The organism is Bradyrhizobium ottawaense (genome assembly GCF_900099825.1).
In the GTDB taxonomy this organism is placed as follows: domain Bacteria; phylum Pseudomonadota; class Alphaproteobacteria; order Rhizobiales; family Xanthobacteraceae; genus Bradyrhizobium; species Bradyrhizobium ottawaense_A.
In genome coordinates, this window is sequence record NZ_LT629693.1 from 7,913,328 (window position 1) to 8,028,670 (window position 115,343).

97 protein-coding genes, 3 tRNA genes, 5 pseudogenes and 1 riboswitch (2 of these 106 cut by a window edge) are annotated in these 115,343 nt (G+C 61.6%); of the genes and pseudogenes, 44 read left to right on the forward strand and 61 right to left on the reverse strand.

Going from position 1 to position 115,343, the window contains the following annotated elements; genetic code table 11:
* Positions 1-363, forward strand: the final stretch of a protein-coding gene (locus BLR13_RS37410; RefSeq protein ID WP_074829656.1) for an ABC-type transport auxiliary lipoprotein family protein. The gene continues 741 nt to the left of window position 1, outside the view; only the last 363 of its 1,104 coding nucleotides appear in the window; the start codon falls outside the window, past its left edge; the stop codon is at positions 361-363.
* Positions 364-724: 361 nt separating this feature from the next.
* Here BLR13_RS37410 and BLR13_RS37415 read toward each other — a convergent pair whose 3' ends face one another.
* The 4 genes and pseudogenes from BLR13_RS37415 to nirK all read right to left on the reverse strand — a co-directional run.
* Entirely contained in the window at positions 725-1,051 is a 327-nt protein-coding gene (locus BLR13_RS37415) for a hypothetical protein (RefSeq protein WP_143039828.1), read from the reverse strand.
* Positions 1,009-1,323, reverse strand: a complete 315-nt coding sequence (locus tag BLR13_RS40850; RefSeq protein ID WP_143039827.1) for a hypothetical protein — start codon at positions 1,321-1,323, stop codon at positions 1,009-1,011. Before BLR13_RS40850 ends, BLR13_RS37415 begins: the two co-directional genes overlap by 43 nt.
* Positions 1,324-1,441: 118 nt before the next feature.
* Positions 1,442-2,320 carry an SUMF1/EgtB/PvdO family nonheme iron enzyme gene (locus tag BLR13_RS37425; RefSeq protein ID WP_074829649.1) on the reverse strand — a complete coding sequence of 293 codons (879 nt, stop codon included), beginning with the start codon at positions 2,318-2,320 and terminating at the stop codon, positions 1,442-1,444.
* 62 nt (positions 2,321-2,382) lie between these two features.
* A pseudogene (nirK, locus tag BLR13_RS37430) lies at positions 2,383-3,162 on the reverse strand (copper-containing nitrite reductase); the annotation flags it as partial.
* A 397-nt stretch (positions 3,163-3,559) separates the two neighbouring features.
* Here nirK and BLR13_RS41270 point away from each other — a divergent pair.
* From BLR13_RS41270 to BLR13_RS37445, 3 genes are all read left to right on the forward strand, one after another.
* On the forward strand, positions 3,560-5,764 hold the full coding sequence (locus BLR13_RS41270) for a beta strand repeat-containing protein (protein WP_244525312.1): 2,205 nt from the start codon (positions 3,560-3,562) through the stop codon (positions 5,762-5,764).
* Positions 5,765-6,746: 982 nt separating this feature from the next.
* Positions 6,747-7,241: a hypothetical protein gene (locus BLR13_RS37440; RefSeq protein ID WP_074829646.1), complete on the forward strand. Its 495-nt coding sequence runs from the start codon at positions 6,747-6,749 to the stop codon at positions 7,239-7,241.
* A gap of 837 nt (positions 7,242-8,078) precedes the next feature.
* Positions 8,079-8,639, forward strand: coding sequence for a hypothetical protein (locus tag BLR13_RS37445; RefSeq protein WP_143039826.1), 561 nt, complete (start codon positions 8,079-8,081; stop codon positions 8,637-8,639).
* A 382-nt stretch (positions 8,640-9,021) separates the two neighbouring features.
* On the opposite strand, the gene BLR13_RS40855 is transcribed toward BLR13_RS37445, so the two are convergent.
* Entirely contained in the window at positions 9,022-9,735 is a 714-nt protein-coding gene (locus BLR13_RS40855; RefSeq protein ID WP_143039825.1) for a hypothetical protein, read from the reverse strand.
* Between the two features lie 54 nt (positions 9,736-9,789).
* Between BLR13_RS40855 and BLR13_RS37455 the strand changes: the two genes are divergently transcribed.
* A complete protein-coding gene (locus tag BLR13_RS37455) occupies positions 9,790-10,017 on the forward strand; it encodes a DUF5681 domain-containing protein (RefSeq protein WP_143039824.1) in 228 nt (75 codons plus the stop codon).
* Positions 10,018-10,034: 17 nt separating this feature from the next.
* Here BLR13_RS37455 and BLR13_RS37460 read toward each other — a convergent pair whose 3' ends face one another.
* The 4 genes from BLR13_RS37460 to BLR13_RS37475 all read right to left on the reverse strand — a co-directional run bounded on the left by BLR13_RS37460 (position 10,035) and on the right by BLR13_RS37475 (position 14,863).
* The gene (locus tag BLR13_RS37460) at positions 10,035-10,271 is read right to left on the reverse strand and encodes a hypothetical protein (RefSeq protein ID WP_074829636.1); all 237 of its coding nucleotides are present in this window, start codon (positions 10,269-10,271) and stop codon (positions 10,035-10,037) included.
* 84 nt (positions 10,272-10,355) lie between these two features.
* Complete coding sequence (locus BLR13_RS37465) at positions 10,356-11,825, reverse strand: UvrD-helicase domain-containing protein (RefSeq protein ID WP_197679506.1); 1,470 nt, start codon at positions 11,823-11,825, stop codon at positions 10,356-10,358.
* Positions 11,767-13,485 carry an ATP-dependent nuclease gene (locus BLR13_RS37470; protein ID WP_074832291.1) on the reverse strand — a complete coding sequence of 573 codons (1,719 nt, stop codon included), beginning with the start codon at positions 13,483-13,485 and terminating at the stop codon, positions 11,767-11,769. Before BLR13_RS37470 ends, BLR13_RS37465 begins: the two co-directional genes overlap by 59 nt.
* Before the next feature lie 439 nt (positions 13,486-13,924).
* Positions 13,925-14,863 carry a reverse transcriptase domain-containing protein gene (locus BLR13_RS37475; protein ID WP_074829632.1) on the reverse strand — a complete coding sequence of 313 codons (939 nt, stop codon included), beginning with the start codon at positions 14,861-14,863 and terminating at the stop codon, positions 13,925-13,927.
* Positions 14,864-15,159: 296 nt separating this feature from the next.
* On the opposite strand from BLR13_RS37475, the gene drmD reads away from it, so the two are divergent.
* From drmD to BLR13_RS37500, 5 genes are all read left to right on the forward strand, one after another.
* Positions 15,160-18,321: a DISARM system SNF2-like helicase DrmD gene (gene drmD / locus BLR13_RS37480; protein ID WP_074829629.1), complete on the forward strand. Its 3,162-nt coding sequence runs from the start codon at positions 15,160-15,162 to the stop codon at positions 18,319-18,321.
* Positions 18,322-18,323: 2 nt separating this feature from the next.
* Positions 18,324-22,316: an Eco57I restriction-modification methylase domain-containing protein gene (locus BLR13_RS37485; protein WP_074829622.1), complete on the forward strand. Its 3,993-nt coding sequence runs from the start codon at positions 18,324-18,326 to the stop codon at positions 22,314-22,316.
* A complete protein-coding gene (drmA, locus tag BLR13_RS37490) occupies positions 22,316-25,783 on the forward strand; it encodes a DISARM system helicase DrmA (protein WP_074829614.1) in 3,468 nt (1,155 codons plus the stop codon). The genes BLR13_RS37485 and drmA overlap by 1 nt, the downstream gene beginning before the upstream one ends.
* 13 nt (positions 25,784-25,796) lie before the next feature.
* Complete coding sequence (gene drmB / locus BLR13_RS37495) at positions 25,797-27,701, forward strand: DUF1998 domain-containing protein (RefSeq protein WP_074829611.1); 1,905 nt, start codon at positions 25,797-25,799, stop codon at positions 27,699-27,701.
* A 74-nt stretch (positions 27,702-27,775) separates the two neighbouring features.
* Entirely contained in the window at positions 27,776-28,114 is a 339-nt protein-coding gene (locus BLR13_RS37500) for a DUF262 domain-containing protein (RefSeq protein WP_074829608.1), read from the forward strand.
* Between the two features lie 351 nt (positions 28,115-28,465).
* On the opposite strand, the gene ltrA is transcribed toward BLR13_RS37500, so the two are convergent.
* From ltrA to BLR13_RS42490, 3 genes and pseudogenes are all read right to left on the reverse strand, one after another.
* Complete coding sequence (gene ltrA / locus BLR13_RS37505; RefSeq protein WP_143039567.1) at positions 28,466-29,797, reverse strand: group II intron reverse transcriptase/maturase; 1,332 nt, start codon at positions 29,795-29,797, stop codon at positions 28,466-28,468.
* Positions 29,798-30,339: 542 nt separating this feature from the next.
* Positions 30,340-31,461 (reverse strand): PLP-dependent aminotransferase family protein, encoded by a 1,122-nt coding sequence (locus BLR13_RS37510; protein WP_349532670.1) that lies wholly within the window; start codon positions 31,459-31,461, stop codon positions 30,340-30,342.
* A 126-nt stretch (positions 31,462-31,587) separates the two neighbouring features.
* Positions 31,588-31,809 (reverse strand): annotated as a pseudogene (locus BLR13_RS42490) (GntR family transcriptional regulator); the annotation flags it as partial.
* 110 nt (positions 31,810-31,919) lie between these two features.
* On the opposite strand from BLR13_RS42490, the gene BLR13_RS37515 reads away from it, so the two are divergent.
* Both BLR13_RS37515 and BLR13_RS37520 read left to right on the forward strand, forming a co-directional pair.
* Entirely contained in the window at positions 31,920-32,546 is a 627-nt protein-coding gene (locus BLR13_RS37515) for an FMN-binding negative transcriptional regulator (protein WP_074829606.1), read from the forward strand.
* 36 nt (positions 32,547-32,582) lie between these two features.
* Positions 32,583-32,918, forward strand: a complete 336-nt coding sequence (locus BLR13_RS37520) for a LysE family translocator (protein WP_083387668.1) — start codon at positions 32,583-32,585, stop codon at positions 32,916-32,918.
* 164 nt (positions 32,919-33,082) lie between these two features.
* Here the strand turns inward: BLR13_RS37520 and BLR13_RS37525 are convergent, their stop codons facing one another.
* The 6 genes from BLR13_RS37525 to BLR13_RS37550 form a co-directional block, all read right to left on the reverse strand.
* Entirely contained in the window at positions 33,083-33,346 is a 264-nt protein-coding gene (locus BLR13_RS37525; RefSeq protein WP_074829603.1) for a helix-turn-helix domain-containing protein, read from the reverse strand.
* Positions 33,347-33,927: 581 nt separating this feature from the next.
* On the reverse strand, positions 33,928-34,107 hold the full coding sequence (locus BLR13_RS42795) for a hypothetical protein (protein ID WP_433994249.1): 180 nt from the start codon (positions 34,105-34,107) through the stop codon (positions 33,928-33,930).
* 209 nt (positions 34,108-34,316) lie between these two features.
* Positions 34,317-35,525, reverse strand: a complete 1,209-nt coding sequence (locus tag BLR13_RS37535) for an AAA family ATPase (protein WP_074829597.1) — start codon at positions 35,523-35,525, stop codon at positions 34,317-34,319.
* Positions 35,526-35,682: 157 nt separating this feature from the next.
* Positions 35,683-35,862, reverse strand: coding sequence for a helix-turn-helix transcriptional regulator (locus BLR13_RS37540; RefSeq protein WP_074829594.1), 180 nt, complete (start codon positions 35,860-35,862; stop codon positions 35,683-35,685).
* A gap of 194 nt (positions 35,863-36,056) precedes the next feature.
* Positions 36,057-37,196 (reverse strand): tyrosine-type recombinase/integrase, encoded by a 1,140-nt coding sequence (locus BLR13_RS37545; RefSeq protein ID WP_074829592.1) that lies wholly within the window; start codon positions 37,194-37,196, stop codon positions 36,057-36,059.
* Positions 37,197-37,367: 171 nt separating this feature from the next.
* Positions 37,368-37,457: transfer RNA gene (locus BLR13_RS37550), tRNA-Ser, on the reverse strand.
* A 738-nt stretch (positions 37,458-38,195) separates the two neighbouring features.
* Between BLR13_RS37550 and BLR13_RS37555 the strand changes: the two genes are divergently transcribed.
* Positions 38,196-39,116 (forward strand): septal ring lytic transglycosylase RlpA family protein, encoded by a 921-nt coding sequence (locus BLR13_RS37555; protein ID WP_244525020.1) that lies wholly within the window; start codon positions 38,196-38,198, stop codon positions 39,114-39,116.
* Here the strand turns inward: BLR13_RS37555 and BLR13_RS37560 are convergent.
* A complete protein-coding gene (locus BLR13_RS37560) occupies positions 39,113-40,051 on the reverse strand; it encodes an alpha/beta fold hydrolase (protein WP_074829586.1) in 939 nt (312 codons plus the stop codon). The two genes, BLR13_RS37555 and BLR13_RS37560, sit on opposite strands and share 4 nt — an antisense overlap.
* A 165-nt stretch (positions 40,052-40,216) precedes the next feature.
* Between BLR13_RS37560 and BLR13_RS37565 the strand changes: the two genes are divergently transcribed.
* The 7 genes from BLR13_RS37565 to BLR13_RS37595 are packed head-to-tail and all read left to right on the forward strand — an operon-like array spanning position 40,217 to position 47,489.
* The gene (locus BLR13_RS37565; protein ID WP_074829584.1) at positions 40,217-41,476 is read left to right on the forward strand and encodes a D-alanyl-D-alanine carboxypeptidase family protein; all 1,260 of its coding nucleotides are present in this window, start codon (positions 40,217-40,219) and stop codon (positions 41,474-41,476) included.
* A 2-nt stretch (positions 41,477-41,478) separates the two neighbouring features.
* On the forward strand, positions 41,479-42,168 hold the full coding sequence (gene tmk / locus BLR13_RS37570; protein WP_074829582.1) for a dTMP kinase: 690 nt from the start codon (positions 41,479-41,481) through the stop codon (positions 42,166-42,168).
* The gene (locus BLR13_RS37575; RefSeq protein WP_074829579.1) at positions 42,165-43,205 is read left to right on the forward strand and encodes a DNA polymerase III subunit delta'; all 1,041 of its coding nucleotides are present in this window, start codon (positions 42,165-42,167) and stop codon (positions 43,203-43,205) included. The genes tmk and BLR13_RS37575 overlap by 4 nt, the downstream gene beginning before the upstream one ends.
* A 58-nt stretch (positions 43,206-43,263) precedes the next feature.
* Entirely contained in the window at positions 43,264-45,222 is a 1,959-nt protein-coding gene (gene metG, locus BLR13_RS37580) for a methionine--tRNA ligase (protein ID WP_074829576.1), read from the forward strand.
* A gap of 12 nt (positions 45,223-45,234) precedes the next feature.
* Positions 45,235-46,026 (forward strand): TatD family hydrolase, encoded by a 792-nt coding sequence (locus BLR13_RS37585; RefSeq protein ID WP_074829573.1) that lies wholly within the window; start codon positions 45,235-45,237, stop codon positions 46,024-46,026.
* On the forward strand, positions 46,023-46,829 hold the full coding sequence (locus BLR13_RS37590; protein ID WP_074829570.1) for an MBL fold metallo-hydrolase: 807 nt from the start codon (positions 46,023-46,025) through the stop codon (positions 46,827-46,829). The genes BLR13_RS37585 and BLR13_RS37590 overlap by 4 nt, the downstream gene beginning before the upstream one ends.
* Positions 46,830-46,859: 30 nt before the next feature.
* The gene (locus tag BLR13_RS37595; RefSeq protein ID WP_074829565.1) at positions 46,860-47,489 is read left to right on the forward strand and encodes an antibiotic biosynthesis monooxygenase family protein; all 630 of its coding nucleotides are present in this window, start codon (positions 46,860-46,862) and stop codon (positions 47,487-47,489) included.
* A 141-nt stretch (positions 47,490-47,630) separates the two neighbouring features.
* Here BLR13_RS37595 and BLR13_RS37600 read toward each other — a convergent pair whose 3' ends face one another.
* The 5 genes and pseudogenes from BLR13_RS37600 to BLR13_RS37620 form a co-directional block, all read right to left on the reverse strand.
* Positions 47,631-49,280 carry an acyl-CoA synthetase gene (locus BLR13_RS37600; RefSeq protein WP_074829562.1) on the reverse strand — a complete coding sequence of 550 codons (1,650 nt, stop codon included), beginning with the start codon at positions 49,278-49,280 and terminating at the stop codon, positions 47,631-47,633.
* Between the two features lie 28 nt (positions 49,281-49,308).
* The gene (locus tag BLR13_RS37605) at positions 49,309-51,210 is read right to left on the reverse strand and encodes a TRAP transporter large permease (RefSeq protein ID WP_074829553.1); all 1,902 of its coding nucleotides are present in this window, start codon (positions 51,208-51,210) and stop codon (positions 49,309-49,311) included.
* A gap of 76 nt (positions 51,211-51,286) precedes the next feature.
* Entirely contained in the window at positions 51,287-52,306 is a 1,020-nt protein-coding gene (locus tag BLR13_RS37610) for a TRAP transporter substrate-binding protein (RefSeq protein ID WP_074829545.1), read from the reverse strand.
* A 348-nt stretch (positions 52,307-52,654) separates the two neighbouring features.
* Positions 52,655-53,460 (reverse strand): annotated as a pseudogene (locus tag BLR13_RS37615) (enoyl-CoA hydratase/isomerase family protein).
* Positions 53,461-53,502: 42 nt separating this feature from the next.
* Complete coding sequence (locus BLR13_RS37620; protein WP_091976983.1) at positions 53,503-54,270, reverse strand: hypothetical protein; 768 nt, start codon at positions 54,268-54,270, stop codon at positions 53,503-53,505.
* Positions 54,271-54,332: 62 nt separating this feature from the next.
* Here BLR13_RS37620 and nthA point away from each other — a divergent pair, with 62 nt between their 5' ends.
* Genes nthA through BLR13_RS37635 form a run of 3 tightly spaced genes read left to right on the forward strand, consistent with a single transcriptional unit; the run spans position 54,333 to position 56,001 of the window.
* Positions 54,333-54,968 (forward strand): nitrile hydratase subunit alpha, encoded by a 636-nt coding sequence (gene nthA / locus BLR13_RS37625; protein WP_074829538.1) that lies wholly within the window; start codon positions 54,333-54,335, stop codon positions 54,966-54,968.
* On the forward strand, positions 54,965-55,624 hold the full coding sequence (gene nthB / locus BLR13_RS37630) for a nitrile hydratase subunit beta (protein WP_074829536.1): 660 nt from the start codon (positions 54,965-54,967) through the stop codon (positions 55,622-55,624). The genes nthA and nthB overlap by 4 nt, the downstream gene beginning before the upstream one ends.
* Complete coding sequence (locus BLR13_RS37635; protein ID WP_074829535.1) at positions 55,624-56,001, forward strand: nitrile hydratase accessory protein; 378 nt, start codon at positions 55,624-55,626, stop codon at positions 55,999-56,001. The genes nthB and BLR13_RS37635 overlap by 1 nt, the downstream gene beginning before the upstream one ends.
* Here BLR13_RS37635 and queC read toward each other — a convergent pair.
* Positions 55,998-56,711 (reverse strand): 7-cyano-7-deazaguanine synthase QueC, encoded by a 714-nt coding sequence (gene queC / locus BLR13_RS37640; protein WP_074829532.1) that lies wholly within the window; start codon positions 56,709-56,711, stop codon positions 55,998-56,000. The genes BLR13_RS37635 and queC overlap by 4 nt on opposite strands.
* Before the next feature lie 119 nt (positions 56,712-56,830).
* Between queC and BLR13_RS37645 the strand changes: the two genes are divergently transcribed.
* Both BLR13_RS37645 and mazG read left to right on the forward strand, forming a co-directional pair.
* Complete coding sequence (locus tag BLR13_RS37645) at positions 56,831-57,355, forward strand: hypothetical protein (RefSeq protein WP_074829529.1); 525 nt, start codon at positions 56,831-56,833, stop codon at positions 57,353-57,355.
* Between the two features lie 100 nt (positions 57,356-57,455).
* Positions 57,456-58,286, forward strand: coding sequence for a nucleoside triphosphate pyrophosphohydrolase (gene mazG, locus BLR13_RS37650; protein WP_074829526.1), 831 nt, complete (start codon positions 57,456-57,458; stop codon positions 58,284-58,286).
* Here mazG and mgtE read toward each other — a convergent pair.
* From mgtE to dusB, 8 genes are all read right to left on the reverse strand, one after another.
* On the reverse strand, positions 58,281-59,654 hold the full coding sequence (gene mgtE / locus BLR13_RS37655; RefSeq protein WP_074829522.1) for a magnesium transporter: 1,374 nt from the start codon (positions 59,652-59,654) through the stop codon (positions 58,281-58,283). The genes mazG and mgtE overlap by 6 nt on opposite strands.
* 182 nt (positions 59,655-59,836) lie before the next feature.
* Positions 59,837-61,213: a GTPase HflX gene (hflX, locus tag BLR13_RS37660; RefSeq protein WP_074829520.1), complete on the reverse strand. Its 1,377-nt coding sequence runs from the start codon at positions 61,211-61,213 to the stop codon at positions 59,837-59,839.
* An 11-nt stretch (positions 61,214-61,224) separates the two neighbouring features.
* Positions 61,225-61,473, reverse strand: a complete 249-nt coding sequence (hfq, locus tag BLR13_RS37665; protein ID WP_006020546.1) for an RNA chaperone Hfq — start codon at positions 61,471-61,473, stop codon at positions 61,225-61,227.
* Positions 61,474-61,742: 269 nt separating this feature from the next.
* The gene (locus BLR13_RS37670; RefSeq protein ID WP_074829517.1) at positions 61,743-63,113 is read right to left on the reverse strand and encodes a sigma-54-dependent transcriptional regulator; all 1,371 of its coding nucleotides are present in this window, start codon (positions 63,111-63,113) and stop codon (positions 61,743-61,745) included.
* 17 nt (positions 63,114-63,130) lie between these two features.
* Complete coding sequence (locus BLR13_RS37675) at positions 63,131-65,479, reverse strand: sensor histidine kinase NtrY-like (protein ID WP_074829514.1); 2,349 nt, start codon at positions 65,477-65,479, stop codon at positions 63,131-63,133.
* 177 nt (positions 65,480-65,656) lie between these two features.
* A complete protein-coding gene (ntrC, locus tag BLR13_RS37680) occupies positions 65,657-67,099 on the reverse strand; it encodes a nitrogen regulation protein NR(I) (protein ID WP_074829512.1) in 1,443 nt (480 codons plus the stop codon).
* A 9-nt stretch (positions 67,100-67,108) separates the two neighbouring features.
* On the reverse strand, positions 67,109-68,284 hold the full coding sequence (locus tag BLR13_RS37685) for a two-component system sensor histidine kinase NtrB (protein ID WP_074829507.1): 1,176 nt from the start codon (positions 68,282-68,284) through the stop codon (positions 67,109-67,111).
* Positions 68,281-69,282 (reverse strand): tRNA dihydrouridine synthase DusB, encoded by a 1,002-nt coding sequence (gene dusB, locus BLR13_RS37690; protein WP_074829501.1) that lies wholly within the window; start codon positions 69,280-69,282, stop codon positions 68,281-68,283. The genes BLR13_RS37685 and dusB overlap by 4 nt, the downstream gene beginning before the upstream one ends.
* Positions 69,283-69,568: 286 nt before the next feature.
* Here dusB and BLR13_RS37695 point away from each other — a divergent pair, with 286 nt between their 5' ends.
* Complete coding sequence (locus BLR13_RS37695; protein ID WP_074829500.1) at positions 69,569-70,750, forward strand: bifunctional 2-C-methyl-D-erythritol 4-phosphate cytidylyltransferase/2-C-methyl-D-erythritol 2,4-cyclodiphosphate synthase; 1,182 nt, start codon at positions 69,569-69,571, stop codon at positions 70,748-70,750.
* 1 nt (position 70,751) lies between these two features.
* The gene (locus tag BLR13_RS37700; protein ID WP_074829498.1) at positions 70,752-71,354 is read left to right on the forward strand and encodes a CinA family protein; all 603 of its coding nucleotides are present in this window, start codon (positions 70,752-70,754) and stop codon (positions 71,352-71,354) included.
* A gap of 3 nt (positions 71,355-71,357) precedes the next feature.
* Here BLR13_RS37700 and BLR13_RS37705 read toward each other — a convergent pair whose 3' ends face one another.
* Both BLR13_RS37705 and lipA read right to left on the reverse strand, forming a co-directional pair.
* Positions 71,358-71,813 (reverse strand): type II toxin-antitoxin system RatA family toxin, encoded by a 456-nt coding sequence (locus BLR13_RS37705; protein WP_074829496.1) that lies wholly within the window; start codon positions 71,811-71,813, stop codon positions 71,358-71,360.
* Between the two features lie 4 nt (positions 71,814-71,817).
* The gene (gene lipA, locus BLR13_RS37710; protein ID WP_074832283.1) at positions 71,818-72,777 is read right to left on the reverse strand and encodes a lipoyl synthase; all 960 of its coding nucleotides are present in this window, start codon (positions 72,775-72,777) and stop codon (positions 71,818-71,820) included.
* Between the two features lie 131 nt (positions 72,778-72,908).
* On the opposite strand from lipA, the gene BLR13_RS37715 reads away from it, so the two are divergent.
* Positions 72,909-73,514, forward strand: a complete 606-nt coding sequence (locus BLR13_RS37715) for a DNA-3-methyladenine glycosylase (protein ID WP_074829493.1) — start codon at positions 72,909-72,911, stop codon at positions 73,512-73,514.
* 336 nt (positions 73,515-73,850) lie between these two features.
* Here BLR13_RS37715 and BLR13_RS37720 read toward each other — a convergent pair whose 3' ends face one another.
* The 6 genes from BLR13_RS37720 to BLR13_RS37745 form a co-directional block, all read right to left on the reverse strand.
* Positions 73,851-74,255, reverse strand: coding sequence for a VOC family protein (locus tag BLR13_RS37720; RefSeq protein WP_244525021.1), 405 nt, complete (start codon positions 74,253-74,255; stop codon positions 73,851-73,853).
* Positions 74,252-77,113, reverse strand: a complete 2,862-nt coding sequence (locus BLR13_RS37725; protein WP_074829491.1) for a valine--tRNA ligase — start codon at positions 77,111-77,113, stop codon at positions 74,252-74,254. Before BLR13_RS37725 ends, BLR13_RS37720 begins: the two co-directional genes overlap by 4 nt.
* 240 nt (positions 77,114-77,353) lie before the next feature.
* Positions 77,354-78,136, reverse strand: a complete 783-nt coding sequence (locus BLR13_RS37730) for a PopZ family protein (protein ID WP_074832277.1) — start codon at positions 78,134-78,136, stop codon at positions 77,354-77,356.
* A 406-nt stretch (positions 78,137-78,542) separates the two neighbouring features.
* The gene (locus tag BLR13_RS37735; protein ID WP_074829488.1) at positions 78,543-79,949 is read right to left on the reverse strand and encodes a TolC family outer membrane protein; all 1,407 of its coding nucleotides are present in this window, start codon (positions 79,947-79,949) and stop codon (positions 78,543-78,545) included.
* A 249-nt stretch (positions 79,950-80,198) separates the two neighbouring features.
* Positions 80,199-80,864 (reverse strand): protein-L-isoaspartate O-methyltransferase family protein, encoded by a 666-nt coding sequence (locus BLR13_RS37740; RefSeq protein ID WP_074829486.1) that lies wholly within the window; start codon positions 80,862-80,864, stop codon positions 80,199-80,201.
* 257 nt (positions 80,865-81,121) lie between these two features.
* Positions 81,122-81,196, reverse strand: a tRNA-Asn gene (locus BLR13_RS37745).
* 271 nt (positions 81,197-81,467) lie between these two features.
* Between BLR13_RS37745 and BLR13_RS37750 the strand changes: the two genes are divergently transcribed.
* Positions 81,468-81,647: a hypothetical protein gene (locus tag BLR13_RS37750; protein WP_074829485.1), complete on the forward strand. Its 180-nt coding sequence runs from the start codon at positions 81,468-81,470 to the stop codon at positions 81,645-81,647.
* 219 nt (positions 81,648-81,866) lie between these two features.
* Here BLR13_RS37750 and BLR13_RS37755 read toward each other — a convergent pair whose 3' ends face one another.
* Together BLR13_RS37755 and BLR13_RS37760 are read right to left on the reverse strand one after the other, a co-directional pair.
* A complete protein-coding gene (locus BLR13_RS37755) occupies positions 81,867-82,235 on the reverse strand; it encodes a hypothetical protein (RefSeq protein ID WP_074832274.1) in 369 nt (122 codons plus the stop codon).
* Between the two features lie 180 nt (positions 82,236-82,415).
* The gene (locus BLR13_RS37760) at positions 82,416-82,670 is read right to left on the reverse strand and encodes a hypothetical protein (RefSeq protein ID WP_074829482.1); all 255 of its coding nucleotides are present in this window, start codon (positions 82,668-82,670) and stop codon (positions 82,416-82,418) included.
* A 262-nt stretch (positions 82,671-82,932) separates the two neighbouring features.
* Here BLR13_RS37760 and BLR13_RS37765 point away from each other — a divergent pair, with 262 nt between their 5' ends.
* A complete protein-coding gene (locus tag BLR13_RS37765; RefSeq protein WP_074829479.1) occupies positions 82,933-83,112 on the forward strand; it encodes a hypothetical protein in 180 nt (59 codons plus the stop codon).
* Between the two features lie 54 nt (positions 83,113-83,166).
* Positions 83,167-83,240: transfer RNA gene (locus BLR13_RS37770), tRNA-Cys, on the forward strand.
* 59 nt (positions 83,241-83,299) lie between these two features.
* On the opposite strand, the gene BLR13_RS37775 is transcribed toward BLR13_RS37770, so the two are convergent.
* From BLR13_RS37775 to BLR13_RS37805, 7 genes are all read right to left on the reverse strand, one after another.
* The gene (locus tag BLR13_RS37775; RefSeq protein ID WP_157793763.1) at positions 83,300-84,262 is read right to left on the reverse strand and encodes a glycosyltransferase family 2 protein; all 963 of its coding nucleotides are present in this window, start codon (positions 84,260-84,262) and stop codon (positions 83,300-83,302) included.
* A gap of 211 nt (positions 84,263-84,473) precedes the next feature.
* Entirely contained in the window at positions 84,474-84,854 is a 381-nt protein-coding gene (locus BLR13_RS37780; RefSeq protein ID WP_074829469.1) for a dTDP-4-dehydrorhamnose 3,5-epimerase family protein, read from the reverse strand.
* 110 nt (positions 84,855-84,964) lie between these two features.
* Entirely contained in the window at positions 84,965-85,753 is a 789-nt protein-coding gene (locus BLR13_RS37785) for a tRNA-uridine aminocarboxypropyltransferase (RefSeq protein WP_074829467.1), read from the reverse strand.
* 34 nt (positions 85,754-85,787) lie between these two features.
* The gene (locus BLR13_RS37790) at positions 85,788-88,895 is read right to left on the reverse strand and encodes an efflux RND transporter permease subunit (RefSeq protein WP_074829464.1); all 3,108 of its coding nucleotides are present in this window, start codon (positions 88,893-88,895) and stop codon (positions 85,788-85,790) included.
* Positions 88,895-92,023 carry an efflux RND transporter permease subunit gene (locus tag BLR13_RS37795; RefSeq protein WP_074829463.1) on the reverse strand — a complete coding sequence of 1,043 codons (3,129 nt, stop codon included), beginning with the start codon at positions 92,021-92,023 and terminating at the stop codon, positions 88,895-88,897. The genes BLR13_RS37790 and BLR13_RS37795 overlap by 1 nt, the downstream gene beginning before the upstream one ends.
* A 69-nt stretch (positions 92,024-92,092) precedes the next feature.
* The gene (locus BLR13_RS37800; RefSeq protein ID WP_074829461.1) at positions 92,093-93,523 is read right to left on the reverse strand and encodes an efflux RND transporter periplasmic adaptor subunit; all 1,431 of its coding nucleotides are present in this window, start codon (positions 93,521-93,523) and stop codon (positions 92,093-92,095) included.
* Positions 93,513-94,916 (reverse strand): efflux transporter outer membrane subunit, encoded by a 1,404-nt coding sequence (locus tag BLR13_RS37805; protein WP_074829459.1) that lies wholly within the window; start codon positions 94,914-94,916, stop codon positions 93,513-93,515. Before BLR13_RS37805 ends, BLR13_RS37800 begins: the two co-directional genes overlap by 11 nt.
* Positions 94,917-95,486: 570 nt before the next feature.
* On the opposite strand from BLR13_RS37805, the gene BLR13_RS37810 reads away from it, so the two are divergent.
* The 5 genes and pseudogenes from BLR13_RS37810 (at position 95,487) to BLR13_RS37830 (ending at position 100,507) form a co-directional block, all read left to right on the forward strand.
* A complete protein-coding gene (locus tag BLR13_RS37810; RefSeq protein WP_074829456.1) occupies positions 95,487-95,891 on the forward strand; it encodes a DUF2177 family protein in 405 nt (134 codons plus the stop codon).
* A 154-nt stretch (positions 95,892-96,045) separates the two neighbouring features.
* A pseudogene (locus BLR13_RS37815) lies at positions 96,046-97,226 on the forward strand (NAD(P)/FAD-dependent oxidoreductase).
* A 2-nt stretch (positions 97,227-97,228) separates the two neighbouring features.
* Entirely contained in the window at positions 97,229-98,095 is an 867-nt protein-coding gene (locus BLR13_RS37820) for a DUF1365 domain-containing protein (RefSeq protein WP_244525022.1), read from the forward strand.
* A 30-nt stretch (positions 98,096-98,125) separates the two neighbouring features.
* Complete coding sequence (locus BLR13_RS37825) at positions 98,126-99,376, forward strand: class I SAM-dependent methyltransferase (RefSeq protein ID WP_433994250.1); 1,251 nt, start codon at positions 98,126-98,128, stop codon at positions 99,374-99,376.
* A gap of 90 nt (positions 99,377-99,466) precedes the next feature.
* A complete protein-coding gene (locus tag BLR13_RS37830) occupies positions 99,467-100,507 on the forward strand; it encodes a cysteine synthase A (RefSeq protein ID WP_074832269.1) in 1,041 nt (346 codons plus the stop codon).
* Between the two features lie 72 nt (positions 100,508-100,579).
* Here the strand turns inward: BLR13_RS37830 and BLR13_RS37835 are convergent, their stop codons facing one another.
* The 5 genes and pseudogenes from BLR13_RS37835 to BLR13_RS37855 all read right to left on the reverse strand — a co-directional run.
* A complete protein-coding gene (locus BLR13_RS37835; RefSeq protein ID WP_074832266.1) occupies positions 100,580-101,323 on the reverse strand; it encodes an amino acid ABC transporter ATP-binding protein in 744 nt (247 codons plus the stop codon).
* 10 nt (positions 101,324-101,333) lie between these two features.
* Positions 101,334-102,860 (reverse strand): amino acid ABC transporter permease, encoded by a 1,527-nt coding sequence (locus BLR13_RS37840; RefSeq protein WP_074829451.1) that lies wholly within the window; start codon positions 102,858-102,860, stop codon positions 101,334-101,336.
* Complete coding sequence (locus BLR13_RS37845; protein ID WP_074829449.1) at positions 102,857-104,065, reverse strand: amino acid ABC transporter permease; 1,209 nt, start codon at positions 104,063-104,065, stop codon at positions 102,857-102,859. Before BLR13_RS37845 ends, BLR13_RS37840 begins: the two co-directional genes overlap by 4 nt.
* A gap of 22 nt (positions 104,066-104,087) precedes the next feature.
* Positions 104,088-105,104: an amino acid ABC transporter substrate-binding protein gene (locus tag BLR13_RS37850; protein WP_074829446.1), complete on the reverse strand. Its 1,017-nt coding sequence runs from the start codon at positions 105,102-105,104 to the stop codon at positions 104,088-104,090.
* A 379-nt stretch (positions 105,105-105,483) separates the two neighbouring features.
* Positions 105,484-105,819, reverse strand: a pseudogene (locus BLR13_RS37855) (4-hydroxythreonine-4-phosphate dehydrogenase PdxA); the annotation flags it as partial.
* A gap of 218 nt (positions 105,820-106,037) precedes the next feature.
* Positions 106,038-106,101, forward strand: a riboswitch (Fluoride riboswitch).
* Between the two features lie 90 nt (positions 106,102-106,191).
* Here BLR13_RS37855 and BLR13_RS37860 point away from each other — a divergent pair.
* From BLR13_RS37860 to BLR13_RS37890, 7 genes are all read left to right on the forward strand, one after another.
* On the forward strand, positions 106,192-106,530 hold the full coding sequence (locus tag BLR13_RS37860) for a hypothetical protein (protein WP_074829442.1): 339 nt from the start codon (positions 106,192-106,194) through the stop codon (positions 106,528-106,530).
* A 17-nt stretch (positions 106,531-106,547) separates the two neighbouring features.
* A complete protein-coding gene (locus tag BLR13_RS40865) occupies positions 106,548-106,754 on the forward strand; it encodes a hypothetical protein (protein WP_143039823.1) in 207 nt (68 codons plus the stop codon).
* A gap of 155 nt (positions 106,755-106,909) precedes the next feature.
* A complete protein-coding gene (locus BLR13_RS37870) occupies positions 106,910-107,281 on the forward strand; it encodes a DUF190 domain-containing protein (protein WP_074829437.1) in 372 nt (123 codons plus the stop codon).
* Positions 107,282-107,629 (forward strand): hypothetical protein, encoded by a 348-nt coding sequence (locus tag BLR13_RS37875; RefSeq protein WP_074829434.1) that lies wholly within the window; start codon positions 107,282-107,284, stop codon positions 107,627-107,629. It abuts the gene before it with no gap.
* A 37-nt stretch (positions 107,630-107,666) separates the two neighbouring features.
* Positions 107,667-108,059, forward strand: coding sequence for a fluoride efflux transporter CrcB (gene crcB / locus BLR13_RS37880; RefSeq protein WP_074829432.1), 393 nt, complete (start codon positions 107,667-107,669; stop codon positions 108,057-108,059).
* Between the two features lie 7 nt (positions 108,060-108,066).
* Positions 108,067-108,477 (forward strand): fluoride efflux transporter CrcB, encoded by a 411-nt coding sequence (crcB, locus tag BLR13_RS37885; RefSeq protein ID WP_074829429.1) that lies wholly within the window; start codon positions 108,067-108,069, stop codon positions 108,475-108,477.
* A gap of 29 nt (positions 108,478-108,506) precedes the next feature.
* On the forward strand, positions 108,507-108,797 hold the full coding sequence (locus tag BLR13_RS37890; RefSeq protein ID WP_074829427.1) for a DUF190 domain-containing protein: 291 nt from the start codon (positions 108,507-108,509) through the stop codon (positions 108,795-108,797).
* Here BLR13_RS37890 and BLR13_RS37895 read toward each other — a convergent pair.
* The 6 genes from BLR13_RS37895 to BLR13_RS37920 are packed head-to-tail and all read right to left on the reverse strand — an operon-like array spanning position 108,775 to position 114,959.
* A complete protein-coding gene (locus tag BLR13_RS37895; RefSeq protein ID WP_074829425.1) occupies positions 108,775-109,806 on the reverse strand; it encodes a 4-hydroxythreonine-4-phosphate dehydrogenase PdxA in 1,032 nt (343 codons plus the stop codon). The two genes, BLR13_RS37890 and BLR13_RS37895, sit on opposite strands and share 23 nt — an antisense overlap.
* On the reverse strand, positions 109,803-111,329 hold the full coding sequence (locus tag BLR13_RS37900) for a tripartite tricarboxylate transporter permease (RefSeq protein ID WP_074829422.1): 1,527 nt from the start codon (positions 111,327-111,329) through the stop codon (positions 109,803-109,805). The genes BLR13_RS37895 and BLR13_RS37900 overlap by 4 nt, the downstream gene beginning before the upstream one ends.
* An 11-nt stretch (positions 111,330-111,340) precedes the next feature.
* On the reverse strand, positions 111,341-111,823 hold the full coding sequence (locus BLR13_RS37905; protein WP_074829420.1) for a tripartite tricarboxylate transporter TctB family protein: 483 nt from the start codon (positions 111,821-111,823) through the stop codon (positions 111,341-111,343).
* A 28-nt stretch (positions 111,824-111,851) separates the two neighbouring features.
* Positions 111,852-112,841 carry a tripartite tricarboxylate transporter substrate binding protein gene (locus BLR13_RS37910; RefSeq protein ID WP_074829417.1) on the reverse strand — a complete coding sequence of 330 codons (990 nt, stop codon included), beginning with the start codon at positions 112,839-112,841 and terminating at the stop codon, positions 111,852-111,854.
* A gap of 58 nt (positions 112,842-112,899) precedes the next feature.
* The gene (locus tag BLR13_RS37915; RefSeq protein ID WP_074829414.1) at positions 112,900-114,150 is read right to left on the reverse strand and encodes a CaiB/BaiF CoA transferase family protein; all 1,251 of its coding nucleotides are present in this window, start codon (positions 114,148-114,150) and stop codon (positions 112,900-112,902) included.
* Positions 114,151-114,158: 8 nt separating this feature from the next.
* Positions 114,159-114,959, reverse strand: coding sequence for an enoyl-CoA hydratase/isomerase family protein (locus BLR13_RS37920; RefSeq protein ID WP_074829408.1), 801 nt, complete (start codon positions 114,957-114,959; stop codon positions 114,159-114,161).
* Positions 114,960-115,078: 119 nt separating this feature from the next.
* On the opposite strand from BLR13_RS37920, the gene BLR13_RS37925 reads away from it, so the two are divergent.
* Positions 115,079-115,343: the start of a GntR family transcriptional regulator gene (locus tag BLR13_RS37925; protein ID WP_074832264.1), read on the forward strand. The gene runs 401 nt beyond the window's last position; only the first 265 of its 666 coding nucleotides appear in the window; its start codon is at positions 115,079-115,081; its stop codon lies beyond the right edge, outside the window.

The following is a 115,343-nucleotide window of genomic DNA, read 5'->3' on the forward strand; positions in this document are numbered from 1 at the left end:
GGGTTTGCCGAGGCCATGTGGGCCGATGCGCTGCCGAAGCTGATCCAGGCGCGGTTGATCGAGAGTTTCGAGAATTACGATCTTGCGCACGCACCGCTGCGCGTCGCGGATTTGGGCCAGCCCGAATTTCAGCTGCTGATCGATGTCAGGCGGTTCCGGATTGCACTCGACCAGCAGCCGACGGCCGAGATCGGATTGTCGGCGCGGATCGTCGACAAGAACGGCAAGGTTGTCGCCTCCCGCTTATTTGAGGGTAGCAATAAAATCGATTCGGTCGCGCCGGCGCCGGCAGTTGAAGCGTTCAGCGAAGTGTTCGGCCGGATTGCCAAGGAGATGATAGCGTGGACGACGGAGATATTCTAAAGGCCTCGTCAGCTCGATTTTCTCAATCAAATTGGGCTTGAGAGCCAAACTAGGCCTGTAACGAGTGCTTCGATTTGTCGTTCGTGCCGCAGGCGGTTTCTATTCTGTTCTTGCTGAGCAATGGCTTGATCTTGATCAAGAATGGGAAGAACAAAAAGGAAATTGATACGTTCACATGGTCGCGCGGCGCTTCATTGATCCAAGCAACCGAAATTGAGTCTGTCAGCCAAAAAATCTGAGCGAATTCAAGGGGCCTGCGTATTCGACTTTGAGTCTAGTTGAGCCGAAAATCCGAGTCCCGAGTCTCTACACGGGATGAAATATGAGTCCCGAGTCATCCTGCGCTTGAGATAACGGTAAGTTACTGAAAAGAATAAAAACCCCGCTGGTGCAGGGCTTGCTGAACTTCGATGGCGTCCGGATCCCAAATCGCGCCCTGGAGGCGGGGCCACGGACACATGAAGGTGCAGACCTGGTCGCGGGCGAAGCCGGCCAAGCCGTACGTCGTTCCGGCGAACACGGTGATCCAGGTCCAGGCTGATAGCGATGCTTCGCCGCCGGTGCCGAACGAGATCAGCAGCCAGACGGCGTGCTTGGCGCCGATCTCAGCGATGCGCCGGATCGTGAGAGGTGCGTTCATTTTCTTCAGGCGATCACGACGGTCGCCTTCGATCTGGCGCTCCACCAACAGGAAGGGATCCGTCCAGACCGTCTGCGGCAGGCGAAGCCGCACCACACGCCACCGGCCAGTGCATTTGTCAAAATCAGGACCGCCGCGGCCAGGATCATCAGCCAGGTGACGTAGTAGAGTTCTTGCGGCCAGATCTCGATGAATAAACCGTAGAGGCGGCCGTGTTCAAAATCCAGCAGGATGGCCTGGTTGGGTTCACCGGCGTCTCGGTCCCAGCGCAGGAAGGGCGCGATGTAGTAGCGCCGAGCGTCAGGACCAGGATCACCCATTTGAGCCGGCGGATCCGGCCCTTCACGGATTGCAGGACGACCCTGGTGGTCGTTCCGGACGCGGCTGCCTTCTTGGCACGCGTGCGGGCGTGGTCGATCTCGATGGTGAGCGCCATGGCTAAAGGAGAGCTTTGACGCGGCTGACGAGATGCTGCACGCCGGGCCACCTGTCGCGCTCGACGACCAAACGGAAGCCGAGATTGTTGGGAGGAACGCCGACGGCGCAGCCGCCCGCCTTGGCGTCGCGGATGAAGTCGGTAACGTAGGCGCGATGCTGGCCCTCGACGACGCGCACGCCGCAGTTGGGGCTTTCCGAGACGACCTTGCCGGCATCGTCAAGCACGCGGCGGACGAAGCAGGATGCCGTCCATTCCCAGACGTTTCCGCCGACGTCCTGCAGGCCGTTCTCGTTGGAGCCAAAGCTTCCGAATGAACGGGTGCCTGGGTCGGACGGAGCGCGGTCGGCTTCTCGTTCGTAGCGGGCGATCCAGCGTTTTGACGGATCGTTGTCGTCGATGACAATGCCGTCGTCCTTGAACTTGCTGCCCGCAGCAAATGCCCATTCTTCGTCGGTCGGCAGCCGCCAGGTCTCGCCGCTCTTGCGCGATAGCCAAGCGGCATAGCCGTTGGCATCGTGCCAGGAGATCTGTACGGCAGGGCGGTCCGCGGCGACGACCACACCGCGGTCAAGCGCGCGGCAGGCGCCATCATCGACGCAAGCCTGGTAGTCGGTGGACGAAACCTGGTGTTTCATGATTGCGAGCGGCTTGGGAAGACTGACCTGAATCAGCGGCGCGGACGCCTGCTTGCCAGCGTGGGTGAAGTCGCCGTTGACGCGGTAGGGGGACGATCCGGAATGCAGTTCGACGATGGCCTGGCGATCTCGAAGGTTCGCGTCCAGAGCGCTGTTCTCCATCACCAGCGGCGCCACCGCCAGCGGACCCGCAAGGCCCGCTGCGCAGGCCAGAGCGAACTTGATTTTGAATGCGATCAGCATGACGTGTTCGATTCAAGAGAGGAGGGGTGCCGGCGAAAGGCCGGCACCCGAGTTCGTCGTTCTCAGTTCGTCTTCGGGGCCGGGATTTCCGCCGGCGCCTTCACCTGAGTCATCAGATCGTCGTTCCACTTGCCTTCGACCTTGAAGTGGGCGGTGGCGCCGAGTTCGACGGCCTCGATCAGGTTGTGGGTGACGTAGGCGTAGATGCCGGGCTCGAGGAAGGTGTACATCGCGGCACCTGCGGATCCGCCGCGGATGAACCAGGTCTCGAGACCGGTCTGCGGGGCGTTGCCGATCTTGCCCGTTTCCCAGACGTAGTCGCCGTGGCCACCGATCAGATGCGGGCGGCTGTCGCGGTTGGCTTCGGAGTGAACGATCAACACCGTCTCGCCGACCTTTGAGGTCAACGCGTTCTTGCCTGTCAGGGCGCCGACCTTGCCGTTGAACACGACGTGGGTCGGAACGAGCTTGCGCATCACCTCGACGGTGTCGGTGTAGGCGTCACCCGGCGAGTCATAAGACTTGTATTTGCCCTTCTCGTCCTTCGGGATGTAGATGTCCTGCTCGCCGATGTAGACGGCCTTGTCGTAGTGTAGGGACTTGCCCTTGCCGTCGGTCAGCCCTTCGCGCGGCAGCACCATCACGGCACCGTTCATGCCGGAGACGACGTGCCAAGGAATCATCGGACCGCCCGGGGCGCAGTGATAGACGAAGGTGCCGGTGCGAGTGGCCTTCCAGCGGATCGTGACCTGCTCGCCGGGATTGATCAGGGAGAGCTCGGCGCCGCCAAGGGCGCCCGTGGCGGAGTGGAAGTCGATGTTGTGCGGCATCGAGTTGGTGGCTGACGGCGGCCTCGCGGGAACACTGGTTTTCAGCGACATCGCCTCGACAGACGTTAGGTTTTCGCAGGACGGTACCAGCCTGGTCATTACAGGCCTGCTGACCGAGAAGACCGTGACGGTGCTGGGAGAGTTTAGTCCTTTCCGCGGTGGAAGGTTGCAGACAATCAGCTTCTCCGATGGAGTCAGCTTGACGCCGGGCGATGTCAAGAAAACCCTGATCGACCAAGAGAGTGCCGCGGATGGCGGCGCGGTCTACGGCTTTGACTACAGCGACGATACTATCGCGGCCGGACTTGGCGACAAGTATCTCTACGGTGGATTCGGCGACAACGACACCTACATCTACACGCCTTCTGGCGGCAATACCACGATCGATGACGATAGCGGGACGCTGGTGATGCAGGATATCGCGTCGACCGGAGTGACGCTGTCAAATCCGAGCAATAGTTACGATGTGATCTTGACGGTAACGTCGACCGGAAAAGCGGTAACATTAAAGAACGAGTTGACCCCGTGGTATAGCGGGCTGACAGTCAACTTCTCTGACGGAGTAAGCTGGAATCGTTCGCAGATCAGTAACTTGGTATTCGAGCCAGTGCCGACAGTCATCACATCGGAAGTATTGGCGAACGATAAAGGTCCGTCGCACACGGACTATGTGACCAGCGACGGTCACGTCACGTTGACGGGAACGGTGCGGAGCGGGTCGAGCGTTTCGATCTTCGACGGCACCAAAAATGTCGGCAGCGCGATCGTTTCTGGTACAGGCTGGACTTTTTCAACCGATCTAGGGGACGGGACACACCAACTCCAGGCGACAGCGACGGGCTCTAACGGAACCTCGACGACGAGCGGGCCAGCGGCCACTATCGTCGTTGATACCACGGCTCCCCAGCCGGTGACCTCCGGAATAGCCCAAGGGCAAAACGCGGCCCTGGTCCTGAACGGAACGTCGGAAGCCAGTAGCGTGGTGGAGATTTTCGACGGGACGACGCTCCTTGGCGCCGCAACGGCGGACGCCTCCGGATTGTGGAGCTTAACTACAGCCTCACTGGCGGATGCGCTGCACACGTTCTCCGTGACCGCGAGTGATCTCGCCGGAAACGTCGGTTCCGGTGCGAGCATCGTGCAATATGGCGGTTCAGGCGTCGATGTTGTCGATATCGCCACGACGCTGCAAGCCTCGAACTTCGTCTATGACGCGACCAATGCTGATTGGCATGTCAGCGCGACAGGCGTTGCAGAGACCCTTTCGAGAGTGGAGTCTGTCGTCGATGGGGCGGGTCATCGGTTCTTGCTGGTGGGCGGCGGCAGCCAGTACGCCACGATCCAGGCCGCGGTAAACGCTGCTTCGAACGGCGATACCATTTTGATTGCGCCGGGAAGCTACACGGAGAATGTAGCCATTGTCGGAAAGGCGTTAAGTCTCGAAGGTTTCGGCGGCACGACCCTTCACGGCAGCATTACCGAAACCGGTACACTCAATGGCGCGTTGACCATCGACGGCATTGCCATTGATGCCACCGGCCAGCAATACGGTGTATTGGTGTCGGCAAATTCGACCGGCTTCGCCGGCTCCGTGATCCTGGATCATGCATCCATCGCCAATGCCCAGTTGAACGGCTTTGCCTACATCGAAAGCGGAAACGGTTCGACGCCTACACACACAGACACGGTCGGATCGATTTCAATCCTGAATTCCGTATTTTCCGGGAATGCGACTCAAACCAGTGGATCCAATGGCCGAGGAGACATCCTTCTTTACGGCTACAACGGGAATTTCACCGCCAACGGCGTAACCATCGAAAATCCTGGTGCGGGAGCGCAAAAGGCAATCCAGATGCGCGGCGTTCAGACCGGTGCAAATACGGTCAACGTCGGACCGTATCAGTCGAGCGGTGATATCGCTCTGACAGATCTAAATGTTTCCGGAACGTACACGCAGGATTTGCTGGCTTTCTATAGATATGCGGATCTCGGATCATTCAATGCGAGTGGAGTCACATTGAATGCTGCCGCGCCCTGGGGCCTGCTCAATTTCGATGAAGTTGGCGGCACGGTCGATTTGTCGAACGGGATCAGCGCTACCAACCTCGCGGCGGGAGCTCCTGTCGCAGTTGAACAAGGCCTTAATTCGGGCAACACGTTCGTTGGTACGAGCGGAAACGATATTCTCGTGAGCAATGGCGGGACTGACACTTTGATCGGTGGGGCAGGCAACAACACCTATGTTGCTTCCAGGTCCGGCCAAACAACGATTGACGCAAACTGGGCTGCTGGAGCGACAAACGTACTTGATTTCGTCGGCGGGATAACAGACCAAAATCTTTGGTTCCAGCAATCCGGAAACGATCTGAAGATTGATCTGATCGGAACAAATACGCAGGTGGACGTGAATGGTTGGTTCGCTAACAGCAACAACCAGTTGCAAGAGATTTCTGCAGGGGGGCTAAAGCTCGACAGTCAGATTTTGCAACTGGTTCAAGCGATGGCAACTTACTCGGCGGCCAATCCCGGGTTCGACCCAACGAATTCAAGTATCCACACAGCACCCAATGACACCAGCTTGCAGAATTCAATGGCGGCCGCTTGGCATGCCTGAGGATCGCCGCCGACGGCCGATGGGAAGAAGGTGCTCGCCTGGGTGGAGCGATCATCAACGCCAGAATTGCTGCGGCGCTTACTCCTGGAGATCATTTTAGGAGTATTAAGTCGCCTTCGGAGCAGCACCAAGCTTCGGCAGATGCAATCCGCCTACTGTCAAATGTGAGGGGCCAGAAACTGGCAGATCTCGCCGCTGGCGCTGGAAGCGGTCCACCGGATCGACGTCTTATTTGAGATCGAGCGAGGCATCAACGGCCGGAACCCCGCACGGCGCCGGGCCGTCCGCCAGGAACTCAGGGCGCTGCCGGATACTTGCGAACTCTCGACAGAACTTTCGTCTCTCAAACGACTTGGCGGGGTCAACACCATTGGGATGGGGTCAGTTCATCCGATGGGCCACAACCACATCGCGGCGGACGCTTCCATTTTCAGTGACTAGGTGACCACAAAAGCTTGCGAGTGCGTGTATGGGTTTATGTTTGGGTGAGGGTTAGTTTTTCAAAAAAATCGTAATTATATCAATGATAGTGGCGGAAGGGGTGTCAACCGAAGGGCACGGGAAAAGCTACGGTATTTTCATTTTTTGGGTTTGATCCCACGGACTATTCCACGACGAGAAAGCACGCCTGTCTTAGGCGAGACCCAAAACGCGCAGCATGGTGTGCAGGTAAGAGCAGCCCACCGATAAAGAGAGCGCGCAGAACGCTGGCGTGAAAGAGCAGAAGGACGCTGCCAATCAACCGGAGTCTCCCGGTGAACCGGCAGGTGGAGTGCAAACACGACTGCTTCCAGGTCGTCGATGCTACCGGAAGGTTTATCCTGGCCGTCACCCACCGACAGGACTTATCCGCTACACCCACGCAGGCAACTATCTGAGTGCCCGTGAGGCGGAGACGATTGCTAATGCGGTGGCGAAGCTTCGCTAAGTGCTCAATTGGTGGTAGAGAGCCCAATAGTACTCTCTAGCTCCGGTTTGCTTTATGGACGCCTTGAAGGATTTTCTCACGAAAGCTGCGGACTTGTATTTGGCCGCGCCCGCATTTTTCAATTGGGCGGCGCCGATCTTTATAGCAGCGATAGGTGGTCTTATCGGACTGGCTTATTGGTTGGGCGGAAAATTTGCGGACTCTGAGATTAACGGCCTTAAGGCTCAGATGGCAGCGCTCGACCAACGTTTCAGCCTGGCAAAGGAACAGACGGCGGTATCTGCGAAAGAAGCGTCAGACCTCAAATCGCAACTCGAAAAGCTTCAGCATCAGATAACAAACCGCGAGTCGACAGAGGTATTGACGGAATCTAGCAGAGTTCTGACGACAAACCTAAACCGCATGATAAGCGCCAATAATGCAGCTCAAGGATACCTAGTCAGCACTGGATTCGACAAAAATGGAGAATTGAGCTGGCGTCCCATGACGAAAGAAGAGGCCCGCGCAGAGGTTGACTATAGAATCAAGAAGCTAAATGACCCGCGGTGACCAAATTATTTGGCCACGTTGTTCCGGTGGGTGGCTAGACATCACTCACCGTCCTTTGCCACGGCTAGGGCTGCGCGCTCTGCACCTATCGTTGCGTCCATGTGCACGTCCATCATGGGGCAGGGATGGCCATCAAGTCTAGCGACTTCGATACGATGCCGCTCTGTCCGTCACACCACCAGTTCGAAGGCTACGGTGTTGCTCTCCATGCTGGTCAGAAGCGCTGGGAAGCTCTGTACGGTACCCAGGATGGCCACATCGCGGCCACACGTAGGCTGATAGACGAGAAATCATTTTAAACAGCTATGGCTCATCAGGCACGAATCACCCCTCGGAAGGTCTGGAATAAATTCACAAAGCCGCAGGAAAGCCACAATCTCCGCATTTTGGCGCAAGGGGTTCTGCCACTCGAACTGTCCAACAAGTCTATGATTTTATTTTAAAATTCCGAATACGGCTCAAATCACCACGGGATAAGTCATATTGATATTCCCTCGCGCCCTTGCCAACGGTTCAGGCCAACCCCACACATCTAACTCCCCCCGAAAGGCATGTTTCTTTTTCAATGGAGAACCATGCCTGTGTCAGACAAATTACTGGTCAATCTCTGGGGAGCAAGCATCAGCGCCGATGGCGTCTGGGCGATCGGGGCTGCGGTTCTGATTGTGGTGGTTATCGCGCTTTGCCGGAAGCGGGCTTAATCCACTCATTCCTCGTGATGATCATCTCTCGAATGCCCGCATTGTATGGTCGTTAGGCGGAGACGATAGCGAACGCAGTTGCCAACCTTCGCTCCTGAAGTGGTAAAAGCCTCCTGACACTACTTTGGGGGCTTCGATGACCAACAGCGCTCAGACCAAAAGGGGAGGTAGACGCTACCGCGCCAAACAACGCGGTAAGCTCGGTGTTGGCCGCATGAACAAAGCCATGGGCGAGTTTCTGACCGCACAAGGCCGTGTCGAGCTGACCATGATCCTCCTCCTGATGATGATGAGGGACGAGGACTACGAGTGGATTTTCGACCAGATGTCGGAAAAGCCGTTCGGGGACAAAATCAAGTTCTTCAAAAAATACACGGCGGACGAAAGCCAGTTCTCGCCCGAAAACCTCATTCTGCGAAACCAAATCTACGAAGACCTCGATGCCCTGTTGCCCCAAAGAAACTCAATCGTGCACGGCGAAACCTACGAGGATCAGTTTAAGGGTCGGCCAAAACAGTCTTACCGGGTCGGGGTGATAAAAAATAACATCGAGTACCTCGAAGACTACTCGATGGATAAGCACGGCTCCAACGTCTTCTCCGTTAAACAGGTGCAGGACGCTACGGCGCTGGCAAACCAAACGTGGCGGAATATCAACCGGATTAGAGGTATCGAGGGGTCTCTGTGGTGGGATTAATCAGCCCCGGTGTTGTCATGCTGGGCGGCCAGCATGGCGCTTGTCCAAGCCGTTGCCACTAGCCCTTTAGTCCTCAAACAACCGCCGCAACTTTCCGATCACGTGTTGCATAATACGCAGCATGGAGCCCTGACCGCGTTCGTGAGGTCTTGAACACTCGACACATGCAGGTCTCGACAATCTGGATGGCGTTCTTGGTTCGCTCGTCCTTCTTCAAATTTCCGATGTATTTGTCCCGGGCGGTAGTCGTTGCACGGTTTACAACTCCAGAAGCTTATCACGCTGCTCGTCGGAGATTTCCAAGTCCACCGTCATAAAGCTTGCATTCTTCAACTCGGCGGTGAGCAGGGCGGTGATGTCCTCAGTCATGTTAGTGACGTGGTCAATCCTTGGTCTTCTTCTTCCGCCACCGACTCGACTTGGGCGGTGGCTGTTTTCTTGTCGGTAGATCCGAGAGCAGCTTGAATTTTGGTTGAGCTGGGATTGTTCCGCCATTACGTCTGACGCTGTCAACGGCTGCTAGATGCCTTCCCATGTCATCGCAGAACGAGAGAAGCCACCTCGTGAGCTGGAATAGTTCCTTGCCTGCCATTTTCTTGGCGCGAGGATTTGAATAAACGTCCGTTACGACCGCCTCAAACTGACCGTCAGCGGAGGAAAAATATAATAATATGGGTGAGTGGATAAGATCATTCCGCGTGTGCGATTGTTTGCCGATCTGGTCAGAAATCCAAACATATTCGGCGAAAACGGCTTGTTGAAACTGGTTGTGAGTGTCGGCCTGTTGCTTCTTTAATTCTTCGATGGACGCTCTAAGCGCTGCGGTGAGCATGTTCCGTTGCGCGGCGTCACTTTTAGATGAGTGCCATATCGCATTGGCGACGGACGTTTCAGCACCTGACGCTAATTGAAAGGTGCCAGCCAATTGCTCATGCAGCCACGCCCAACGGCGAACCAGTTTACCGAGCTCTGAATGAAGCCTTCGTTCGTCTACCGCGTTTTTCTGCTTTTGGGCCGTCGTGCGTCCCGGTACGACTATAGTGCGTGACTTAAGAGCAGGCTTGAATGGTTTGCCTGGCGGGAAGCCTACGGTCATGATTCACAAATCCGAAAAGATGTGAGCATAATGCACCCAACAGGTGCAAAACAGGTGAGCTTCCTGAATAAAGACACGCAGTTCCAAAAAGGCAAGTCCGGCAACCCGAATGGGCGGCCTAAGGGCGAGACTATCAAGTCAATTCTCAAGCGCCTGCTGGCAACAAACCTGAAGAATGAGCCTGACTTCCTGCTGGACGGGGAGCCGTCCTTCGTGCTGACGTTGAATTTCGGGATATTACCTCGGACGGGCTACTCCAGCAGAGTTCTTTTAAAGGTCTGACGAAAAAGTAGGCGGACTTACCGTTTGGTCTTAAGTTTGTTCAGCTTTGCCAATATTGCTTTGTGTTTACTCTGACTGTCCGCCAGCGTGCCCAAGACGATCTGCATATTGCGCTCCGCACCCCTCTTTTCGACGGGAGACCTCGGATTGTCCGCAAGTTTCTTGAAACGGTCGTAGCGCTTCCTGGCTTCGCCTAAGAGCTTCTCGTTTTGGACTTCGAGTTTTTTTATGATTACGTCGATATCGCTCGCCATGGTAGTTCTCCGGAAAAGAGGAAATGAAGGCTTCGTCCCCGACGTAAAAGGCTAATCCTTCGCCCAGGGCCAGCCGTACACAATTCACCATTTTGGGCTGAGCGACGAATTGCGTCCACAAACGACGAGTTGTTTGGACCCGCGCGTCATGGCGACGTACAGGTTTCGGGCATTTAAGCTGTCGGCATCGAGAATTACTGCGACCTCCGCTTCAAGGCCTTTGAGCAACAACGTGCTGCCGACGGCGCGACGTGGTAACGAGCGACCGACGAAGCGACCTTGTTCGCGAATTCGAACGGCGGCATCATAAAACTCGATTACGTCCGGCCCACAGCACAGTTCCAACGCGCGGAAACAGGAGCGCAGCACCGCGGGTCTATATACCCGCACTCCGGCTTCCTTGTTAATCTCCACCAGAAGGTCCAGGACATTTCGATGACTGCGGTCGTTCTGAAAAGCGACAGCCGAGCGTTCGACCGCACTTGGTTCTTTTCGACCGGACCCGCGCGTGACGACTTCAACGCGCTTCACAAGGTCAGCGGCTCCGACGTTCGTCATGATCTTTTCGGCAAATTCGGCAATTGTCCGTAAGGCGCGAGGTGCCGCCAAATCCAATTGACCTGCGAATGTCACCAAATCGCGCAAATCCACGGCCTCCACGGTTACCGCGCCCGGAGTCTCACTAGCATATTTTTGTTGGCTAGCTGGGCTAGTGCTTTCGCCGATAATCAATACGGAGCCGGTGCCGGACGGCGCCTTCACGCGTCCGGCCTTCAAGAGCTTTGCGTAGTCGTTCTGACTGCCATCGAGCTTGGTCCAGACCACAGCGGCGGGAGCGGTGGTCAGATCTATGGGCTCTTTAGCGAGGAGCCGCTTTCTTGCCTCTAGCAGCCAGTACCCGAGCTCATCTGCACCCGCATTGGCCCATCGCCAGGGATGTGCGAGCTCACCAGCGACCGAGAAGTGACTGCAAACATCATCGTCCCAACTGGCAAGAGGGTCATCACCGAATCCAAAAATAGCCTGGACCGGATCGCCGACAACACACGTCGGCAAGATCGCGGAGGCGTGGCAAATGATAGCGTGCTGCCTTGTTGAGCAATCTTGATATTCATCAACGAGCAACCGCGAATAGCTCGCGGCAATGACGTCGTTAATATGCCCCGCTTGCAAGAGGGCGGAAGCAGCGTCTCGGATGGCGCGGTAATTGGGACGACCTCCTTCAATGATGTTGGGGTCGTGCCCGGCTCGGGCAGGAAAGGTCGAAATCAGACGTATGGCCCATCCGTCGATCGTGGAGATGCGATAGGCGGAGCCAACGACGTTTGCCTTATCGAGGCGATCGCGCAAGGCAGCTACGCCAGAGTTTGTATGCGTCAGGACAAGGATTGGCCGTGGGGATGTGTGTTCTTGCAGGGCTCGTGCGATGAGCTGGGTCTTACCGCAACCGGCAGGGGCGATAACCAACCCTCGTTCTACATCGAGGAGATTTGGGTCAGGCGTTGCCATCCGCCGCCCATTCAAAAATAGCGGTGATCTTGTCGGAAAATTCATCGTCAGCTTCGGTGAGATCGGGACCAATAACATCGCGCGCGACAGTCTCCATCGCGCCTATGTTTTTGAACCAACCGGCTCCGCTTTTAGCTGCCGTGGCAAGGATCACGCAGCTCTCGTAGGAGATGCCGGTGCCCAATTCCTCTCGCATGCCATTCAAGTTTTTTGCGTTAGCCGAGGCAGATTTTATATGATCGTTGATAAGTGCTTCTTCCTTAAGCTCGACAGCTGTTTCCAAGAGGCCACGGGTACCGGAGTTTGATAGGCATTTGAACAGTTCGTCTTCGAGCGCGCTTCCTGGTGCCCATGCGAAGATTTGTCCGCCACCATCGGTAAACCTCTTTTCGGCCCGCGCCGATATCTGCCTGTCGCTGTCGCGGAGGACGGCAGTTCTGTAACCCAGCGAGAGAAAGGCGTTGGCGCGTTTGAAGGTGTTCGTGCCGCCTCCATCAACAAGGCTGACGCCGAGTGCCGTGATCGCCGTTTTGCTCTGCGCGATTCTGTGTTGATCCAGTCCACGCAGAAGGCCAATTTCGGTTGCCCCTTCACAGACTATGATGGTTGGCGCGAGCAGGGCGTCCGGCGACAGCCTTATTGTCCCTTGAATGTCGTCGGCGGTCCCGACCACAGTTGCTCGATGTTCCTCGCCAACCTTGCGGAGTACGTAGAGTTGGCTACCAGATAGCTCTCGCACGGCGACAGGGGAATGTGTCGTGATGAAGGCCTGTAGTGGAGGCGTGCGTTCCTTGGCGCCAAGGGCATCGATAAGGCGAATGATGCGGTGGGGTTCAAGACCGTATTCGAGCTCATCGACGATTGCGACCGAGGCGTTCTTGGAGGCGCGTCGTTGAAGGCCAGCGATCAATAGGCGCGAAGAGCCGAGGCCCAAGCCTTTAAGCGGGACTCCGTTTTGGTCATGGAGCGAAATCGTCCCTCCGCTGATCGAAACGGAGTGAGCGTCGAGGAGAGCTTTGACTTCATTGCCTATGGGGATGCCGAGTTCGTTAGCAGTCTCGGCAACAACTTGCAACGCGTCCGATAGCTCCTCTTTTGCTCGCTCACCAAACGTATTCCGCATTTCTCGCGCCGCCGCTATGAGCGCGGTCGAAGTGTCGGCTCGCTCTTCTGAGATACGATTGAGAATGGAGCCACGTCGCCAGCTAAGGTGATTTTCTGAGAATGTGCCTAGTCTCGTGGGTGCAATACGTTGCCGGTCTGTCCAGTTGAGATTTCTAAACTGACCTTTTGCGCTGGAACGCTCTGAAACTAAACCCCATTGTGGTTCAAGGTCACTTCCTATCGTCAGAGCAAGCTTCAGGACCGTTTCGAGCCCAACTTCCGGTTCCTCAGTAACGTCGCCGGTTAGTTCATCAAACCCACTGAGATAGGAGCCGTAGGTCTCGACGTTCTTTAGCGCGTCGTCAAGCGCGCCAAGCGTTACAGCAATGTTGATGGGGTTTGCGACGTCCATGAGATGGAAATCAGTATCGTTGATTTGCAGATTGCGTCGAGCGCCGAGGCAGTAGTCAATCGCGTCGAGGATGCTGGACTTTCCGGTATCGCCAGGACCGATGATGCAATTCACCCCCGGTGAAGGTTCCCAGCTAAACTTCTTCAGGCATCGAAAGTTCGCGATCTCGATTTTCCTGATGATCGGCATTGAGGTGGTCCTGACGGGAAGGAAGTGACGCCCCATACGGCCTAGAAGCCGTACCAAGGGAGAGCCCCCAAAGGTTGTTTAGCAGGACATTACACTATGGTTGTAGAGTCAATTCTTGGCTGAGAATACGGGCGCTTTTTGTTTGGGTCGCCATTATCGGTTGAGGAGCGCACTCACCGACCGCGCGATGCAACGTGGACGACGTCGTGGATGAAACACACGAATCGCCGAATTTCAAAGCGAGATCAATAGCGCTTGGCGGAAAGTACGTCCGCCGTTGGCGTCCAGCGCGTTTAGATTGGCTGAGGAAGCTGAATGGAAATATTAGTGGGGTGATGGAGGCCGTGTTTCTTACAGCGGCCCTAAGCAAGGCGGAAGCCGGGCGATTGTTCGGACGATGCGAACTCGCGTCTCTGAGCTACCTCGTCTTGAGAGACCCTTAAGGGAGACCAAGGCTAGTTCGTAGACGCTTTTCCTGCTCTGGATTTATAGACCGAATGTAATCGCCGAACAGCTTCTCGTAGAGATGTAATTTGTGCTCCGCGTCTTCACCCTTTACGAAGCTCGCCGCCTGTTCGAGAAATTTCCACATTCGCTCGTCGGTAAAACGTAGCGTTCGGTGAGACATTCGAAGGTTGAAAATGTCTACTTCAGCTCTGGCTGTCTGAGTCTTCGTAGGATTGATCGCAAAGTGCGACCTACGCAAAAGCGCTATCGCTTGCGAATGTTCGTCTGCGAGCGTTTCAAAATCATTTGAAGAAAAAATGATATCGTCGCTGTAGACGGTAACTTTTGATTCGAAGCGGTTGCCAGTCAAGGCTGATCCGAATAGCGATTTCTCCAATACTAGGGTCGCGAGCAGAGAAGATTGTCTAAATCCACGCGGCAATGTGCACTTATCGCCTTGGCGTATTGTGCTTTCGCCTGCAATCTTGAACGCCGATGAACGTGCCAAGCCGATAGCTTCAAGTGCGCGGCAAACCTTTGTGCGGGTGACGTGATCGAAGAATCCCTTCAGGTCGATAACTGCGAAGCATTTGTTGACAAGATGTGGTCGAAGAGCCGCTACGTGAGCCCGCTTGGCGAAGGCGGTGAATGCCGCGTTCGGCTGCCAATGACTGAAGACGCGCTCCTTAAGTAGTCGCCATTCCTCTTCGCCGTCATAGGCAGCGCGGCCACCCTCTGAAAAAGTACGCCATCCGGCATAGGACTTCGTGAGGACAAAGTATCGGGTTCCGTCTTTGAGAAATGACCGAGCGACGTTTCGCATGTTTTCAAGAAAGATGACAATTGGGGCGAGGTGAAACCTGCCCCAACGCCATTTGGCAGGTATGGCCGTGAAGCCACGAGGAATGCGCCTAAGCGCGCCCTTGCGCAAGGGACCGTCTCTTTCGCTTGAGAAGGAAGATTTGTCAACGCGGGCCGTATTTTCCTCGTCCCACATTTAACGGGATAACTCGCTGAACAAGCGCGGAAGGGGACGATGGCCATGACCTGCGAATTGGTTGGCGTATCCAAAGAAATCGGTGGAACGTTGCTCGCCCCTTTTTTAACACCTACCAATTTGGGATAGTTGTTGACGATAATCGCGCGATGCCCGGTTGACCTTGGGAGCGGATGGCCCGACTATCTTTATGATTGAAACGTCAAATTAGACACGCTTAGGAAGAGAAAATGGGGTCCGTACCGCAACGCGGTGATTTCGTCCGCGTGCGTTCCCGTCGTTGGCTTGTCGAGGATGAGCGCCCAATTGATGGACTGAAAACCCTTCGTTTGGCATGTGTAGACGACGACGCCCAAGGCGAAATAGCCGAAGTCTTGTGGGACGCCGAGATTGACGGCTCAGTTCTTGGGGATGAAGGCTGGGCCAGCGTTGCCAACCTGGGAACCGACGACCCCAGCGTCTTTTCGGCCTATTTCCGCACGCTCCGTTGGAACACCGCCACGGCTGCCGATCGTGACCTGTTTCAGGCTCCATTTCGCGCAGGTATCCATCAAGACACCTATCAGCTGCTTCCCCTGCGGAAGGCCCTTCGTCTGCCTCGCGTCAACCTCCTGATCGCCGACGATGTCGGCGCAGGAAAGACGGTCGAGGCGGGGTTGGTGTTGCGCGAGATGCTCCTTCGCCGGCGGATTGACTTTGTCCTGGTGGCAGCGCCGGCAGGCATGGTCCGCCAGTGGCAGGAGGAATTGGACGCGAAGTTCGGCCTATCCTTCACCATCGTCGATCGTGAGTATTTGGCTTCGCTTCGTCGGGAAAGGGGTTATAGCGCGAGCCCATGGGCATCGGGTTCGCGCTTTATCATTTCGCATTCGCTGCTGGCTGATGAGACCTACGTCGGCGGTCTTTGTGATCTTCTCGGAAATTTCCGGCCTCGCGCGCTTCTAATCCTGGATGAAGCACATCACGCAGCACCAGCGAGCGGCTCGCGCTACGCGATAGACAGCCAATTCACGCGCGCCGTGCGCGGGCTGGCCGAGCGCTTCGAGCACCGTCTCTTCCTGTCGGCCACCCCACACAACGGTCACTCTAATTCGTTTTCGGCGCTGCTGGAAATCCTCGATCCCCAGCGGTTCACACGCGGTGTCCCGGTGAAGCCCCGCGATCTCGACCCCGTTATGGTGCGGCGCCTGAAATCCGATCTGCGATATTTCGGCGAAACGTTTCCTGAGCGGAGGGTGGAGCCCATCCGCATTTCAGGGCTGCCGAGCAATACGCCGGAGCTCGTCCTCTCACAAATGCTCACGGCTTATGGGGAGGCTGTCCGTGCGCGGACGGCCAATCTGCCGCCGAAAGAGGCGGGCTATATTCGCCTCACATTTGTCGGCCTTCAGCAACGGTTGCTTTCATCGATTGCGGCTTTCGCCAAAACCTTAGAGGTCCATCGCAAGGGGCTGCTGAAGTTGGATAAATTGGCCTCAATAGCTGCTGCGGAAGCATTCGTCCGGGGTGGCGCCGAGACCGAAGACGACCCCGAAGACGTCGAAACCGGGGAAAAGCTGATCCAGGAGGAAGAAGACCAGGCTGCGGAAGCTGCGGGTGCCCTTGCGGCCGGCGTTTCAGACCTGGCCATCATTGATCAGATGTTGGAAATCGCCCGTAAACACGCGCACGGGCCCGACGCCCGTATCGACAAGCTTGTGGAGTGGATTCGCGCGAACATGGCACCGGCGGGCCAATGGAATGAGCGCCGGCTGGTTCTCTTCACGGAATACGAGGACACACGCCGCTGGCTAGAAAAGCGGTTGGCCGAAGGTCTCGATGAACTGCACCCCGATGACCGGATCGCATCGTTCACTGGCTCTACACCAAGCGATCGCCGCGAGGAGTTGAAGCGCCGGTTCAATTCAGATCCCGCCAAGGATCCGCTTCGGATCCTGATCTGCACCGACGCGGCAAGGGAGGGCATCAATCTCCAGATGCGCTGCTACGATCTCATTCACGTCGATCTACCCTGGAACCCGGCGCGACTGGAACAGCGCAACGGCCGGATCGATCGCAAGCTGCAACCCTCCAAAGAAGTATGGTGCCGCTATTTCGTGTACGAGCAACGCCCGGAGGATGTCGTGCTTCAGGCGCTTGTCAGAAAGACCGAGCGTATCCGCGACCAACTGGGTTCTGCCGGGCAGGTAATCGGCTTCAGGCTGTCGGAGCGCCTGGAGCGCGAGGGCATCTGGCGGGCGCAAACTCTTGCACGTGAGATCGACGAGGAGGCGGAAGAAAGTCTCCAGACGACCGCTTTAGTCGAGATGGACGACGAAACATCGGCCCGTCGAGAACGGCAGGCCCGGGAGCTTGATGATCTCCACGATATCCTTGAGAAGTCGCGGGTAAAGGTGGGCGTGGACCCTAATCTGCTCCACGCGGTCGTCGCGAAAGCCATGTCGCGCGCTGGTACCTCTCTCGACGCGGTTCGGGTCAGTGACTTCAATGGCACTGCGCTCTACCAGCTCAATCCGTCGGACCCCGCGTTTGCCGGCGGCGGCTGGCCTGACGCCCTCGACGATCTGAGGGTTCGCCGCCGCAAGCGAAACGAACGGCTGAAGGACTGGCGCGCCACGGCACCTCTGCGTGCGATTTCGTTTCGGCCGGCGACCACCAAAGAGGGCGCGGATGCCGAGGGCGTGCTTCAGGTTCATCTTGAGCATCGGCTGGTGCGGCGGCTTTTGTCGCGGTTCCTTAGTCAGGGCTTCGCATCGGGCCTCGCCCGCGCCAGCGTTGTGATCGGGCCGGGCGCCCAGCCGCGCGTCGTTTTGCTCGGTCGGCTGGCGCTCTATGGGCCGGGCGCAGCGCGGCTGCACGAGGAGATCATCCTGGTGACAGCGGCCTGGACGGAGGCGGGGCGTGGCACAAAACCGTTGCGGCCATTCGGAACGGTGCGTGAAGAGGCCACCATCGATCAACTCGACAAGGCGTTCGCGAACCCTCGCGAGCCTTCGCGACCGATCGTCGAACGGATCCGGCGATGGGCTGCCCAGGATGCCGCCGACCTGGAGGCGGAATTACGCAGCCGCGCAGAAGCGCACAAGACCGAAGCCATCAAGGATCTGACCGCTCTCGGCGAGATAGAGGCCAAGTCGCTCCAGCGTCTGCTCGAAGACCAGCGCGCTCGGGTCTCCAAGGCCGACGCCGAGCCCGATGATGCACAGCTCTCCCTTTTTGTTGACGCCGAAGCCGAACAGCGGCGGCGGGACCGGCGCCACTGGAAGACCAAGCTTGAAAAGCTGACGGCGGACATCGCTCAGGAGCCGGATCGAGTGCGCCGCAGTTATTCCGTCGTGGCTGATCGGTTAGAGACCATCGGCCTGGTCTACCTGTGGCCAGAAGGTAATTGAGCATGGCCGTAGTAGACTTGAATGAGGAATGGCTCGGCCACGTCCAGCCGATCGGCTTGGTCGTTGCGCCCGTGGTGCTGGCTCGCCACGGTCTCAATCCTGAAACACAAACGCGCGCCGACACGGAAGAGGTGCGCAAGCTGTTATCCTCGAAGGAGGAAGGCGCAACCGCGAAGAACGATGATCTTCGTGCTCTCAGGGACCCTTGGGCGTTCTTTGAGAAGATTCTGGGTTGGCGAACCGCCCTGGTTGCTGGCGCACCCGGTGGGCCGCCCGTGCCAGAGGGGCTTTCGCTCAGGATCGACGAGAGCGACACCGAAATCGCCCCACACTGGGCAGCGGTAAAACCCGACGGTGGATGGCAGATCCTCGCCCGGATCGAAGCGGTTGGCGTAAATCCGGATGCACGTGGCGCCATCGAAGGCTGGGAGGCGTCACCACATCAGCGTCTGGAGCGCCTGCTTCGGGAAACGGAGGTGCCGATCGGCCTGCTCATCACCGACGACGAGCTGCGGTTCATCTACGCGCCCCGCGGCGAAACCAGCGGCTGGATGTGCTTTCCACTGCGCTCGCTTGGAGAGGTTGGCGGGCGCCCTATGCTGGGCGGTCTGAAGCTGCTGCTCTCGTCCTTCCGTTTATACAATGATGCGCCGAACCGCCGTTTGCCCGCGCTGCTGAAAGCCAGCCGCGATGCACAGGCCGAAGTCTCAACCAAACTGGCCTCGCAGGTGTTGGGCGCGCTCCACGAATTGCTCCGCGGCCTGCATGCCACTGATGCCAGGAGGGTTGAGACGCTGGCCGCGACCCGGCAAGAACATCTTTACGATGGTTTGCTGACTGTGCTGCTTCGCTTGGTGTTCCTGCTTTACGCAGAGGACCGTGACCTGATTCCGTCGCGCACCGACGCCGCCGCCCGGGCTTTTTACGATCAAGGCTACGGAGTCCGAACGCTTTATGCCCGTCTCTTGGACGACAAGGCCCATTACCCTGATACGATGGATGAACGGCGGGGCGCCTGGTCTCGCTTGTTGGCCTTGTTCCGGCTGGTCCACGAGGGCGATAGCACCGGCATTTGGATTCGAGGCAGGGGCGGGAAACTCTTCGACACCGCTGAATTCCCCTTCCTGCAAGGCCAGGAGCAAGCATCTCATCCACCGTCTCCCGCCGCAGTCTCAGACGGGTGCATTCTGCGGATCCTTGATCTTCTCCTGAACCTTGGCGGCGAAAAGCTTTCATATCGCACGCTCGACGTGGAACAGATCGGCAGCGTCTATGAAACCGTGATGGGCTTTACGATCGAGACCCGGACAGGGCCGGCCCTCGCCATCCGCGCTGGCAAGAACGACCGTACACCAGTTTTCGTCGATATTGCCGATCTAACGGCAAAGAAGGCATCGGATAGAGAAAAATTTCTCAAGGAGGAGGCTGGCCGCAATGCGCTGAGCGACAAGGCCAGCAAGGCCCTGTCAGCGGCTACTAATGCGACGGCGGTGGTCGAGGCACTGCGGCCTATCGTCGACGAGCGCGCCTCGCCGGGTGGGGCGCTCTCTCCGCCTGGCTCCCCGCTTTTGCAGCCGACGGACGAGCGCCGGCGCACCGGAAGCCATTACACTCCTCGCTCTCTAACGGCGCCAATTGTCGAGTATGCGCTGAAGCCCGCCTTCGACCGATTGGGACCTGATGCTCGTCCGGAAGAAGTCCTCGAATTGACGGTGTGCGACCCCGCAATGGGATCGGGCGCATTTCTAGTGGAGGCATGCCGTGCGCTTGGCGAGCGGCTGGTCAAGGCATGGGACCGTTGGCCGGAGAGGCGGCCGATTATTCCGGAGGACGAAGATGAACAACTTCATGCTCGCCGTCTTGTCGCGCAACGTTGTCTCTACGGCGTGGATAAGAACCCGCGTGCAGTTGACCTCGCCAAGCTTTCGCTCTGGCTTGCGACGCTGGCCCGCGATCATGAATTCACCTTCCTCGATCATGCGCTAAAATGCGGCGACTCTCTCGTCGGCCTGACAACGTCTCAGATTGGGGCGGCAAATTGGGACGAGTCCAAGCCAGGGCTGCCGTTGTTCCGACAACTCGTGAAAGATCGCGTAGCCGAAGCGATGAAGGCTAGGGCAGAGATTCAGGCCGCGCCCGACGACACCACGCGAGCCATCCAAGAAGCGAGGCATCGTGGCGCTGAAGTACGGTTAGCGCCGATTCGCACTATGGGTGATGCTGTGATTTCGGCCTTCTTTGCCGCAGATAAGTCGAAAGCGCGCGAGAGGAAACGTACTGAGATCGAAAGCTTTTTGACCGGCTCGCTCGAAGCCCAAGTGGAAAAGCTCGAAGCTGCCGTGGCAAGTCTCCGAGATGGCATAAATCCAGTCCCACCATTTCATTGGCAGATTGAATTCCCGGAAGTCTTCGCCCGGGCGAACAGCGGGTTCGATGCTATCGTCGGCAATCCGCCGTTCGCCGGCAAGAATACGATCATTCGCAGTAATAGAATGAACTATTTGCCTTGGCTGCAAGCTTTACATGAAGATGCGCACGGCAATGCTGATCTCGTCGCCCATTTTTTCCGCCGTGCCTTCAAATTGCTCAGGAACAATGGCGTCTTTGGCTTAATCGCCACTAACACCATTGGCCAAGGCGACACTCGTGCGTCCGGCCTAACGAAGATTCTGTCAGGCGGCGGCTCGATCCTCCGCGCGACGCGACGATTGAAATGGCCGGGCGAAGCAGCCGTGGTGGTCTCAGTTGTACACGTAGCGAAGGGTGGCGCGACCAACCCGGTATTAGACAATAGACCGGTTAGTCGCATTTCCGCATATTTAGTGGAAGGAGATCTCGACGGGTCCGCCATACGGTTGGCCGCGAACTCGCGGAAGGTTTTAATTGGCTCCTATCCATTGGGCGCGGGCTTTCTATTCGATGATCGGGAATCGAAAAACGGAAAGTGTGAACCACTGGCAAAGGCGGAGGCTCTGCTTGCTCATTCGCCCCACGATGCAAAGAGAGTCCGTCCATTCATAGGCGGCAGCGACTTGACAACAAGCCCACAGCAAAAATCGAGCCGTCTTATAATCGACTTTAGAGACCTCCCATTAAAACGAGATCAATCGCTTGATAGCTGGATTTCGATGTCCATAGACCAGAGGGCATCTTGTCTGAGACAAGGTATTGTGCCGGCAAACTATCCGGAGGATGTTTGCTCTGATTGGCCCGACCTATTGGCTATAGTGGAAAAATATGTGCATCCAGAGCGCGACGCTCAAGGCGACAAGTCAGCAAAACGGAAATGGTGGAAATTTAAGCGACCTAATATGTTCCTATACCGTTCTATCGCGGATGCTGATTTCGTAATTGCACGATCTCTCACCAGCACACATTTTTCAACCTTTGCAAGAGTGAGAGCTGATCAAATCTTTGACCAAACGGCGTTGATATTTTTGGGTGAGCCGCACAAGACATTGGCGATGCTGTGTTCTCGATTGCATGAAACATGGGTTGATTTCTTTTCAGGTACTCTAAAAGATGACGGACGGTATAACATAGAAGATTGTTTTGAGACTTTTCCCTTTCTGCCTAACTCTGATTCTTCAGTCGCCATTATGGATGCCGGGAGCGCCTACGATGCCTTCCGCGCCGAACTGATGGTTGCTCGCAACGAAGGTCTCACCAAGACCTACAATCATTTTCACGCACGCGGAGATAACACGCCGGGTATCGCGCGCCTCCGCGAACTGCACGCTCAAATAGATGCTGCGATCTTGCGCGCATATGGCTGGAACGACCTCGCCGATAGTGCCGCGCCCGAATTCATTGAACAGGACAGCGATGAGGGAAAGACGCCCAAGACCCACCTAGACTGGCCGGAAGAGTTCAAGGACGAAGTCCTGGCGCGTCTTCTTTCCCTCAATGCAGAACGTGGCGCCGCTGAACGCTCGGCAGGCGTGACGCCTGTTGTCACAGACGATGACGAAGAAAATGAAGAGGTCGAGGCCTGATGACAATCGCTCCAGCCCCCGCCAACGCCAATGCAATCCGGAGACGGCTCGTCGATGTACTCCGCCGCGATCTGATTGGACCGGATCCATCGGACGTTGACCTTCACAACGAGCGGCTGACGGACAATCCGTCCCGCTGGTATCTCGCTGGCTTCCTTGCACCGGCGCCAGACGGAGCAGGAGAAGAAGCGGAAACCATCGAAGATGTCGGTGATCCACTTTTTGGCGATGATGAAGGTGCCGATCCAGAAGTTGGCGGCGGGCGAGCCGCGGACGATACGCCGGATGACGAGCCGTCTGCGCGGAAGAGCAGGGCGCCTTCCTCCTGTGGGTTAACGGTGATGATCAACGCTTCAGTGCGCGAGATCGAGGTGACCCTGAGCTGGGGTGACTATGTCACCCTTCCGCCCTTGCCCGACGAAGTATTCCTCAACGAGAAGGCCCAGTTCGACCCCGCTTATCGGAATGTTCAATGGCAGCGGATGCCAGGCAAGGAAACGGTACGTTTGACCGTGCCCGAGAACGGTCGCGGTCACCCAGTGATCGTGCCTAATTCCGCCGGGCGGCAGCACCCCGGGGGCGGCATGGTTTTGGAGGTTCACGCTCGTCCATATTCTCTCGACCAACCCGACGGCAGCAAGAAGCATGTGCGGGCCGTTACCATTATGGTCGTAAACCGTCGTAAGAGCACGGTTCGCCGTTTTAGTGATGTTACTTTCGCTTTCCAAGTTCGGCTGGAAGTGCATTGCCCTATCGGTCTGCATCCACGCGGTGACCTGACGGGCTACGGTTCTAGGGATCCAGACGCGGCTCTAGCCGATCTGCACTATCGCGACGTCGCCGAGTTTGCTGTCGGATGCAATACGTCGGCCGGCTGGAACTTCGAGGAGGCAGGCCAAGTTCGCACTGCGTTTACTGATTTTCTTCCCGCTGCCGAGGTCGAGCGCGTTGAGCCAAACGAACAGATCCCAGACGTTGAATTCGGGATGGAAGCCTTGGCGGCGCTAGCGGCCAGTGGCCCCGACGTCCTTGCAGACGCCCTGCGGCTTCTGCCGCTCCACCATGAGACCTGGATCGCCGCCCAGGATAGCGGGATTGTTGGAATTCCGGGTGCGTCGCGACAAGTCACGGCTCGGCGCTTGGTTGCCTCTGCCCGGCAAGCACGAGATCGAATTGCCGCAGGCATCGAGCTTTTGCGGACCGATCAATATGCGCGTCTCGCGTTCCGTGCGATGAATGAGGCTGTCGCTCGCGCCGCTCGTCAGCGCGACGCCGGCGCCGGCGGCGATCCAAGTGCCCAACGCAAACCCACTTGGCGTCCTTTTCAGCTAGCTTTCATCCTCCTCAATCTGTCTGGCTTGCAGGAACCGTTGCATTCCGAGCGTGAGATCGTCGATTTGCTGTTCTTTCCGACGGGCGGCGGCAAGACGGAGGCTTACCTCGGTCTGGCAGCCTGGACGATCGCCCATCGCCGCATCACCAACGGCGGAACGCTTGGAGCCGGTGTCGCCGTGCTCATGCGCTACACGCTGCGACTGCTCACGCTGGACCAGCTTTCTCGCGCCGCGGGTGTCGTCTGCGCCCTGGAGCTGATGCGCGACGAGCTTGCTTGGCAGCAGGGCGAAAAGAAGATGCTGGGAGACTGGCCAATCGAGATCGGCCTTTGGGTCGGTTCGGCAGCGTCACCAAATCGGCTTGGCAAGACCGGCGACGGTCGAAATGACACCGCGGTGGCGCGCGTCCGACGTTATCGTAAGGACGGCCGTGAAGCGCCGGCTCCCATCAAGGCGTGCCCATGGTGCAACGAACCGTTTTCTCGCGAAAGCTTCGCCTGTCATCCGAACAATACTGCGCCGCAGAATATGGAGATCCGCTGTGCCAGCGTCGCGTGTCCTTTTACCGGTAAACGCTCACTGCCCATTCTGACCGTCGACGAAGTCATTTACCGTCGTTTGCCCGCTTTCGTGATCGCTACGGTCGATAAGTTTGCTGGATTGCCTTGGCTCGCCGAAGCTGGCGCGTTCTTCGGTAATGTCGACCGGGAGGATCAGTGGGGTTTCTACGGTGCGGCCGACCCGGTTGGCGTTGGCCGGAAGCTCGATGGTGGGGCAAGTCTCTTGCCACCGGCATTGATCATCCAGGACGAGTTGCACCTCATTAGCGGCCCGCTCGGGACCGTGGCCGCGCTCTATGAAGTCGTGCTCGACCGCCTGGCGACTCGGCGGAGAGAGGGCAAGCTCATCCGTCCCAAGGTAGTTGCAAGCACTGCTACTGTCCGAAGGGCGAGCGCGCAGATTGAGGCGCTGTTCGACAGGCACCGGACCGAAGTATTTCCACCACCTGGACCGGATCGGCGCGATAGCTTCTTCGCCAAGACCGTGTCACCTGCGACGAAACCGGCACGGCTCTATTTGGGGCTCGCAGCGCCCGGAAAGGGTCCGAAGCTGATTTTTATGCGGGTGCTCACGACGCTGTTGGCTGCGGCTGAGAAGGAGGCCCAGGCCGGAGGCGACGCCGACGCTTACCTTACCGCGCTCTGTTATTTCAACGCGCTTCGCGAACTCGGCGGGGCTCGCCGGATCGTGGAGGACGAGGTGCGGACACGTCTCGCCACTTACGGCTCCAAGCGGCGAAGAGAAATTCCACACGATCAGCCCTTCGCCGACCGCCGTTTGCGTGAGGTGCTGGAGCTGACGTCGCGTGAAAACACCGACAAGGTTGCAGCGGCCAAGGAAGCGTTGGGTAAACCGTGCTCGGACCCAAAAAACGGAGTCGACGTGGCGCTGGCCACCAACATGATTTCGGTCGGCCTGGACATTGGTCGGCTCGGGTTGATGGTGGTGCAGGGGCAGCCCAAAGCTGCCGCTGAATATATCCAAGCGACAAGTCGCGTCGGCCGTCAAACGGATAAGCCTGGCCTGGTACTGGTGCTCCTGAATGCCCACAAACCACGCGACAGGTTGCACTACGAGGGGTTCCGGCATTTCCATGCCTGCTTCTACCGCGCCGTAGAGGCCACCAGCGTCACCCCGTGGGCAGCGCGAGCGATGGATCGTGCTCTGGCCGCAGTCGTCGTTGCTGCCGCTCGCCATCTCATTCCGGATTTGACAGCCGATGGTTCGGCTGGAGAGGTCGGTGGTTACAAGACCGCCCGGGCGGATATCGTGAAGATGATCCTGGATCGGGCGCCGCCCGCCGACGTCGTCGGCGGACATGCGGCGCTTAGCGCTGCAATTAATGTGCTTATCGATTCCTGGGAAGGTCTCGCCGCCGACAAGAAGAACAACGCGGAGCGTCTTTTCTACGGCTACCCCAGAGAGAAAGCCCTACTGCATGATCCGCTCGATCCTCTGCTTGCATCGCTCGATCCGGAATTCCGGAAGTTTACGGCAGGCCGATCAATGCGTGATGTCGAACACGCCGCGGCTCTGAAGATCACCGATCCCTACGGCCAGACCCTGACCTGAAACGAGAGCACCTATGGCAGATAATAAGGTCAGGCTGAGCCAGATCGTGGGCACCTTTGGACCGGGCTCGATGCTCGATCTTCCGGAACGATCAGTGCTCGTCCTTGGTCTCGATCATTGGGAGATGTTCGGAACGGGGACATTCAAGGTCATTCAGGAACCGCGTCTTCAGCGGCTGCTTCACCAGCGCCTCAAGGACGATGCCCGCATTATCGGCGACCGGCCACCGGAATTCAGGACGCCGCCGATCGATGCTGGCGATCCGAAACGTCCGTCGCCGGCGATAAAGGTGACTGTCTTTCCGCGATGGTTTGCTTGTGATGCCATTGCCGGCGATCCGCCGAACCGCCGCCGGCTAGCGCGGTTCCAGGACCTCGAACCGCCGAAGCGGCTTGAGTACAAAGGCGACGACGGCAAGAGAAGAAAAGCCTCGCCTATCCGTTTCGTCTGTGGTTGCGAGAACGGCCACCTTCAAGACATCGAATGGCGTGGGGTAGTCCATCAGAACTTCCGCGGTGAGGCGGGCGGAACTGCCGGCCCTTGCCGCAGAGAAATGTGGCTTGAAGACTCTGGGACCAGCGCTGATCCGCGAGACACCCGTATTTCCTGCGACTGTGGAGCGTCCCTGTCGCTGGAAGAGCTGTTTCAGCCTGGTCGTCTTGGCTCTTGCCCGGGGGAGCGCCCCTGGATCATCGATCGGGAAGTCGAAAAGTGCAACGCTGAGAAAGGACTGAGATTACTTACGCGAAGTGCCACCAATACCTACTTCCCCCAGGTCGCCCGGGTGATTTCGCTCCCCCAGACAGTTGACGAACTGGCGCGGCGAATTGAGGTGGTTTGGTCCGTTTTGAGCGACTGTAAGGCGATCGGTGATATTCAAGCCGCACGACGCTTCAATCCGGAAGTGAGGGCGAACTTGGATGGCTACTCTGACGAGGAGATACTCGCGAGCGTCCTTTCCATAGCCAACGGGGGTAATAGGGCGGAAGCAGCGGATGTAGAGGATCCGAGGATCGCCGAATTCAAATTGCTCGCAAGTGGCAATACATTAATCGGTGAAAACGCGTCCGGTGCTCATCTGCACGCACAAACGCTCGACCGGTCAATCTGGGATCCTGCCTCTGACCCGTCGCTGAGCGGAATCAATTCACTCGTTGCGGTACATCGATTGCGGGAAGTGGCTTGCCTCTACGGTTTTACGAGGTTTGAGCCTGCCCCTCTAGCCAATGAGGATTTGGAAGACGTCGGTCTCGCCGTGAACGGGGCCGCTCTCGGGCAAAATCCCGAGTGGCTTCCTGCGGTGGAGCAATTCGGCGAGGGCTTCTTCATTCAGTTCTCTACAGAGGCGCTGGCGCAATGGTTAGCTCGGCCCGCTGTGCTCGCGCGCGCTCAGCAGCTTCAGGCTGGGGCTACGGCTTGGATAGACGCCAAACGAGCTAGGGGCATGGCGGTCAGCGCAAACATTCTCAACGAGCGCGAGCGACCTGAATACATCATGGCGCACAGCCTGGCTCATGCCCTCATGACCGAGGTGGCGATCGACTGCGGCTATCCGGCCAGCGCCTTGAAAGAACGCATATATCTTCTTCCGCGGCTGCCCGGCCAGCCGATCCAGTGCGGCATCCTGATCTACACCGCGAGTGCCGGAAACCAGGGAACCCTGGGCGGCCTAGTCGAAATCACTCACCGCTTTGCCAAGGTTCTGAAGTCCGCCCTCGAACGCGAACGCCTGTGCTCTGGCGATCCAGTCTGTGCAGATCATGATCCAGTGAGAGCGGACGATGACAGGATGCTGCACGGCGCCGCCTGCCACGGATGCTTGCTGATCTCAGAGACGAGTTGCGAGGCGCGAAATGTGCTTCTTGATCGGGTGCTGTTGGTCGATACCGTGGGACCCACCGGTGCGGCATTTTTCTAAAGACTCTGCGGTTGGGAGGTCGTGCGTAGGCGCGGTGCCATCCGTCCATTCTTCAACAGCTCTTGCGGTAGGGGGTGATTACAGCAAACCAACACTCGGTCGCCGACGTATTGGGCGACACTTTTCTTCACGAGATTCCACCTTATCAACGCCCCTACGCCTGGACGCCCGAACACGCTCTCCGACTGCTGGACGTTCTCAGGGAGGCAATGCAGTATGGTGATGGAGTGCCGTATTTTCTAGGAAGCATCGTTCTGATTGAGGCGGCCGGGCAGAACATCGGCCAGGTGGTCGACGGGCAACAACGCCTGACCCTCGCGATTTTGGCGGCCGTCTTGAGAGACGTGGCAACGGACAAACTGGAGCGTAAAGCCCATTCTGCGGCCGCACCCCCGCGGAAAGTTTGGTGCTAGACAGCGCCCGTGCACTCTCCGACCGAAGCAACGTGGATGGCGCCGTGGGTGAAACACACGAATCGGCGAATTACAAAGCACGATCAGTAACGCTTGGCGGAGGGTAGATCCGCCAAATGCGGGAAGGCCAGTTCTGAACTGTTCGCTCTCCCGAGACCTGCACAGTACGTCGGTTATTCTCCCGGAAGCGGGTAGAGTCGAAGTGTGACGCGGTAGTTTTAGGTTCGAACATATCTGTTTCCGCCCCTTTCGTTTGGCGGTGCCTTACTGGTTCGACCATGGCCCCGTTTTCACACTCCGCTCATCGAACCGGACAGGCGGATTTCCCGCATCCGGCTCTCGGACAAAACGTCACGCCTTCACCCACGGCACGTCGTGCCCAAGCATGCTCAGCCGTACGAGCCCGAAGTGCCCGTAGAGATGCGGGAGTGGATAGGTCCCGCCCTTGCGTCGCCTGACCTTGTGCTTGATGCGCAACCACCGGCGCAACCGCATCGCGGTGTAGCTATCGAGTGCCCGATACGCCTTGCTGACAGTGCCTACTTGGAAGTAGTTCGACCATCCGCGCAGCGTGCGGTTCACCTTGCCCACCAGCTTTGTGGTTTCTTGCCATGTCCCCGTTCGGTCTGTCAGTGCGTGGATTTTCTCAACCATGCGCTTGATGCTCTTCTTCGATGGCCGGTATCCCAGGCGCGCCTGGCCGGTTCTCTCTGAGAACATCCGTCCGAACGTGTAGCCCAAGAAGTCGAACTCACCTTCCGGAACCCTGCAGATTCGTGTCTTCTCCTCGTTGACCGTGAGCTTCAGCTTGCTCATGATCTTGCGCAGTTGCTGCAAGGCTTCTTCGGCTTTGCCTCTCCGACACAGGATCACGAGATCGTCGGCGTAGGTCACGATACGAGAGCCGAGGCTTTGCTCCAACCCGAGCATATTCCATCCCAGCACAAACCGGCGCATGTAAATATTCGCCAGTAGTGGGGAGATGGGTGACCCTTGCGGGATGCCTCGCCGGTTGTCCCGGGCTTCGGTCGTGCGTGTCTTCCTTCCTCGATCATCGGTTTCTTCTACGGGGCATTCCAGCCACATCTTGATCAGATGCAGCACGCGCCGATCAACAATCCGGCGCGCTACCGACTTTAGTAGTTCGGCATGGGGGATGCTCCCGAAGTAGTCCGCGAGGTCGGCGTCAACGACTTCCGGATGGCCTCGGAACAGCAGCCGGTCCACCTCAATTACCGCCTGCTGGGCATTTCGCCCAGGACGGTACGCGTACTGTTCGGGTGGAAGGTCGGCTTCGAAGATCGGTTCCAGCACCAGCATCGCTGCCGTCATGCAGACCCGATCCCGCACGGTCGAGATGCCCAGCGGCCTGAGCTTGCCGTTGGCCTTCGGGATGAACACTCTTCTGATAGGATCCGGTCGGTAGCTTTCCTCCCGGAGCGCAAGCGCCAGTTCGCCAAGCCATCGCCCTACGCCATACGCATCGATATCCGCAAAGTCTTGACCGTCCACACCCGGTGCGCCCTTGTTGGAGCGGCACTGGGCATAGGCATGGGCCAGAATGTCCTCGCGGCTGATCTTGTCGTACAGGGCATAGAACCGATAGCCGGCTTCTGCCTTCGCTTTCGCGTGCAACGCCTTCTGCAGTTTCTGAACAGTTTTCGGAGTTGATAGGTTACCCAATCTCCAAATCCCTCACTACTTGTTGCGTCTGTCTTGAACTGAGGTCCCTTCCCTCCACCGGCGTTACCCGGCTTCAGCGGTACTGCGAACCTCTCCGCCACCCCAAGGCGCCCGACCTGTCCCTCGCGGGCGTTCGGTTGGTCATCGCTGGCCACGCCATGGGGCTTCCCGTGTTGCGTACGCTTTCCTTGTGTACATGCCGTCGCCACTACCCCGGCGCAGCGGCTGGGAGTATTAATTCGCTCTTGCACCCAACCGTATCAGCCTTCCCCGAAAGAGTGGTCGGGTCGGCCTGCGCATCGTCCTTTTCGAGGTTTGCTCGGCGTTTACTCGCGTTACGGCCTGCACACTCGCGCTGTCACCAATTCGTGACACGCATACCGAAGGCTTCAGCCACTTTGTTACCTCCATGACTGCTCCGGTTGCTTCCGGCTGGAGCGGTTGCCGGGTGGGACTTACACCCACTGGAAAGCGCCGCCTTTCCACGGCGCACACTCAACTCGGACGTCGCGGCAGGTCCGAAAAGTGCCAACAGCGGAAGTTTATGCGGTTCTTAAGGCACCGGCCAAGCGGGCAACGCCCTGCCGAATGTCCCGTTCTTCGAGTGCAGCGTACCCGAAAACGAACCCGGCTCTCCTTTTCGCGGCAACTGCTCGTGGGTGTTCGTATAAATCGGAGATAGGATAGATGCCGACACCTGCGGACCTGGCTTTTTGTACCAATTGCTCTTCCTGCGCCGAACCGTATTTTCTAAACCACGCGACCACATGGAGCCCGGCCTCCGAACCTTGAACCGTGATCGTGCTGCCAAAATTTTCGCTGAATGCATCGAGTAATGCGGCCCGGCGCTGCGCGTTTTTCCGCCGCAGCTTTCTGATATGCCGTTCATAGGCACCCGATTGGATAAATTCTGCGAGAGCGGCTTGCTCCAGCGTCGGCGAGTGCCGATCGGTGAGACGCTTCGCGGCACGGAAGACGTCAACGAGTTCTGGCGGCAGTACGAGGTATCCTAGACGCAACAGTGGCGAGAGCGTCTTTGAAATCGTCCCGAGATAGATTACGGGAGCGGCTTCATCGATCGCATGCAACGGTCGTATGGGCCGAATGTCGTATCGGTACTCGCCGTCGTAATCGTCCTCGACGATATAGGCCCCCGCATTGCTGGCCCAACGCAACAGTTGAGCCCGTCGCGATGCTGAAAGGACGTGACCCAACGGAAATTGATGCGATGGCGTCACATAGCAAAGGCGGGCTTTCTTAATACTCTCAAGGATCTCCGTCCGCAGCCCTTCTTCATCGACAGGCACGAATTGAGGTGAGGCACCGACGCTCTCAAAAACATGCCGGGCAGCCCAATAACACGGAGTTTCGATCACAAACCGGTCACCGGTGTCGAGCAACAACCTGGCACAAAGATCGAGCCCCTGCTGTGATCCATTGACGATAATGATCTGCTCACGGCTGCACCGCAAACTCCGGGCGCGCCACAAATACGCTTGTAGCGACGTTCGCAGCTCTATTGATCCTTGTGGCTCCTGATAGCGAAGGCGGCGTGAACCCGACGTTGTCGCGGCCTTCGTTAAAGCACGCCGCCATGCCAAGCTCGGAAAGTCGGCGGCGGCAATATCACCGTAGCGAAAGTCGATCGGCAGAGGCTCGCTCACGACTGGCGGTCCCGCTAAGTCGGCGACCTGTCTTGCGTAAGCCGATAGTCGAGCCGTTCTTAGCGTTCGTTTGCTGCTTTGCCGTAAGGAGCGTGCCACTCGGAGCGTAGGCGTGACCCGTGCCCGGCGTCCTTGTCCCGTCTCTATGAAGCCTTCCGCTAGAAGCTGCTCGTAGGCAGCAGTAACTGTCGTTCGGGAAGCTCCAAACTCGTTGGCGAGGGTGCGCGTCGAGGGTAGCTTGTCGCTCGGCCCGTAAACGCCATCCTCAATTTGCGTTTTTAATGCTTGGCAGATTTCCCGTGCCCCATGTGGCCTAGGGAGCCTCTTAACCGCAGACTGGTCCACCATAAACACTCCAAACTGGCCCTTCTGGTGGTCCAGTGTGCCTGTTAAAGCAGCACGTATCAACACCTAAACTGACTTCGTTAGTTCTCACTTGGCACCGAGGAGCCTTGCCAATGTACATTCCGCCGGCGTTTCGCGTTGACGACATCGCCGATGTTCATCGGACCATGCGTGAAGCACGCTCGGCAACGCTTGTTACCGCGACGCAAGAAGGGCTTATTGGAACGCCGCTCCCTATGCTTCTCAACGAAAGCGAAGGTCCGAACGGCACGCTTTACGCGCACGTGGCAAAGGCCAATCCGCAGTGGAAGCTGACGCCATCAGGCGAGGCGATGGCTATCTTCGTTGGGCCGGAGGCTTATGTTTCCCCATCTTGGTATGCGACCAAGCAGGAGACGCACAAGGTCGTGCCAACGTGGAACTACGTCGCCGTTCACGCCTATGGCCCTGTCGAGTTCTTCGACGATGCGGAGCGGCTACTCGACGTGATAACGCGACTGACGGATTTGCACGAGCAACCGCGAAAGGATCGCTGGGCGGTGACGGACGCCCCGGCTGATTTCATCAAAGCGCAGCTCAGAGGAATTGTCGGTTTGCGGATGCCGATTTCGAGGCTCGATGGCAAGCGGAAGATGAGTCAGAACCGCAACTTGGCGGATCGCGCTGGCGTCATCAATGGATTGTCTGAAAGCCATCGTCCAGAGGACCACATCGTCGCGTCTCTGATACCGCAGGACTAACAAGCGTCGCGATCGGCGCGATCAAGAGGTAAGCGAATGCTCGACTCCCAGACGTTCCCGCTGTTCTTGGCAGCGGCGCTCTTGGTTGCGCTTACGCCAGGACCCGGGATATTCTACGTTGCAGCCCGAACCCTTGCAGGCGGCCGTTCGGAAGGGCTCGCATCAAGCTTTGGCACCGGTGTCGGTGGCTTTGTGCATGTTATCGCTGCGACCGTCGGGGTGTCGGCGGTTGTCATGGCGAGCGCGGAGGCGTTCACCGTGCTCAAAATTGCAGGTGCGGTCTACCTGATCTGGCTCGGCATCAAACGCATGTCGGGTGCAGTCATGTTCGGACTCGGGGCTTCACTGCTCATTGCGCGGCGGGATAGTTAACTACCGACAACTTCAGCTTTGGGTCAAAATCTGCCCTGACGACCAGAAGTGGCCACGTCAGGTCTTCCCCCAAAAGCGGACCTCGACAGCACCCACAGCATTGCCTTGCAGCGTCGGCGCGCGTGGCTGTTGGGTTGGGCGGCGACCAGCGGTAAGCCAGCGTCCTAACTTTTTGGCCGTCGACCGCCCTTCAACGGCCGAGGGGCAGCTTCGCCGGCGCGAGGCACCCTAAACAAGTCCTCAATATTGGCGGATAGCGCTTTGGCAAGGCGTTCAAGAACGGCCACGCTTGGATTCTCAAGACCGCGTTCAAGGCGACTAACATAAGTTCGATCAATCTGAGCATCTACCGCCAAGACTTCCTGCGACAGTCCCCGCGCGACCCTCAACCGACGAATGTTTCTAGCGACAAGAGCGCCTGCTTTCATGAAGACAGGCGATCAGGCTGAGGTCTATTAAACCACGGACAATAGTGCTACTATTATAGAAGTCTGATCGAAGCCGGCTTGGGGCGCATTATGTTAGCGATTGCTGGGGGAATTCTGCTCGCCGTTTTGATCCTATGCTTGCTGCCGTGGCTTCTTGCCGGTGCAGCGTGGACCTTCGGCATTTTAATAGTGGTCGCAGTTGCGGCAGGCGCGCTTTGGGCGTTTTGGGTCGGTGCCCAGTCCTCAGCGGGACTCTCTGTCGAATTGATGATCGGCGCAGTACTATCGGTCTGGCTGTTTTTCAAAATGCCACCCCGCCCGTCAGGGCAGCCGAATTTCGCAGTACGGTTTCTCAAGGGATGGGGCAGAATTATATCCGCGCCAGTCCTGGCTCCTATGGAGCACTGGCACTCCATTCAAGATCGACGACTTCGGGGTGAGCGCGTGAATGTCGTGGCGGCGGCGGTCGGCCTTAGCTGGTCCTGCTTCGTTGGAGCGTTTTTGAGCTGGCTTGCTATTTCGTTACCAGCGCTTGCCATCTGGGGTGTCCTATCGACGGTTTGGGCAAAATGACTATTGAGCTAGTCGACGATTAACGCGAGGGGTCGCGTATTGCGGGACCTTAGCACGCGCTGGGGGTGCTTGCGATCGGGCATTTCCTCATTGGCGCAGGTGGCCCGCAATACCTCGCCATTTTCCAGGCGTTCGCAGATCGTCTCAAAGATTTCGTCGGTGAATGTAGAAGGTCGTCCCATTTTCATTTCCAGGTTAGGCTAGGTTGCTGCAATTATGTGTTGACGAAGTGCGTAACATCGGCGGCTTCGAATGTTACGCTTGATGTTACGCTGTTACGGACTTTCGATTTTCGAGCTAAGTGTTTGAAATCATCGCGTAACACTGTAACAATGTTACGCTTCTGTTACGCTGTTACGGCCCATAATCGCCCCCGTAACATCATCTACACACCCCTTTAGGGGTGTAGTGAATGTGACGGACGATGGGTTTGTTGGGATTGAGAGTTGAGTCTGACAAAATTATTGTCAGCAATTATGTGTTGCCTGAGTGAGTTCTTGAATCGCGCGAACGGTACTCGCGGATTTTTGCCGGGGAGCAAGTCGGCGTTGAAAAGTTCGGCCTTCCAAAGGTCCATGGACACCGCACCGTCTTGGCCATGCGAGGCGATCACTCGTTTGAGCACCGCAAGCGCCTCGGCATTCTTGCCGGTCGGTTCGAAAACCAATGGGCGAGCTTCCCTGGTCACCGGAGCGGCGGCAGGCGAATAGGGTGCAAGGATGGAAACGGTAAACGACCTTTCCGGAATGTCATACGTGCCGACCTTCTCGGCGCCCCGAGTTACCGTGAACTCTTGCGGCTCGAAAGTCGCAAGGGCGCCCAAGACTATGTCATTGGCTTTGACGACTTCCGCCACTCCCTTATTGATGCAAACCGCAAGGTCCATGTGGGCGCGTTTGGCGGAGTTGCCTCTTTCGCCCTTCGTACCGTCTTTGCCGGGATGACCGACCGTCAGAAAGTGAAAGCGGTTGTTAAAATGGCGATCGCGAATTTTCGTGAGGTTTCCGCAGGCATAATTTTGCGTCGCTGCTAGATTTTCGTCGCATCCGCCCAAGGCTTTCGACCACGAGTCGATTATGACCAGTCCAACAGTGCAGTTATTTTTCCGTTCGAAATCGTAAATCGTGTCCGATACGATCTCGACACAATCAGGATCACAAAGGTTGATAGATTCCGCAATGACGGCAATCGGCAAGTTGCCCGGCAAGTTGTCGCGGATTTTGTACGCCTCCAACCGTCGTCGGTGCAGCGCCGCCCGCTCCGTGGCGAAAATGATAACGCCACAACTTTCTGTTTCGTCGCGATTGAATTTGTGACCGCGCCAATCGCGGCGGCTTGCGACGTGAACGGCGATGTCATCGATAAGGGTCGACTTTCCGCCGCCATCTTTACCGAACCAAGTCGAGTCCTCATCTAGCGCGATGACGCCCTCGATTAGCCAATTCTTAGGCTCTTCATCCGCGAATTCCGCAAAGGTCTTGAAACTGAGTGCTCGCATGACGACAACATTATCGTCGTCGTCGTAGGTGATTCCGTTCTCAACGGACGTTTTAGTGAGATTGCCGGTTTCGTCGTTATATACTTTGCCGTTTTTGATGACGTGCATTTTCTAAGGGCCTTGCCGCACAGTGGCGGTATGAACCCCCCGACGCGAAAGCGCTTGATTTTTGGGGCCGGTTGCATTATAAAACTGGTTGTTGTGTTCCAGCCTTGCAATGAATCAGCCTCGGTCGCGCGCCAACGCGGTCGGGGTTTTTGCGTTTTCAGGCGGCTTCGTTTTGGCGGGCGGTGCGCCAGGCAACGTGGGCGTCACGGCTAATACGGCGATTGCTGCCGAGCGGATACGTCTGCGGCGCCTTGCCCTGCTTGTCCAACTTGTAGAAGAATGCCCGAGAGATTTTCTCGGCTGCGCAGAATTCTTTGATTGTGAAAGACTCGTCCATTACAGGCTCCGATTTGAGCACTCGCCATGGACAAAAAAATAGCCAAGGACGAGCGCAGTTGTTGTTGCGCTTAAACTGTCCTTGGCCCAATTCGGTGGCCTTGCGTTCCCTACAGTGTCTCTAAATATACACGGAATTGTTTATCAGTCCATTAAAAACGTGTGCAATTATCCGTTGACACCTTCGGTTGCATGTCAACTGGAACTTGCACTGCTGCAATAGGCGGCCCAAGTGGTCATCAGCTCCCGTCTTTTAGCCAAGGCTGTTGATCGCCGATAGGCGGCTTCGGTTTCGTCGCTGACCGCGTGCGCAAGAGCCATCTCGGCGATGTCCCGCGGGAAGCTTGTGCAGTCACCAGCCCAATCGCGGAACGTCGACCGCATGCCGTGAGTGGTCGCGATCGTTTTCGTGTGGCGGGCGATACAGGTCGACAACGTCACGTCGGAAACGGGGCGGAACGGCAACTGCGCTAAAGCCAAGCCCGTCAGCGGAACTTTGTGCTCACGCTCTCCCTTCATTCGAATGGCCGGAATTGTCCAGAGATCGCTTTTAACTTCGGCGGCCGGGTCGATGTCCGCGGCCTCGTTGAAGCGACAAGCGGTCAAGATGACCCACCGGAGCATACGGGCTGCATCGCTCGTTTCGCCGGCCAGCGATTTCCAGAATTTCGGCATTTCTTCATGGGGTAGGGCAGGGTGGTGCTTCACTTCCGACTTCTTGCGACGGGCAAGCACTTGGTCGAGATGACCGCGCCAGAGGGCAGGATTTTCGCCGGTGCGCAGCCCTTCGGCCTTTGCTGCATTCAGAATTACTTCAATTCGTCCGCGAACACGTCGCGCCGTTTCCTTTTTCACGTCCCATATCGGGCGCAGCACTTTCAACACTGCCGCGGTATCCACGTCTGCGACAGCCAAATGACCAATGTGTGGATAGCCGTAATCGCGAAGACTGTTGCGCCATTGCTGGCGGTGCTTGTCGTTTTTCCATCCGGCCTCGCGACCGGTGATGAACCCTTCCGCATAGACCTGGAAACTGACTGAGCGGGAAGCTTGAACCTTGGCCTCAGTTCGTTTGGTGTTCCGATGTTCGATCGGGTCTTGGCCGGCGCGGATCAGCTTTCGCGCTTCATCGCGCGCGTCCCGAGCGTCGGCTAGCGTCACTTCGCTGGCGGATCCGAAACCGGCGTAGCGCTCCTTGCCGGTCGTCGGCGACGTGTACCTAAAGACCCAAGACCGATTGCCGTTTTTGTCGACGTCGAGCCGCAGTCCGTTACCATCACCAAGCTTGTCGCCAGGTTTGGCGTTTTTCACCGCCAATGCAGTCAGATTTCCCATCGCTAATCCTTCCAAAGTGTCCGCCTAAACCCACGTCCTCATCCACGTCGGCGACGTAGATGCGGGTTGACACGCGGAAACATTGAACGACGCGAAAGTAAAAATTCGCGTTAAGTCACAATGACTTGGGTATCAGGGATGGACGTGTATAGACACTGGTGGATTAGCAGGTGGCGGAAGGGGTGGGATTCGAACCCACGGTACCCTTGCAGGCACGCCGGTTTTCAAGACCGGTGCCTTAAACCGCTCGGCCACCCTTCCGTCTTTGAATGTGGCGGCATAGCAGGGGCGTGCGGCCGGGGAAAGCGGCAATTCGGGCAAGGACGGCACCCTCTCGGGTGCCGTCGTCCTAGCCTAACGCGAAGGCCAGCAGACCCGAACACAGCAGCACGAGGCTCGCTGTGGTCAAGGCGAGGAATCCGTTGGAGACATAGTCGTGGTTGCGCATGGTACACCTCACGCTCACGATGCTCGTCCGAATTGATTAAAGCTTTCGGAATCTCCGGAAGGGGCGGGCGGCGCGCTTTTCCGCGAGCCACCCAGCCTCAGGCAGCCAAATCAGGCCCTGGAACGAAAACCTTCAAAAGCGTGGGCAAGAAAAATCCCGGCACTCACCAGGCCCATCACTGCAGTCACTGTCTCAATCATCGCAAAAGTCCTTTTGCGCCCCTGCACCCACCAAACGACCGCGCCGTTGCACAGTCAAAAAGATTCAGGGGGTGGAATCCAAATCGCACTGGAGTGATGATTTGCTGCAACAGGTTGTCTGAAACCGGGACAAGCGAAGTGCGCGAGGTGTGCATTTTGCCGGCGACGGCTCCTGTATTTCGACGGATACGCAAGGCAACCATTCGTTCACCACGCGGGTGCTGACCCCATTTCCGCCGCGTTCCGGATGCGATATCTTCACGACTTGATGCGGAGGTGGGCCGTATCGTGATTCAAGGTCGTGGCTGCCTCGACGCAGGTGTCCGGCCGGTGGAATGGTAATTGGGGCGAATGGGGATTCGACGGTCAAAATCGATGGTGCTGGCGCGTGGCGCTGCGACGGTGGCCGCGTGCCTCGTCCTCGCCAACTGCGCCTCGTCGAACAAGTTCGCCAGCCGCGTCGATCCCAAATACGGCGTCTCCTCCAGCCCCCGGGTGGTGGCGCTGGGTGACCCCGTGCCGAAGGGCGGCGGCACGTATCGCATCGGAAAACCCTACACCGTTGGCGGCCAGGTCTACGTCCCGGAGGAGGATACCAACTATCGCGCCGAGGGCATGGCCTCCTGGTATGGCGATGATTTCCACGGCCGGCTGACCGCCAATGGCGAAGTGTTCGACATGGGTTCGCTGACGGCGGCCCATCCGACCCTGCCGATGCCGAGCTACGCTCGGGTGACCAACCTGCGGAACGGCAAATCCCTGATCGTCCGCGTCAACGACCGCGGCCCGTACCACGGCAACCGCCTCATAGACGTCTCGAATAAGGCCGCCGAACTGCTTGATTTCAAAGGGAATGGCGTCGCCAAGGTTCGGGTTGAATATGTCGGGCGGGCGCCGCTCGAGGGTTCCGACGACCGTCAGTTGATCGCGACCCTGCGGACCGGGGTTCCGGCGCCGTCGCCGTCGACCGTCCGGGTAGCCTCCGCCCGGCCGTTCGTACCCGAAATGCCGTCCTCCGCGGGCCGGATCCGGGGCGAAGTTCCGATGCCGGAAGGCCGCCCCTACAGCCTCGGCAACAGCTCGGCCGATTACGCCTCGATCAACGCGACCTCGGAAATGTCGGCGTCCAGCCGCTCCCGTGGCCGGACACTCGAAAATCCGCGCGCGGTGTCCTACGAGAACGACGCTGTTTATGCGGCCCCGAGCGCGGCCTATCTGCCGGTCGACCCGCGCGGCCCCAGCGAAGTGCTCAGCGGCCGCGGGCTTTACTAACCCCGCAGAAAAGCGATCAGCGCCGCATTGACCTCGTCCGGGCGCTCCTGCTGCACCCAGTGACCCGCGCCCTCAATGATGAGCTTCTGCCGCAGATTCGTCAGTACCCGGTCCAGTTCCGTGACCCGCTTGGCGCCGATCAGTCCGGTAATGACTGAATCCCTCGATCCCGCGATGAACAATGACGGCTGATGGATCTGCGCGCCCTGCCAGGGGGCGGTCAGGTCCCAGTTGCGGTCGAGGTTGCGATACCAGTTCAGCCCGCCGCGGAAGCCGGAGTGCCGGTAGGCCTCCGCGAAAGTGGCGATGTCCGCCTCGCTGAGCCAGTCCGGCAGGGTCAGGACAGGCGGGATGTTGCCGAGAAAGCCCTTGTCCTCGGTGACGAACATGGCCGCGGGGTCGGAGACACCGCGCCCGAGGATCTTGCGCATCGTGGTGGCGACATCGCGCTCGAATTCCGCCTCCGCGACATCAGGCGTCTGGAAATACTGCCAGTAGAAATTGGTGACGCCGCCGGCGCGCAGGCTGTCGAGCGGCCGGGCGCGGCCGCGGAACGGCGGGGGGACGCTGAGGCCTGCGACCCTGGTGAACATGTCCGGACGGAACAGCGCCGCATGCCAGGCGACCGGCGCGCCCCAGTCGTGGCCGACGATAACAGCCTCGGTTTCGCCAAGCGCCGTCACCAGCGCGACCATGTCGCCGACGGTGTCGAAGATGCTGTAGGCGCCGACGTCGTCGGGCGCGCTGGTCCGGCCAAACCCACGCATGTCGGGGGCTACGACATGAAAGCCCGCATCGGCGATCGCCGCGATCTGGTGCCGCCACGAATAGGACAGTTCAGGCCAGCCATGGCACAGCACGACCAGCGGACCCTGGCCCTGCTCGAGCAGAAACAGCTCGATCCCGTTGGCGGAAATAGTGCGTGTGGATGGCATCGCGTTTCCGCCCTGTTTTTCGTATTTTGTCGGCAAATTGCAGTATCCGCACGATACGGTTCTTCAACCGGCGCTGCAATCCGATCGACACGGCGGCAAATGCCAAAAGCCGTGTTGTTTGCGATACTTCCACCTGTTAGAACGCACGGATTCAGGACATCGCAAATGGCCGTCGAGACCCCCGTTTTCCGCACATTGAGAGCCGCGGCCGCGTTCCCGTGGCGCAGCCTTGTGGCGTCAGCGCTGGCGCTTGCCATAGGCTGGGGCGGGATCGTCTATGCCGCCAACAACAGCGTGCAGGGCGCCAAGAAGGAAGAGAACGCTTTTGACGGCGACGCGCCGACCGCGATCCTGATCGAGGCCTCCAGCGGCAGCGTACTGTTCGAGAAGAACGCCGACGAATTGCGCGCGCCGTCCAGCATGATGAAGCTGATGACGGCGGAGGTGGTGTTCAACGCCATCAAGAAAGGCGACGTCAAATTGACCGACGAGTACCGGATCAGCGAGAACGCCTGGCGCAGGGGCGGCGCGCCAGCGGGCGGCTCGACGATGTTCGCGGTGCTCAACAGCAAGGTATCCGTGGACGACCTGCTGCATGGCGCGCTGATCCAGAGCGGCAACGATGCCTGCATTGCGCTCGCCGAAGGCATGGCCGGCAACGAGCGCATCTTCGCCACCGACTTCATGACCAAGCGCGCCCGCGAGCTCGGCCTGACCAAATCGACCTTCGGCAATTCCAACGGACTGCCCGACCCCGCCAACAAGATGACGGTGCGGGAACTGTCGAGGCTGGCGCGATACGTGATCCAGACCTATCCGGACATGTACAAACTGTTCGGGGAAAAGGAGTTCACCTGGAACAAGATCCGGCAGCAGAACCGCAATCCGCTCTTGAACTCGCTCGCCGGCGCCGATGGCCTCAAAACCGGCTACACCAAGGAGGGCGGCTACGGCATGGTCGGCTCGGCCGTGCAGAACGACACAAGGCTGATCGTCGTGGTCAACGGCCTGGAAGATCCCGATGATCGCGCCACCGAAGCCAAGAAGATGCTGGAATGGGGTTTTCGCAATTTCGAAACCCGCACCCTGTTCGCGGCCGACCAGCCGGTCGGTTACGCAAAGGTGTTCGGCGGGGACAGCCGTTCGGTGAAGCTCGCAAGCCCCCAGCCGATCAAGCTGATGGTGCCGAAGAACGGCAGCGAGAAGCTGATCGCCCGCGTGATCTATAACGGCCCGGTGCGGGCGCCGGTGCAGCCCGGCCAGCCGGTGGGCGTCGTCCGGGTCTGGCGCGGCGCCAACGTCGCCATGGAAGCGCCGGTCTATGCGGCCGAATCCGTCGGCACCGGTTCCACCATGCGCCGGGCGATCGACGGGGCCAGCGAGCTCGTGATCGGCATGTTCCGCGCGAGCGCAGAGAAGCTCTGACCATGGCCGACGCAGTGCTGAACCGGCCGTCCGGACGCGGAAAATTCATTTCGTTTGAGGGTGGCGAGGGCTCCGGCAAGTCCACGCAGATCAAGAAGCTTGCCGAGCGCCTGGCGACCGCGAAGCTGCGCGCCATCGTCACACGCGAGCCCGGCGGATCGCCGGGCGCCGAAATCATCCGGCACCTGGTGCTGTCGGGCATGGGCAAGCTGCTCGGACCCGATGCCGAGACGCTATTGTTTGCGGCCGCGCGCGACGACCACGTCCGCACCGTGATCCAGCCCGCGCTCAGCCAGGGAACCTGGGTGCTGTGCGACCGGTTTTTCGACTCGACCCGCGCTTATCAAGGCAGGCTGGGGCAGGTCTCGCCGGGCGTGCTCAACGCCATGCAGCGGGTCACGATCGGCGATCTGAAGCCGGACCTGACCATCATTCTGGATATTCCGGTCGAAGTCGGCATGCAGCGCGCGGCGGCACGGCGCGGCAAGGGCGTGCCTGATCGTTTCGAGGCGGAAGATCTGCAATTCCACCAGGACTTGCGCGAGGCCTACAAGCAGATTGCCGCTGACGAGCCGCAGCGCTGTGTGCTGATCGACGCCAATGCCGACACCGATGCGGTCGCGGCAGAGGTCTGGCAGGCGTTGCGCGACCATCTGTTCGCGCTTCCCGCGGCTGCGGCGAGCACAGCATGAGCGCCCGCAAGACCGAACAGGAGATCGCCGTCCGGCATCCGCGCGAGACCTCCGAGCTGTTCGGCCATCGCGAGGCGGAAGCGGCCTTGCTCAATGCCTACCGCGGCGGGAGAATTCCGCATGCCTGGCTGATCGGTGGCCCGCAGGGTATCGGCAAGGCGACGCTGGCCTATCGGATGGCGCGGTTCGTGCTCGCCCACGCCGATCCGCTGGCGCCGTCGGTGCAGCGCGCCGAGGCGCTGGCCGTCGATCCCTCCGATCACGTCGCGCGCCAGATCACCGCGGAAGCCCATGGCGGGCTATTGGTGCTAGAGCGCGGCCTCAACGACCGCGGCGTGTTGCGCACCGTCATCACCGTCGACGAGACGCGGGAGACGATTTCGTTCTTCGGCTCGACCGCCGCCGTGGACGGCTGGCGCGTCTGCATCGTCGACACCGTCGACGAGCTCAATCCGAACGCGGCCAACGCGCTGCTGAAAATCCTAGAGGAGCCGCCGCAGCGCTCGCTGTTTCTGCTGGTCAGTCATTCGCCGGCGCGGGCGTTGCCGACGATCCTGTCCCGCTGCCGCAAATTGCCGTTGCGGCCGCTCTCGACCGCCGATGTGGTCCGCGCCGCGGCCCTCGCAACCGACAAGGATGCGAACGACCCGGCGCTCACCGAAGCCGCGGAGGCATCCGAGGGCAGCGTCTCGCGCGCGCTGACGCTGCTCGGCGGCGATGCGCTGAAGCTGCAGCAGCGGACCGCGGCACTGCTGGCGACCTTGCCAAAGGTCGATCCGCGCGAGCTGCATGCGCTGGGCGATGCGCTCGGCACCAGCGACCGCGTGGCGCTCGCGGCCTTCATCGACGGCATCGACCGCTGGATCGGCGAAAAGCTGCGCGCCGGCGACGCCAACGCGAATCTGCCACGCCTTGCACGGCTGGCAGAGGTATGGGAAAAGATCGTCCGCGCCGCGCGCGACACTGAATCGTACAATCTGGAACGAAAACCGCTGGTTTTTTCGGTTTTCGGAATGCTCGCGGAAGCGACGCGGTAGCGCTCCGCCGACATCCATCCAGATCAACTTGTTTGACCGACAATTAAAGGAATTCGCGGTGGCGACGTCTAAGAAAAAAGCTTCCAAAAAAAGCAAAGCGAAGAAGGCTCGCAAGGTCGCACCCGCACGCGCCGGCAAAAAGGCGACTGCGAAGAAGCGCGCGGCGAAGAGCAAGCGCGGCGTGAAGAAGGCCGCGAAGCGCGTTGCCAAGAAGGCCTCCGGGAAGGTCGCTAAGAAGGCACCCAGAAAGACTGGGAAGAAGGCCGCCAAGAAGATTGCGAAGAAAGCTGCCAAGAAGACGGTAGCCAAGAAGACGGTAGCGAAGAAAGCCGTTGCCGCGCCGAAGAAGGCCCGCACCGTCGACCGGACTTCCTCCGCTGAAAAAAGCCCGAAGACCGTTGCGCCGCGAGCAGTTGCGCCACGGGTCGTGAAAGCCGCTCCAGCGCCCAAGCCGGCGCCGGCGGCCGAGCGGAACACGTACTTCATCACCACGGCGATCGCCTATCCGAACGGGCAGCCGCATATCGGTCACGCCTATGAAGCGATCGCGACCGACGCGCTGGCGCGGTTTCAGCGGCTCGACGGCAAGGATGTATTCTTCCTGACCGGCACCGACGAGCACGGCCAGAAGATGATCCAGACCGCGGTCGCCGAAGGCATGACGGCGGCCGAACTCGCCACCCGCAACGCCGGCCGGTTCCGCGAAATGGACCAGCGTCTCAATGTTTCTTTCGACCGCTTCATCCGCACCACCGAGCCCGCCCATCACCATTCGGTGCAGGTGGTCTGGAACCGGATACAGCAGAACGGCGACATCTATATCGACGCCTATTCCGGCTGGTATTCGGTGCGCGACGAGGCTTATTACGCCGAGGAAGAAACCATCGTCGGCGAGGACAATGTGCGCCGCGGGCCGCAGGGCTCGCCGGTCGAGTGGGTCGAGGAGAAGAGCTACTTCTTCAAACTGTCCGTCTACCAGGACCGGCTGCTGGCGCTGTACGAAAACCAGCCCGACTTCATCGGCCCGGATTCACGCCGCAACGAGGTCATCAGCTTCGTCAAAGGCGGCCTGAGGGATCTGTCGATCTCGCGCACGACATTCGACTGGGGCATCAAGGTGCCGAACGACCCCGAGCACGTGATGTATGTCTGGCTCGATGCGCTGACCAACTACATCACCGGCGTCGGCTTTCCCGACGAGAGCGATAGCAACTGGCGCTACTGGCCCGCCGACGTGCACATCATCGGCAAGGACATCATCCGCTTTCATGCGGTGTACTGGCCGGCGTTCCTGATGTCAGCGGGCATTCCCGTGCAGAAGCGGGTGTTTGCGCACGGCTTCCTGTTCAACAGGGGCGAGAAGATGTCGAAGTCGGTCGGCAATGTCGTCGATCCCTTCAACCTGGCCGACCAGTATGGCGTCGACCAGATACGCTATTTCTTCCTGCGCGAGGTGCCGTTCGGGCAGGACGGCAACTATAACCACGAAGCCATCGTCGCCCGCATCAATGCCGATCTCGCCAACGACCTCGGCAACCTGGCGCAGCGCTCGCTGTCGATGATTGCAAAGCAACTCGGCGGCGTGTTGCCGGAGCCCGGTGAATTCACCGACAACGACAAGGCGATACTGAGCCAAGCAGATGGCATGCTGGAAGCGTCGCGGACCGCGATGGCGACCCAGCAGATCCATCAATGGCTGAACGCCGTGTGGCTGGTGGTCGCGGAGGCCAACCGCTATTTCGCGGGCGAGGCGCCGTGGGCGCTCGCCAAGACCGATCCGGCGCGGCAGAAGACCGTGCTGTATGTCACCGCGGAAGTGGTGCGGCAGGTTGCCATCCTGACGCAACCAGTGATGCCCGATGCTTCGGCGAAGCTGCTCGACAGCCTCGGCGTAGCTACGGCCGATCGCGACTTCAAGGCGCTGGGCACGCGGATCAAGGCTGGCACGACGTTGCCGGCGCCGGTCGGCGTCTTCCCGCGCTATGTCGAGCCCAAAGTCGATATCAAGGCAGATTGAGCGGTTCGCACCATGCTCGTCGACAGCCACTGCCATCTCGACTTTCCGGATTTTGCCGAGGACCTCGACGCCATCGTGGCGCGCGCCGAGACCGCCGGCATCGGCCGCATCGTCACCATCTCGACCCGGGTCAGGCGGCTCGACGGACTGCTTGCGATCGCCGAGCGATTTCCCAATGTCTATTGCTCGGTCGGAACCCATCCGCATAACGCCGATGAGGAAGACGGCATTCCGGCCAGCGAGCTGATCGAACTGGCGAAGCACCCGAAGGTCGTGGCGCTCGGCGAGGCGGGGCTGGATAATTTCTACGAGCACGGCTCAAGCGGGGCGCAGGAACGCGGCTTTCGCGCGCATATTGCGGCAGCCCGCGCCACCGGCCTGCCGCTGGTCATCCACACCCGCGAAGCCGATGAGGATTGCGGCCGCATCCTCGAGGACGAGATCGCCAAGGGACCGTTCAAGGCCGTGCTGCATTGCTACACCGGGGGGCGCGAACTCGCGATGAAGGCGATTTCACTCGGCCTGTCGATCTCGTTCACGGGCATTCTGACCTTCAAGAAGTCCGAGGCGTTGCGCGAGCTCGCGGCCGAATTGCCGACCGATCGCATCATGGTCGAAACCGACTCGCCGTATCTGGCGCCCGGCAAGTTCCGCGGCAAGCGCAACGAGCCGTCCTACGTGGTTGAGGTCGCAAAGGTGCTGGCGGAAACGCGCGGCGTGTCGCTGGAAGAAATTTCGCGGCAGACGACCGAAAACTTCTTCCGCCTGTTCTCCAAGGTACCCGCGCCGAAGGCGGTCGCATGACGCTGACGCTGACAATCCTCGGCTGCGGTTCCTCGGCCGGCGTGCCACGCCCGGCGCTGGGCTGGGGCGCCTGCGATCCCAGCAATCCGAAGAACCGCCGCCGTCGCTGCTCGCTGCTCGTGGAACGCACCGGCGGGCACGGTACCACGCGGATCGTGATCGACACCTCGCCGGACCTGCGCGAGCAGTTGATCGACGCCGAGGTCGACCATATCGACGCGGTGTACTTGACTCACGAACATGCCGACCAGACTCACGGGATCGACGATTTGCGTTCGGTCGTGCTGCACCAGCGGCGCCGCATTCCGGTTTATTTCAACCAGTCGACCGCCAAGGACATCATGGCGCGGTTCTCCTACTGCTTCATCTCGCCCGAGGGCAGCGACTACCCGCCGATCCTCACGCGCCATTCGATCGAGGCCGGCGAGAGCCACACCACCGAAGGGAAGGGCGGTCCAGTGAAGCTGGAGGCCTTCCTGGTTCATCATGGCAAGATTCCCTCGCTCGGTTTTCGGGTCGGCGGCGCAGCCTATACGCCCGACCTGCATGACATTCCCGAGGAGAGCTTTCCGGCGCTGGAAAACCTCGATCTCTGGATCGTCGACGGCCTGCGCTACGCCGGCCATCCCAGCCATTTCAGCGTCAGCGACGCGCTGTCCTGGATCGACCGCTTCAAGCCGAAGCGGGCCGTCATCACTAACATGCATTCGGACCTCGACTACGAGGTGTTGCGGAAGACGCTGCCGGCGGACGTGGTTCCGGCCTATGACGGGATGCGGCTGACGCTGGAGCGGGCAAGCTGAGCCCGTTGCCGGTCGCGGAGGAGGGCTGCGATGATCGCGTTGTTCTTTGAAGTCCAGACCAGGCCGGGGCACCGGAATCAATATCTCGACCTTGCGGCGTCGCTGAAACCTGACCTCACGGCCATGGGCGGCTGTCTCTTCATCGACCGCTTCAGCAGCCTGACCCGCAATGACCTGTTGTTGTCGTATCAGATCTGGCAGGACGAAGGCGCGATGACGGCATGGCGGGTCCATGGCTATCATCACGAGGTCCAGACCATCGGGCGCGAGAAGGTGTTTTCGGATTATCGCATCCGCATTGCCCAGGTGATCCACGAGGAAAGACCGGGGCAGCCGGTCTGGCAGCCTGAGCGGCTCACGCCGTACAACGATCCGGCGAGGCGTCCATCGACCTTTGTTCTGGTCGCTGAATCGAAGCGAGCCGAACTTTCGGTGGAGACCGAGTGGCACCGCGATTCATTCAAGAGCGTCTATCGCGACGGCTGTTTCGCGCACCTGATCGACGTGCCGGATCAACAATCCGGCGTCGAATTGGGACGCCGTCTGCTGACGGATTCGACGACAGAGTATTTCCGCATCGTCGAGGTCATGCGCGACTACGGCATGTTCGATCGAACCGAGGCGCCGCAGTATTATCCGCCGGTGGAGAGGGATACTTAACTCCGTCGTCCCGGCGCAGGCCGGGACCCATACCGCGTGATTTCTCGGTTTGAATAAGCTGTTCGATGAATTGTTCTAACCCACAAACGCCGGGGGTTATGGGTCCCGGCGTTCGCCGGGACGACGGCGGTGGGTTACGCGCTAAGCCGAAATGGCCTTCGCCGAATCCACCTGGTTGCGCAGCAGGAATTTCTGAATCTTGCCCGTGGACGTTTTCGGAATGACGCCGAATACCACCGCCTTCGGCGTCTTGAAGCCCGACATATGGCCGCGGCAGAACGCGATGATCTCGGCCTCGGTGGCGTCAGCGCCGTCCTTCAGTTCGACAAAGGCACAGGGCACTTCGCCCCATTTGGAATCGGGTTTGGCGACGACAGCGGCGAACAGCACCGCCGGATGCTTGTAGAGGATGTCCTCGACCTCGACGGAAGAGATGTTCTCGCCGCCGGAAATGATGATGTCCTTGGAGCGGTCCTTGATGATGACGTAGCCGTGCGCGTCGAGCACGCCGAGATCGCCGGTGTGAAACCAGCCACCGGCAAAGGCTTCCTGCGTCGCCTTCTCGTTCTTCAGATAGCCCTTCATCACGATATTGCCGCGGAACATCACCTCGCCGATGGTTTCGCCGTCGCGCGGCACTTCCCGCATGGTTTCGGGATCGATCACGGTGACGCCTTCCTGCAGCGGGTAGGGCACGCCCTGCCGCCGCTTGAGCTGGGCGCGCTGGTCGGCCGGCAGTTCGTCCCAGCCGGGCTGCTCGGCGCAGACCGAAGCCGGGCCATAGACTTCGGTCAGCCCGTAGACATGCGTCAGCTTGATGCCGATGTTTTCGGCGCCTTCGAGCACGGCAACTGGCGGTGCCGCGCCCGCGATCAGGCCGACCACGGGACGCGCGACGTTGCCCTTGGGCGCGCCGGGCGCGTTGATCAACGTGTTGTAGACGATCGGCGCGCCGGCCATGTGGGTGACGCCGTGCTGCGGGATCAGTTCGAAGATCTTAGCCGGATCGACCTTGCGCAGGCAGACATTGATGCCGGCGGACGCCGCGATCGTCCACGGAAAGCACCAGCCGTTGCAGTGGAACATCGGCAGCGTCCAGAGATAGACCGGATGCTGGCCGAGATTGGCGGCTAGGATGTTGCTGACGGCATTGAGATAGGCGCCGCGGTGATGGGTCACCACGCCCTTCGGATTGCCCGTGGTGCCCGAAGTATAGCTCAGCGCGATCGCGTCCCATTCGTCGGCCGGCAGCCGTGCGACAAAGGCAGGATCGCCCTTCGCAACGGCGGCCTCATATTCGAGCTCGCCGATGCGCCTGCCGCCAGCGAACGCGGCGTCATCGACATCGACCACGAACGGTTTCGCGCCTTTCATCAGCGTCAGCGCTTCCGCGATCACGCCGCAAAATTCCGGGTCGACCAGAATGATCTTGGCGCCGCCGTGGTCGAGCTGGAACGCGATCGAGGCCGCATCGAGCCGGATGTTCAGCGCATTCAGCACCGCGCCCGCCATCGGTACCGCGAAATGCAGTTCGTTCATCGCCGGGATGTTCGGGAGCATCGCCGCGACCGTATCGCCATGACCGATGCCGCGGCCGGCGAGCCAGGACGCAAAGCGACGGCAACGGTCGTAGGTTTGCGCCCAGGTGAAGCTACGGCCTTCATAGACGGTGCTGATGTGATCCGGATAGACCGCCGCACTGCGGGCCAGAAAGCTCAGCGGCGTCAGCGGCACATAGTTCGCCGGCGTCTTGTCCAATCCGATTGCGTACTGGTTTTGGGCTGCGCTCATCGGCTCCGTCCCATTGGCAAAGTTGAAGTTACAGGAACCCGATCGAAATCCACGGGAAGATCGCCACGATAATCAGGCCGACCATCAGTGCCAGCAGATAGCCCCAGATTGGCCGGATTCCCTCGGCCGGATCGACCTTTCCGATGGCGCAGGCCGCATAGTAGCCGACGCCGAACGGCGGCGCGAACAATCCGATTCCCATCGCGAGGATGATGATCATCGCATAATGAACCTCATGCACGCCGACGGCGCGCGCGATCGGGAACAATAGCGGCCCGAACAGCACGATCGCCGGAATGCCTTCGAGCACGCTGCCGAGCACGACGAACGCCACGATCGACACCGCGATAAAGGTCGCCGAACCGCCGGGCAGGCCGGTCATGGCTGATGCCAGCGCCCGCGAAAAGCCGGACTGCGTGAGGCCCCAGGCCATGCCGGTGGCGCAGCCGATGATCAGCAGGATCGCGCCCGACAGGCACGCGGTCTCGATCAACATGGGCACGATCCGCCGCCAGTCGAACTTGCGGTAGATCAAAAGACCGTAGACCAGGAAGCCGACGATGAAGGCATAGACGATGCCGATGGTGGAGACTTCGGTCGCGGTCGCGATGCCCTCGACCACGGCATAGCGGATCACGAACGGCAGCGCGATCGCAGGCAGGGCGATGACGAACGCGCGGCCGATCTCACGGCCGCTCGCCCGGGTCACATGCTGCAGGTCTTCGCCACGATAGCGCCACCACACCAGCGCCGACAGCGTGATCGCCAGCACCACGCCCGGCAACAGCCCGCCGGTGAACAAAGCGGCAATCGATACGCCGGTGACCGAACCGATCGTGATCAGCACGAGACTCGGCGGAATGGTTTCGGTTTGCGCGCCGGTCGCGGCGAGCAGGGCGACCAGATCGCCCGCCTTGGCGCCCCGCGCCTTCATCTCCGGAAACAGCACCGGCGCCACGGCGGCCATGTCGGCGGCCTTCGAGCCCGATATGCCCGACACCAGATACATCGCGCCGACCAGCACATAATGCAGCCCGCCACGGACATGGCCGAGCAGGCTCGCAAGGAAGCCAACCATCGCCCGCGCCATGCCGGTCATTTCGATCAGCAAGCCCAGGAACACGAACAGCGGCACCGACAGCAGGATGAGGTGGCTCATGCCCTCGTCCATGCGCCCGATCAGCACCATCAGCGGCGTGCGTGTGGTCAGCGCCAGATAGCCGTAAGTTGCAAGGCCAAATCCGAACGCGATCGGCACGCCGGCGAACACGCAGAAACCGGCGACGCCGACAAAGAAGATGATCAGGTTGATATTGCCGAGCGGCTTCAGCGTTCCCTTCAGGAGCCAGAACACGGCGATAACGGCGGCGACCGACAGGATCGCCGAGAGCACGGTCCTGACATCCCCGGCCCGCAGCAGCCGCAGGAACGCAAACAGGCCCATCAGGCAGATGCCGACCGGCAAGGCTGCGGCACGCCAGCTATTGGCGATCTGCAGCGCCGGCGTCGTGATGAAGCTTTCCTCATAGGCATAGTCATAGGACGGCCAAACGATCATCAGCAGGAAGGCCAGCGCGGCGCAGGTGGCGACCATGTCGACATAAGCGCGCATCGCCGGCCTGGCGCTGGCGACGATCGCCGTCATCCGCATGTGCTCGACGCGCCGGAATGCGACCGCGGAGCCCAGCATCGCCAGCCACAGGAACAGGATCGACGCCAATTCGTCCGACCAGATCAGCGGGCTGTGCAGCACGTAACGCGACACCACACCGGCAAACAGGATCACGATCTCGGCGACCACCAGAAACGCTGCCGGAATCTCCACCAGCATTCCGAGGAAATGCTCGACGGACGCCAACGCCGAACGGCGGCGAGGGGACCTTGCAGTCACCTCGCCGGGCGCGATCTCGGTCATTTCGGCATGAGCCATGACGGCCCCCTGCACTGGAGCATGATCCGGAAAAGTGGAAACCGGTTTTCCGAGAAGATCATGCTCAATTAAAAGATCAGGACAGTTTGCCGACCGACTTTTCCAGGATTTCCCAGGCCTTGTCGCCGTACTTGCCCTTCCATTCCGCATAGAAGCCGGCCGAGCGGAGTTTCTCGCGGAACGGCGCCACATCGGGCTGGTTGAAGACCAGACCCTTGCCGGCCAGTTCTTCCCGGACGGTGATGTTGAGCTTTTCAGTGTCGGCGCGCTCCTTGACCGCGGCGGCGTTGACGTTCTTGGCCACGATAGCCTTGATGTCGTCGGGCAACGCCGCCCAGGCTTTGCGGTTCATCAGGAACCAGAAGCCGTCCCACATGTGGTTGGTCATCGAGCAGTATTTCTGCACTTCGTACAGCTTCGCCGTGGAGATCAGCGCCAGCGGATTTTCCTGGCCTTCGACGATCTTGGTCTGCAGCGCGGAGTAAACTTCGCTGAAATTGATCGATGCAGGCGAGGCGTCGAACGCCTTGAACATCGAGGTCCACAGCGGCGAAACCGGCACGCGGATCTTGAAGCCTTTGTAGTCGTCCGGCCCGTTGATCGGCTTGGTCGACGACGTCGTCTGCCGGAAGCCGTTGTCCCAGATCTTGTCCATGACCTCGAGGCCGGCCTTGTTGATCTCGCCACGCACATAGGCGCCGAGATCGCCATCCATGGCCGCCCAGACCGACGGGTAATCCTTGAACGCAAAACCGACGCCGTTGATCGAAGCCGCCGGCACCAGGGTCGCCAGAATCAGGCCCGACAACGTGAAGAACTCGATGCCGCCGGACCGGACCTGGCTCAGCATGTCGGTGTCGGAACCGAGCTGGCTGTTCGGGAAAACCTGCATGTCGAACCGGCCATTGGTCTCGGCCTTGATCGCGGCGGCCATCTCGCGGGCGCGCGTCATGAACGGATGGGATTCCGGAAGATTGTTGGCAAATTTGTAGGTGAATTCGGCCGTCTGGGCCCGCGCGACCATCGGTGCGCCAATGCCACCCAGAACCGCTGACGCTGCGGATGCCTTCAGAAGCGTGCGTCGTGAAAAGCTCATCTGTTTCTCCCTTGAGGCTTTTTGTTCTTGAGATGCAATTCTATACGGACCTGATGCCATCAGGTCATCAGCGATCTCGCATTCGCGTGGGCTTATTGCAGCCGACGCCAGCCACGGCAATATCGGCTTTCGGACCAAGTGACGCGTGGGAAGGCGGCGACGCGTTCGGCATGCAATGACCAAAGACTGGCATCGCGCAGGCAGATGAACCTGACAAGAGCTGGAAGGAAATCCGCCTAAATATCTGATCTAATTGTAGATATAAATATTCCATAATATACCTTATGCGAATTACGCATTTCGGGATGGTGGGATCGGCTCCGCCAGGTTCCGTTATTCCACCTGCTCCTACCGCCCCCTGAAGCGCGGCTTGCGGCGCTCCAGAAACGCGCCGACGCCTTCCTTGTGATCCTCGGACATGCTCGCCAGCGCGAACTGGTCGAGGTCCATATGGCCGGCGAGATCGTCGAGCGCATGCGCGAGCCGATTGACGGTGAGTTTGGTCATCGCGACCGACAGCGGCGGTTGGGCTGCGACCTTGCCGGCGAGCACCATTGCGGTGTCGAACGCCTTGCCGGGATCGGCCACCTCTTCCACCAGCCCCCATCGTAGGCTTCCGCCGCCGAGATACGCTGGTCGGCCAGGATCACGGCCTGCTTGGTGCGGGCCGGTCCGATCAGGTGCAGCATGCGCGGCACGCTCTGCCAGCTCATGTTCATGCCGAGCCCGATCTCGGGCACGCGCAGGTGGGCATCACGCGCCATGACGCGGAAATCCAGCGCCACCGCCAGCGCCACGCCGCCGCCGACGCAAAACCCCTCGATGGCGCCGATGGTGATCTGTTCCATCTCCTGCCGGGCCCGCGTCAGCCGCGGACCGAGCTTGAGATGCCGGCGCAGCGCGCCGAGGTCCATGGTCGCGCGCGACCGGCCCTCGGGGTCCTTCAGATCGAAGCCGGCGCTGAACGATCTGGCGCCGCCCGTCAGCACCACGACCGAGGTCTCCGCGTCATCCTCAAAGCTGCGCGCGGCATCGGTCAACTGGCGCAACGCCTCCGGCGACAGGGCGTTGATGCCGTCGCCACGGTCGAAACGCACGACCGCGATGCGGCCCTCGGGCCCGAGGCCCTTCTCGATGGTCACAAACTGCGTCAAGCGGGGCCTCCCTGCCCTTGTTCTTCCTGGGTCGTTTCGCGCTTACAAATGACCGGTGCGCTCGCGGGCGGGCCTGCCCCCGGGTACCGGAAAACGGATCGTGGTGCCAAGCGTGATCCAGTTGGCGTTCTCGCCGGTGATGTTGTGCCCGTAGATGAGATCGACCGAGAAAATCTCGTTGGGCCGGTAACGCACGCCAGTCTGGAAACGCGGCCGTACCACGCTTGGCGTATCCGACTGGCCGGCTTGGCCGTAGCCCTCGATGGTCCACTGCAAGGTGTCGGTGAATTTCCAGTCGAAGCCGATCCCGTAGGTGAAATAATGCCGGTCAACGGTGCGGTCCCACAGCCAGCCGCCATTGAGATTGATGCGCGTGACCTCGGACAACCGGAACGTCGCCGGGATCGTCGCAAACACAGTCTGGTTTTGCCCGGTCAAGGCATCGAACTGACCGCCGGCCGAAAACGAAAACCCGAGCTTGCCGACGCCCGTCGGCTCCAGGTTCATCTTGGCCTTCGGCGCGAATGTGGTGCTCCAGTCGCCGCCGCTGCGCGCTTCGTTGCTGAGCATGCTCAGTTCGACCGGCTTGAGCTTGAACGGATCGACCACGCAGGACGGGTTGGCGACCATCGAGAAATCGGTGTTGGTCGCGGCCTGCATCCAGCTCTCGACCTTGCAGGATCCGGTCTCGGAAATATCGGCGGCATCCACCGCATAGGCGCCGTTGGCGGCCCGCGCGGCTCCGGCCGGAAGTCCAGTCAAAATGATCGCAGCCGCTGCAATTCTGATATGCCCTGCCCTGATGCCCATAGCGGAAACCTAACAGAGTCTTCGCCTCGACATAGCCGGGATTTTGCGACTATCCTTGCGGCATGAGCAACCATGATCACGACCATCACCACCACGATCACGACCATTCGGAATTGTCGGAGACCGAGTTGCGCGTTCGCGCGCTGGAGACGATCCTGACCGAGAAAGGTTACGTCGAGCCGGCGGCGCTCGATGCCATCATCCAGGCTTATGAGACCAAGATCGGCCCGCACAACGGCGCGCGTGTCGTCGCCAAGGCCTGGACCGATCCTGCCTTCAAACAGGCGCTGCTGGATGACGCCACCAAGGCCATCGGCACGCTCGGTCATGTCAGCCGGGTCGGCGACCATCTCGTCGCCGTCGAGAACACGCCACAACGCCACAACATGGTCGTGTGCACGCTGTGCTCCTGTTACCCCTGGGAAATGCTGGGACTGCCCCCCGTCTGGTACAAGGCGGCTCCCTATCGGTCTCGCGCGGTCAAGGACCCGCGCGGTGTGCTCGCCGACTTTGGCGTCAGCCTGCCGAAGGAAATCGAGATCCGCGTTTGGGATTCAACCGCCGAGACACGTTTCCTGGTGCTGCCGATGCGCCCGCCAGGTACCGAGGGTTGGAGCGAGGCTCAGTTAGCCGAGCTTGTGACGCGCGATTCGATGATCGGCACCGGCCTTCCAACAACGCCGGGCGCGCCGTCATGAATGGCGTGCACGACATGGGCGGCATGGACGGCTTCGGCAAGGTCGAGCCGGAGCCGAACGAGCCGATGTTTCATGCGGCATGGGAAGCGCGCGTGATGGCCATGGTCCGTGCGATGGGCGCGGCCGGCGCATACAACATCGATACGTCGCGCTTTTACCGGGAGATGCTGCGGCCGGACGTCTATCTCGGCAGTTCCTATTACAAGAAGTGGTTCCTTGGGCTTGAAGACCTTCTCTTCGACAAGGGCTTCATCTCCGCCGAGGATGTCGCTGCCGGGCATGCGGTCCAACCGCCGAAGCCGCTCAAACGCGGCAAGTTCGGGATCGACGATGTCGAGCGCGTCATGGTGCGCGGAAAATTCGGCCGTGCTGCGCCGGCCCCGGCGAAGTTCAAGCCCGGCGATCGCGTGCGCGCCCGGAACATTCACCCCGCCACCCATACAAGGCTGCCGCGCTACGTACGCGGCCACGTCGGCGTGATCGAGCGCGACCATGGCTGTCATGTATTCCCGGATACGGCCGCCACCGAATCCGGCGAGAATCCGCAATGGCTCTACACGGTCGTATTCGACAGCGTCGAATTGTGGGGCCCGGATGCCGACCCGACGCTAAAAATATCCATCGACGCATTCGAGCCTTATCTGGAGCGGGCGTGATGGTGGCCGCAGCGGCGCGCGCAACGGACGCTGTGCCGGGTATTCCCCGTGACGAGGACGGCCCCGTGTTCCGTGAGCCTTGGGAGGCGCACGCCTTCGCCATGGCGCTGACCCTGCATGACCGCGGCGTGTTTACCTGGACGGAATGGGCCGCAGCGCTCGCCGCCGAAATCAAGCGCGCGCAGGCCAACGGCGATCCCGACACCGGTGAGACCTACTACCGGCATTGGCTGGCGACGCTGGAAAATCTGGTGGCCGAAAAGGGTGTTGCAACATCCGAAACGTTGCATCGCTACCGCGACGCCTGGGACCACGCCGCCGACCGCACGCCGCACGGTGCGCCGATCGAACTGACGCCACAGGATTTCGGCGCTTAAGTCACGGCCACATATTCCCGCCAGCCCTTCGCGCGCAGCGCGCAGGCCGGGCATTCGCCGCAACCATAACCCCAATCGTGCTGGGCGCCGCGCTCGCCGAGGTAACAGGTGTGGGAGTGTTCGCGGATCAGATCGACCAGCCCTGCCCCGCCGAGGTCATGCGCGAGTTTCCAGGTCGAGGCCTTGTCCAGCCACATCAGCGGCGTGTGCAGTTCGAAGTTTTTGGCCATGCCGAGGTTGAGCGCGGACTGCAGCGCCTTGATGGTCTCATCGCGGCAATCCGGATAGCCGGAGTAATCGGTCTCGCACATGCCGCCGATGATGTGACGGATGCCGCGCCGGTACGCCAGCGCCGCGGCGAAGGTGAGAAACACCAGGTTGCGGCCAGGCACGAACGTATTGGGCAGACCATCCGCGCCCATCGTGATCGCGACATCGCGGGTCAGCGCGGTATCGGAAATTTCGGCCAGCGTTGGAATCTCCAGCGTATGGTTCTCGCCGAGTTTTGTCGCCCAATCCGGCCGTAGCGCTTTGATGCCCGACAGCAGCCGGTCGCGGCACGCAAGTTCGATGGCGTGGCGCTGGCCGTAGCTGAAGCCGATCATTTCGACGCGCGCAAAGCGCTGCAACGCCCAGGCAAGGCAGGTGGTGGAATCCTGGCCGCCGGAAAACAGCACCAGCGCGGTTTCGGAATTGGATTGATCGCTCATGGTGCCCTTGGCCGACGCGCTTGTTCAGTAGGTCTTGTCAATGTGAACTGCATCACGGAGTTGGCACAAACATCAGGCTATTTCTAGCGGCAAGCGTCGCCAACAATGGATTTTCTGTCATGGGCTATTTTGACGGTCTCGCCAGCGGCAGTTTCAAGACATCCCAGGATGGCCGCAGGTTATTCTTTCCCTGGGGTGTCCTCGGCAGCGGGTACGCCATCGCCTCGGAGCAAGACTATCAGCGTCTGCGACAGCACGTGAAAGCCTACACGGTGGTCACGCTGGTGGCGGTCATCGCCTCCGGCATCTACGAACCCTATCTCGCGCCCCTTGCGGCGGCAGCGCTGCTCGTCTGCTTCTACCTCGCCTGGATGTGGCGCGTGCTGCCGCGCCTGCAGCGATCCGGCGAAAGATTGTCCCTGCAGGAAAGCATGACGTCGCAGGCACAGGCCCACAGCGCCGTGGTGTTATGGTTGCTGGCAATCGCTTCTATCGTATTCGTCGTGACCGGCGTCGTGATGTTGGTGTTCGATCCCGGCAGCCGGCTTACCGCCCTCGCCTGCATCGTCTTTTTCGGACTTTGCGCGGCGAAGATTGCGCGCTTGCTCGCGCTGCGGCACCGCCCGGCGGCCCCGCAACTGTAGCCGGGCCAACCGGTGGAAATCGTGGCCATTTCGGCTCGTTTTGCTGGGATCGGCGGACCGATTGCGGCATAAAGCCCGAACCTCGAAAGTTCGGTGCCGCATGACCCCTTCCCGCGATATTTCAAGACTGCTCGAAATCATGGCGGCGCTGCGGACGCCGGTGACCGGATGCCCGTGGGACCTCGAACAGGATTTCGCGACGATCGCGCCCTACACCATCGAGGAGGCCTATGAGGTCGTCGATGCCATCGCGCGCGGCGACCTCGACGATCTCAAGGACGAGCTCGGTGATCTCTTGTTGCAGGTAGTGTTCCACGCCCGGATGGCGGAGGAGCAGAACGCCTTTGCGTTCGGCGATGTGGTCGAAGCCATTTCGCGAAAGATGATCCGGCGGCATCCGCATGTCTTCGCCGACGAGAACGGGCATTTGACGCCCTCCCATGTCAAGGAAGCCTGGGACCGCATCAAGGCCGAAGAGAAAGCCGAGCGCGCCGCGCGCCGGCCGCAGCAGCCCGCCGAACACAAGTCGCTGCTGTCAGGCGTCAAGGCCGGCCAGCCGGCGCTGATCCGCGCGATGGAATTGCAGCGCAAGGCATCAACCGTCGGCTTCGACTGGAACGACCCGCGCGCGGTGCTGCACAAGATTCGCGAGGAGGCCGACGAGATCGAGGCCGCGCTCGACGGCGGCGATGCCGAGGAACTCGCGGCCGAAACCGGCGATCTCCTGTTCGCGCTGGTCAATCTGGCGCGCCATGTCGGCGCCGATCCGGAAGCGGCGCTGCGCGGCACCAACGCCAAATTCGAACGCCGTTTCGGCTATATCGAGCGCGCCCTGGAAGCCAAAGGCCGTTCGCTCGAAAGCGCGTCGCTGACCGAAATGGATGCGTTGTGGAATGAGGCGAAGGGTGCAGAGCGCAGGCAGCGACTATAACAATGTGCCTCTCAGAATGAGCGCGGCTACGCCAAAGTAAATGACCAGACCGGTGACGTCGACCAGCGTTGCGACAAACGGAGCCGACGCACTCGCCGGGTCGAAGCCGACGCGCTGGAGGATAAACGGCAGCATCGAGCCCGCCAGCGATCCGAAGGTCACAATGCCGACCAGCGTGGTTCCGACCGTAATCGCGACCAAAATCCAATGTTCGCCGTAGTCGAAAATACCCAGCGTCTGCCAGACCGTTATCCTGACTATTCCGATCAGGCCGAGAATGGCGCCCAGCATCAGGCCGGTCGGCAGTTCGCGCACCGCGACCCGCCACCAGTCGCGCAGCCGAAGTTCGTGCAACGCCAGCGCGCGAATCAGCAGCGATGTCGCTTGCGATCCCGAATTGCCGCCCGAACTCATGATCAGGGGAATGAACAGCGTCAGCACGATCGCCTTCTCGAGTTCGCCCTGGAATGTCTGCATCGCGCTGGCCGTCAGCATTTCGGACAGGAAGAGCGCGCAGAGCCAGCCGCCACGCTTCTTGATCATCTCGAGAAAACTGATCCGCAGATAAGGCTCGTCCAGCGCCTCCATGCCGCCGAACTTCTGAACGTCTTCGGTGGATTCCTGGACGATGGCGTCGATGACGTCATCGACGGTGACGATGCCCAGCACATGGCCCAGCCCGTCCACAACGGCTACCGCAAGCAGGTCATATTTCGATATCAGGCGCGCCGCGTCCATGCGGTCGGATTGCGGCCCGACCGTCAGTGGCTTGCGGGCGGGCGCGGCGGTAAGGACGTTGGCATGCGGATCGCCGGAGATCAGACGGCGCAGCGGGACCGCCTGGATCAGCGTCTTCTTGACGGGATCGACCACGAAGATGGAATAGACGGTTTCGCGGGTGCGCTCGACCATCCGGATGTGATGCAGCACCTCCGCGATCGTCCAGTTCGAGGGTACGCTGACGAACTCGGTCGTCATGATGCTTCCGGCGCTGCGTTCGGGATAGGCCAGCAGTTCCGAGACGGTGGTCCGGGTTTCCTGGTTCAGGCCATTTAACAGCGTGGTCCGGAGCGGCTCGATCAGCTCCCTGAAAATATCGGCGGCACGATCCGCGGACACGGCCGACAATAAAGCGACGGCTGTCGCGGTGGGGAGTGCCGCGATAATCTCGCAGACGTTGTCAATTCCGGGCTGATCGAGAACCTCGACCGCCTTTTCCGAAGACAAATGCTGAAGGATCTCGGCGGCAGCTTCCGGCGGGCGGGCGTTGAGCGCCACAATGATATCGGGCGCCCTTTCGAGCCCGAGATCGCCTGCCGCATGCGCGGCTTCGACGGCAGCAACGGTCGTCTCGGGGGAATTCGGCATCACGGACCTCGCTCTTGGCGCCCAGAGCGGAATGGACCAAGCCCGTGCAAAACTCAAACACAAAGTGGACGGCTGAGGTTCGGACCCAAAACATCAGGCCGTAGCCTGGTGATCCAACCCCGGGGTCATACCATTGTTACAATCGCTGTCGTGACCAAGGTCCGGCCCGGGATGCGCCGGGCTCATGCCACGCGCGGCACCGCATCGAACCGCGAGACCACAATATCCCGCTTGGTCTCGTCGACGCGCACGGTCATGTCGAAGCGGTCGTCGTGCAATTCCTTGGCCAGAATTTCGGCGTTGCGATGCAGCCAGCTGATGCCTGCGCCGTCCGACGCCTCGATCGACAGGTCGAGCGTAATTCGGGTCGCAGCCAGCCGGTCCTCGATCGCGGTCAGCAACGCCTCGATGCCCTCGCCGGTTTCGGCGGAGACCAGGAAGCATGGCCGCTCCGGCGGACGGCGGGCGGCGATGTTGCGCAGGTTTTCGCGCTCCTCGGGGTCGAAACGGTCGATCTTGTTCCAGACTTCGAGGAGACGTGCGCCGGCATCGGGATCGATGCCGAGCTGACGCAGCACGGCGTCGACGTCGCGCTCCTGCGCCTCCGCGTCCTCATGCGAGATATCGCGGACATGCAGAATGATATCCGCCTCCAGCACCTCTTCCAGCGTGGCGCGAAACGCGGCGACGAGTTGCGTCGGCAGGTTGGAAATGAAACCGACGGTGTCCGACAGCATCGCCTTGCCGCCATGCGGCAGGCTCAGGGCGCGCAACGTCGGATCGAGCGTGGCAAACAGCATGTCGGCGGCCTGCACCTCGGCGCGCGTGAGCCGGTTGAACAGCGTCGACTTGCCGGCATTGGTGTAGCCGACCAGCGCCACCACGCGGTACGGCACGCGCTGCCGGCCGGCGCGATGCAGCCGCCGCGTCGCCTGCACCTTCTTGATTTCGTTTTCCAGCCGCGTGATGCGGTCGCCGATCAGGCGGCGGTCGGCCTCGATCTGCGTCTCGCCGGGACCGCCCATGAAGCCGAAGCCGCCGCGCTGGCGCTCCAGATGGGTCCAGGACCGTACCAGCCGGCTGCGCTGGTAGTTGAGGTGCGCAAGTTCGACCTGAAGCGAACCTTCCTTGGTCTTGGCGCGTCGGCCGAAGATTTCCAGGATCAGTCCGGTGCGATCGAGCACCTTGGTGTTCCAGGCCTTCTCGAGATTGCGCTGCTGGATCGGCGACAGCGCGCAATCCATCACCACGAGCTCGATATCGTGGCCCGCGATGAGACCCGTGATCTCCTCGACCTTGCCCTTGCCGAGATAGGTCGCAGGCCGGATCTGGCTGATAGGTGCGATCAGCGCTTCCACGACGGTAAGGTCGATGGCACGCGCGAGGCCTGCGGCCTCCTCGATGCGCGCGTCGGAATCGCGCACGCCATCGTTCGTCTGCGCGTCGGCATCGCCGCGGCGCATCCGCAAATACGGGCCGATGACAATCACCCGCCCGGTTTGTTGGCCCCCCGCCGACCTCGGTCGGTCGGCTTCCCCATTACGGTCCAGGGGTTCCAATCAGGTCACTCTCACGCCGGAGCATCCTCGCCGCCCTCGAACAACTGGATCGGAGCGCCGGGCATAATGGTCGAAATCGCATGCTTGTAGACAAGCTGCGAATGACCGTCGCGCCGCAGCAACAGGCAGAAATTGTCGAACCAGGTGACAATCCCTTGCAGCTTCACTCCGTTGACCAGGAAGATCGTGAGTGGCGTCTTGGTTTTACGAACGTGGTTGAGGAAGGTGTCTTGTAGATTTTGTGCGCGGTCTGCCGCCATTGTTTTTATCCCGCCGTCTTGTGCTTCTTTTTATTAAACCGGTTGTTGCTCTCTAACGGAGCCTCCCCCGATCGCCGTCCCACCCTGAGATCCCCCTCCGGTCGGCTCGGCGGTACGATTAGAGGGCAGGCGCGGTTTTTAGGCAAGCCGGTTCACGCGTCACCCACGAGGAACCTGCTTTTCATTCTCCGCAAAAGTACGGAAAGAGATGAATATTCCCAAGCAAGTGCATGAATTGCGGCCCGCCCAGGACCGCGGCAGCTCGAGCCCTACCCCACTCCCAGCGCCTTCAGCTTGCGGTGCAGCGCCGAGCGTTCCATGCCGACGAATTCCGCCGTTCGCGAGATATTGCCGGAGAATCGGCTGATCTGGGCGATCAGATAATCGCGTTCGAAAACTTCCCGCGCCTCGCGGAGCGGCAACCCCATGATGTGTTCGCCGTTGTTGCTGGTCGGCATCGCCGGCACCATCGAACCGACGTCCTGCGGCAGCATGTCGGCAGTGATGATCACCTCGGGCCCGCCGCCCGCCAAAATCATCACACGCTCGACGTTGTTGCGGAGCTGGCGCACGTTGCCGGGCCAGACATGCGACTGCAACACCGCCATCGCGTCCTGGCCGATCTGGCGTTTCGGCAAGCCGCTGGCCACCGAAATCTGGTCCATGAAATAGTCGATCAGCTCGGGAATGTCCTCGCGGCGTTCCGACAGCGGCGGTACCCGGATCGGCACCACCGAGAGCCGGTGATAAAGATCCTCACGGAATCGCCCTTCCGCGATCTCCTCCTCGAGATTGCGCGCGGTCGAGGAAATGATGCGGACATCGACATGCACTTTGACGGTGCCGCCGGAGCGCTGAAAGGTCTGATCGACCAGCACGCGGAGAATCTTGTTCTGGGTCTCGCGCGGCATGTCGGCGATTTCGTCGATGAACAGCGTGCCGCCATGGGCCTCTTCCAGCGCACCGGCCTTGCGCGCCTGCTCGCCGTTCGACTGCTCGATCCCGAACAGCTCGACTTCCATCCGCTCCGGCGTGATCGCGGCGGCGTTGATGACGACGAACGGACCTTCCGCCCTGCTCGAGGCATGATGCAGCGTGCGCGCCGCCAGTTCCTTGCCTGAACCGGAGGGGCCGACGATCAGGATGCGACTGTTGGCCTTGGCGGCCCGGTCGATGGTCTGGCGCAGCTGGTTCATGCACGCCGAGCGCCCGGTCAGGACGCTGGCGGCGGGCGCAAGTTGTTTCAGTTCCTTCACCTCGCGCTTGAGGCGCGACGTTTCCAGGGCCCGTGTCGCGACCAGGATCAGCCGGTCCGACTTGAAGGGCTTTTCGATGAAGTCATAGGCTCCGCGCTTGATCGCCGCGACCGCCGTTTCGATGTTGCCGTGGCCGGAGATCATCACCACGGGCACGTCGGCGTGATCCTTCTTGATCTGCTCGAGCAGCTGCAGACCGTCGAGCTTGGAGCCCTGCAGCCAGATATCGAGGAACACCAAATGCGGACGCCGGTTGGCAATCTCCGTGAGCGCCGAATCGCTGTCGCGCGCCGTCCTGGTCTGGAAGCCCTCATCCTCCAGAATGCCCGCAACGAGATCGCGGATATCTGCCTCGTCATCGACAATCAGAATGTCACTGGCCATGGGTTACACCTGTCTTGTCAGTTGCCGGTTGCGGCTTCAGTTTTTGCTTCATCATTGGTCGTGGAACCAGCCTCATTGGTTTCGGAGCCAGGCATCTTTGTTTCGCCGCCCTGCTCGCTCGTCTGCGGCGCCTGCTCCTTCGATTCGCCTTTCGGCGGCTGCCCCGTGACGGAGAACCGCAACCGCATCCAGGCGCCGCGCTGTCCGGGCCGGAAATCGGAGGCATCCTTGAGTTCAATGCGGCCGCCATGGTCTTCGAGCACGCGACCGACGATCGCGAGGCCCAGCCCGGTGCCCTTCTGGCGCGTCGTCACATAGGGCTCCAGCAGGCGGGCACGGCTCACCTTGGGCAGCCCAATGCCGTTGTCGATCACGTCGATCACGATGTCGTCGTTCTCGCGCGTGGCGACGACATCGATCCGCCCCTTGTCGAGTTCGTCCGGCGCAACCTGTTCGATCGCTTCGGTCGCATTCTTGATGATGTTGGTCAACGCCTGCGAAATCAGCCGGCGGTCGAACTGCGCCCGCATCGGATCCTGCTTGATTTCGGCCACGATATCGAGATCGGGATGCCCGACCTTCATCAGGAATACCGCCTGGCGTACGGTGTCGGCGACGTCCTCGCCCTCCATCACCGGCTTCGGCATCCGCGCGAAGCGGGAGAATTCGTCCACCATCCGTCTGATGTCGTCGACCTGTCGCACGATGGTGTCGGTACACTGCTCGAAGATGCCCTTGTCCTCGACGATGACCTTGCCGAATTTGCGGCGGATGCGTTCGGCCGAAAGCTGGATCGGCGTCAGCGGATTCTTGATCTCGTGGGCGATGCGGCGCGCGACATCACCCCAGGCGGAGGTGCGCTGCGCGGACACGAGGTCGGTGATGTCGTCGAGCGTGATGATGTAGCTGTCGCGCGCCTGGCTGGTTTGTTCGGCGCTGACGCGAACCGACAGATTGCGCTCCTGACCGTCGCGCGTGATCGTGATCTGGCCCTGCACCAGGCGCTGGGTGCCCTCACGCGCGGTTTTCATCATGTCGTCGAGCTCGGGCAGCACGTCCGATAGCGGATGGTCCAGCGTCTCCGATTCGGCGTGGCCGATCAGCTTTTCGGCCGAGCGGTTGAGGATGCCGACGCTGCCGGAGGCATCGACGCCGATGATGCCGGCGCTGGCCGACGACAGCACCGCCTCGATGAAGCGGCGGCGGCTGTCGATCAGGTCCGAGGCGCTGACCAGTTCGTCGCGCTGGGTACGCAATTCCTGCGTCATCTTGTTGAAGGTCTGGCCGAGCTGGGCAAGATCGCCTTCGGATTTGTGGACCGGCACCTGCACGTGGAGGTCGCCGGTCGACACGATATTGGCGGCGCTCATCAGGTTGCGGATTGGCGTCACCAGCCAGTTGGCGAAATTCAGCCCGATCAGCACCGAGGCCATCAGGATGGTCAGCGCGATCACCGCGAACATCAGCGCGAAGGCGACCTGAATGCCGAGCCGGCGCGATTCGATCTGGGCGTATTCGGCGACGCTGGCCTCGGTTTGCCGGAGCTGCGCGACCACGCGGGGGTCGAGCAGCCGCGCCACGTAGAGGAAGGTGTCGTTGAAGGCGCGCAGCCGGATCACCGCCGCGACGTAATTGGCTTCGGGAAACACCGCGATCTGCGGCTCGTTCTCGTCGACGTTGCTGAGAAATTCCTGCGGCGGCGTCGTGAATTCCTGCTGGATTCCGGTTTGCGCGGTCTCCAGCAGATTGCGATCCTTGTCGATCAGCATCGCCCCCGGCAGGTTGCGCGAGGCGGCACTGGCCGTCAGCAATTCGCGAAACGACCGGCGGTCCTGGTCGAACAGCGGGCGGGCCTGAGCAATGTCGTGGGCCATCCCCAGGATGTCTCCGCGGATGAACTGCGCATGCTCATAGGTGTAGGCGCGGGCCACGATCAGCGCGTTCTGCATCACCTCCTTGGTCGGACCCGAGAACAGCCGGTCGAGACCGCGGTCGATGGTGACATTGGCGACAACAGCCACCAGCACCGCCGGCAACACCGCAATGATGGAGAACAGGCTGACGATCTGGACGTGCAGCCGCGCCGCCGCCCGGCCGCGACGCCGGGCCTGAATCACCAGCCAGACTTCGCGGATGATGATGCCGACCAGGAGCAGGATAGTCGCGGCATTGATCAGCAGGAAGGAATAGACGACTTGGCGGGTCGGCTCGATCGGTGTCAGGCCGCTCAGCACCATGAAGGTCAGGAACGCCGACAGCAGTGCGATTCCGACCGCAAACGGCGCCACCCATTTCCGCAGGAGCCCTCCTGCGGATTCGGTAATCGACGGGTCGAATGATGGCGCCGAGGTCTCTGCGGTGGTCATTCCGGCAATCGGTGTGATGAAAGGCTTAGGATCCACTGGCTGCGGACTGATGCATTCATATCACAATGTTGCCAAATTACGACAATTCCGCGGCGCGCCCGGCCGCGGGACTGAGACATCCCCAGCGGCGATGCGCCCCATGGCGTGGCGGCTCGCCGGCCGCCCCATGAAATGGCGCTAGCCGCCGCTGCGGTAGACCTGAATATCGAGGTCCCGGATCTTCTTGCGCAGGGTATTGCGGTTCAACCCGAGTAGGTCGGCCGCGCGGATCTGGTTGCCGCGGGTGGCCGCCAGCGCCGCCGTGAGCAGCGGCACTTCGATCTCTTTCAGGATGCGGTGGTAGAGGCCCGGCGGCGGCACGCCGTTCGGGAAGCCCGAGAAGTGCGAGGACAGATAGGCCTCGACCGCACCGCCGAGATTTTCCACCCCCAGCGGGGCATTACCGCCCGATGCGACCGCCGGCGGCGCCAGCTCGCCATCGATCACCGAGCCCGTGATCACGTCCTGCGGGTAGAGTGCCGCCAGCCGCCGCGCCAGGTTTTCCAGCTCGCGCACGTTGCCCGGCCAGCGATGCTGTTTGAGGCGTTCCAGCGCCAGCGTATCCAGTTTCTTCGGCGGTAGTCCGTCCTTTTCCGCCAGCGAGAAGAAGTGCCGGATCAGATCGGGCAGATCCTCGATGCGTTCGCGCAGCGGCGGCAGCCGCAGCGGCACCACGTTGAGGCGGAAGAACAGATCCTCGCGGAACAGGCCCTGCTGAATCAGGATGCGCAAATCCTTGTTGCTCGCGGCAACGATCCGCACGTCGGTCTTGATCGGCGTGCGGCCGCCGACGGTGGTGTACTCGCCCTGCTGCAGCACGCGCAGCAGTCGCGTCTGCGCCTCCATCGGCATGTCGCCGATTTCGTCGAGGAACAGCGTGCCGCCTTCGGCCTGTTCGAACCGGCCGGACGCGCGGGTATTGGCGCCGGTGAACGCGCCGCGCTCATGGCCGAACAATTCGGATTCGATGAGGTCGCGCGGGATCGCCGCCATGTTGACCGCGACGAACGGGCCGTTGCGGCGCTTGCCGTAGTCGTGCAGCGCGCGGGCGACCAGTTCCTTGCCGGTGCCGGACTCGCCGGAGATCATCACGGTGAGGTCGGTCTGCATCAGCCGCGCCAGCACCCGGTAGATTTCCTGCATCGCCGGCGAGCGGCCGACCAGCGGGATCGAATCGAATTCGCCCTCGTCGGGTGCGTTGGCCACCCGCTCCTTCGGCTCGGCCAAAGCGCGGCCGACGATGGTGATCAGCTCCTTCAGGTCGAACGGTTTCGGCAGATATTCGTAGGCACCGCGCTCCGAGGCCCGAATCGCCGTCATGAAGGTGTTCTGCGCACTCATCACGATGACGGGCAGGTTCGGCCGCATCTTCTTGATCCGCGGCAGCAGATCGAACGCGTTTTCGTCGGGCATCACCACGTCGGTGATGACGAGATCGCCCTCGCCCTGGCTGACCCACCGCCACAGCGTCGCCGCGTTCCCTGTCAGGCGCACCTCGTATCCGGCGCGCGAAAGGGCCTGGTTCAGAACCGTGCGGATGGCGGTGTCGTCATCAGCGACTAGGATGCTACCTGCGGGCATTGTTATTCCTCATCTTGTATTCCCTGAGGCAGGCGACGGCGTACCCGAAACGTCATCGCGGTTGCTGTGGTCGAAGTGCTTGGTGGAATTGAACATCGGTAGCAGCACACGGAACGTGGTTTTCCGCGGCTGGGATTCGCATTCGATGATGCCGCCGTGATCGCCGACGATCTTGGCCACCAGCGCCAGCCCGAGCCCGCTGCCGGTCTGCTTGGTCGTGACGAAGGGGTCGAACAGGTTCGGCAGCAGATCTTCCGGCACGCCGGAGCCGTTGTCCTTGACGCAGAATTCGAGCGGCAGCGACACCCGCGATTTCTTGCCCGGCACCGACAGGCGAACGCCGGGCCGGAACGCCGTGGTGAGCTGGATCTCCGCATCGCTGCCGAGATCGGCGACCGCTTCGGCGGCGTTCTTCACCAGGTTGAGGAACACCTGGATCAGCTGGTCCTGATTGGCCAGCACCGGCGGCAGCGACGGATCGTAGTCCTCGATGAAGCGGATGTTGCGGGCAAAGCCGGACTGCGCCAGCCGTTTGACGTGGTCGAGCACGGAATGGATGTTGACGGGCCCGCGCGCCACCGGGCGATCGTCGCCGAACACTTCCATGCGGTCGACCAGTGTCACGATGCGGTCGGCCTCGTCGCAGATCAGCCGCGTCAGCATGCGGTCTTCGGACGAGGCCGCCTGCTCCAGCAGTTGCGCCGCACCCCGGATGCCGGACAGCGGATTCTTGATTTCATGCGCCAGCATCGCCGCCAGCGCGATCACCGAGCGCGCCGCGCTTCGATGGGTCAGTTGCCGGTCCATCTTGTCGGCGATGGTACGCTCCTGCAGCATGACCACGATATGGCCCGGCCGCTCCGTCAACGGAGCCACATGAAGATCGACCTGGCGGTCGCCGCCGATCCGCGGCGTGCCGAGATCAACCTTGTATTCATTGACCGGCGAGCCGCTCGAACGCACCTGATCGATCAGCGCCAGCAGCGGACTGCCGAACGGCACCAGTTCCTTCAGCGACTGCCGGCGCAGGAACTGGGTCGAGATTTCGAAGAAGGATTCGGCGGCGATGTTGGCGTCGACAATGCGGCCGTCCGGCGCCACCAGCAGCACCGGATTGGGCAATGCGTTGAGGATCGCCTCACCGTCGGTGGGCAAGTGCCGGCGATGTTCTGCGACGGACGTCATGCAGCTGCACTCCAAGCAAAATCGTCAAACGCATCCTGGAGCGATCGATGCACCCGGTGCGGATCCTCCGACGTCAGAATGTTCTGACGCCAGGTTTTGAGTTTTTCGGCCGGTGCGCCGCTGCACTGCGCCGCGATCTCCAGCGCCCAGCCGAGATGTTTGCGCGCGTGCTTCAAGCCGACGCGCAAGCCGTAAAGGCGGCAGACCTCGTCGTAGAGCGCGCGAATATGCGCGAGCTGCTCGGCGAGATCAGGCGTGGATTCGGCTTTTCCGGTCTCGAGCTGGCGGCCGATCTGGCCCGGCAACCACGGCTGGCCCTGTGCGCCGCGGCCGACCATCACGGCATCGGCGCCCGACATCTCGAGCGCGCGCACCGCTTTTTCGAACGAGGTGATGTCGCCGTTGACGACGAGCGGAACCGTGATCGCATCCTTGACGGCGCGCACCGCGCCCCAATCCGCCTCGCCCTTGTAGAACTGACAACGCGTGCGCCCGTGCACCGTGATCATCTGCACGCCGGCGGCTTCCGCGCGCCGCGCGAGTTCGGGCGCGTTGTGCGAACGATCGTCCCAGCCGAGCCGCATCTTCAAGGTCACCGGCACCTTCACGGCAGCGATGGTCGCTTCGATGAGTTTCAACGCGTGATCGAGATCGCGCATCAGCGCCGAGCCGGATTGGCCGCCGGTCACGTGACGCGCGGGACAGCCCATATTGATGTCGATGATGTCGGCGCCGGCGGCTTCCGCGACCTTCGCCCCCTCCGACATCCAGTGCGTTTGACAGCCGGCGAGCTGAACCACATGCGGCCCGATGCCGGCGGCCTCGCAGCGCAACCGCGACATTGGCTTGCCATTCACGAGGTCGTCGCTGGCGGTCATCTCCGAAACCACCAGCCCGGCGCCGAGGGCGGCAGAGAGTCGCCGAAAGGGCGCGTCGGTGACACCCGACATCGGCGCCAGGAGAACCCGGTTGGCGACAGCAATCTCGCCTATTTTCAACGGCTTAGGGCGTGAACTTTCCAGGCCGGTCACGGAGTTCTCATGGTTGGCACGGCAGCGTCATTGCGACCGTCGACGCATATTGTGAGCACAAATCTTGTGCAGTCAAGCTTCATGCCTACACTTTAGACAGTTCTATCATTTGTGCAAGTGCACTGCAACAAAATCTGCTTTTCCCACAGCTATTGGGAATCGCTCTGTTTTTGCGCATTCGGCATGGTAAGGGCTGTGCGCCAGCGAAGGCGCAACCCTGCCCCTCAATCCTTTCCGTCCGTCATTGAGTCCAATGCCCAAACCCAAGCGTACAGCCGCCATCCTCGTCGCAGCCGGGCGCGGCCTTCGCGCCGGCGCCGGCGGACCCAAGCAATACCGCACCATCGGCGGCCACACCGTGATCTTCCGCGCCATGGAGGCGTTCTGCCGGCACCCGGACGTGTTCGCCGTGCAGCCGGTGGTGAATCCCGATGACATCGCGATCTTCAACGAGGCCGTGGCCAGCCTGCGCCATCAGCCGCCGACCAACGGCGGCGCGACGCGTCAGGCCTCGGTGCATGCCGGGCTCGAAGCGCTGGCCGCGGAGAAGCCCGATATCGTTTTGATCCACGACGCCGCCCGTCCCTTTGTGACGCCGGCGGTGATTTCGCGCGCGATCGACGCGGCGGAGCGCACCGGCGCCGCGGTCCCGGCGATCGCCGTTACCGATACGATCAAGCAGGTCGGCGATACCGGCGATGTCGAGGCGACGCCGGACCGCGCGCGGCTGCGGATCGCGCAAACGCCGCAGGCCTTTCGCTTCGACGTCATCCTCGAGGCCCATCGTCGTGCCGCGCGCGACGGCCGCAGCGATTTCACCGACGACGCGGCGCTCGCCGAGTGGGCGGGATTGACGGTGGCGACCTTTGAAGGCGATCCTGCGAACATGAAACTGACCACCCCGGAAGACTTCGTCCGCGAGGAAGCCCGCCTCGCCAGCCAGCTCGGCGACATCAGGACCGGCACCGGCTATGACGTGCACGCGTTCGGCGATGGCGATCACCTGATGATCTGCGGCGTCCGCGTGCCGCATACGAGAGGCTTTCTCGCCCATTCCGACGGCGATGTCGGCCTGCATGCGTTGGTCGACGCCATTCTCGGCGCGCTGGCAGACGGCGACATCGGCTCGCACTTTCCGCCCAGCGATATGAAGTGGAAGGGTGCTGCGTCCGACAAATTCCTCACTTACGCCATCGAGCGCGTCACCGCCCGCGGCGGCCGGATCGCCAATCTCGAAGTCACGCTGATCTGCGAGCGCCCGAAGATCGGACCGCTGCGCGACACGATGCGCGCGCGCATCGCCGAGATCACCGGCGTCAACGTCTCGCGCGTCGCCGTCAAGGCGACCACCAGCGAGCGGCTCGGCTTTACCGGCCGCGAGGAAGGCATTGCCGCGACCGCGAGCGCCACCATCCGTCTTCCCTGGAGCGAATAGCATGAGCGGCAGCGACGCCCGCGCCCTCTCCCGCTCGCTGCTCGACCTGTGCCGGATGCGCAAGCTGACGGTTGCGACCGCTGAATCCTGTACCGGCGGCCTTGTCGCCGGCGCACTGACTGACATTCCCGGGTCCTCCGACGTGATCGACCGCGGTTTTGTCACCTATTCCAACGACGCCAAGCGCGCGATGCTCGGCGTCAAGGCGATCACGCTCGCGACCTTCGGCGCCGTCAGCAAGGAAACCGCCACCGCGATGGCGATCGGCGCGCTGGAACGCGCCGGCGTCGATCTCGCGGTATCCATCACCGGCATCGCCGGCCCTGGCGGTGCGACGCCGGGCAAGCCGGTCGGCCTGGTGCATTTCGCCGTCGCCGCCCGCGACGGCCGCATCCTGCACCGCGAATGCCGGTTCGGCGCCATCGGCCGCACCACCGTGCGCCAGCGCTCCGTGGTCGAGGCCCTGCGCATGCTGATGGAGCTGGCGCGCGGACCGCAGGCGCCGGCCAAGCCGCGCCGCGCGGCTGCAAGCCGGCTGCGCCCGCGCGTCGCCCGGACGCCCCGGGGCGGCGCCGTCAAGCGCCGTCGCCCGACGCGCGCCTGAGCGTCAGCCCTTGCCGTAAACCACATCGGCGCGTTTCTCGAAGGCTGCCGCAAACCGCTGGAACGCCGCGTCGAACATCGTGCCCATCAGCAGCGCCAGCATCCGGCTCCTGAACTCGTAGCTCAGGAAAAACCCGACGTCGCAGTCGGTTTCGGACCTCGGCTCGAAGGTCCAGCGGTTTTCCAGATTGCTGAACGGCCCCTTCAGATACTCGACCATGATCTTCAGGTTCGGCCGGTCCAGCGTCACCCGGCTGGTGAAGGATTCCCGCACCAGCTTGAACGACACCGTCATGTCGGCGATGACGATCTCGGTGCCGTCGGGCTTGGGCGTGCGCTGGCGAATCCTGAGCGACTGGCACAGCGGCACGAATTCCGGATAGCGCTCGACGTCGGCGACCAGATCGAACATTTGAGCCGCGGTGTGATGAACCCGGCGCTTGCTGGAAAATCTCGGCATCGGTTCAGCGCGACAGAGCAGCCCGGGCCGCTTGCAGTTTGGCGAAATCGTCGCCGGCGTGGTGCGACGAGCGCGTCAGCGGGCTCGCCGACACCATCAGGAAACCCTTGGTGTAGGCGACCTTCTCGTAGCCCGCGAATTCATCCGGGGTCACATAACGCATCACGGCGTGATGCTTGCGGGTCGGCTGCAGATACTGCCCGATGGTGAGAAAGTCGACATCCGCCGAGCGCAGGTCGTCCATCACCTGCAGCACCTCGTGACGTTCTTCGCCGAGGCCGACCATGATGCCGGACTTGGTGAAGATGGTGGGGTCGATTTCCTTGACCCGCTGCAACAGCCGGATCGAATGGAAGTAGCGCGCGCCCGGGCGCACCGTCAGATAACGCGACGGCACGGTTTCCAGATTGTGGTTGAACACGTCGGGCTTGGCCTTCGCGACCACTTCGAGCGCGCCTTCCTTGCGCAGGAAATCCGGGGTGAGGATTTCGATCGTGGTGGTCGGGCAGCGGGCGCGGATGGCGCGGATGGTCTGCGCGAAATGTTCTGCGCCCCCATCGGCGAGATCGTCGCGATCGACCGAGGTGATGACGATGTGAGCGAGGCCGAGCTTGAAGGTCGCTTCCGCGATATGCTCTGGCTCCGACGCGTCGAGCGCGCCGGGCATGCCGGTCTTGACGTTGCAGAACGCGCAGGCCCGCGTGCAGGTGTCGCCCATGATCATGAAGGTGGCGTGCTTCTTGTCCCAGCACTCGCCAATGTTCGGGCAGCCGGCCTCCTCGCAAACCGTGACGAGGCCGTTCTCCTTGACGATCTTCCGCGTGTCGGCGTAGCCGCGGGTATTCGGCGCGCGGACCCGGATCCAGTCCGGTTTCGGCGGCGACAGCGCGTCCGGCCGGTTCACCTTTTCGGGGTGACGCGGACGTACCTGGCTGGTGGAAACGGTATCGACGAGGACGACCATGTTCAGTCCGGCAAATGGCGAGAACATCTAGCTAATCGGTGTCGCCCATTGCTGCAACCCTCGCCGAGGCTAGCAGAAACGTGCAAGATATTGCCAGTTTTCATCTGTTCCACAGCGATTCTTAACCTGAAATGGCTCGAAGTCCCAAGACGGCCGCTGCCGCCGCCCACAGCCTCGGCAAGCCGCTGAAGCGCTCGTTTTTCGCCCGCGGTGTGCTCGAGGTCGCCCCCGACCTGATTGGGGCGACGCTGCTGTTGGACGGCGTCGGCGGCATCATTGTCGAGGTCGAGGCCTATCACCATACCGAACCGGCCGCGCATTCCTTCAATGGGCCGACGCCGCGCAATCTGGTGATGTTCGGGCCAGCAGGCTTTTCCTACGTCTACCGCTCCTACGGCATCCACTGGTGCGTGAATTTCGTCTGCGAAAAGGCAGGCTCGGCCAGTGCCGTGCTGATCCGCGCGCTGGAGCCAACCCACGGCATTCCGGCGATGCGCCGCCGCCGCGGCCTGCATGACGAGCGGTCGCTGTGTTCCGGCCCCGGCAAACTCTGCGAAGCGCTCGGCATCACCATCGCGCACAGCGGGCTGCCGCTCGATATCCCGCCGTTCGCGCTGCATGCGCGTGTGGGCAAGCCCGAGATCGTTACGGGGTTGCGGATCGGGATAACAAAGGCGGTCGATCTGCCGTGGCGGTATGGGTTGAAGGGATCGAAGTTTCTGAGCAAGCGGTTTTGACAACATGAAGATGGGGCTCCTGAGACCGTCATTGCGAGCGAAGCGAAGCAATCCATCACGCCGCGAAAAGAAAGAATGGATTGCTTCGTCGCTCCGCTCCTCGCAATGACGTTGATAGACCCGATACGACTTCACGATCTCGCGGCGCGATGCGCCCGAAGTTTTGCATTTCGTTGTCCCTCCTGAGAACAGAGGGCGCGGGGAAGACCGGGTGCGCGCTGCGCAGGGAGCGAAATGAATCCATTATTGCGCGCGTCCGCGAAGCAGTGCATGGGGCCTCCCGCCGAAATGATTGAGAACAAGTGCGTCAAGTCGGACGCAACGGGCAAGCGCCCGTCACACCGCGTGGTGGCAGACCGCTTCGATCCGGTTGCCGTCGGGGTCACGCAGGAACGCCGCGTAGTAGGAGGCGTGGTAGTCGCGCAGGCCCGGCGCGCCGTCGTCGGTGCCGCCGGTCGCGATGCCGGCGTCCCAGAACGCATCGACCTGGGTTCGCCACTTCGCCTTGAAGCACCAGTGGCGGCCGAAGGCGTCCTCGGGCTTCGCGCCCTTGCGGATGGTGAGATAGACGCGGTCGGGATACGCGGCGCGTGCCCGCTCGCCATAGCCGAGCCAGTCATCACGGCGACCGACCTTGACGACGTCGAGCGTCTTCATGATCGCGTCGTAGAACCGCTCGGCGGCGGCTATGTCGGAAACCGTGATGGAGACGTGGTCGAGCATTCGATAGGCCTCGTTCAAGACGCCTTCTTCAGCCGCTCCAGCGCCTCGAGGATCCTGGCCTTGCGCGCCACCGCGGCCTCGCGCTTTTCCTTTTCCTCTTCGACAATCTCGTCGGGCGCGTTGGCGACGAATTTCTCGTTGCCGAGCTTGGCGTCGACGCGCTTGATGTCGGCGTCGGCCTTGACGATCTCCTTGTCGAGCCGGGCCTTCTCGGCGGCAAGATCGATCACGCCCTTCAGCGGCAGCGCCACGACTTCGCCACGCACCAATAACTGCACCGCGCCTTCCGGCGGGCGGTCGGCGAAGGAAATATCGGCAAGGCGCGACATCCGCTTGACGACGTCGTTCCAGCGCTGGGCGCGCTCTTTTGTCTCGGCCGATGCGCCCGAGAGCACCAGCGGCGTCAGCGTCGCCGGTGCAATGTTCATTTCAGCGCGCACCGAGCGAATCGCGGTGACGAGATCGACCACCCAGCCGATTTCGGCTTCCGCGGCCGGATCGCTGAAATCGCCGGCATCGAGCGCGCGGATGACGGGCGGAATGATCGCGTCGCTCGGGCTCGCGATCGCTATTCCGGCCAGTTGCTCGGCGGACAGACCCTTGCGCGGCCATTCCGCCAGCACCAGGAGGCCGTCGCGCTTGGCCGTCACCGCCCAAAGTTCTTCGGTGATGAAGGGCATGAACGGATGCAGCAGCTTGAGGATCTCGTCGCGCGCCCAGGCGACCATGGCGCGAGTCTCGGCCTTGGCGGCGCCCTCCTCGCCCATCAGCACCGGCTTCGCCAGTTCGAGATACCAGTCGCAATAGACGTTCCAGACGAAACGGTACATCGCACCGGCGGCATCGTTGAAGCGATAGGCCTCGATCGCCTCGGTGACCTCGCGCGTGGCGCGCGACGTTTCGTGCGCGATCCAGCGGTTCAGGGTCTCCTTGGCATCATGCGCATTGAAACCGGCAGGTTGCTCGCAGCCGTTCATCTCGGCAAAGCGGCAGGCGTTCCACAGCTTGGTCGCGAAATTGCGATTGGTTTCGACGAGCTGCGGCGACAGCTTGATATCGTGGCTGTGGGCCGCCCCGCGCGCCAGCGCAAAGCGCAGCGCGTCGGCGCCGAAGTCGTCGATGACGCCCAGGGGATCGATAACGTTGCCTTTCGACTTCGACATCTTGGCGCCCTTCTCGTCACGGACGAGACGGTGGATATAGACCGTCGAGAACGGCGCCTCCTTCATGAAGTGGAGGCTCATCATCATCATGCGGGCGACCCAGAAGAAGATGATGTCCCAGCCGGTGACGAGCACGTTGGTCGGGTAGTAGCGGCCCACCTCCGGCGTATTGTCGGGCCAACCGAGCGTCGAGAACGGCCACAGGCCCGACGAGAACCAGGTGTCGAGCACGTCCTCGTCCCTGACAATAAAACCTTCGCGCTTGGCAGGGTCCTGCGCCATCTCCTCGCCCTGCTCCGGCGTGATGACTTCCTGCTCGACGTAATAGCCGAGCGCGTGACCGACGGCTTCCTCCTCGGTTTCGGCGACGAACACCTTGCCGTCGGGCCCGTACCAGGCCGGGATCTGATGGCCCCACCAGAGCTGGCGCGAGATGCACCAGGGCTGGATGTTTTCCATCCACTCGAAATAGGTCTTTTCCCAGTTCTTCGGCACGAACGTCGTCGCGCCCGAGCGCACGGCGGCAATGGCCGGCTGCGCCATGGTCTTGGCGTCGACATACCACTGGTCGGTCAGATAGGGCTCGAGCACGGTGCCGGAGCGGTCGCCGTGCGGCACCATATGCGTGTTGGGCTCGATCTTTTCGAGGAAGCCGAACTCCTCCAGCCGCGTGACGATCCGCTTGCGTGCGGCAAAGCGTTCGACCTTGTTGAGCTCCTCGGCCAATTCGCTCGCCCCTTCCGGCAAGCCGCGCAGATAATCCTCGTTGCCGACAAGGGCGAGACAGCCCTCCTGATCGAGCACACTGATCCGCGGCAGGCCGTGTCGCTTGCCGACCTCGAAGTCGTTGAAGTCGTGCGCCGGCGTGATCTTGACCGCGCCGGAGCCTTTTTCCGGATCGGCATAGTCGTCGCCGATGATCGGAATCCGACGGCCGACCAGCGGCAGGATCACATGCTGGCCGATCAGATGCCCAAGGCGCTCGTTCTCCGGATGCACCGCGACCGCGGTATCGCCCAGCATCGTCTCGGGGCGCGTGGTCGCGACCACGATGAAGGTCGTGGGATCGTCCGGATTGAAGCTCTTGCCCTCGATCGGGTAGCGCAGGTGCCACAGGCTGCCCTTGACCTCGATCTGCTGCACTTCGAGATCGGAGATCGCGGTGAGCAGTTTCGTATCCCAGTTGACCAGCCGCTTGTCCTTGTAGATCAGGCCTTCTCGGTGCAGTTCGACGAACACCTTGACGACGGCGCGCGACAGCCCTTCGTCCATGGTGAAGCGTTCGCGCGACCAGTCACAGGACGCTCCGAGCCGCTTGAGCTGGTTGACGATGACGCCGCCGCTTTCGGCCTTCCACTGCCAGATGCGTTCGAGGAATTTGGCGCGTCCCATGTCGCGCCGGCCCGGCTCCTGCCGTTCCATCAACTGCCGCTCGACCACCATCTGGGTGGCGATGCCGGCGTGGTCCGTGCCGGGCTGCCACAGCACGTCGCGGCCGCGCATCCGCTCGAAGCGGCAGAGAATATCCTGCAGCGTGTTGTTGAGCGCGTGGCCCATGTGCAGCGAGCCGGTGACGTTCGGTGGCGGGATCACGATGGTGAACGGTGCCGCGTCTTTGCGTTCGGGACGGCCGGCCTTGAACGCGCCGCTCGCCTCCCAGATGGCGGACATGCGGCTTTCGATATCGGCGGGCTGGTAGTTTTTCTCGATCATGACAACGCTGTTGAATCTGGAGGGTATTTTGGACCGCCATCTCACCCGGCCAGCGGGCAAGAAAACGCGTCAAAACAATGAGCTAGCGCCCGATTTGGATGTGGACGGAACCGAACAGGTCCCTAGAAAGCCACTGCGAAGCCGCAAGTCAACCTGACCGGCTGCAAGAAGCCGCAATAAAGCCCTTCGGAGTGGCTGAATCAGGGCCGGAACCGGCGGCGCGGCCGGCTCCGTGAGGCGCTAGCGCCCGCGTGAAACCCGTTCGATCTCGGCCTTGACGATCCGCTCCACCAATCCCGGCAGATTGTCGTCGAGCCAGGATTTCAGCATCGGCCGCAGCATTTCCTTGACCAGGTCTTCCAGCGTCCGCGCGTTGTTGCTCAGCACGGTATTGGCCAACGAATTGAAGGCGGATTCGACCGCCGAAACGGTCGAGTGCGACAGGATCTGCTGCTGCGGCGGTGCAGGTGCGCTTTCAAACGGCGGCGGCTCGTAGGTCGGCCGTCGGTGCAACGCCCTGGCGGCTGTGCTCTCGGTAAATTCGAGATCGTCCTGCGGGTCTATCTTGTGGAACGAAGCAGACTGGAGAGCTGATGGCACCGGGTCCGGCAATGCCATTTCGTCGGTGAGCTCGAACACGTCGGATTCGGGCTGGGCTTCGGGCTGCGCCGGCCTGATGTCGGCCTCGGGCGTTGCTGCGTCGAGGCTGGCCAGCATCGCATCGATGTCATCCTGATTGTTGCTCACGGCCGGCTCGGGCGCAGGCGGCGGCGCGGGCTTGGCCACGGCAGCAGGCTTAGGCGCCGGAGCAATCGCCGACGGCGGGATATCCTTCATCGCGGGCTTTGCCGGCGCCTCCGGCTTGGCGGCCGCGGGCGGGCTGGCGGGCTTTGCTGCCGGCTTCTCGGCAGACGCGGGCTTTTCGGCAGAAGCAGGCTTGGCCTCGTCGTCGGCAATGATGCGACGGATCGACGCCAGAATCTCCTCCATCGAGGGCTCTTGGACCTTTGCAGGTTGCGTCATCTCCGACTCCACATCGAAACCAAATTACACCAAGCCAGGAAGGATTTTCCGGTTCCGGATGTGCAGGCCGGGATTTTCATCGCGCAAGCCCGACTTGTCCCCAGATCAGGCCCGCCCGAATGCATCGCGCAGGCGTCCCGCTCCCCCAAGGTTACCCCCAGGCTACCCGGCGTGCGGCCGTGAGATGGAAAAAACGCGGCGCGAATCGCTCAGCTCACCCAGAGAACGGTACGTCATGCCGATAAATATTTGCAAGCAAACGCGCCGGGCGGATGCCGCCGGGCGAGAATTCATTCCGCGTGCGCCGTAATGCTACGGGAGTGGTGATGCTGCTGCGAGCGTGAACGCCGCGGCGAGTGTGAACGTCGCAACGAGCGTGAAGCCGCTGCGAGCGCAAACGCTGATATCAGCGACCGTCCGGCGTACGCACGCCGGCCCAGCTATCGCGCACCTGTTGATAATGCACGCTCGGATCGTAAACCGTGGTCGGCAGGTTGAGCACCTGCGGCGACAGCCGTCCCACCGAGTTCAGCACGGCGTAGGATGCAACGACGCGGTCATGCTGTGCCGTGACCAGGGCGACGCGCGCGTTGACCAGCGCCTGCTGCGCGTTCAACACGTCGAGCGTGGTGCGCTGTCCGGCCTTGGCTTCCTCGCGCACGCCGTTCAGCGCGATTTCGGACGCCGTGACTTGCGATTGAGCGGACTGCACCTGCGCCTTGCCGGCAACCAGCTGTCCCCATGCGGTGACAACGTTGGCGCGGGTCGCATCGCGGGTCTGTTCGAGCACCAGGCGCTGCTGCGCCAGCGTTTCCTTGGACTGGCGGATCAGCGAGTATTCCGCGCCGCCCTGATAGATCGGCACCGCAATCTGCGCGGTCGCGGAGGCGCCGAACGAGCGGTACAGCGTCATGGTGGATTCGTAGGTCTGCTGTGCCGCCAGATTCAGCGACACCGTCGGCAACAATGCGCCTTCGTTGACCTTGACCTGGAGATAGCTGACGTCGATGCCGAACATCGCCGCGGTCACGTTCGGGTTCTGCATCAGGCCGGTTTCGACGGCGCTGGGCAGCGTTCCCGGCAGGTAGCGATCGACCGGCGAGCCCGGCGCAAGCGCTTCCGGTTCGTTGCCGATGATGCGGCGGAAGTTCGATTTGGTGGTGACGAGATTGGCGTCCGCGGTCAGGAGCTGGGTCTTGCCGGCGGCGAGCTGGGCCTCCGACTGCGCGACGTCGGTGCGCGTCACTTCGCCGACGTTGAAGCGGTCGCGCGTCTGTTTCAGCGTCTGCTCGAGCACGCGCACGTTGCTCTTCTGCACTTCGACAATGGCGGCGTCGCGCAGATAGTCCATGTAGATCGTGGCCGCCGACAGCAGCACGCTCTGCTCCAGCACCCGCAACGCTTCGCGTGCGCCTGAGACCTGGCTCTCCGCCGCACGGGTCTTATTGGCGGTCTGCTGTCCGTTGAAGAGCGTCTGCTGCACGTTGACGCCGACGCTGCGCGGCGGATTGGCGCCGTGAATCTCGGTGCGCACGATGCTGGTCGCGCTGCCGCCGGCGGTAGAGTTGGTGTCGGTATATTGATAGCCGGCGCTCGCGGTGAGTGCGACCTTCGGGCGATAACCCGACAACGCCTGCGGCACGTTTTCATCGGTGAACCGCACCTGCGCGCGCTGTGCGTTGAGCTGCGGATTGTTCTGATAGGCGCGCACCAGTGCCGCCTCGATCGTGTCCGCCAGGGCAGGCACCGGGCCCATACAAGCTAACAGAAGGACCGAAGCCGCGGCTCCAGTGAAAACCTTCACTCCACGCATCCCTGGAAATCCATTCATTTTCGTTTTCACCGCGCCACCCTCATGAACATGAACACGAACGCGGATCGGCATCGCTTCGGTCGAAGTGAGTCCCAGCTCACCTTATTCCGCAGCTAGGCTGGACGGAACTACCTCGCAAGCGCACACAGACGAAACTCTTAACGTGGGGCAATCCGGCCACACTTCTGATTCAGAACGGGATTTTAACGGCGTTCACGGTAGCCGGGGCCGCAAAGCGTGCCGAAAAGGCTAGAAAACGAAGGCGGGAACCCGTTCCATGCCCGGCAGTACCGGGGCGTAGGCGTCGAACAGTGCCCGGTGCCCGAAATCCCCGTGGGAACGGGTTACCAGCGTAGCCATCGGCGGCTGCGACGTCGCGAAAACGCCGACCAGCCGGCCGCCGTCCTGCAATTGCCCGTAGAGCCGCTCCGGGACGATTTCGGTGGCGCCGTTGAGCAGGATGACGTCGTAGGGCGCGTTCGCCGGGTCCCCGTCAGCGGCAGCCGCCGTCCGGACCGCGACATTCCCACAGCCATTCTGGGCGAGGATGGCCGTAGCCTTCGCCGCCAGCGCCGAATCGCTCTCGGTCGCGGTCACCTGCCCGGCAAATTGCGCGACCACGGCGGCGGCGTATCCGGTCGCGCAGCCCACCACCAGCACGCGGTCGGTCCCCTTGATTTCGGCCGCCTGCAGCATCTTTGCCAGCACCACCGGCTTGATCAGGAACCGCTTGATCTCGCCGCTCTCGCTGACATCGAGATCGAGGTCGAGATAGGCCAGCGCGCGCCTGCTTTCGGGCACGAAGGCCTCGCGTGGCACCGCCAGCATGGCATCGATAATTCTGACATCGGTGACGTCGCTCGGACGCACCTGACCATCGACCATTTTCTGGCGCGCGGCCGAAATACCGGACATAGGCTGAGACCCTGAAAGCATGCGGCGTTGCCGCAAGAGAGTTGGAACCGAGAGCTAAAGCCGGGTCATCTTTGGTACAAGCTCCGGTAAAACGCAACACGCCGGTTAGGCGTGCGGAGGGCGAGGTCCGCCAGGCCGAATGCCCGATTGAATGATGCGGCGGAACGGCGACGCGAACAGCCCCGGCGGAGCCACGCTCGGGATGCGCCGAATGATTGGGGCCGGATCATCGCGGAATTTCAGGCATCGGAATTTGCTGGCTCCCCGGGCTGGATTCGAACCAGCGACCATTCGATTAACAGTCGAATGCTCTACCGCTGAGCTACCGAGGAACAGGCGAAACAATCGTTCGCGAGCGGGGAGCGTATAACAAAGCATTTCGGGCTTGCAAAGGACCAAATGGCCGTTGCGGACCCGGTAGCGTGCGGAAGCGCAAAGCTGCTGTGCCGCAAGGGTTTGCAGCCGGTTTTTCGCCCGCACTGGACATAACCTGTAACGTATCCGCGCAATGCGGCCATCCCGGCACGTCATGGGCTGGCCGCCAAATCGACTCAATCCGGCCAGAGCTTCCGAGGATTGCCGGGATTCACGGGAGTTGATTCCATGCCATTCATTGCAACCGACCTGATACCCGCGGTGCCTTCGATTATCCCGAGCGACAGTCCAGCTCTGAGCGACGACGAGTGCCTGCTTCGGCTGGCGCGGGCCGTTGAAGACCATGATTCGGAAGATCTGGACGAGGTTGCGCGGCTGATCGGCCGGCTGATCGTGACCATCGAATAGGCAATAGTCGGCACGCAACGAAGCCGACCGCCCTTCCCGCCTGCCTTGCTGCCGCGGAAGCCGCTGGCCGCGCGTATCGCACATTCGGGTGCGACACTCGCTCCCGTTCAACGCGCGGCATTCCGGCGATCGTGATGCCGTCGTGATTGCCGAGACCGCTCACGGCATCGCCGTGAGCGTTGCTCGTCGTCATCGCCGCCCATTGCGCGAATGGAGAGGTTACTCGGCCAGGAACGAGGTCGTCTTGGTCGAGGAATCATAGCGCAATCTCAGCACGTTGAACTTGCAGAGATTGACGTTCTTCCAGAGCACCGACTCGTTGTAGTTGGCCCAGTCCACCTTGACGTTCCAGACGCAACCCTCGTCGTCCTCATCGAACTCGACGTAGGCGGTGTCCTGGTTGTTCAAGGTTTTTTCGAGCTCGTTATCCCACTCGTCGAGGCCGTCGTCGGGGCCGTTGAAGCCCAGAAACTTGATGGCATAACCGGTCTCGTTGACAACCGAGACATTGCGGCTGTCGGCTGCAATGGCGTTTCCGGTGGCAAAAGAGAGTCCCAATACGATCAACGCAGAAAAAATAAGTTTCATCTCAAACCTTCCAATCGTTCGCATCCGGCAAGGTCAATCTAAACGGATTTCGCAGTCCCAGGGAAATCTATCATTTGATCGCTGCCGGTCTGTGACCATTTTTGAAAAGAATGCTTTCAGATCGCGACGGAGGTTGTCGCGCCTGTCGCCACACCGATCGCCGTTCGGAATTTTCCCGCCTTACTGCTCGAACACCGCCGCGCAGGCCGGGCTCAAGCTCGCCTTCTGCCGCCGCAGGCATGCGGTGATCGCCCGGGCATTGGGGATCTCGCCGGCGCAGAGCCGGTAGACGTCGGGGGTGCAGGCCTTGCGCTGCTCGGGCGTGCCTTGCGCGGAAGCGGATCCAGTTGCCAGCAGCGTCAGCAGGAATCCGAGCAGCGACGCCCGGCGGGCGCGACCGAGCGGTGCCGCACTTCGTGCAAACCTTGCTTTCATGACCGCGTCTCCCTGGTCTGACCTCGCCTTGCTCCGCCTTGACAAGGCAGGCGTCCTCACGGCCAAATACGCGGATTAAATTTCAAAGAATGTGATTTTTCTCACAATTGACCCTGCACAAGCGGGGATAGCGTCCCCTGCGGGGAAACTCTTTAGTAACCAAGCTTGCCGCGATCGCGCGTTCATTAAAATGCGAGCGATCCGTTCAATCTGGAAACAAAACCCTTTTGGCATCGTGAGCTCTCGAACGTTGGAGAGCGCGATGAGTGAAGTTGAATTCGACCAGTTGCTGGATGCCGTGCAGACGGCAATTGCGCCCGAACCGGAGGATGATTTCTTGGCCCAGTCCCTGCCCCGTTATCAGCCACCGCGCGCCGCCAACGACAACCGGGCTCCCTGGCCGCTGGTTCCGTTTCCTGAAGGCTGGTACGCCGCCTGCTGACAAGACGCCGGGATTGCTTAAATCCCGGGGAGATTGTAGCTAGTCCGCCGATGGGGCCACGTGGCGGAGTGGTTACGCAACGGTCTGCAAAACCGTGTACACCGGTTCAATTCCGGTCGTGGCCTCCATCCATAAAATCAACAGCTTAGCCTGATTGCGTGAGAGATCGCGGGAACTGTCGCCGCGGTTATTCCGCGCCGGTGATCGTTCGATGCTTTCGAACCAGCCCGCCGCGGCGTCCATAAACGATGGCGTTCGGCAGTGTCAGCGGATGAATTCCCGCCCGGATGAGAAGCCAATAAAACGGCCTTAGCAACAGCCGACGCAGCAACCTTAGCTGCGGATACCGCTCGTTCCGAAACCAATCCATCGCTTCGTTCACCGCCGCCTCCCCCAGGATTCGCTCCCGATATCTCGGATCCTCGCGAAGCAATCTGGTGACAAGATCGTGCTCCGGGCTGGTCGTGCGGGCATAGCTGCCGGGCCGCGGCCCGGCGGGCAGGACGATGACCGTAACAGCGGGCACGAATCGCAACACCGCCCGCGAGCGCCATGCTCGAAACAGCCAGTCCATCGACGGTGTCACGTGCAGCCGGTCGGGCGATTGCCACGGCCCGACGCGATCGGCCAGACCTCGCCGAAACACCCACGACGAGGCGAGGCAGGTGGCAAAGGGAGAATAGCTCGAAGCGGTCTGGGGTACGCCGATCAGAGCGAATGAGAACGGAAGGCCGCCATCCGCAACGGCTTTGGGGCGGGCGACGGCGCACGGCACCCAGACGAGGTCGGCGCCGCTTCGCTCCAGCTCAGCCACGCAGGTGGCGAGATGATCGGAAAGATAGATGTCGTCGTGGTTCAGGAACGCGACATATCTTCCGCGCGACAGGGCCACGCCGTGATTGTTGGGACCGGACTGGTCGCCAGTGCGTTCAGGCAAATTGACAAAGCGAATCCGCGGGTCGCCGAAGGATGCAACGCATTCAGCGGTATCGTCGGTGCAAGCATCGCCGACTACGATGAGCTCCCAATCGCCGAACGACGAATTGCAGACGCTCTGCACGGCGTGCCGCAGCGTGTGGGCTCTGTTGTAGGTTGCTATGACGACGGAAACCGCCGGCGGCGCAGCCGATATGGCGGGGTCATCCAGCACGGTGCGCAACTCGCCCTGGGCCGCGCATCAGGATTTCCCTTCCCTCAGGCAATAGCAGACATCGTCTCGTAGCTGGCCAGCATATCGGCAAATGAACCCGAATCAGTATCTCTGGGTGAAAGCCGCGCGCTTTCCGCCGGCCATGTCAGCGACGGATCAAGATCATTCCACCGGCAGCCCAGCACATCGAGTTCGGCCTTCCAGTACCCGCTCAAACCAAAGGCGAGAACGGAGTCGTCGAGGAAAAATACGGCGTGGGCGATGCCCGCGGGCACGGGAATGGCGAACCCCCGTCCGCGGCCGACCATTCGAAGCCGATGCTGTTGCCGAATGTCGGCGACGCCCTTCGGATATCCCGGAGTGCAATGAAAACCCGGCCCATCGGCAGGGTATAAAACTCGTCGTAGTCCAGATGGACATGGGCGCCGCGCATCACGCCGGCCCGCGAACTGCAGGCGTTCCATTGCACGGTCTTGAAAGCCCCGGCCCACTCTTCCCGGAAAATCTCGAACAGGCAGCCGCGGTCGTCGGCATTGGCTTTCACCGCGACGGGCGCGCAGCCTTGTATCGGAATCGTCGGCGGGTTTTTCATCGTGGCGGTCGGGACTCGTGAGCGGCCAACAGGTATGCCGCGCGAATATACACTCTGCCCGCACGAGGCAAACATGCGTCCAATGCGCGCCCCGCAGGCGATCGGCGGCCCTATTTGGCGCGGGGTTTTACAGCCTTTTTCGCGCCCTTCTTGACGCCCTTTTTGGCGCCTTTCCTGCCCTTGTAGCCGCGATAATCCTTCTTTTTCGGCTTGGGCGCGAGTTCCGGCATTTCGTCCTGCACTTCCCGGTAGCGCGCCAGCATCCGCTCAAAGCTGGTGTTGAGCGTCTCGGCGATATCCGGCCGCTTCTCCAGCCCCGCCAGCAGCAGGCCGGCGGCCTCGATGGTGGAAAGGCCGTCCTGGCGCGGCTCCTTGCGCAACACGCCGTAGCGCGACGCGCGCTTGGGGCCGAGGATGACCCGCTGGCATTTCAGCATCCAGGCATTGCGCCACCACAGCGCCTTGGCCTGGCTCCAGGTGCCGTCGAGCAGCACGATGCCCTCGATGTCCCCCAGAATGGCGCGCTGGTGCTCCTCCAATTCCCCCTTGCGGTTGATCGCGACGATTTCCTTGTCGGTATCGAGGTCGGCGACCTTGGCCGAGCCGAGATAGAGGATCGCCCAGCGCGAGGGGTCGTGGACGATGCGGCCCAGCGCCTTGGACAGGCTTGGCCAGGACAGGCCGATTTTGACGACCGCATCCGGAAAATGCAGCGCCGCCAGCCGCGCCGTGCCGAGCGCCCTGTCCTGCTCCTGCGGGTGCTGCAGGATCAGGAGCTTGATCTTGTTCTCGATCAGCTCGATGCTCTCACAGATGCACAAAGGCTCCGGCTTGCCGCAATGCGGGCAGTCCGGAATCTCGTCGGGAATGGCGCTGGTCGCGTCTGACTTGTCTGACATCCGCCCGCTATACGCTTCGTGGCCAGTAATTCAACTATTCGGCAGGTGCGGCGACCGGGGCCGGCCGGGACCATCGTTGCCGCAGCCGGTCGATCAGGAGGTAGATCACCGGCGTGGTGTAGAGCGTCAGGATCTGCGAGACGAACAATCCGCCGATGATGGTGATACCGAGCGGCCGGCGCAATTCGGTGCCGGGACCGGTGGCGATCACCAGCGGAATTCCGGCAAACGCGGCCGCCATCGTCGTCATCAGGATCGGCCTGAACCGGACGCTGCAGGCCTCGAAAATCGCCTCGGCCGACGACAGGCCGCGGTGGCGTTCGGCATCGAGCGCGAAGTCGACCATCATGATGCCGTTCTTCTTGACGATGCCGATCAGCAGAATGATGCCGATGAAGGCGATCACGGTGAGCGGCGTATTGGTCACCTGCAGCGCCAGCAGCGCGCCGAGACCCGCGGACGGCAGCGTCGAAATGATGGTGAGCGGATGCGCGAGGCTCTCGTAGAGCACGCCGAGCACGATATACATCGCCACCAGCGCGCCGAGGATCAGCAGAGGCTGCCGCCCGCTGGTCTTGTTGAAATCGCCGGCGTTGCCGTCAAAACTGCCACGGATTCCCTCCGGCATGTGCAATTCGTCGACCGCGCGCTGGATGTTCGAGGTCGCGACTTCCAGCGGCACATCGGGCATCAGGTTGAACGACACCGTGGTCGAGGGAAACGATTGCGAGTGAAATACCGCGAGCGCCGACAGGCCGCGCTGGTAGTCCACCAGCGCCGATAGCGGCACCTGCACGTCGTTGGCGCCGGCGACGTAGATGCGCTCCAGGTTGGACGGATCGGCCTGGAATTTCGGGTCGATCTCCAGCACCACCATGTACTGGTTGCGCTGGGTGTAGACGATCGAAATCTGCCGCTGCGAAAAGGCGTTGTTGAGAGCGTTGTCGATGTCCTGGACGCGAACGCCGAGGCTCGACGCGGTCTTCCGGTCGATCACCAGGTTGAGCTGCAGCCCGCCGGGATCGCGGTCGCTAGAAATGTCGGTGATGCCCTCGACGGTCTCCATCCGCTTGCCCACCAGCGGCGCCCACTTCTGCAACAGGTCGAGGTCGGTGCTCGACAGCGTATATTGATAGTCGGAATCGCTCTGCCGTCCGCCGGCACGAATATCCTGCGCCGCGAACATGAACAGGCGGATGCCGGCGACCCGATAGAGGTTCTTGCGCAGGCGATCGATCACCTGCGCGGTCGACAGGCCCTCCCGCTCCTCCGGCGGTTTCAGGCTGATGAACATGACGCCGCGGTTGGAGCCGCCGCCGCCCGGACCACCGCCGCCGCCGAGCGAGGAGCCGACGCCGGCAACCGCCGGATCGGCCATGACGATGTCGGCCAGTTGCTGCTGCAGGCCGAGCATGGCCTGGAACGAGATGTCGGGAGATGCGCGCGTCGCGCCGATCACGAAGCCAGAGTCGTCGGTCGGGAAATAGCCCTTCGGGGTTTTGATATACAGCACCACCGTCAGCGCGATGGTCGCGAAGAACACGATCAGGGTCAGGAACGGGAAACCGAGCACCACCCGCAACGTCCGCTCGTAGAACGAAACGATCCGCGACAACGTGCCTTCGACGATTCGATCGAACAGGGTCGCGCGACTCGAAGTCGCTTCCTTGATGTAATGCGCGCAGATCATCGGCGTGATCGTCAGCGACACCACGGTCGACACCACGATGGCGAAGGTCAGCGTCAGCGAGAATTCGCGCAACAGCCGGCCAACGATCCCGTCCATGAAGATCAGCGGCGTGAAGGCCGCGATCAGCGACAGGCTGATCGACAGCACGGTAAACCCGATCTGCTTGGCACCCTCCAGCGCCGCCGCGAACGGCGCCATGCCCGCTTCGAGGTTGCGGTACATGTTCTCGATCATGACAATGGCGTCGTCGACCACGAAGCCGATCGAGATCGCCAGCGCCATCAGCGACAGATTGTCGATCGAAAACCCGGCCAGCCACATCCCGGCACAGGTGCCGGCCAGCGCCAGCGGCACCGAGACGCCGGCCGCAATCGTCGGCGTCAGCCGGCGCAGGAAGGCGAATACCACGACCATGACCAGGAAGGCGGTCGCCAGCAGCGTCCACTGCATGTCCTGAACGCTGGCGCGGATGGTGCCGGTACGGTCGACCAGCGTCGAAATCTCGACGCCGCCGGGCAGCCATTCCTTCAGCTCGGGGATCAGCGCCCTCACCCGGTCGACAGTCTCAATGACGTTGGCGTCGCCCTGCTTGGTGATCTGGATCAGCACGGCCGGCTGCTTGTTGAACCAGGCGATCGAGCGGCTGTTGCGCACGGAATCTTCCACTTCCGCCACATCCGAAAGCCGGACGTAATTGCCGCCCGAGCTCTTGACGATGATGTCGCGGAACTCGGCCGCGGCACGCATCTGCTTGTTGATCGACAGCGTCTCGCTCTGGCGGCTGCCGTTGAAGATCCCGACCGGCCCGAGCGGATTGGCATTGATGATGGCGAGGCGAACGTCGTCGGTCGCGATCCCCGCATTCGCCAGTGCTACCGGGTTGAGCGAGATGCGCACCGCGGGTTGATCGGCGCCGCTGACCGTGACTTCGCCGACGCCCGGCACCTGCGAAATGCGTTGCGCGATCACGGTATCGGCCGCATCGTACATCGCGCTTGTGGTCAGCGTCTTCGACGTCAGCGCCAGCACGAATACCGGCGCCGCCGCCGGGTTGGCCTTGCGGAATTTCGGCAGCGACGGCAGGTCGCTCGGCAGATCAGCCAGCGAGGCGTTGATCGCGGCCTGCACGTCGCGCGCGGCGCGGTCGATGTTGCGCCCGATCGAGAACTGCAACTGGATGCTGGTCGTGCCCAGCGAACTGGTCGAGGTGATCTGGTCGATGCCGGCGATGGTGCCGAGCTTGCGTTCGAGCGGGGCCGCCACCGTCGCCGCCATGATCGAGGGGTCGGCGCCGGGCCGCGTGGCGGACACCCGGATCATCGGAAAATCGACGTTCGGCACGGCCGAGACCGGAAGGAAGTTGTAGGCGACGCCGCCGACCAGAAAGAGCCCGATCGCCAGCAGCGTGGTGCCAACCGGCCGGCGGATGAAGGGCTCCGAGATCGATGCCATCACTGCATCCCCTCGGAAGCACCCGCGATCGGTGGGCCGACCGGTCCAGGCTCCGGCACCGCCTTCTCGATCTTGCGATTGAGCCGGTCGAGCGCCAGGTAGATCACAGGCGTCGTGTAGAGCGTCAGCATCTGGCTCAGCAGCAGGCCGCCGATGATGGAGATGCCGAGCGGAAAGCGCAGCTCGGCGCCGGTACCGCTTTCGACCGCCAGCGGCAGCGCGCCGAACAAGGCGGCCAGCGTCGTCATCATGATCGGGCGAAAGCGCAACAGGCAGGCCTGCACGATCGCCTCGTCCGCCGACATGCCCTGATGACGTTCAGCCTCCAAAGCAAAGTCGATCATCATGATGGCGTTCTTCTTGACGATACCCATCAAGAGGATGATGCCGATCAGGCCGATCACGGAGAGATCCTGTCCGAACAGCATCAGCGCCAGGATGGCGCCGACGCCGGCCGACGGCAGCGTCGAGAGAATGGTGATCGGATGAATGTAGCTCTCATAGAGCACACCGAGCACGATGTAGATGGTGACGATCGCGGCCAGGATCAGCCATGGCTGGCCGGCCAGCGATTTCGAGAATTCGGCGGCGTCGCCGCCGAACACGCCGACGATGCTGCCGGGCATGCCGATCCGGGCTTCGATGGTTTTCACCGCTTCGACCGCGTCACCCAGGGCCTCGCCGGGCGCCAGGTTGAAGCTGAGCGACACGGCGGGAAACTGGGCCTGATGCGAAATCGCCAATGGCGCGGTGGTGCGTGTCAGCTTGGCCACCGCCGAGAGCGGCACCTGGGCGCCCGCCACGCCGGGCAGATAGAGTTTGGACAGGATCGAGGGATCGCGCTGATACATCGGCAGCGCCTCCAGCACCACGCGGTACTGGTTGGCCTGGCCGTAAATGGTCGAAATCTGCCGCTGCGCGAACGCGTCGTTGAGCGTGTCGTTGACGCCCTGGATGCTGACGCCGAGCTGGCCGGCGCGCTGGCGGTCGATGTCGAGCGCGGCGCGCAAGCCGCCATCCTGCGCCTCCGAGGAGACGTCGCGGAACATCGGATCGCGGCGCATCTCGGCGACCAGCTTGTTGGTCCACAACGTCACCTCGGCCGCATCGGTGGCGGTCAGCGTGTACTGATATTGCGAACGGCTCGACTGGGTCGAGATCTGCACGTCCTGTACCGGCTGGAAATAGATCGTCATGCCGGGGATTTGTGCCGTACGCGCCTTCAGCCGGTCGATCACGGCCGAGACGTCGTCGCGGCGCTCGCCACGCGGCTTCAGCGTCATCACCAGACGCCCGACATTGGTGGTCGGATTGACCGAGCCCGCGCCGATCACCGAGACGACGCCGATGACATCAGGATCGGCCTGGATCGCGGTCGCCGCCGCCGTCTGCCGGCTCTGCATTTCGGCAAAGGAGACATCGGCACCGGCTTCGGTCACGACCGTAATCGAGCTCGTGTCCTGCAGTGGCAGAAATCCCTTCGGAGCGATCACATACAGGACCAGCGTCAACGCGATGGTGGCGAAGGTCACTACCATGGTCATGGTGCGGTGCTGCAGCACCACGAGCAACGTGCGATGATAGAACTCAACCATGCGGTCGATGAAGCGACTGACCGCCGCCAGCCCCGGAACCGTCATCTCCTCGCCGGCATGCTTGAGCAGCCGGGAGCACATCATCGGCGTCAGCGTCAGCGACACGATCGCCGACGTCACGACCGCGATCGTCAGCGTCAGCGCGAATTCGCGGAACATGCGTCCGACCAGCCCAGACATGAACAGCAGCGGGATGAACACCGCGATCAGCGACACCGTCAGCGAGATCACGGTAAAGCCGATTTCGCTGGCGCCCTTCAGCGAGGCTTCCATCACGGACTCGCCGTCCTCCATGTGGCGGACGATGTTCTCGATCATCACGATGGCGTCGTCGACCACGAAGCCGGTGCCGATCGTCAGCGCCATCAGCGACAGGTTGTCGAGGCTGAAGCCCGAGAAATACATGATGCCGAAGCTCGTGATCAGCGACAGCGGCAACGCCACGCCCGCGATCAAGGTCGCCCGCAGCGAACGCAGGAACAACAGCACCACCAGCGTCACCAGCACCACGCTCAGGATCAGCGTGAACTGCACGTCGTGCACGGAGGCGCGAATGGTGACGGTACGGTCAGAGACCACGGTCAGGTTGACGCCGGCCGGGATCGCCCGCTGCACCTTGGGAATTTCGGCGCGGATTTGCTGGACCACGTCGATCACATTGGCGCCGGGCTGGCGCTGGATATCGATGATGACGGCCGGTGTGCCCTGATACCAGCCACCGGTACGGTCGTTCTCCAGCCCGTCGATGATGATGGCGACATCGCCGATGGTGACCGGCGAACCGTTGCGATAGGCGATGATGATGGGCTTGTAGGCTTCGGCCGCCGCGATCTGGTCGTTGGCGGCGATGGTGTAGGCCTGCTGTGCGCCGTCGAGCGATCCCTTCGGCCCGGAGACGTTGGCGCCGGCAATGGCGCTGCGCAGGTCTTCCATCGCAATGCCGTAGGAGGCGAGCCGCGCCAGATCGGCCTGCACCCGCACCGCGGGCTTCAACCCGCCGAGGATGGCGACGCGGCCGACGCCGGAAATCTGGCTGAGCCGCTGGCCCAGAATCGTATCGGCGATATCGCTCATGGCGCGCAGCGAAATCGTGTCCGAGGTCAGCGCCAGCGTCAGCACCGGGGCGTCGGCCGGGTTGACCTTGGCGTAGGTCGGCGGATACGGCAGCGTCTTCGGCAGGATGCCGGCAGCGGCGTTGATCGCGGCCTGGACGTCCTGGGTGGCGCCGTCGATGTCGCGGTTGAGATCGAACTGCAGCGAAATCTGGCTGACGCCGAACGAGCTGGTCGACTGCATCGAGGACAGCGACGGAATTTGCCCGAGCTGGCGCTCCAGCGGCGCGGTGATCAGCGAGGCGATCACGTCGGGGCTGGCGCCCGGCAGTTGCGTGGTCACTTGAACGGTCGGGAAATCGACCTGCGGCAGCGCCGACACCGGCAACGCCCAGTAGCCGAGCGCGCCGCCGATCAACAGCGCGATCCCCAACAATGAGGTCGCGATCGGCCGGCGGATGAATGGTTCGGAGACGCTCATGGTGGCGTGCTGCTCATGGTTGCGTACTCAGGCGCGCGAAGTCGGATATTCAGGCAATAGAACTCTCGGTCATGGCTGCGACTTCGCGGCGCCGCCTGACTGTTCGTTCCCCGATGCTGGTCCCTTCTGATCGCCCTCGCCGCGCTTGCCCTGCCCGTCTTTCTTCTGTCCGTTCCCGGCGACACCATCCTTGGTTTGAGCATCCTTGGCCTGACCATCCTTTTGGCCGCCTTTGGCGTCGGGCGTGCGGCTGCGCTTGGCGCGGGGCGCGAGGTCGGCGGTCGGCGCCTGCTCGTCCTTGCCGATCAGCACCTTGGCACCATCGGACAGATTGGCGAATCCCGTCGTCACGACGCGGTCTGACGTGGTGAGCCCGCTCGCGATCACCGCATCGGTCTCGTTCTGCTGCGTCACCACCACAGGTTTGGCGGTCGCGACATTGTCGGGGCCGATCACATAGCTGAACGTGCCGGCAGGTCCGCGCTGCACCGCCGAGGTCGGCACCACGATCGCCTTTTCAAGTGTCTCGACCTTCAGGCGCACATTGACGAACTGTCCGGGCCAGAGCTGGAATTTGCCGTTGGGGAATTCCGCCTTCAGCTTCAGCGTGCCGGTGGTCGGATCGACCTGGTTGTCGATGCCGGTCAGCTTGCCGGTATCGACGACGGTCACGCCGTCATTGCCGAACACATCGACGGCCAGCACGCCCTTGGCCGAAGCCGCGTTGACCCGCACGATCTGCTGCTGGGGCAGACTGAACTGCACCGCGATCGGCTGCAACTGGGTGATGATCACGAGCCCGGTCAGATCGGCGGCGTGGATGATATTGCCCTGGTCGACCTGGCGCAGGCCGGCGCGCCCCGACAGCGGCGCAATGATCTTGGTGTAGCCGAGCGTCGCCTGCGCGTTGTCGATCACGGCCTGGTCGGCGTTCACAAGCGCTTCCTGCTGGGCGACCACGGCGCGCTGGGTATCGGCCTGCTGCTTCGAACCGGCATTGGATGCGGCCAGTTGCTGGTAACGGGCAAGATCGATGCGCTGGTTGGCGAGCAGTGCTTCATCCTGCGCTTTCTTGGCGACGGCCTGATCGTACTGCGCCTTGTAGATGACGGGATCGATCTCGCCGAGCACGTCGCCCTTCTTGACGTCCTGGCCCTCGGTGAAATTCACCGCGATCAATTTGCCGTCGACCTGCGCGCGCACGATGACATTGTTCAGGGCACGAACCGAGCCGACGCCGTCGAGATACACCGGGACGTCCTGCGTGCGCGGCGTCGCCGCCAGCACCGGCACCGGCAGGTCGTTACGTGCGCCGGCGGCGCCGCGATTGCCGCCACCCGCCTTCGGCTGAAACGCGTACCAGCCTATGTAAGCGAGACCGCCGAGGATCACGAGCAGCACGGTCAGCGACACCATGCGCCTGAGGATCCGCGAGACCAGGCTCGGCTTGCGCCCGTCCACGGTCTTCGCGTTGTCCTTCTTGTCCGGCTTAAAGAGCATTGACCGGCCTCTCCATCCTCGGCTCCCAGCCGCCCCCCAGCGCCTGATACAGGCTGACGATTGCGAGCAGCCGGGCCAGTTGGGCCTGCCACAGCGAATCTTCCGCCTGGAATAAACTCAATTGCGTATTTAGCACAGTTACGATGTCGGCGGTTCCGGCCCGCAACTGCTGTTCGGACAATTGGAAGGCCCTCCGTGTGGCCGCCACCACTTCGCGCTGCAGCCGCAGCTTCTCGGTGGTCTGGCGGATCGCGTACAACGCGGTGTCAGTGTCGGCAAACGCCTGCACCACCGTCTTGCGATAGGTCTGCAGCAACTCGTCCTGCTTGGCCTTGGTGTATTCGAAATTGCCGAGGATCTTGCCGCCGTCGAAGATCGGCTGGGTCAGGCCGCCGACCAGGCTGAAGAACGCGGCATGCGGTTGGAACAGCGACACCAGCGCCGAGCTCTGATAGCCGCCCTGCCCAGTCAACTGAATGCTCGGAAAGAACTGCGCGCGGGCGTTGCCGACATTGGCCGTCGCGGAAGCCAACTGCGCTTCCTGGCGTCTGATATCGGGACGTTGCGTCAGCAATTCCGACGGCAGACCCGGCGTCACCCGCGGCGAGGCGATCTGATTGAGCGAACCGCCGATGACACGCACGGCTTCCGGCGGCCGTGCCACCAGTATCGCCAGCGCATTGACGTTCTGGTCGAGCGTTTGCTTCAATGGCGGCACCGACGCGCGCTGGTTAGCGAGAACGCCCTCCTGCTGGGCAACGTCGAGGTCGGTGCCGGTGCCGGCCTTAAACCGCTGCTTGATGGCCTCGAGGATGCGCGTGGCGCTCGCGATGTTTTGTTGCGCGGTGCGAATCCGATCCTGTGAAGTCAGCACCTGGAAATAGGCGTTGGCGACGGTGGTCAGCGTGGTCAGCGCCACCACGTCGCGGTCGAAACGGTTGGCGACGGCGGTCTCTTCCGCGGCCTGGGCGGCGTCGCGATTCTTGCCCCAGAAATCGAGCTCGTAACTGGCGCTGAGCGAGGCCGAGTAATTGACAACCTCGCGGCCACCATTGGTCAGGCCGCTGGCGCTCGAGCCCGAGGTGCGCGAATAGGCTTCCTGGCCGTTGCCGCTCAGGCTCGGCAACAGCGGCGCGCCGGCGATCCGGGCCTGCGCATCGGCCTGCATGAAGCGCGCAGTGGCGGCGGCGATGTCGAGATTGACGGTCTGCGCCTCTTCCATCAACTGGGTCAGTTCAGCCGACCGAAAGCCGCGCCACCAATCGAGCGTCGGTGGCGCATCCGTCGCCGTCGCCAGTCGCGCCGCCTTGTAACCCTGGGGAACTTCCAGCGCCGGATCGGGCAGATCCTGGGTCAGGACGCAGCCGGCGGAACTGCCAACCAGACACACCATCGCGAGCGATCGCGCCAGCCTTGCGGGACCAGAGCTTGCCGGACCTGACAGGCGGGCCACCCGGTCAGCGGCGAAAAGGCGGAAGACGGTCACGTCCGCACCCCGACGCGCGCAGAATCCCGTCGCGGTGCGCGCGCAACGCCGGGATGTGGGAACTGCGAACTATTCACGGGGTGATGCTTCCGTTGGACCGAACCGTCACTGTACCCCGTGGAACTGGGAGCGGACAGTCCCGCGCCGGTTTCCACCCTTCGCGCATGGAGCTCGATTATGGCCGAAGGGAATGCGACTTCCCCTTGTATTGCAGGCGTTATTGCGATTTTTGCAGCTCCGGACGTATGTGATTCTTACAAAGATTTCATGGGGATTTCTCCGCCCTGATGCGCCGAATCCACAGACTGCGTACGATCGTTCATCCATTCCGGTTCCACGCGAAGATTGACGCGGCAACCTGACGGATCGATCCGCCACGGCGATCCGTGATCCAAGCGAGCGGTTTCGACGTTAATGCCAGGAGAGTCGTCAGCGGCATCGTTTGCTGACAGTGTTGATCCAAGCAGCGAGCACGCCATGATGGTCTATGTCTATGCCTATTTGTCGACCCTCGCTGTGTTCCTGCCCTGCGACATGGTCTGGCTTGGGACGATGGCGAGCCGCTTGTACCGCCCGACACTCGGCAACATCCTGCTCAGCGATGCCAATCTGCCGGCGGCCGCGGCGTTCTACGGCATCTATCCGGTTGGGTTGGTCTTCTTCGCCGTCGTTCCGGCGCTGAAATCCGGAAGCCTCGGCCGGGCGACGCTGAGCGGCGCCCTGTTCGGCTTCTTCACCTACATGACCTACGACCTCACCAACCAGGCGACGCTGAAAAACTGGACCACCCAACTCACCCTGGTCGATATCGGCTGGGGGACCCTGCTCGGCGCGATCGCCGCAACCGGTGCTTTCTGGGTGACCTCGAAGATTACCGCCTGACGGCCGGCTCACGCAGCCCCGCGACATCCGAATCAGCGGCTTCAGCAGACGGCCGATCATGCCGTGCAGCCTCGACGTGAAACTCCAGATCGACCTCGTCCGTACCGTATGTCGGGATCCGTCTCTGGCGGCGGAGCCTGGATGAGGGGTTTAAATGCGCGTCGCGGTGATCGGGACGGGAATCGCCGGCAATGCCGCGGCCTGGAGTCTCTCGAAACGTTATCCGGTCACGGTCTATGACCGGGAAAGGCGGGTCGGCGGGCACAGCCACACCGTGACCATCGACTATGACGGCACGCCGCTCACCGTCGACATCGGGTTCATCGTTTACAACGAACTGAACTATCCGGACCTGACGGCGCTGTTCGCCCATCTTGACGTCGAAACCGTGGAAAGCTGCATGAGCTTCGCGGTGACCGCGGATACCGGCCGGTTCGAATGGAAAGGCGGCGGCAACAACTGGATTGAGACCGTCCGCGGTCTGTTCGCGCAACGCCGGAATCTGCTGTCTCCGTCCTATCTCTGGATGCTGCGCGACGTCCTGACCTTCAACGAGCAGAGCGCCCGGGATTATGCCGCCGGCAAACTCGCAGGGCTGACGCTCGGCGACTATTTCCGTGTCAACCATTTCGCGCCGCGGCTGCTGCGGACTATCTGGCGCCGATGGGTGCCGCGATCTGGTCGGCGCCGGCGAGCGATATCCTGCAATTCCCGGCCGAAAACTTCGTCGCCTTCTTCGCCAACCATCGCCTGCTGCAATATGACCGCCCGGTCTGGCGCACGGTGAAGGGCGGCAGCCGGCATTATGTCGAGAAACTGACGGCGTCATTCCGTGACCGGATCAGGCTCGGCTGCGCCGTCACCGCGATCGAGCGAACGCCGCGTGGCGTCGTCGTCCACGACAGCCACGGCCACGCCGAGACCTACGACCACGTCGTGGTCGCCTCGCACAGCGACCAGTGGAATTTCCTGCGCTGGCCGCGCCAGGGATCGGTCGATAACGACGTCTCCGTGACCTACTGGATGAACCCGCTGCAGGGCATCGATCCAGACAAGCCCTTGTTCGTCAGCCTCAACCCGCCGATCGAGCCCGATCCGGCGTTGACGTTCGGCAAGTTCATGTTCGAACATCCGCAATACAATGCCGCGGCCTTTGCCGCCCAGAAGCGCCTCGGCGAAATTCAGGGCCGGCGTCATACCTGGTTCTGCGGCGCATGGACCGGATACGGATTCCATGAGGATGGGCTGCGATCCGGGCTTTCCGTCGCAGAGGCGCTGGGCGCGATCGCGCCGTGGCGCGAACTGCCGACGAACCTCGCGGAAGCCGCGGAGTAGCGATGCGAAGGCAGTCCACCAGAACCGGGATGCAGGACGAGGCCGCCGACGCCGCGGCGTCGCTCTATGTCGGCGAGGTCATGCATGCGCGGCTGAAGCCGATGGGCCATCGCTTCAGCTACCGTGTCATGAGCCTGTTGATCGACCTCGACCGCCTCGCGGCGGCGGACCGCCAGTCCGCCTTGTTCGGCGTCAACCGGGCCGCACTCTACAGTTTCCACGAGGCCGACCATGGCGAGCGCGACGGAACGCCGTTGCGCGCCTATGCGCAGCGCTGCGCTGCCGAGCAAGGCATCGATCTCACCGGCGGGCGGGTGTTGCTGCTCTGCTATCCCCGCCTGCTCGGCTACACCTTCAATCCGCTCTCGGTCTACTTTTGCTATCACGCCGATGGCGGACTGGCGCTGATGATCTACGAGGTACGAAATACGCTCGGCGACATCCACGCTTACGTCCTGCCGGTGAAACCGGACCAGCTCAGCGAAGCCGGCGTCAGGCAGCAACATGAAACGCTGTTCTATGTCTCGCCCTTCATCGAGATGGCGATGCGCTACCATTTCCGCGTTTTGCCGCCGGATCAGCGGGTCCAACTGCGTATCCTGGAGACTGACGGCGACGGCCCCCTGCTCGCCGCAACCTTCAATGGACGCCGGCGCGCCCTGAACACGCGACAGTTGCTGCGCGCGTTCGTTGCCTTCCCGCTGGTCACCCTGAAAATCATGACCGCGATCCACTGGGAGGCGCTGCGGCTTTGGCTCAAGGGCGCACGGCTGGTGCCGCGTCAGAACGCCGCCGTCAAGACCGGCTTGTCGGCCGCAAAAAGCAACGATTATACTTCGCCGGCGTTACCCGCCGGCGGCAGGCAGTAAAGCAGGCCGACCATGCCAGGGTCAGGTGTCATGTCGTTCGATCAATCGCCGTTGCCCGAGCCGAGTTCGGTCACATCGGAAACCGTGGACGCCGCATTTCCGGAACTTCCGCGGCTGGTCCGGCTGGCGCTGCGTTTCGGCTCGAAACTGCAACGCGGCACACTCGACGTCACCCTGGCCGACGGCCGCATGGTCCGGCTCGGCGGCCATGCGCCCGGACCTGCCGCCGCCATGACGATCTACGACTACGGCTTCGCATCGCGGCTGGTGCGCAGCGGCGACATCGGGATCGCTGAGGCCTATCTGCGCGGCGAATGGGACACGCCGGACCTGACCCAGTTCCTCTATTTGTTCTGCGTCAACCAGGCCTGGATGCAGACCATGCTGGTCGGAACGCCGCTGACGCGCACCATCCAGTTCTTCCGGCACTGGCTCAACCGCAACACCAGGCGGCAGGCCCGCCGCAACATCTACGCCCATTACGACATCGGCAACGCCTTCTATTCGGCGTGGCTCGACCCCAGCATGACCTATTCCTCGGCGCTGTTCGAGGACAACACGTCGGACCTGACCGCGGCGCAGAACAACAAGTACCGGCGGCTTGCCGAAGCGATCGATCTGCGGCCCGGGCAGAAGCTGCTCGAAATCGGTTGCGGCTGGGGTGGCTTTGCCGAGTATGCGGCCAAGACGTTCGGCATCCGGGTGGTCGGCCTCACCATCAGCAAGGAGCAGCGCGATTTCGCGCAGGCGCGCATCCAGGCGGCCGGCCTCGGCGATCGCGTCGAGATCCGGTTGCAGGACTACCGCGACGAGCGCGACCAGTACGACCGGATCGCGTCGATCGAGATGATCGAGGCGGTCGGCGAGCAATTCTGGCCGAACTACTTCTCACAGTTGCGCGACCGCCTGTTGCCGGGCGGCCTTGCCGGCATTCAGGCCATCACCATCCAGGACAGCCTGTTTCAGACCTATCGCCGCGACGTCGACTTCATCCAGCGCTACGTTTTTCCGGGCGGCATGCTGCCCTCGCCACAGATCCTCAAAAACCTCGGCGAGAAGTTCGGCGTTCCCGTCATCCGCGAACGCATTTTCGGGCAAGATTATGCCAAGACACTTGCAATCTGGCGAAGCAATTTCCGCGCGGCCTGGCCGAACCTGATGCCGTCGGGTTTCGACGATCGCTTCCGGCGGTTGTGGGAGTATTATCTGGCCTATTGCGAGGCCGGATTCCTGTCCGGAAATATCGACGTGCGTCAGGTGGTGTTCGCCAAATCCGGCTGACCGTTGCACCATATCGCTGGCTTGTATGGCCTGCGGCGCTCCTTTAGGGTCGCCCAACGATTGGGCAATGAAACCGGCGAATTCAAAGACATGACCTTCAACAAAGACGTCGTGGCGGCGATCGGCAACACGCCGCTGATCAAACTGAAGCACGCATCCGAAGCCACCGGCTGCACCATCCTCGGCAAGGCCGAATTCATGAATCCCGGCCAGTCGGTCAAGGACCGCGCCGGCAAATGGATGATCCTCGAAGCCGAGAAGCGCGGCGACCTCAAGCCCGGCGGCCTCGTGGTGGAATCGACCGCCGGCAATACCGGCATCGGTCTTGCCGTCGTCGCCAGCGCCCGCGGCTACCGCACCCTGATCGTGATTCCGGAGACGCAGAGCCAGGAAAAGAAGGACATGCTGCGGCTGTGCGGCGCCGAGCTCGTCGAAGCGCCGGCGCTTCCCTTCTCCAACCCGAACAACTATCAGCATCTTGGCAGGCGTCTCGCCGAGCAGCTCCGCAAGACCGAACCGAACGGCGTGCTGTTCGCCGACCAGTGGAACAACCTCGACAATCCCAAGGCGCATTACGACTCGACCGGACCGGAAATCTGGGCGCAGACCAACGGCAAGGTCGACGGCTTCATCTGCTCGGTCGGCACCGGCGGCACGCTCGCCGGTGTCAGCCGGTACCTGAAGGAAAAGAACAAGGACATCGTCACCGCCTGCGCCGATCCGCATGGCTTCGCGATGTACGAACTGTTCAAGCATGGTCAGGTCAAATCGACGCCAGGCGACTCGATCACGGAAGGCATCGGGCTCGGACGCAAGACGTCGGTCATCGAGACCGCGAACGTCGACGACGCGTTCCTGATCTCCGATGAGGAAGCCGTGACCATCATCTATGAGCTGCTGGAGCACGAAGGCCTGTGCCTGGGCGGCTCGACCGGCATCAATATCGCCGGCGCGATCCACCTGGCCAAGCAGCTCGGCCCCGGCAAGACCATCGTCACGATTCTCTGCGACTCCGGCAATCGCTATCAGTCGAAGCTGTTCAACCCGGCGTTCATGCGTTCGAAGAACCTGCCGGTGCCGGCATGGCTGGAAAAGCGCAGCAACATCGAATTGCCGCTCGTGAAGGTCTAGAATCGAATGGCGAGTAGCGAATGGCGAATAGGGAACCTTCTATTCGCTACTCGCCATTCGCTACTCGCTAAATCAATGCCGCAAAATCTGGCTTAAAAACAGCTTGGTCCGCGCGTGCTGCGGGTTGGAGAAGAAGCTCTCCGGCGTATTCGACTCGATGATCTGGCCGGCGTCCATGAAGACGACGCGGTTGGCGACTTCGCGGGCAAATCCCATTTCGTGGGTGACCACCAGCATGGTCATGCCTTCCCTGGCGAGATCGACCATGGTGTCGAGCACTTCCTTGACCATTTCCGGATCCAGCGCCGACGTCGGTTCGTCGAACAGCATCACCTTCGGATTCATCGTCAGCGCGCGCGCGATCGCGACGCGCTGCTGCTGTCCGCCCGACATCTGGCCCGGATATTTGTTGGCCTGATGCGGGATCTTGACCCGCTCCAGGTATTTCATCGCCGCCGCCTCGGCATCCTTCTTCGGGATGTTGCGCACCCAGATCGGCGCCAACGTGCAGTTCTCCAGCACGGTCAGGTGCGGAAACAGGTTGAAGCTCTGGAACACCATGCCGACGTCGCGGCGGACCTCGTCGACCCGCTTCAGGTTCGGCCCGAGTTCGGTACCGTCGACGACGATGTGGCCTTCCTGGAATTCCTCCAGCGCGTTGATGCAGCGAATCAGCGTCGACTTGCCGGAGCCGGACGGCCCGCAGATCACGATGCGCTCGCTCTTGGCGACGTCGAGGTTGATGTCACGCAGGACGTGAAAATCGCCATACCACTTGTTGAGGCCGTTGATGCCGACGATCGAGTCAGTTGCCATGTTCATACACTCAATTGCGGCGATGCGCGTTCAGCCTGTTCTCAACGAACAGCGAGTAACGCGACATGCCAAAACAGAAGACGAAATAGATGATGCCGGTGAAGGCAAAGCCCGTGAACAGCGTCGTCGGCGTCGACCAGACCGGATCGGAGAACGAGGCCCGCAACTGCCCAAGCAGATCGAACAAGGCGACGATCGAGACCAGCGAAGTATCCTTGAACAGCGCGATGAACGAGTTGACGAGGCCCGGTATGACGTGGCGCAGCGCCTGCGGCATCACGATCAGCGCCGTGGTCTTGGCCCAGGACAGCCCGAGTGCACTCGCCGCTTCGCCCTGCCCGCGCGGGATCGCGTTGAGGCCGCCGCGAATGACCTCGGCCTGGTAGGCGCCGGCGAACAGCGCAATGCCGATCAGGGCGCGCATCAGGCCGTCGATGGTGAAGCCGGTCGGAACGAACAGCGGCAGCATGTAGGTGGCGAAGAACAGCACCGTGATCAGCGGCACCCCGCGCCAGAACTCGATGAAGGCGATCGAGAAGATGCGAATGAGCGGAATGCTGGCACGCCGGCCGAGCGCCAGCGCAATGCCGACCGGCATCGAGGCGACGATGCCGACCACCGACACGACCAGCGTAACCAGCAGGCCGCCCCAGAGCCTTGTATCGACCACCGGAAAGCCGCCGCGGTCGAGCCCCATCAGCGCAATCACGATGCCGATCCCGGCGAAGACCCCAAGGCATGTGATCAGCGGCCGCCAGCCCGTGCGCGTGCCGCCCCCCATCCAGAACAGCAGGCCCGACACGATCACGGCGGTGGCCACGAAATCCGCCCATACCGGGCGGCCAAAAGACTGGATCTGATCGCGCAGCCACGTCAGCGGCAGCAACACCCAGGAGATGGCGGTGCTGATCAGCACGATCAACTTGCCGAGGCCCCACAACAGCGGCCCGATCACTGCGGCCCTCTCGCCGGCCGCTGCAAGCTTGCGCCCGCCCTCGCCGATGCTGTCGTTGAATCCCGACAAGACCCCTGCGGTCCAGCTCACGCCCAACCCGCCAAGTCCGCCGCCATACAGCAGGAAGAAAGCGACGACGGGGAACGCGAGGAAAAACAGAATGGCATTCGGACCCTTGGCCGGCAGCCGGGGAATTAGCAGCGGTAGCAACAAGATAATGGCAAGAGTGAAAGTCAGATTGACGCGCCAGCGTTCGGCTTCCGGATAGAAACCGTAAATGAACTGGCTGAATTTGGCCTGCACGAACGGCCAGCAGGCGCCGACCGCATGTCCGACGTTTTCGGCGAGGCAGGCGTTGCGGTCGTTGCCGGTCCAGACCGCATCGACGAGCACGAATTTCAGCGCGGGAACGACGATGAACCACAGCAGCAGCGCGCTCACGATCGTGATCAGGATGTTGGTCGGCGAATTGAACAGCCGCGTGCGCAGGAAGCCGACGAAACCGGTGGTCTTGATCGGCGCCGGGCGCTCGGCGATCAACTTGTCGCTGACGAAGGGCGGTGGGGTGGCGATGTCGGTCATGAGTTGCCCAGGCTCCGGCCCAGCCGCCATCCGTAAAAACTCATCACCGCGCTCGTGATCAGCGAGATCAGCAGATAAACGCCCATGGTGATGCCGATGATTTCAATCGCCTGGCCGGTCTGGCTCAGCGTGGTGCCGGCGAACACCGAGACCAGATCGGGATAGCCGATCGCCACCGCCAGCGACGAGTTCTTGGTCAGGTTGAGATACTGGTTGGTGAGCGGCGGCAGGATCACCCGCAACGCCTGCGGGATCACGATCAGCCGCAGCACCGAGCCGCGCTGCAGCCCGAGCGAGGAGCCGGCTTCCATCTGTCCCTTGTGCACAGAGAGAATGCCGGCACGCACGATCTCGGCGATGAAAGCCGCCGTATAGGTCGACAGCGCCAGCGTGAGTGCGACGAATTCCGGAATGACGCGGGAGCCGCCGGAAAAGTTAAAGCCCTTCAGCACCGGCACTTCGAACACCACAGGCGCACCGAAAATCAGCGCGCTGATGAGCGGCAAACCGACCACAAGGCCCAACGCATAGGGCCAGACCTTGATCACCTTGCCGCTGTCGAACAGCGCCCGGCGGGAATAACGCCATAGCCCGATCGCGGCGACGATGGCGACCAGCAGCGCGATGACAAACGGCTCGAAACCGGGTTCGCCGATCGGTTTTGGAATCACCAGGCCGCGGTTGGAAAGATAGAAGCGGTCGAAGATCGAGATGCTCTGCCGGGGATTGGGCAGTGCCGCGAGCACCGCCAGATACCAGAACAGGATCTGGAACAGCGGCGGCAGATTGCGCACCAGTTCGACATAACCGGCGGAGATTTTCGACAGCAGCCAGTTCGGCGACAGCCGGCCCAGCGCCACGGTGAATCCGATCAGCGTGGCGAAGAAGATGCCGATCCCAGACACCAGCAGCGTATTGAGCAGGCCGACCAGGAACACCCGCGTATAGGTATCCGATCCCGAATAGGAAATCAGGTTCTGACTGACGTCAAAACCCGCCGTGTTTTCAAGGAAGCCAAAGCCCGCGGTGATCCGTTGCGCCTGCAGATTGGCGCGGGCATTGGCGACGATCTCGTACGCGATCCAGGCGAGCACGGCGACGAACAGGAGCTGGATGACGAAGCCGCTCCAGCCTGCCCGGCCGCCAAGCGCCCGCTGCAGCTTCGGCAAGAGCTGCGACGGCGGTTCTCGGGGTTCGATGGCCATCGCCGCAGCCCCCTGCCGGCGATCAGCGGATCGGCGGTGCGTACTGGATACCGCCCTTGTTCCAGAGCTGGTTCAGGCCGCGGGCGATGCCGAGCTTGGAACCGGCGCCGACGTTGCGATCGAAGGACTCGCCGTAGTTGCCGACCGCCTTCACGATCCGCGATACCCAGTCCTTGGTCAGGCCGAGCTGTTCGCCGAGATTACCGTCGGTGCCGAAGGCACGCTTGAGTTCGGGCTTGTCGGACTTGGCCATCTCGTCGACGTTCTTCTGGGTGACGCCGAGCTCTTCGGCGTCGACCATTGCAAACAGCGTCCATTTGACGATGTCGAACCACTGGTCGTCGCCGTGGCGGACCATCGGGCCGAGCGGCTCCTTGGAGATCACCTCGGGCAGCACGGCATGATCGGCGGGGTTGGCGAGCTTCAGGCGCTCGGCATAGAGCTGGGACACGTCGGAGGTGAAGACGTCACAGCGGCCGGATTCATAGGCCTTCACGGTTTCGTCGGCGGAGGCGAACGCGATCACCTCGTACTTCATGTTGTTGCCCTTGAAGTAGTCGGCGAGGTTCTGCTCGGTCGTGGTTCCCGTCTGCACGCACACCGAGGCGCTGTTTAGTTCCAGCGCCGAATTCACCTTCAGCGACTTCTTCACCAGAAAGCCCTGGCCGTCATAGTAGGTCACGCCGGTGAAGTTGGCGCCGAGCGAGGTGTCGCGCGACAGCGTCCAGGTGGTGTTGCGCGACAGCACGTCGATTTCGCCGGACTGCAGCGCGGTGAAGCGGTCCTTGGCCGACAGCGGCACGAACTTGATCTTGGTGGCGTCATTGAAAATGGCGGCCGCGACCGCGCGGCAGATATCGACATCGAGCCCGGTCCAGTTGCCCTTGTCGTCCGGCGACGAGAAGCCCGGCAGGCCCTGGCTGACGCCGCAGGACAACATGCCACGGTCCTTGACCGTCTTGAGGGTTTGCGCCGAAGCCGCCTGGGCCGAAAGGCCAGCAGCAACGGCAAGAGCAAGAACCAGGGATACGCGTTTCATGGGCAAGGCCTTTCAGAGAGACGTCCGGGAACATTTGTTTGGCAGCGCCTGCAGTTATTGGGCCAACCCGATGATCCCTCACGCAAATACGTCAATCCGACCAGCAGTTTGACGTGCAGTTCGGTCAGGTGATGGATCGAAGATCGCGGCAGGCCCCTCAACATGCGGCGACTGGTAGTTGTGATGCATCACAGAACGACTGGCGGGCCCGGTCAAGGGGTTGACGGCCATCTTTGCGGTCCTGTTGTTAACTTACCCGGCTCCAAGAGCGCGGTCCGGCCGGGTTTTCCGCAAACCGTGGCGGGCTGCGGCATAACGTCTTGATGGCGGCAAACGCTTGGGCGCGATCTCGGCTTTGCGGCGTTCAAGACCGCCGGGCTTACCCAATCCGGGCAGCACCCGCCATCTCGGCCGCCAGCAACAAGGCGGCGCGGCTGGCACCGATCGCGGCGATGCCCTGGCCCGCGATGTCATACGCCGTACCATGCGCGGGCGTGCAGATCGGAAACGGGAAACCACCCAGGATCGTCACGCCGCGATCGAATCCCATCAGCTTCATCGCGATCTGGCCCAGGTCGTGATACATCGTGAGCACCGCATCGAAGGCGCCGGCCTTGGCGCGAAGGAAAACCGTGTCGGCCGAAAACGACCCTTCCACGGCGATGCCTTCGGCCCGGCCGGCCTGCACCGCGGGCTCGATGATGTCGATTTCCTGATCGCAGCTTACGTTAGACGACCGATCACGCTGCTTGGAATGGTCATTTTTTCCTCCGGGATTCTCTCAGCGTTCCTGGTCAACGACACAATCTGCGGCGCTACGATCGCCCGCCAGCACCTCGATAACTCAACAATCCTGGCCGGCGTCACGGCTGTCCTGTCCGCCAACCTAGGACTAGACAGATTGACCCTTGTCGGCATCTGCAAGTAAGTTGAGCTATAGATGGGGATGGGGTCCCCCGATACCCGCCCGCCGTGGGCTGATGACTCCTGCTGGGTGGGACTGCCAAAGTCTCGTCGCGGCGGGAGCATGTTCGTAACCCGCCATTGGCGGGTTTTTCGTTGTCCTGAGACAAGGCAAGGACAACACATGACCGCAGCGACCAAGGCGAACAGTTCTCTGAGTGAAATTCCCAGCGGTATCTGGGCGCTCGGCTTTGCTTTGAACCTGATGGATTTTTCTTCCGGGATGATCGATGCCCTCCTTTCGGTCTATCTCGTGACGGTGCTGGGCACTTCGATGGTCAGGGCTGGCGTCATTAAAGGCGTCACCGAAGCAACCGCTTCCATTACCAAAATCTTCTCGGGCGCGCTCTGGGATGCTGCAGGTCCAAAAGGGACCTTCTTCGCAGGGGCTTGCTTCGCGCTCCTTGCTTTTGCGGGCCTCCTCGCTGCGCGTGGAAAAATTGGACTGACGATTGTTGAGTGATTGCGAAGGGCGATTCGATGAAGAGCATTGCTGCATTTCTACGTGACACGCTTTCCCTCATCGTCGGGGATATTTTTGCGGTTGGCGTTCTGCTTGTGGTTATTGTTGCGACAGTTCTTGCTTTCGGCGTTGGAGCGACATCCGACGTCGTCGGCGGAATTCTTATTCTCGGATTGATAACTTCTTTTGTTGAGAGCAATCTGCGAGCAAAAAATAGAGGATAGTTGAATGCGGATCGCGCTTTCGAGCGTACCGTCCCGTAAGGTTTCGATGGCGTTCAAACTGTATGCTGCCCTCGCAGCGGCTGGCGCTCGTGACGTAGCTCTTGTCGTCCAGGATCGGCCGCGCAGCTAAACTGCGAACGAAAGGAAATCGAAAGATGCAAATTCCTGAAAAAGCCGCTCTGCTGAGAATTTTCATTGGCGAGGATGACAAAGCCAACGGCAGACCGCTCTATGAGGCGATTGTCCTCAAGGCGCGCGAGCTTCATCTTGCAGGAGCCACGGTGCTGCGCGGGCCGCTTGGTTTCGGTCGGTCGAGCATGCTTCACACCGCGAAGATATTGCGCCTGTCGCAGGACCTGCCGGTGGTCGTGGAGATCGTCGACATCGAAGAGAAAATCAACGGCTTCCTTCCGATCCTTACCGAACTTACCAAAAGCTGCCTGATCACCTTGGAAAAGGTGACGGTCATTCGCTATGGCGAGGACGAATCGGGCGTTGCTCCCGAGCATGCCAGCACCTCATCCTGAATGATCGTGAGAAGAAACACAGCTTTTGGTGACGTGATCAAATCGGCTCTTTCAGGAAAGGCGGGCGACATGGCTGTGAACGCACGTTCCATTGAAGTTCCAAAGACCCACAAGCGGTGGGCAGACGTTTATTCGCTCATCTCGGTTGTGCTTGTTGTTGGGCTTGTGTCGGTGACGGCCTTGCTCGCAGACGCCGCAAATACTGATATGGCCACGCGGGTCGGAATGTTCGTCACCATGACAGCGGTCGTCATTGTCGTGAGCATCTGGCAAGCTGCGGGGCTCGCCGTGGCCCGCGTTCATAGGATCCTTCTTGAGCAACAAGACGAAATGGGGCTCGACCGTTGATGTCGTCTTTCCTGGACACTTATGGAAGTTCATTGTCATGACATTCGAATCCTGCGCCCTCGTGTTGCTCGGAGGCTTCTTCGGAGGAATCGCCCGCTTTTTTGTCTCAGGCTTTGTCGGACGCCGGATTGGTGAAACCTTTCCGTGGGGAACGTTGGTGGTGAACGTCTCCGGTGCCTTGGTCATTGGCGCTCTCGCCGGACTGGCTCGTTCGCGGGGCGGTGTATTTTCCGGGGAGATGTTTCGCGACCTCGCGTTCGTCGGCTTTCTCGGTGGCTATACGACGGTCTCCTCCTTCTGTCTTCAGACGCTCAACCTCGCACTCGACGGCCAAGGCCTGCCAGCCGCCATGAACGCCATCCTGTCGGCCGGGCTTTGCATCGCGGCGGTTGGAACCGGGTTCTCGGCCGCTACACGGCTTTTGGCGTGAGAGCGCGATGCGCGATGGAAAGAGGGCCGTTTTGAGAGTCTATCTGGCAGTCGGGTGCGGTGCTGCAGTCGGATCGATGTTGCGGTTTCTGTCCGGCATTTTGATCGTAACGGTCATGGGGCTCAGCGCCTTGTGGGCGACGGGATTCGTAAATGTGCTGGGTTCGTTTGTAATCGGGCTGTTCGCCGCGCTCACGGGTCCCGATGGCCGGCTGCTCGTCAGTCCGGCAGGTCGGCAGTTCGTCACGGGGGGCATTTGCGGAGGCTTCACCACTTTTTCAGCAATGAGCCTGGACACGTTTATACTCTTGCTTCAGGGCGATATCCCGCTTGCCGGTCTGTATCTTGTGCTCGTTGTTGCGCTTTCGCTGGTGGCCGCATGGATCGGCCACATGGTGGCGGCGCGTCTCAATGAGTGAGCGCTGTCGGTCATCGAAGGGGGGTAGTCATGCCGCTTCCGGAAGAATCGACCCTGCTGCGGATATTTATCGGGGAGGCTGATGAGATCCATGGTCGGCCGCTGTATGAAGCGATCGTCGCGAGGGCGCGCGTACTTCATATGGCAGGCGCCACGGTGCTGCGCGGGCCGCCTGGTTTGGGCCGATCCAGCATGCAGGATTTGCCAGTAGTGATAGAAATCGTCGATGCGGACGACAAGATCGGCGCGTTCATCTCCGAGGCGTCAGCGCTCGCCTCTACATCCATGGGTTCGCGCGCTAGCTTACGGCCGCCTTTTTGAGAGCCGCAGCACCCGCCATCTCCGCCGCCAGCAACACGGCGGCGCGGCTGGCACCGACCGAGGCGATGCCCTGCCCCGCGATGTCGTACGCCGTACCATGCGCGGGCGTGCAGATCGGAAACGGGAAGCCCCCCAGCATCGTCACGCCGCGATCGAATCCCATCAGCTTCATCGCGATCTGGCCCTGGTCGTGATACATCGTGAGCACCGCATCGAAGGCGCCGGCCTTGGCGCGCAGGAAAACCGTGTCGGCCGGAAACGGCCCTTCCACGGCGATGCCTTCGGCCCGACCGGCCTGAACCGCGGGCTCGATAATGTCGATTTCCTCGCGGCCGAAATTGCCGCCATCGCCGGCATGCGGGTTGAGCCCGGCCACCGCGATGCGCGGCTCGGTAAAACCGGCCCGCCGCATGCAGGCATCCGTCAGCGTGAGCGCGCGATGGATGCGTTCGACCGACAGCCGCGCGGCGACATCCCTGAGCGCGATGTGCGAAGTGACCCGCGCGTTCCACAGCTTGTCGAGCACGTTGAATTCGCTGGCCGGCGTTTTCAGCCCGGCAATCTCGGCGGAAAACGCGATCTCGTCGTCGTATTGCGAACGCGCCAGCCGCATCGCCTTCTTGTTGAACGGCGTAAAGCAGACCGCATCCGCCTGCCCGTCCCGCGCCAATGTGAGCGCGCGACGATAGTTTTCAAGTGCAAACGCGCCGCCGGCCTGGCTGGCGACGCCCCGTTCGATCGTAGCGGGATCGAGATGCGCCAGATCCATGAAGGCGGCATCGGCGATGGACCGCGGATCGACGGCAGCCGTTACGTTCGGCAGGTCCGGCCTGACGCCGGCGACCCGCGCGCCCGCGTCGAAAACCCGGCGGTCGCCGATCACGATGAGGCGCGCACAGGCGCGGACTTCGTCGAGGCAGGCGAGCTTTGCCGTCAGCTCCGGACTGATGCCGGCCGGGTCTCCCATCGCCAGCGCGATCAGCGGCCTATGAGGGCTGTGAACGTTCATATGATCCTCGCCTTCTCTTGCGCGGCTTCGCCGGGTCCTCGCCACAGCCGCACGATCTGCAAAGCGAGCGGAAGCAGCAACAGCGCCATTCCGGCCACGACGAGACTCGTCACCAGCCGGTTTTCAAAAAATATTCCGAGCGATCCCTTCGACATCAGCATGGACTGCCGAAAGGCGTCCTCGGCCTTGTCGCCGATCACGATCGCAAGCACCAACGGCGCCAGCGGGTAATGCAGCTTCTTGAAGAGATAGCCGACGATCCCGAACCCGAGCATCAGGACGACATCGAGATAGGAGTTCGAAACCGAATAGGCGCCAACCGCACAGATGATGACGATCAGCGGCGCGATCACCACGAAGGGTATCCGCATCAAGGCCGCGAATACCGGAACCGTGAGCAGCACAAGCACAACGGCGACGATGTTGCCGACATACATCGAGGCGATCAGCCCCCAGACGAAATCCTTCTGATCGACGAACAGCATCGGCCCGGGGTTCAAGCCCCAGATCATCAGTCCGCCCATCATCACGGCGGCCGTCGCCGAACCGGGAATGCCGAGTGACAGCATCGGCAGCAGCGCACTGGTGCCGGCCGCATGGTCGGCGGTTTCCGGCGCGATGATGCCTTCGACCTCGCCGGTACCGAAACGCTCGCCCCGGCGCGAAAAGCGCTTGGCGATGCCATAGCTCATGAAGGACGCGGCCGTCGGGCCGCCCGGCGTGATCCCCATCCAGCAGCCGATGGCGGCGCTCCGCAACAACGCCACGCCATGCTTCGGCAGTTGGCCCAGCGCCCGGAATACTTCCCGCCACTCGACCCGCGACGACACCGCGCGCGCCTGAAATTCCTCCTCGACCGCAATCAGGAGCTCGCCGATGCCGAACAGCCCCATGACGGCGACGACGAAGTTGACGCCTTTGACCAGTTCGTCGATCCCCATGGTAAGCCGCACGCTGCCCGACACCGTATCGATGCCGATGGCGGCGATGGCAAAGCCGATCGCCAGCGCCACCACGGTCTTGATCGGCGCCGACCCACCCATGCCGACGAAGCTGGCGAAGGCGAGGAAATAGACCGCGAAATATTCGGCCGGTCCGAACGCAAGCGCCACCTGAGCGACCCAGGAGGCGAGAAACGTAATCAGGATCACGCCGACCAGCGCGCCGAAGGCCGCCGAGCCAAACGCCGTGGCCAGCGCCGTCGTCGGCCGGCCGTCGCGCGCCATCGGATAACCGTCGAACGTCGTCGCGACCGACGACGGTTCGCCCGGGATGTTGAACAGGATCGAGGTCACCGAGCCGCCGAACAGCGCGCCCCAGTACATGCTCGACAGCAGGATGATCGCCGAGACCGGCTGCATGCCGAAGGTCAGCGGCAACAACAGCGACACGCCGTTCGGCGCGCCGAGCCCCGGCAGCACGCCGACGAGAATACCGAGCAGCACGCCGATCACCATCAGCGCCAGATGCGGCACGGTGACCGCGATGGTGAAACCGTGCAAAAGCAGTTCGAGATTTTCCATCGCTTGCCCGATCAGAAGCCGAACGCGGCGGCGAGCGCGCCGTGCGGCAGAGACACCTGGAACAGGCGTTCGAAGACGACGTAGAGCACGACCGGCGTCACCGCGGCGATGACGAGCGCATGAAGAACCGACTGCCGTTTCGGCAGCGCCAGCACGGCGAAAACATAGCCCGCCGACGCAAGATACATTCCGAGGATCGGAATGGCGGCGACGAAAATCGCAGCCGGGACGAACAGCCCGGCAAGGCGGCCGAGTTCGGATCGCGTCAGCGCCACCTTCACGCTTGCGAGCGTGCCGCGGCCGAGCGCGCCCTGTGCCAGATTGTAGAGGCTGCCGAGCACGACGATGGTCCCGGTCAGGAACGGAAACGTGCCGGCGTCGACGCCTGCGCTCGACCAGCCGATGCCGTTGTCGATGCTCGATACCACGACCGCGATACCGAAGATTCCGGTCAGGGCCGCCGTGGATACCTCAAGCGCGCGTCGCGATATCATCGTTGCTTCATCCCGTTGGCCCGTCGACTTACTTGACCAGCCAGCCCTGTTCGCCCGCGACCTGCTTTACGCGATCGAGATCCTGCTTGATGAAGGCATCGAAGGCATCGCCGGTCAGGAATGTATCAACCTGCGAGGTCTTCTCGATGTAATCCTTCCACTCCGGCGTCGCCTGCACCTTCTTCATCAGATCGGTATAGAATGCCGCCTGCTCCGCGCTGACCTTGCCGGGCAGCCACACGGTCCGCGGTTGCTCGTATTGGGTGATGGCGAGCCCCTGCTCGGCGCAGGTCGGTACGTCGCTCCAGCCCTCGGTCGCGGTGACCTTCGGTCCCGCCGGCAGCCGCTTCGGGCTGAAGGCGCACAGCGGACGCTGCGTGCTGCCGCGCCATTGTCCGACGCTCTCGGAGGGATTGTTGACGTGGGAATCGATGTGGCCGCCGGCCAGCTGCACCGCAGCCTCGGCGCCGCTCTTGAAGGGAATGTAGGTGAACTTGACGTGCGCCACCTTCTCGATCATTCGCGCGAGCACCTCATCGGTATCCTTGGACTGCGCGCCACCCATCTTGAATTCGGTCGCGGCTGCCGCCTTGAGGAAATCGCCCGCGGTCTTGTAGGGCGCGTCCTGCTTCACCCAGAGCAGGAACTCGTCCTGCGCCATCGCCGCGATCGGCGTCAGATCGGTGTAGTTGAAGGCGACCTTGGAGACGAGCGGCTGCTGCCAAGCGTTCGAGGTGCCGAAGATCACCTTGTAGGGATCGCCGGCGGAAGCCTTGCCGTAGACATACCCTTCCGCCCCGCTGCCGCCGCCCTTGTTGACGACGACGACCGGCTGGTCGGTCAGCTTGTACTTGGTGACAATGCTCTGGACGGCACGCGCCAGATTGTCGGTGCCGCCGCCCGGCCCCGCGGTTGCGACGAACTCGATCGGCTTCTGCGGCTGCCAAGCGGCGTGAGCCGGGGCCGCGCCTGCGAGCATGATCGCCGCCGCCGACAGCATGAGCTTTGACGTATTCATCGTTTCCTCCCGGGTCGTTATTTTTGTTGTCGCTTGCAGTTGATATGTTCGATTGCCGTCAGGCAACCTGCTCCTTGCGGGTGGCAGAAGCTGTGACGATGGCGCCGTCACGCTCGAACGCGTCGATCTCCGACGGATCGAAGCCATATTCGCGCAGCACCTCGCGGGTGTGTTCGCCGTAGACCGGAGCACCCGTGCGCACCTTGCCCGGCGTCGCCGAAAATTTAACCGGAAGCCCGATCGTCTTCACCGACCCGACCGTCGAGTGCTCGACCTCGACCACCATCTCGCGCGCCAGGGTCTGCGGATCGTTCAGCGCTTCCAGCATGTCATGCACGGGGCCACAGGGCACCCCCTTGTCGTCGAGCGCGGTCAGCCAATGCGCGCGGCTTTGTTTGCGGAATCGCGCGCTCAACTCGGCTTCGAGCTCCTTCAGGTTGGCCATCCGGTCCGAGCCGTTCACGAAGCGCGGATCGGCTGCAAGTTCCGAAGCACCGAGCGCTTCCAGCATCAACAGCCAATGCTTCTTGTTGGCGCCGCCGACCACCAGCCATCCATCGGAGGCCTCGAAGGCCTGGTACGGCGCATTCAGCGGATGCGCCGAGCCCATGGCGCGCGGCGCCACGTTGGTGGCGAGCGCAATCGTCGACTGCCAGTAGGTCTGGACCAGCGCCGCCTCATACAGCGAGGTTTCCACCCACTGCCCTTCACCGGTCTTGAGCCGGTGCGAATAGGCCGCGAGGATTCCCATGCTGGCCAGCAGGCCGGCGGTGATGTCCGACAGCGGCGGGCCGCATTTGACCGGCGGACCATCCGGCCGTTCGCCGGTGAAACTCATGATCCCGCTCATGGCCTGCGCGACCAGGTCGAAGCCGCGGCGATGCTTGTAGGGGCCGGTGCGGCCGAAGCCCGACAGCGAACAATAGATCAGCGTCGGAAAATCCCGGTGCAGTTCCTCGTAACCGAAGCCGAGCCGCTCCATCGCGCCCGGCGCAAAGTTCTCGACCAGAACGTCGGCGCCCGCGATCAGCCGCCGCAGCACCTGCTTGCCGCCCGCGGTCTTCAGATCGAGCACGATGCCGCGCTTGTTGCGGTTCATCATCAGGAAGGAAGCCGCCTCGTCGCCGATTTTCGGCGGCACCGAATGCCGCGTGTCGTCGCCGTTCGGCGATTTCTCGATCTTGATGACGTCGGCGCCCATGTCGGCCAGCATCAGGGTGCAGGTCGGGCCTGCCATGACATGGGTGAGATCGACCACCTTCAGACCGGCGAGCGGCCCCGAGCGTGGCGTCTTGTTGTTCAGCGGCATGAGGGCTCCTATTCGCCACGCCAATGCGGCGCGCGCTTGCTGAGAAACGCATCGAGCCCTTCGCGAAAGTCCTGGCTCTGGTAGCACATCAGGATGAGGTCCTCGCCCTCGTCGCGGGTCAGCCGCTTCTGCAGCCTCGCCAACGCCTGCTTGGTCGCGCTCAGCGTCAGCGGCGCATTGCCGGCGACCAGCCGCGCCACCTCATCGGCGCGCTTGTCGAGCGCGGCGAGGTCATCGACGATTTCGGTCAGGAGGCCGACGGACGCGGCCTCCTCGGCTTCGACCAGGCGCGCGGTATAGATCAGGTCCTTGACCCGGGCCGGACCGATCAGCGCCGTGATGCGGCTGATGTTCGACATCGACAGGCAATTGCCCAGCGTGCGCGCGATTGGAAAGCCGATCCGCGTGGTCCGGGTCCCGATCCGCAGATCGCAGCTCGCGGCAATGCCGGCGCCGCCGCCGGTGCAGGCGCCCGTGATCGCGGCAATGGTCGGCACCCGGCATCGCTCAAGCGTGCCGAGCACGCGATCGATGCGGTTCTCATAGTCGAGCGCGTCCTGCGGCGTCTTGAAGGCGCGGAACTGGTTGATGTCGGTCCCGGCGGCGAATGCCTTGTCGCCGGCGCCCCGCAACAGCAGCACCTTGATGCTGCGGTCGGTATTGGCGCGCTCGCAGATCTCGGCCAACCGCTCGTACATCGCGAAGGTGAAGGCGTTCCTCGCCTGCGGGCGATTAAATATGATCCGGCCGATGCCGTCCTCAAGCGTGAAGAGGAGGTCCTCTTCCTGCGCCGCCACGTCCTGATCCATGTTTCCGCACCCTGTTTTCGTGATTTCTACCAATCTGAATGCAAAAATACGATTTATCAAGCTAGAACTGACAGAAATCCGGTGATATAGCCATTTTTGCATTCAATTAGGGGTTGACGATGCTTCATGAGGAGGTCGTAGGCCGCGTCCGCGCAATGCTGCTGGATGGCGATATCCCGCCGGGCGCGCGGATTCCCGAGCGCGACCTCTGCGAGAAGCTGGAGATTTCGCGGACGCCGCTGCGCGAAGCACTCAAGGTGCTGGCCGCCGAAGGCCTGGTGCAGTTGCTGCCGAACCGCGGCTCGCGCGCCGCCAGGCTCACCGACAAGGACATGCGCGACTTGTTCGAGGTCTGTCAGGGCCTGGAAGCGCTGGCCGGTGAGC

Coding starts and splice junctions, on each gene's coding strand:
- BLR13_RS37540 (WP_074829594.1), bottom strand. CDS start 35,862: ATGGACGAGTCTTTCACAATCAAAGAATTCTGCGCAGCCGAGAAAATC.
- BLR13_RS37895 (WP_074829425.1), bottom strand. CDS start 109,806: ATGAACGTTCACAGCCCTCATAGGCCGCTGATCGCGCTGGCGATGGGA.
- BLR13_RS37830 (WP_074832269.1), top strand. CDS start 99,467: ATGACCTTCAACAAAGACGTCGTGGCGGCGATCGGCAACACGCCGCTG.
- BLR13_RS37610 (WP_074829545.1), bottom strand. CDS start 52,306: ATGAGCTTTTCACGACGCACGCTTCTGAAGGCATCCGCAGCGTCAGCG.
- BLR13_RS37900 (WP_074829422.1), bottom strand. CDS start 111,329: ATGGAAAATCTCGAACTGCTTTTGCACGGTTTCACCATCGCGGTCACC.
- BLR13_RS37445 (WP_143039826.1), top strand. CDS start 8,079: ATGACCAACAGCGCTCAGACCAAAAGGGGAGGTAGACGCTACCGCGCC.
- BLR13_RS40865 (WP_143039823.1), top strand. CDS start 106,548: ATGAAGAGCATTGCTGCATTTCTACGTGACACGCTTTCCCTCATCGTC.
- mazG (WP_074829526.1), top strand. CDS start 57,456: ATGACCCCTTCCCGCGATATTTCAAGACTGCTCGAAATCATGGCGGCG.
- BLR13_RS37810 (WP_074829456.1), top strand. CDS start 95,487: ATGATGGTCTATGTCTATGCCTATTTGTCGACCCTCGCTGTGTTCCTG.
- drmA (WP_074829614.1), top strand. CDS start 22,316: ATGACAATCGCTCCAGCCCCCGCCAACGCCAATGCAATCCGGAGACGG.
- BLR13_RS37685 (WP_074829507.1), bottom strand. CDS start 68,284: ATGACGTCCGTCGCAGAACATCGCCGGCACTTGCCCACCGACGGTGAG.
- nthA (WP_074829538.1), top strand. CDS start 54,333: ATGAGCAACCATGATCACGACCATCACCACCACGATCACGACCATTCG.
- BLR13_RS37620 (WP_091976983.1), bottom strand. CDS start 54,270: ATGGGCATCAGGGCAGGGCATATCAGAATTGCAGCGGCTGCGATCATT.
- BLR13_RS37785 (WP_074829467.1), bottom strand. CDS start 85,753: ATGTCAGACAAGTCAGACGCGACCAGCGCCATTCCCGACGAGATTCCG.
- BLR13_RS37460 (WP_074829636.1), bottom strand. CDS start 10,271: ATGGCGAGCGATATCGACGTAATCATAAAAAAACTCGAAGTCCAAAAC.
- BLR13_RS37725 (WP_074829491.1), bottom strand. CDS start 77,113: ATGATCGAGAAAAACTACCAGCCCGCCGATATCGAAAGCCGCATGTCC.
- BLR13_RS40850 (WP_143039827.1), bottom strand. CDS start 1,323: ATGGGTGATCCTGGTCCTGACGCTCGGCGCTACTACATCGCGCCCTTC.
- BLR13_RS37860 (WP_074829442.1), top strand. CDS start 106,192: ATGACCGCAGCGACCAAGGCGAACAGTTCTCTGAGTGAAATTCCCAGC.
- BLR13_RS41270 (WP_244525312.1), top strand. CDS start 3,560: ATGCAGGATATCGCGTCGACCGGAGTGACGCTGTCAAATCCGAGCAAT.
- BLR13_RS37670 (WP_074829517.1), bottom strand. CDS start 63,113: ATGGCCAGTGACATTCTGATTGTCGATGACGAGGCAGATATCCGCGAT.
- BLR13_RS37845 (WP_074829449.1), bottom strand. CDS start 104,065: ATGGCCATCGAACCCCGAGAACCGCCGTCGCAGCTCTTGCCGAAGCTG.
- BLR13_RS42795 (WP_433994249.1), bottom strand. CDS start 34,107: ATGAAAATGGGACGACCTTCTACATTCACCGACGAAATCTTTGAGACG.
- BLR13_RS37760 (WP_074829482.1), bottom strand. CDS start 82,670: ATGAAAGCAAGGTTTGCACGAAGTGCGGCACCGCTCGGTCGCGCCCGC.
- BLR13_RS37820 (WP_244525022.1), top strand. CDS start 97,229: ATGCGAAGGCAGTCCACCAGAACCGGGATGCAGGACGAGGCCGCCGAC.
- mgtE (WP_074829522.1), bottom strand. CDS start 59,654: ATGCCGAATTCCCCCGAGACGACCGTTGCTGCCGTCGAAGCCGCGCAT.
- BLR13_RS37440 (WP_074829646.1), top strand. CDS start 6,747: ATGGACGCCTTGAAGGATTTTCTCACGAAAGCTGCGGACTTGTATTTG.
- BLR13_RS37765 (WP_074829479.1), top strand. CDS start 82,933: ATGAGTGAAGTTGAATTCGACCAGTTGCTGGATGCCGTGCAGACGGCA.
- BLR13_RS37875 (WP_074829434.1), top strand. CDS start 107,282: ATGATCGTGAGAAGAAACACAGCTTTTGGTGACGTGATCAAATCGGCT.
- BLR13_RS37535 (WP_074829597.1), bottom strand. CDS start 35,525: ATGCACGTCATCAAAAACGGCAAAGTATATAACGACGAAACCGGCAAT.
- crcB (WP_074829432.1), top strand. CDS start 107,667: ATGACATTCGAATCCTGCGCCCTCGTGTTGCTCGGAGGCTTCTTCGGA.
- BLR13_RS37715 (WP_074829493.1), top strand. CDS start 72,909: ATGGCTCGAAGTCCCAAGACGGCCGCTGCCGCCGCCCACAGCCTCGGC.
- BLR13_RS37465 (WP_197679506.1), bottom strand. CDS start 11,825: ATGAATTTTCCGACAAGATCACCGCTATTTTTGAATGGGCGGCGGATG.
- BLR13_RS37835 (WP_074832266.1), bottom strand. CDS start 101,323: ATGGCAACTGACTCGATCGTCGGCATCAACGGCCTCAACAAGTGGTAT.
- BLR13_RS37590 (WP_074829570.1), top strand. CDS start 46,023: ATGACGCTGACGCTGACAATCCTCGGCTGCGGTTCCTCGGCCGGCGTG.
- BLR13_RS37605 (WP_074829553.1), bottom strand. CDS start 51,210: ATGGCTCATGCCGAAATGACCGAGATCGCGCCCGGCGAGGTGACTGCA.
- BLR13_RS37750 (WP_074829485.1), top strand. CDS start 81,468: ATGCCATTCATTGCAACCGACCTGATACCCGCGGTGCCTTCGATTATC.
- BLR13_RS37780 (WP_074829469.1), bottom strand. CDS start 84,854: ATGAAAAACCCGCCGACGATTCCGATACAAGGCTGCGCGCCCGTCGCG.
- BLR13_RS37790 (WP_074829464.1), bottom strand. CDS start 88,895: ATGGCATCGATCTCGGAGCCCTTCATCCGCCGGCCGGTTGGCACCACG.
- BLR13_RS37595 (WP_074829565.1), top strand. CDS start 46,860: ATGATCGCGTTGTTCTTTGAAGTCCAGACCAGGCCGGGGCACCGGAAT.
- BLR13_RS37425 (WP_074829649.1), bottom strand. CDS start 2,320: ATGCTGATCGCATTCAAAATCAAGTTCGCTCTGGCCTGCGCAGCGGGC.
- drmD (WP_074829629.1), top strand. CDS start 15,160: ATGGGGTCCGTACCGCAACGCGGTGATTTCGTCCGCGTGCGTTCCCGT.
- BLR13_RS37870 (WP_074829437.1), top strand. CDS start 106,910: ATGCAAATTCCTGAAAAAGCCGCTCTGCTGAGAATTTTCATTGGCGAG.
- BLR13_RS37730 (WP_074832277.1), bottom strand. CDS start 78,136: ATGACGCAACCTGCAAAGGTCCAAGAGCCCTCGATGGAGGAGATTCTG.
- BLR13_RS37700 (WP_074829498.1), top strand. CDS start 70,752: ATGAGCGGCAGCGACGCCCGCGCCCTCTCCCGCTCGCTGCTCGACCTG.
- BLR13_RS37565 (WP_074829584.1), top strand. CDS start 40,217: ATGGCCGTCGAGACCCCCGTTTTCCGCACATTGAGAGCCGCGGCCGCG.
- BLR13_RS37635 (WP_074829535.1), top strand. CDS start 55,624: ATGGTGGCCGCAGCGGCGCGCGCAACGGACGCTGTGCCGGGTATTCCC.
- crcB (WP_074829429.1), top strand. CDS start 108,067: ATGCGCGATGGAAAGAGGGCCGTTTTGAGAGTCTATCTGGCAGTCGGG.
- nthB (WP_074829536.1), top strand. CDS start 54,965: ATGAATGGCGTGCACGACATGGGCGGCATGGACGGCTTCGGCAAGGTC.
- BLR13_RS40855 (WP_143039825.1), bottom strand. CDS start 9,735: ATGACCGTAGGCTTCCCGCCAGGCAAACCATTCAAGCCTGCTCTTAAG.
- BLR13_RS37545 (WP_074829592.1), bottom strand. CDS start 37,196: ATGGGAAATCTGACTGCATTGGCGGTGAAAAACGCCAAACCTGGCGAC.
- BLR13_RS37890 (WP_074829427.1), top strand. CDS start 108,507: ATGCCGCTTCCGGAAGAATCGACCCTGCTGCGGATATTTATCGGGGAG.
- BLR13_RS37575 (WP_074829579.1), top strand. CDS start 42,165: ATGAGCGCCCGCAAGACCGAACAGGAGATCGCCGTCCGGCATCCGCGC.
- ntrC (WP_074829512.1), bottom strand. CDS start 67,099: ATGCCCGCAGGTAGCATCCTAGTCGCTGATGACGACACCGCCATCCGC.
- BLR13_RS37915 (WP_074829414.1), bottom strand. CDS start 114,150: ATGCCGCTGAACAACAAGACGCCACGCTCGGGGCCGCTCGCCGGTCTG.
- BLR13_RS37825 (WP_433994250.1), top strand. CDS start 98,126: ATGTCGTTCGATCAATCGCCGTTGCCCGAGCCGAGTTCGGTCACATCG.
- BLR13_RS37555 (WP_244525020.1), top strand. CDS start 38,196: ATGGGGATTCGACGGTCAAAATCGATGGTGCTGGCGCGTGGCGCTGCG.
- BLR13_RS37795 (WP_074829463.1), bottom strand. CDS start 92,023: ATGAGCGTCTCCGAACCATTCATCCGCCGGCCGATCGCGACCTCATTG.
- BLR13_RS37905 (WP_074829420.1), bottom strand. CDS start 111,823: ATGATATCGCGACGCGCGCTTGAGGTATCCACGGCGGCCCTGACCGGA.
- BLR13_RS37800 (WP_074829461.1), bottom strand. CDS start 93,523: ATGCTCTTTAAGCCGGACAAGAAGGACAACGCGAAGACCGTGGACGGG.
- BLR13_RS37740 (WP_074829486.1), bottom strand. CDS start 80,864: ATGTCCGGTATTTCGGCCGCGCGCCAGAAAATGGTCGATGGTCAGGTG.
- BLR13_RS37840 (WP_074829451.1), bottom strand. CDS start 102,860: ATGACCGACATCGCCACCCCACCGCCCTTCGTCAGCGACAAGTTGATC.
- BLR13_RS37695 (WP_074829500.1), top strand. CDS start 69,569: ATGCCCAAACCCAAGCGTACAGCCGCCATCCTCGTCGCAGCCGGGCGC.
- BLR13_RS37470 (WP_074832291.1), bottom strand. CDS start 13,485: ATGCCGATCATCAGGAAAATCGAGATCGCGAACTTTCGATGCCTGAAG.
- BLR13_RS37805 (WP_074829459.1), bottom strand. CDS start 94,916: ATGGTGTGTCTGGTTGGCAGTTCCGCCGGCTGCGTCCTGACCCAGGAT.
- BLR13_RS37705 (WP_074829496.1), bottom strand. CDS start 71,813: ATGCCGAGATTTTCCAGCAAGCGCCGGGTTCATCACACCGCGGCTCAA.
- queC (WP_074829532.1), bottom strand. CDS start 56,711: ATGAGCGATCAATCCAATTCCGAAACCGCGCTGGTGCTGTTTTCCGGC.
- BLR13_RS37525 (WP_074829603.1), bottom strand. CDS start 33,346: ATGAAAGCAGGCGCTCTTGTCGCTAGAAACATTCGTCGGTTGAGGGTC.
- BLR13_RS37910 (WP_074829417.1), bottom strand. CDS start 112,841: ATGAATACGTCAAAGCTCATGCTGTCGGCGGCGGCGATCATGCTCGCA.
- BLR13_RS37675 (WP_074829514.1), bottom strand. CDS start 65,479: ATGACCACCGCAGAGACCTCGGCGCCATCATTCGACCCGTCGATTACC.
- hfq (WP_006020546.1), bottom strand. CDS start 61,473: ATGGCGGCAGACCGCGCACAAAATCTACAAGACACCTTCCTCAACCAC.
- BLR13_RS37560 (WP_074829586.1), bottom strand. CDS start 40,051: ATGCCATCCACACGCACTATTTCCGCCAACGGGATCGAGCTGTTTCTG.
- BLR13_RS37645 (WP_074829529.1), top strand. CDS start 56,831: ATGGGCTATTTTGACGGTCTCGCCAGCGGCAGTTTCAAGACATCCCAG.
- BLR13_RS37735 (WP_074829488.1), bottom strand. CDS start 79,949: ATGCGTGGAGTGAAGGTTTTCACTGGAGCCGCGGCTTCGGTCCTTCTG.
- BLR13_RS37920 (WP_074829408.1), bottom strand. CDS start 114,959: ATGGATCAGGACGTGGCGGCGCAGGAAGAGGACCTCCTCTTCACGCTT.
- lipA (WP_074832283.1), bottom strand. CDS start 72,777: ATGGTCGTCCTCGTCGATACCGTTTCCACCAGCCAGGTACGTCCGCGT.
- BLR13_RS37520 (WP_083387668.1), top strand. CDS start 32,583: ATGCTCGACTCCCAGACGTTCCCGCTGTTCTTGGCAGCGGCGCTCTTG.
- BLR13_RS37485 (WP_074829622.1), top strand. CDS start 18,324: ATGGCCGTAGTAGACTTGAATGAGGAATGGCTCGGCCACGTCCAGCCG.
- BLR13_RS37585 (WP_074829573.1), top strand. CDS start 45,235: ATGCTCGTCGACAGCCACTGCCATCTCGACTTTCCGGATTTTGCCGAG.
- BLR13_RS37755 (WP_074832274.1), bottom strand. CDS start 82,235: ATGAAACTTATTTTTTCTGCGTTGATCGTATTGGGACTCTCTTTTGCC.
- drmB (WP_074829611.1), top strand. CDS start 25,797: ATGGCAGATAATAAGGTCAGGCTGAGCCAGATCGTGGGCACCTTTGGA.
- BLR13_RS37850 (WP_074829446.1), bottom strand. CDS start 105,104: ATGAAACGCGTATCCCTGGTTCTTGCTCTTGCCGTTGCTGCTGGCCTT.
- tmk (WP_074829582.1), top strand. CDS start 41,479: ATGGCCGACGCAGTGCTGAACCGGCCGTCCGGACGCGGAAAATTCATT.
- BLR13_RS37600 (WP_074829562.1), bottom strand. CDS start 49,280: ATGAGCGCAGCCCAAAACCAGTACGCAATCGGATTGGACAAGACGCCG.
- BLR13_RS37515 (WP_074829606.1), top strand. CDS start 31,920: ATGTACATTCCGCCGGCGTTTCGCGTTGACGACATCGCCGATGTTCAT.